Raw genomic sequence first — 114,923 nt, forward strand, 5'->3', positions numbered from 1 at the left:
TTTCAGAAAATCTTATTTACATTTCTTTGTTAGAATAGCAAATTTTTTCCGGATTTGCAACCGTTTTAATTTTGTTTTCATGAAAACTTAGCAATTTCCTACTTTCCCCGCCCCTATTCTCTTCCAAAGCATGATAAAATAGAAAAAGAATACTTGAAAGAAGGTTTTTTCAAATGAATGAGAAAAAAATCAATGAGTTAAATGGCTGGTTGAAAACCAATGGCGCCGATGTTGCTTATATTTCTAATCCAGCAACCATCGCTTATTTTTCCGGTTTTAAAAGTGAGCCTCATGAGCGGGTCCTTGCTCTGTTTGTCGCTCCTGGAAAAGATCCCTTTCTTTTTACACCAGCTCTGGAAGTAGAAGAAGCAAAAAATAGTGGTTGGCCCTTTGACATTATCGGCTATCTCGATAGTGAAGACCCTTGGGCGAAAATCTGTCAGGAATTGACCTCTCGTTACCAAGTCTCTTCCTTGGCGTTAGAAAAGAATGATCTTTCCGTCGAGCGTTATGAAGCATTGAAACGCTTTTTGCCACAGACCGATTTTTCTTTAGATGTGACCCCGATCATTCAAAAAATGCAGTTAACCAAAACGGCGGCTGAGATTGACACCTTGCTAGAAGCTGGCAACTGGGCAGATGTTGCTTTTGAGATTGGGTTTGCTGCCATCAAAGAAGGCGTCAGCGAAATGGCAATCGTGGCAGAAATTGAGTACGAGTTGAAAAAACGTGGGGTTTCCCATATGTCCTTCGATACGACCGTATTAGCTGGTGCCAATGCAGCAAGTCCTCATGGCGTACCTGGTGAGCGCAAAGTGACTGCCAATGAACTTGTCTTGTTTGACCTTGGGGTCGTTTGGAAAGGATATTGCAGTGATGCAACCAGAACGGTTGCCTATAAAGAACCGACTGCATTACAAAGAAAAATTTATGACATCGTTCTTGAAGCAGAACTAGCAGCGCAAGCAGCGGTCAAACCTGGGATCACCGCTGGAGAATTAGACAAGATTGCTCGTGATGTGATTACTGGCTATGGCTACGGCGACTACTTCAACCATCGTCTAGGACACGGCATCGGGACCACGGTTCATGAGTTCCCCTCTTTGATCACTGGCAATGATTTAGTGATCGAAGAAGGCATGTGCTTCTCTATCGAACCGGGCATTTATTTACCAGATCAGGTCGGTGTCCGCATTGAAGACTGTGTGTATGTCACTGCAAATGGCTGTGTACCTTTTACCAAAACAGCAAAAGAATTGCTGGTTTTATCTTGATTTTCTAATGTAACGGCGCAACATGTTGAAATTACATGAAAAGGAGTGTTCTTATGAGTAAAAAAGTGTTGGTTTTAGGCGGCACGCGTTTTTTCGGTAAATATTTGGTCCAATCTTTAGTAGATCAAGGCTGTGATGTCACGATTGCTACCAGAGGAAAGACGAACGATTCCTTTGGCGATCAAGTCAACAGAATCATCTTCGACCGTACGGAGGAAGAAAGTATCAAAACGGCATTAACAAAAGAAACCTATGATGTCATTTACGACAATATTGCTTATACTTCCAACGACATTGAGATCCTACTGCGTCATGTCACACCGAAACGCTACATCGTTACTAGCTCAATGTCTGCCTACCATGAATTACACTTCGATTTGATTGAAGCGGATTTTGATCCTGCTAAAGAACCCTTCAGACTGGTCAGCTCTGAGGAGGTCAATTATGCACAAGGCAAGCGAACCGTGGAAGAAATTCTGACCCAAAAATACAGTCAGATCCCGTCCGTTTTTGTCCGCTTTCCTTATGTGATTGGTGCAGATGATTACACAAAACGTTTTACCTTTTACATTGACCATCTGATAAAGCAAAAGCCAATGGCTGTCGATAATCTAACGCATCAAATGGGCTTTGTGGATGCCCAAGAAGCTGGTAAATTTTTAGCGTTTCTAGGTACTAGCTCATTCACCGGACCCATCAATGGTGCGTCAAAAGGTACGATCTCTTTAGAAGAAGTACTGCAATACGTATCGACAAAAACCGGTCTTTCCCCGCTCTTTTCAGAAACAGGCGATCAAGGCCCTTACAATGGTACACCTGCTTATTCGATCAATGTGGCGCTCGCTGAGGAAATTGGTTTTTCATTCAGTCAACTGCAGGATTGGCTCTATCAACTTTGCGATTGGGAAATCGCCCAAGCATCAAACGAATAACTACTGAAATCACAAAAAAACGTTCGCCGATTTAACTGGCGAACGTTTTTATCTTTTAAAGCAATCAAGTTTTATCCTTACTTATGCTTCTGGGTTGTTTTTTTCTAATGTGTCTTTTAATTCTTCTTTCGCATCTTCCAAGTCAGCTTTGGCTGCTTTTGTTTCTGCTTTCGCTGTTTTTTTGGCATCATCTGCTGCTTTTCCAGCTTCTTTTTTCAAATCAGCTGCGGCTGCTTGACCATCTTTTTTTGCTTCTTCGACAACAGGTTTCGCTTCTTCTGCCCCTTCTTTGACAGTTTTTTTCATATCTGCTGCTGAAGATTTTGCATCAATGATGATATCTTGGACTGTATCATCTGCATCTTCTTTGGCATCTTTGGATGTTTCTTTTACATCGCTCGCTGATTTTTTGAAGCGTTCTGATAGATCCCCTGCTTGTTTCTTTAACTCTTCAATAGTTTCTTCTGAAGAACCAGCTGCTGTTTCTTTTAAGTCATCAACTTTCGCTGTTAAAGAACCGGTAAAATCAGATGCTTGCTCGCTTAATTTTGCTGCTTTATCTTTAGCGATATCAACAAGATCCGTACTTCTTTCTTTGGCTAAATCACCATAATCAGATGCTTTATCTAATAAATCGTCTGCTTGTTTTGCTAATTTATTTCTTAATGTTTTACCAGATTCTGGCGCCAACAAAAGTGCTGCTGCTGCTGCCGCTGTTCCTCCGATGATTGCTCCTAATAAAAATCCGCCTTTTTTACTCATTGAAAGTCCTCCTTTTATTTTTGGTTATTTTTGTCTTTGAAAAATTTCATGGTTGTTTGACCGACTTTTCCAGCTACCGTTGCTTTGGCAGTCGTCCGGCCAAGACTACCCACACGCGTAATTAAATTTTTTCCAGAAACATTTAATTCTGAAACACTGGTACTTAGATCTGCGACTGCTGTGAACAAAGGATCGATGGTTGCGACTTTTCCGTTCACATCTTGTAAAAGCTCATTCGTTTTTACCAATAGACCTTCAACCTCTTTTGAAAGAATATCAACATCTTTGGTAATGACACGGATGGTTGTGTTTGCCTCTTCAACCGTTTTGTCGACTTTGGTCATTGTCTTGCTGACTTGCATCAACAAACGAACGACGAAAATAACCAGTACGACAAATGCGATCGCAGCAATTAATGCAGCTAGTTCTCCTCCTGACATAGAATGGCTCCTTTCCCCATTTACTTATATTAAGAATAGCATTTCACTGCACTTTCTACAAATAAAAGACTGCATTTTTAAGAAAATTATCCGCTTTCAACAGGAAATAATAAAAAAACAAAGCAATTTCATCAGAAATTGCCTTGTTTAGGAGTTTGTGTTATTTTTTTGACGCTTTCGGTGCTTCTTTGACTTCTTTTTGAGCTGGAGCTAGTTCTTTTCCTAACTCAATCAAATACTCTTTCAAGTTGTCTTTGACTTCAGGGTGCACTAAACCATATTCAATACTTGTTTTTAAGAAACCGAATTTGTCTCCTACATCGTAACGTTTGCCGGTAAATTGATGGGCAAAGACGCGTTGGGTTTTGTTTAATGTGTCGATGGCATCCGTCAATTGGATCTCGCCGCCAGCACCTGGTTCTTGATTGGCTAAAATATCAAAAATTTCAGGGGTCAGCAAGTAGCGGCCAATAATCGCTAAATCACTTGGCGCATTTTCTGGCGCTGGTTTTTCAACAAAGTTTTTGACATTGAACAAGCCTTTTTCAACTTCCATACCAGGATCAATGATTCCGTATTTTGATGTATCTTCATGAGGAACATCCATAACAGCGATCGTTGAGGCATGCGTTTTTTCATAATTATCGATCAGCTGTTTGGTCAATGGTACTTGATCTTCCATCAAGTCATCACCTAGCATGACCACAAATGGTTCGTTGCCAACAAACGCACGGGCTTGTAAAACCGCATGACCTAGTCCTTTCGGATGGGACTGACGAATGAAATGAAGATTTACGTCCGTTGTTTCTTCCACTAATTTTAAAAGCTCTGTCTTGCCTTTTTCTTTTAGATTCATCTCTAATTCTAAATTGGCATCGAAATGGTCTTCGATCGGACGCTTTGCTTTCCCTGTTACGATCAAAATATCTTCGATTCCTGATTGTAAAGCTTCTTCCACGATAAACTGGATCGTTGGTTTGTCAACGATCGGCAACATTTCCTTTGCCATTGCCTTTGTAGCTGGTAAAAATCGGGTACCTAGACCGGCTGCTGGGATAACTGCTTTTTTGACATTCATGTGACTCGCTCCTTTAATCATAATGATTGATCTACCGTAAATTCGTTTTCTTCTTTGCCGTCTCGCAGCATAATATCTTTCGCTGCTTGCTTGATGTCTTTGCCTTCATACAAGACCGAATAAATCGTTTCTGTGATTGGCATTTCCACCGACAAAGCTTCTGCTAATTCGCGAGCAGCTTTAGTGGTTGAAACTCCTTCAACGATCATCCCCATATTGTCTAACACTTCATCTAAGCTATGGCCTTTTCCTAATAGATTTCCGGCACGCCAATTCCGCGAGTGGACACTGGTACACGTAACAATCAAATCGCCAACCCCACTCAATCCGATAAAGGTTAAAGGATTGGCACCCATTGCCACACCAAGACGACTGATTTCTGCTAACCCCCGGGTCATGATCGCAGCCTTCGCATCATCCCCAAAGCCCAGTCCAGCAATCGCACCGGCACCAATAGCGATGATGTTTTTCAAAGCGGCACCAGTTTCGACACCGATCACATCGTTATTGGTATAGATTCTAAAGTAATCATTCATAAACAGCTCTTGTACATATTTAGCAGCCGTTTCATTTTCTGAAGCTGCCGTGATCGTGGTGATATCATGGACAGCGACTTCTTCAGCATGTGATGGTCCTGACAGGACAACGATTTCTTGGCGTTTATCAGCTGGGATCTCTTCAGCAAGTACTTCTGAGATTCGTTTATGGCTGCCTTGTTCTAATCCTTTTGAGGCATGGATGATAACTGGTTTGCCGGTTGTCTTTTCAGCGAACTCTTGTGCCACGGCACGAATCGCTTTGGTTGGTACCACAAACAAGACAGCATCTGCTCCTTGGATCGCCTCTTCTAGATTTTTGCAGCCTAAGATATTTTCAGGTAATTTCAAATCAGGCAAATAATGCCGATTGGTATGATACGTATTGATTTCATCGATTTGGGCGGGATTGTTCCCCCAAATAGTCACTTCATGTCCATTTTCGGACAAGACTTGTGCCAAAGCAGTCCCCCATGATCCGGGACCTAATACGGCGATTTTCTGTTTCACTATGGAAACCTCCTCTATCCTTTTCGCAAATTCATGCACTTTATCATTTTACCATAATTTCAATAAAATAACTGTTTAGATAATCGTTTGGTTTTTGCCAAAGCTACGGTTGTAGTCTTTTAAGGTTTGGTTTTTCCGGCGCCAGATCAATAGTCCGATCGCTCCGAAGAACAATAATGCGGAAAGTGCTTGTGACACACGGATATCCCCAAATAAGTATAAACTATCGGTGCGCATTCCTTCAATAAAGAAGCGTCCGAATCCATACCAAATCAAGTAGCTTAAGAAGACTTCGCCTTCTTTTAATAACCCAGTTTTCTTACGCAAGAAGATCAAAACGATAAATCCAATCACGTTCCAAACCGATTCATAAAGAAAGGTCGGCTGCCGATACGCTTCATCGATATACATATTATCGATAATAAATTTCGGTATATACAAACTTTCTAAGAAGGAGCGGCTGACTTCAGCTCCAAATGCTTCATGGTTCATAAAGTTGCCCCAACGCCCGATTCCTTGTGCCAATAAAACACTTGGTGCGGCGATGTCTAAGAAGGTCCAGGGAGAAATAAAATTTCGTTGGCAGAAAAAGTACAGCCAGATCCCCCCGGCGATCAGAGCGCCGTAGATGGCGATCCCACCAGAGCGAATATTGAAAATTTGACTTGGGTCATCAATGTAGTATTGCAAGTCAAATAGAATATAATAAAGCCGCGCACCAATGATCGATACTGGCAATCCAATCAACATAAAATCAGTCACATCATCTGGCTTGAGCCCGACACGAACCGCTTCTCTCGTACTTAACCACATAGCAATGATCACGCCTGATACGATAATGATCGCATACCAATAAATCGGCAAACCAAATAGTTCAAATGCGACTCGATTTACTAAACCTAACATCTATCTTATCCTCTCTAGTTTCCAGAATTTTCTTCGATCAATTGCGTCAATCGATTTTCAAAGGTCTTCGTTGCATCGTAGCCCATCGTTTTCGCTCGGAAATTCATGGCAGCAACTTCGATAATAATCGCAACATTTCGACCCGTTTTTACCGGGATTTTGATTTGTGGTACATCGACGCCACCAATTTCAACCGTCGTATCATCGGTTCCTAGTCGATCATACTTTTTGTCTTTCGCCCAAGCTTCTAAATACACCGCTACTTGAACCTGCATATATCCTCGTACGGCACTGGCACCAAAAAGATTCATGACATCGATGATCCCGATTCCGCGGATCTCGATCAAGTGTTGCAAGATTTTCGGCGGTTCCCCCACCAAAGTCAATTCATCTTGCTTATACACATCCACCCGATCATCAGCAATCAACCGATGCCCACGTTTGATCAACTCTAATGCTGTTTCGCTTTTCCCAATTCCGCTATCGCCTTGGATCAAAACGCCTAAGCCATAGACATCCACTAATACCCCATGAACACTGGTTCTTGTTGCTAAACGCCCATCGAGAAAACTAGAAAGCTCTCCTTGCAGACGTGACGTTGAGATGGGCGAACGTAGAATCGTGATCTCATGTTCTTTGCAAGCTTGAATCATTTCCGCTGGTACTTCCAAGCCGCGAGAAACGATAAATCCAGGTGTATCATCGGCACACATTTTGCGCATCACCATCAAGCGTTCTTCTGGCATCATTCGTTCCGCAAAGGTGATCTCTTTGCTGCCGAATAATTGCAGACGATCATGGGAATAGTAATTAAAATAACCCGTCAATTCCAAACCAGGTCGGGAAATATCGCCGGTAATGATTTCTCTTTCTAAACTGTTTTCAGTTCCTTCCACTATCTCTAAATTTAAAGCCTCCGCCAGCTCGCTGACTTTGACGGTTTCTGCCATAGGTTTTCCCTCTTTTCTCAATGATTCTTGCCGCTGCTTCTTGTAAACGACACTCTGGTTCTATTTTATCATTCTATCAGTAAAGTTACTACCTTCGCCAATAGAAGTCCTCATTCTTTTTCGTTTGTGTTATTATTTTACTAAGGAGGGATTTTTAATGAAATTTTCAGCATACACGTATCAACGCCCTGATTTTCCAGTCTATCAAGAAACATTCAAAAAAGCCTTAGCAAACCTTCATTCAGCCGATACCTTCTCGGAGGCGAAGCAAGCACTTGATGCTTTGAACGAACTAAGAGGAACGATCGATACTGCAATGAACTTGGCTTCGATCCGCTATTCGATCGATACCAACGATGCCTTTTATGAAGCAGAAGATACTTTTTGGAATGAATACCAGCCTCATTTTGAAGCTCTGGATTTTCAATTCTATCAAGCACTCCTGGCTTCACCGGTCTTAGATGAATTAAAAGCCGAATATCCAGAAACAATTTTCTTGTTTGCCGAAAGCCGCGTGAAGCTTTTTGATGAGGCCTTGATCGAATTGTTTCAAAAAGAAAACCAATTGGCTTCCGATTACAGCAAATTGGTCGCTTCTGCCCAAATCGACTTCCAAGGAGAAACCTATACCCTCGCACAACTGCGACCATTTACCGAAAACAAAGATCGCGGTGTTCGAAAAGAAGCGTTTGAAAAACAAACGGCTTTCTTCACGGAAAATGAAGACCGTTTTGATCAAATTTATGACGAGATGGTCAAGGTTCGTACCGAGATCGCCCACAAGCTCGGCTTTGAAAATTATGTTGCCTTTGCGGATACCCAAATGAATCGTTGGGACTATGATCGTTCAATGATCGAGACCTATCGTCGGGAAATTTTAGAAAAAGTCGTCCCAATTACCCAAAAACTGTACCAAAGACAGGCGCAGCGTAACCAATTGACTCAGGCAACCTTTACCGACCTGCCGCTTGTTTATCCTAGTGGTAACGCAGAGCCTAAAGGAACTCCTGAAGAACTAGTAGAAAAAGCCCGTGTGATGTATCAGGAACTATCCCCTGAAACTGGCGAATTTTTTGATTTTATGGTCGAGCATGACCTACTTGATCTACTAAGCAAAAAAGGCAAACAATCTGGCGGCTACTGTACGTTTATCCAAGACTATCAATCGCCATTTATCTTTGCCAACTTTAACGGTACTTCTGGTGATGTCGATGTTTTGACCCACGAAGCTGGCCATGCCTTTCAAGCCTTTCGCTCTCGTTGGATCAAAGAACCGGAAATTTTGTTTCCAAATTATGAGTCTTGCGAGATCCATTCAATGTCGATGGAATTTATCGCCTGGCCATGGATGGATGCCTTTTTCGAAGAAGAAACAGAAAAATACAAATTCGCGCATCTTGCTAGTAGCCTGCAATTTCTGCCTTATGGCGTTTTAGTGGATCACTTCCAACAGGACGTTTATGAGCATCCCGAATGGTCACCCGCGCAGCGCAAAGCCCGTTGGCGGGAATTAGAACGCCAATATTGTCCTGAGCGGGATTATTCAGAATATCCAGACCTTGATCGTGGCTTGTATTGGTTTAGACAAGGGCATATTTTTGAATCACCTTTCTATTATATCGATTATACATTGGCGCAAGTGTGTGCATTCCAATTTTGGTATCGATTCATCGTGGCAAAAGACGAAACCGCTTGGCAAGATTATTTGGCCATCTGCGAAGTCGGCGGCACGAAAACATTTCTTGAGATCCTGGCTCTTGCTCATTTGCGATCACCTTTTGAAAAAGGTGCACTTGATGAAACGTTACAGGCAGTAGATACGTACCTGGCAGCCATCAAAGAAGAACAGTTAAACTAAAAAAAGACGTTTCCGTTTCTCCACTAGCTTCATAGTTAGTGGAGAAAACGTGAAACGTCTTTTTAACGTGAATATTTTTCGATATGGTGTTCGGTCACGATCATATTGATTACTGACATGATCAACGCCACTAAGAGCGCAGCTCCAAACGAGGAGAAGCCGAAGTTGGCTGACCCAACAAAATACGAAGTCAAATTCAGCATGAGTGCATTAATCACAAAGGTGAAAAAACCAAGCGTCAGTAAAGTCAATGGAAATGAAATGACGATCAGAATTGGTTTAATCAAAGCATTCAGGATCGACAGTACGAAACTGGCGATCACTGCAGTCATAATGCTTTGAACGTGGATCATATTTGGTAATAGAACTGCCAATGCGACAAACGTCAGTGTATTCATGATAAGCCGTTGAAAATAAGACACTAGAAGTCACTCCAGTCCTCATCCTCCACCTTTTCCGCTTCTTTACGGGGACGATTTGCTTCATTGTATTTGTTTTGTTTGTAGTAGTGATTGTCGTGGCCATATCCTGAGGTGCTCTTGCGTCCTGAAGGAATCAAGACCGCCATGATGATATATAAAGTGATTCCAGGGAACCCAGCAGTCACTAAAGATAGAAAGACATAGATCACGCGAACGATAGTTGGATCGATTCGCAAGTATTCTGCCAGACCCCCTAGAGTACCTGTAATGACAACGTTATTGGCTGATTTTGTTAATTTTTTGTTCATTTATCTACACCTTCCTTCTTTTCTTTAATGAGTGTAAACCCAGCGATTCTTATTTGTCTGTATCTTTGATAAAGACATTTCCTGTTGTTGTGGATAGATCGATTTGAGCGACTTTATCGGCAACTCGACGGAATTGCAATAGTTGGTTTAGGCGTTCTTTTTTCTCACGCACAACTTCCATCTCGCTTAAACGATTGTTGATGCTACCTAAACTTGTTTTGGCGATCCCTTCGAAACCGATCCCTGCAGGTAATGCTACTTTGACATTCCCATTTACAGAACTGGCGTTTAATTTTTGGACCGTTTCTTCTTTATAGGTCACGCGGATATTACCGTTAACTAAAGAAATGCCGGTATTTTGTGGCGTTGCTGTCAACGTAACGTCTCCGTTCACCGTTTCGATGATGGCATCTAAAATCTCACCATCTTGAACAGTGATCGTTCCATTCACGCCTTCAATCTCTAACATCGATGCATTTACTTTGCGGAAATCGATATTGCCGTTTGTTGACTTTGTATAAACATCTTTCGCATCTAATTCATTGAATGTAACATTGCCGTTCAATAGTTTTACTGCCACATGATCATAGGTACGTTTTGGCAAGTAGAAAACGAGATCGGCACGAATGCGTTTGTTGGGAATTTGGAAAGAGATGCGTTCATCATCAACATTGATTTGGCTTCTTGCTTCAAAAGCATCGAAAGGCTCCGCCGCATCCATTTTACCATATAGTTTGATTTTGGCATCTACTTTGACACCTGGTTCATCCCATAATTGGAAGGAAACATTGCCGTTTGCTAATTTCACATCGATCAATGTCGCTGCCGTTTCGTCATAGCTGAATGTATGCTCAAATTTTGTCGCTGCAACACCGGGAACTTTTAAGTTGATGTCTTTCCATTCCATGTTGTCATTGACTGACTCTGTCACTGCCCGAACCGTTTTCTTCAAGAAATGTCCGAAGTGTGTGCTGGCATCGACCATTTTTTCACTTACTTGATTGATAGTATCGGTCGCTTGTTCTTTCCAATCTTCTGGAATATCTAATTTTTGAGAGATTTTCTCTTTCGTTTGAGACCATTGGTCTTTACGAATATTTTTTAGTTTAGCTTCCAATTCTGCTTTTTCTTCGGTTAAACCATCTAAGGTTTCTTCTAAGCCAGTAATGGTCGCTTCTGTTTCATGACGTGTTGCCAATTCATCTTCTGACAATTGATCCAATTCTTCTTTGGTGTTCAATTGCATCAGTGTTTCTTGTGCTTCTTTTAATTCTTCTTTGACACCAAGAATTTCAGCATTGATTTCGTCCAACTCAGCAGATGCTTGGTTGGCTTCTGTTGCTAAGCCATCGAGAATCTTTTCAAGATTTTCTTTGTCTTGCGCTTCGTTTTGACGAAGCTTTTCTTCGCCGTCAAACGTGAACATCTCATCGTTATTTTCAGTATCATCAAATGGGCTTGTCGCATTCTTATCCGCGGTTACCTCAGCAGCAGCTTTGTTAATTTGTTTTTCGTCTTTGGCTTTTGCCATACCTTCTAGTAAATCTAAGGCTTCTTCTGTAGAAAGCACACCTTTTTTTACTAGATCCAATATACGTTCTCTTTCGTTCATGGAAATTGCCTCCTTCAGCAAATGTGTGATTGCAAGTTTAGCTTACGAACCTATTATGCCTTGTTTTTGCGAAAGTGTCATAGGTCTTAAGTACCAAGTTTTTCTCAATCTGCAGATTGGCAAGCAGAACCGGCACTTCTTCTTGATTACTTTAGGCAGAAAACGATCTTCCTTATCTTAACAGTACCACGAAAAACCATTGGAAACAAAAGTTTCAGCTAGTAACAACTCTGAGGAATAAAACTGCTACTGTGAAGGATTTTCGAGGTCATTCACAACAGTTTTTTCCGCTGTTGGCCGCTACTCAATCAATAATCGACTTTTCAATGCATGGAAGGTCAAAAGCATGCTTACTTCTGTAACTCTTAGTAAAAAACTAACGATCCTTTTCAATGAATCATAATCATCCGTAGCACTTGCTTCACATCAAAAAGACCGCCGAGAGAAGTTGTTTCCCGAAGGTCAACTTCTTTCGACGGTCCGTCCCATCTCTAATAAAAGAGATAAGTGATCAAGAATCTAAGCTGGTTTCTTAGATCATTTCCGTACGGTTGGTATTCAATTCACTGATTTTCCCAGTAGCAAGATACACGATCCATTCACAAATATTCGTTACGTAGTCACCGATACGTTCTAGGTACTGAGCAACAGATAAATAGTCGGTTCCACTAACAACGGTTTCCGGATTTTCTTTCATACTCTCGATCGTTTTGTAATAGATATCTTTGTAATACTCATTGACCCGATCATCCATTTGGGCGATCATACGGGCATCTTCTTGGTCGGTTTTTACATAGGCAACTAAAACATTATCGACCATTTTCTTGACATAATCCGACATATCAGAAATTTCTTTTTCGATTTCGGCGATCCGTGTTTCACCTTTGACCCGAATCGTTGACTTCGCGATCGATACTGCATGGTCTCCCATTCGTTCCAAGTCAGAGCTGGCTTTCATTACAGTAATGATCATTCGTAGATCGGTGGTTACTGGTTGTTGCAAAGCAATCATTTCAAAGCTCTTTTTCTCCAAACGAACTTCCATATTGTTGATCGCCAAATCATTTTCGATCACTTCTTGAGCAATTGCTTTATCATGTCTAACATATGCTCGTACGGATTTGTGGATCGCACTGCTGACTAGCATACCCATCTCATAAAATTGATTGTGTAGATTTAATAATTCTTCTTCAAACTGTGTACGCAACATCCCTTTTCCTCCTAACCAAATCTTCCTGAGATATAATCTTCTGTTTCTTTTTTGCTTGGACTTAGGAACACTTTTTTCGTGTCATTGAACTCGATCAAGTTGCCGTCCAAAAAGAACGCGGTTTTATCTGAGATTCTTGAAGCTTGTGACATGTTGTGAGTCACGATGATCATGGTATAGCGTTCTTTCAGTGCCAAAAGGGTATTCTCGATTTTCCCAGATGAAATTGGGTCTAACGCACTGGTTGGTTCATCCAGCAAAATGATTTCTGGATCGACAGCCAATACCCGAGCGATACATACCCGCTGCTGTTGTCCACCGGATAAAGATAGCGCACTTTGGTGAAGCTTATCTTTGACATCTTCCCAGACAGACGCTGCTTTCAGGCTTTCTTCCACTGTTTTATCAAGAATCGCTTTGTCGGTGACTCCTTTTAATTTTAACCCATAAATCACATTTTCGTAAATTGAAAAGGGAAATGGATTCGGTTGTTGAAAAACCATCCCGATTTCTTTACGCAAATCAACGATGTCTTGCTTCGGACTATAAATGTCTTTCCCTTTATAGACAACACTTCCTGTAATTGTCACACCAGGGATCAAATCATTCATTCGATTAAGAGAACGCAAGTAGGTCGATTTCCCACAACCTGAAGGACCGATCATCGCAGTGATCTCGCCTTGTTTAATGGAAAGGTCGATTCCTTTTAATGCTTCTTTTTTTCCGTAGTATAAATGCAGATCTTTCGATGTAATAATTTCTTCTGCCATTGTTTTGCCTCCGTTTACTGATCGAATCGGCTCAGCCAAAGTGACCGGATACGTAATCTTCTGTTGCTTTAATTTTTGGACGAGTAAATATCTTACGGGTCTCATCGTACTCGATCGCATTTCCTAAGTAGAAAAAGGCAGTATAATCGCTGATCCGAGCAGCTTGCTGCATGTTGTGGGTCACGATGATGATTGAATAGTCGTTTTTCAAGTTGATGAGGGTTTCTTCCACTGTCCCGGTCGAGATGGGGTCAAGGGCGCTGGCTGGTTCATCTAGAAGTAAGATATCTGGTTTCATCGCAATTGCTCGAGCGATACACAGACGTTGCTGCTGCCCACCAGATAATGCCAAAGCACTTTTGTCTAAACTGTCTTTTACTTGGTCCCAAAGAGCCGCTTGTTTCAAGCTGGTTTCGACTGCTTCATCCAATTTCTTTTTGTTTCTTTCTCCATGACGACGTAAAGCAAAGGCAATATTGTCATAGATCGATTTACTGAAAGGATTTGGTCGTTGGAAAACCATGCCGATCCGCTTGCGCATTTCGAAGACATCGACTTCTTTTGTGTTGACGTCGACTCCTTTATACATGATGTTTCCTGTGACTCTCGTGTTTGCGATCCCATCATTCATTCGATTCAAAGAACGCAGATACGTTGATTTTCCGCAACCGGAAGGTCCGATCAATGCGGTGATTTTATTTTTTTCAAATTGTAGATCAATGCCTTTGATGGCTTCATTTGATCCATACCATACATGCAAGTCAGTGGTATAAAGCGCCACGTCTTCTGGTTTATCGAAGGTAATGATATTTCGATCGTCCCAATTGTAATCGTTCATACTGTCATTCTCCTTATGCTGACGTCATTTTCTTGTACAACCGTTTGCCAGCTGCACGGGCGCCAAAGTTAAATAGCAAGACGGCAATGATCAATACCGCCGAAGCCCCGGCTGAAACTTGCGCGCCATCAGGCATCGTACCTTCTGTATTGATTTTCCAAATATGGACTGCTAGCGTCTCCGCTTGTCGGAAAAGACCGATCGGGCTGGAAACACTCAATGGATTCCAGTTTGTAAAATCAAGGGCCGGTGCACTTTGTCCTGCAGTGTAGATCAGCGCTGCCGCTTCACCAAAAATCCGACCAGAACTTAGAATGACCCCAGTCAAAATCCCTGGTGTTGCTTCTGGAACAATAATGCGTGTGACAGTTTCCCAACGTGATAAGCCTAAAGACAAGCCCGCTTCACGCTGCGTGTAATGAATCGCTTGTAGAGATTCTTCCACATTTCTCGTCAATAGTGGCAAATTAAAGAAAGTCAATGCCAAAGCACCTGAAATGATTGAAAAGCCATAACCAAACTGGATAACAAAGACTAAGAAACCAAAGAGACCGACAACCACAGAAGGCAGTGAACTCAAGATTTCGATTGATGTCCGAATGATATCCGTCAACCAGTTTTTCTTTGCATATTCGGATAAGTAGATCCCTGCTCCTAAAGAAATCGGGAAGCTAATGATCATTGTTACTAAAAGCAAGTAAAGGGAATTGAACAATTGGATGCCGATCCCGCCACCTTCTTGGTACGCTTTTGAAGAAGAAGTCAGAAACTCCCAATTGATATGGGGAACCCCCCGAACCAAAATGTACAGTAATAAGGAAGCCAAAATCAATACAATGATGCCAGCAACGGCATACAAGACGCCGGTAGCAATTTTATCTGAACGTTTCGCATTCATTATTTCAAGGCTCCTTTCTTCCCAATAAAGCGAATCACAATGTTAAACAGTAAGGACATCAATAACAAGATCAAGGCTAATGACCACAAGACATTATTTTGGACTGTCCCCATGATCGTATTTCCGATACCCATCGTTAGGATAGAAGTCAATGTTGAAGCTGGTGTCACTAAGCTAGTTGGCATCAATGCCGCATTACCGATAACCATTTGGATCGCCAATGCTTCCCCAAATGCGCGAGCCATTCCGAAAACAACCGCTGTTAAAATACCAGGAACAGCTGCTCGTAGAACCACTTTGTAAATCGTCTGCCAGCGCGTTGCACCTAAAGCTAACGAAGCTTCACGGTAATGCCGAGGGACTGCCCGCAGCGCATCGACCGTCATCGTAGTCACTGTCGGTAAGATCATGATAAACAGGACAAAGGTCCCCGCCAAGATCCCAAAACCAGTACCGCCAAAAACGGAGCGGACTGCTGGTACAACGACAGACAAACCGATGAAACCATAAACAACTGAAGGGATACCGACTAAAAGTTCGATGACCGGCTGCAAGATCTTCTCTCCATTACGAGGTGAGATTTCTACCATAAAGACGGCTGCACCAATGGCAAAAGGTGTTGCAACGATTGCTGATAGGAACGTTACGAAGAACGAGCCAAGAATCATCGGTAAAGCACCAACTAAAGGTTGGCCATCAGGACCAACAGCACTTGGATTCCATTGGGTACCAAACAAAAAGTCAAACACATTGACTTTGTCTACAAAGAATGTCGCTAATCCTCGGCTAGCAACGAAGTAAAAAATGGAGATCACAACCAATACAATCAACGCGATACATAGAAAGCTGACCAGCTTTCCTCTTTGCTCCATTCTTGCGCGCTTAGATTTTTTTGTTAACACTTCTTTTACATTTTCCACGAGGGTTCCTCCTCAAAAATCAAACTAAACTCATAACCATTAGTTTATCGATTCAACATCAATTTCTGTTAAAGCTTGTGTAAATTTTGTGTAAAGATTATTCGACAATGTTGCCTTCCCAGTCTCTTTCCACCTGCATGATCGAGATTGGAATATAGCCTAGATCGCCAACGATATGCTCTTGAACTTCGTCAGAAAGCATATATTCTAAAAACTCAGCAGTTAATCCGGTTGGTTCTCCTTTTGTATACATATGCTCATACGCCCAAACTTTCCAATCATTCGTCGTCACATTTTCAATCGTAGGTTCAACACCATCAATTGAAAGGACATTGACTTCATCGGTCACATAAGAAAATGCAACGTAGCTAATAGCCCCTGGTGTATCAGAAACGATCGAGCGAACCATCCCACTAGAATCTTGCTCTTGGGAAGGAATTGCTGTTTCACCATCCATGATCCATTTTTCAAACGTGCTTCTCGTACCACTACCGGTCGCCCGGTTCAATAAAACAATGGGTAGATCATTGCCACCGACTTCGCTCCAATTGGTGATCTTTCCTAGGAAGATATTTTTTAAATCTTCTGTAGAAATATCTGTGATCCCGACCCCTTTGTTAACGATCGGTGTGATACCCACCGTTGCGACCCGGTGGTCAACGAGGGCATCCGCATCGATTCCCGGCTTTTCTTCTGCAAACAAATCAGAATTCCCGATATCGACTGCGCCTGCTTGGACTTGACTTAATCCGGTTCCGCTTCCGCCCCCCTGGACATTAATGAACCGTCCCGGATTTGAATTTTGAAATTCTTCCGCAACTGTTTCTACGAGTGGCTGCAAGGCAGAAGACCCGACTGCTGTGATCGATTCTCCTCGATCTGCCCAGCTTGCACATCCTGAGAGTAAAATAACCAATCCGATGATAGGACTTAGAAGTTTTAATTTTTTCATCATAACGCTCCTTGTACTTTCGAAAGTCATTGATTGTAAAAATCAATTATTTTCATTTTACCATTAGTTGAAATCAATGAAAATTATTATTTGCTTTTTTTTCTGGGACTACGATTGTCAGTTTATTTAAAACGCTTTTTTTCTTTTACAAAATAACTGTTTTGTAAATAAAATGACAGGATTTCTTAATTAAATTACGTGCATCATGAACGTGTGCTATGCTATACTGTGAGAGGAAACGTATTTTAAAAGAACATAATTATTAATCTTGCTTCCCCAATCAAGTACAATATGTTGTTATGTTCAGCGTTTTCACGATTTCATCAACATTTCCCCAAAATGTCTGTTGAATCGAAACGGCAGAAAGAAGCATTTCTATGCATCTTCTGCCGTCTTTTTTACTCTAATTCACTTAACCATGATGCCATCTGCTCAATGATGGCTTTTTGCTGTGCTTCATTTGATAAATCAGCAGCTGCTTCTCCTTTCTGTAACCCATAAGTACCAAAGCCAGCATGATTGCCGCCTTCAATTGTTTCGAAGATGGTCGAATCTGGTAGGAAGCTGCGGGCGGCTTGCCAATTTTCTTGATTTACTACTTGATCTTGACTACCTGATAGTGACAACACAGAAATCGATTGATCAGCTAACGAACCTTTTTCATCGGGATAACTTGCAAAGAAAAAGACCCCTTTTAAATCCTTGTCATTTGCAGCCAACTGATTCGCTGCAAAACGGCTTGCCATGACGCCACCTAATGAATGACCACCTATCACATAGGAGTCATGGGGAATTTCTTTCAAAACGGCTTCTGCACGATTGCCTGCTAAAACAGCCATGTTAAAGGGCATTTTAACGATCGCGACAGGATAGCCTTTTTCCGCTAAACCTGCTGCCCATACACTATAGCTTTCCGCATCGACAAGAGCACCGGGATAGAAAATAACCAATGGCTTTTCTTTATCTCCAGCAAAATAAAGGACATTTCCCTCATCATCTGCCTCTTTCGCAGCTGTAACTGCAGCATCCACTGCTGGGTAATGCAGTTGTTGCCAACCGACCCAACCAGCAATAGTTAAAATAACAACGGTGATCAATACACCGATCAAAACTTTTGTTCTTTTTCTCATCATATCCTCCTGCAAAAAAGAAGATCAGGAAAGGATGACAGACGAAACTTACGGGTCCATCATCTCCTGACTCTTTTACGAATGTTTCCCAATTTTTATCGGTGTGCCAGTGCCAATAGTTCTCGTGCATGTTCGATCGTTAAATCGGTGATTTCTGCACCTGAGAGCATACGGGCAATCTCTGCCACTCGTTCTTCTTTAGATAGTTTACGGACATGGGTTTCCGTCCGTCCTTCTTGAATTGCTTTTTCAATAAAATATTGATTGTCCGCTACAGCAGCTACTTGCGGCAAGTGAGTGATACACAAAACTTGCGAATTGGCTGCAATCTTGGCGATTTTTTCGGCGATCGCCTGAGCTACTCGGCCACTGACCCCAGTATCCACTTCATCAAAGACAATGCTGGTGATTCCTTGTTTCCGAGAGAAAATTGATTTGAGAGCCAGTAAGATCCGTGAAAGTTCTCCCCCAGAAGCAACCCGCACTAACGGCTTCATGCCTTCACCGGGGTTGGTGGTCAGATAAAACTCCACAGTATCAAAGCCGCTGCTACTCAATTGTTTTGAGCCAGGTGCGAACCGTACTTCAAACTGCGCGTGTTCCATATACAGCTCTTTTAACTCTTGAACGATTTCTTTTTCTAAACGATGGGCCAATTCACGTCGTTTGACGTGCAAGGCTTCCGCCAACTGCCAAACAGCTTCAGCTTTTTGGGCAAGCTCTTCTTCTAATTGCTCCAACTGACCTTCCGTATAGGCTGATTCGCTGATTTCTTTACTGATCTCATCATAATAAGCTAGGATCACAGGAATCGACTCCCCATATTTGCGCTTCAATTGACGAATCGTTTCCAGCCGCGAAATGACTTCTTCCAGTCGGCCTTCATCTAATTCAAGGTTGTCGACTTGTCGCGAAATATCGGTGGCTGCATCTTGCAACAAGTAATAGGCGCTTTGGATCGCTTCACTGATTTTTTCATACGCAGGATCAAGATGGGCGATCGACTGGATCTCTGACAATGCCACACTAACCCCATCTAAACTATTGACTTCCTCAGCTGATAGAGCACCATAGCTTTGTCCCAAGGCATCCACGATTTTTTGATAGTTCGTGAGTTTTTCCCGTTCGTCGATCAGCAGTTCTTCTTCATTTTCCATCAATTCGGCTTGGGCAATCTCTTCTTGTTGAAAGCGCAGCATGTCCATTCGCTGCACATAGAGCTGTTCATTTTCTTGAATGGTTCGGACATGTTTTTCTAAGGAGCGATAGCTTTGATAGGCTTGACGGTAATCCGCAAGTTCCGCTTTAAAGCTATCATCCCCAAATCCATCCATCAATGCCAAATGTTTTTCCGGTTGCAGCAGCTCTTGATGCTCATTTTGTCCTTGGATATCGACTAAGAATAAACCGATATGACGCAAAACCGACAAGGTAACGGTTCGACCATTGACACGACAAATATTTTTCCCCGATTGAGAGATATCTCGTTGTACGATCAAAACTTCTTCTTCATCAATACCTAAATCTGCGGTCAACTCTTTGAACTCCTGCTGATTCGGCCATTCGAAGATCCCTTCTAAACGACATTTCTCTGCTCCTTGACGCAAATAGTCGCTGGAACCTCTACCGCCTGCTAGCAAACCCATCGCATCGATAATAATTGATTTCCCGGCACCTGTCTCACCTGTCAGTGCCGTCATTCCCTCATGGAAAGATAAGTGTAAGTTGGAAATAATCGCAAAATTTTGGATCGACAATTCTAAAAGCATCCCTTGCCTCCTCTTCTAAACGTAACGTTGGAAATCCCTGAATAGATTCTCGGTATCTGCTTCTGTTCTAGTGATCATCAAGACGTTGTCATCATCGTTTAACGTGCCAAATAATTCCTTGGCATAACGTTTATCGATTAAATTCGCCAAAGCCGAGGCATTGCCGGGCAGTGTGCGCAGGATCACAAATTTGTCCATTCGATCGACAGAAACAAAAGCCGTTTTTAGGATTTTATCTAGTTTACCACTCACGTCTTCCGTTGTCTCTTGTGGGATACTGTAGCGATAGCCGCCTTTTTGGGAAGGAACTTTCACTAACTTCAATTCCTTGATATCTCTTGATATAGTTGCTTGTGTAACTGAGACGCCGCGATCTTTTAACAACTCCACAAAATCTTCTTGTTTCTGAATATCTTGTTCACTTAACAATCGTGTAATCAAGCGATGCCGTTCTTTTTTTCTCATCTCTTGTTCCTCCTGAATGAATTCCTACTAATTTTATCCTATTTTGCGCAAGAAAGAAAGAGAGCCGACAAGTAAAATGTCCACTCTCTTCCATTCTTTATTTTGGTTGATGAAAGGTCTTATGTGCTGATGCAACAACTTTCGGGATATCGATCCCTGCTGCGGTACCTTCTTGCAGGCTTTTCTTTAAATGTACGATAAACTCGATATTCCCTTCGCCGCCAGTGATGGGTGAAAAACTTAGATTTAATACATCAAATTTTGTTTCTTGCGCAAAGGTGAGTACTTCCTCCAACACTCGTTCATGGGTTTTGGGATCACGTACGATCCCGTTTTTCCCCACCGCTTCTTTACCTGCTTCAAACTGGGGCTTGATCAGCGCCATCACTTCGCCGCCCGCTACCAAAATATCATACAGCGGGGGTAAAATCAGTTTAAGTGAAATAAAAGAAACATCGATCGTAGCGGCTTCAGGAAGACCGTCTAAGAAATCAGTGGGTTTTGCATAACGAAAGTTGACCCGTTCCATTACGATCACTCGCTCATCTTGCCGCAGCTTCCAGGCTAACTGATTGTAACCGACATCTAGTGCATAGCTTTTTTTGGCACCATTCTGTAACGCCGCATCGGTAAAGCCGCCGGTGGAAGCACCGATGTCTAACATGATTTTATCGGTTACGTCAAAATCAAAGACTTTGAGCGCTTTTTCTAACTTGAGACCACCACGAGAAACATACGGCAGCTTCTTGCCTTTGATCTGCAACAGTGTATCTGCAGCAATTTTTTCTCCCGGTTTATCAAGTCGTTCATTATTTTTTTCTTTGTAAACCAATCCAGCCATCACTCCTCGTTTGGCTTGCTCGCGAGTCTCAAACAGGCCTTGCTGGACAGCTAAAACATCTACTCGTTCTTTCTTCATGCGTTCCCTCGAATCTCAAATCGTTCCACAAATGCCAATAAAACATCCGGCGTAAATTGACCGTATTGACTTAATTGCGCCAGAATTTCTTTAGCCTTGGATAATTCCTCTGTCAACGCTTGCTGCGCCCCTGCTAAGCCAAGCAAAGCAGGATAGGTACTTTTCGCCAATTCGTCATCTCGACGGACAACTTTTCCTAGCTCTTCGGTCGTGCTAGTAGCATCCAACAGATCATCGCGAATTTGAAAGGCTAACCCAATATGCTGGGCAAAGCGATCCAATTCTTGCAGAATTTCTTCCGTCTGGTCGGCTAGGACACCTCCGGCAATCACCGCAAAGCGAATCAATTCGCCGGTTTTCCGTTCGTGAACAGACATCAGTTCCTCCAGACTAAGGGCTTGGTTTTCCCCTTGAATATCGGCTGCTTGACCGGCGACCATCCCTTGCGTACCCGCCGCTTTGCTTAACTGCTGTAGCAATAAGACTTTTTGATTGGCTTCGATCTCCGCCATAGCGACTAATTGAAACGCAGCTGTCAAAAGACCATCTCCAGCTAAAATCGCTAAAGCTTCACCAAAAACCTTATGGTTGGTGGGTTTGCCTCGGCGCAGATCATCGTTGTCCATAGCAGGCAGATCGTCATGGATCAGCGAATAGGTATGCACCATTTCTAAGGCTGCCGCACACTGGTACACCGCGGTATTGATAGGTTTGTGAAAAGCGGCGACTGTTGCAGCCAATAAAAGCGGACGAATGCGTTTGCCGCCGGCTTGGATCGAATACTGCATGCTTTCAAACAATCGTTGATCAGAGGTGTGTTCTTTGACAAAGCGTTCCATGACTTCTTCAATCAAAGAGGCGTGCGCTTTTGTGAATTCGGTTAAAGCACTCATTGGTTTTCCTCTTCAAAAGGCACTTCTTCGTTGGATTCAGTCATCATTTTTGTTAAGGACTTTTCTGCTTTACTCAAAGTGTCCTTGCATTGCTTGCTCAAAACCATGCCTTTTTGAAAAGCATCTAACGCTTCTTCCAATGGAACATCGCCTTGTTCCAAACGGGTTACGATTTGTTCTAATTCTTGTAATGATTCTTCAAATGTTGGATTTGCCATGATTAACTCCTTCTGTACTAATAACTTCGACAAGTGCTTGGCCATCTTGGTAATGGATCGTCAGCTGGTCTTCTGGCTCGATCGCATCAATCGACTTGATCACCTGCTCATTTTTCGTGGTATAGCTGTAGCCCCGACCCATGATTTTTAGTGGGCTTAGCAAATCAAGGGATTGGACTGCATTTGCAAATTGATTTTCTTTTGCTGCATAGATATCTTTCATGGCTTTGGTTAAGCGTTGGGAAAGATAACTGACCTCTTGGTTGCTGGCTTGTAATCGCGCTTTTGGTTGTTGTTGTGCCAACCGTGAAATCAATTGCTGTGCATGGCGATCCTTGTCATAAAGCAAGGTTTGTAAGCCTTGCTGCATCCGCTGCTGCAACTGATCGAGTTTGATCGACTGTGCCTCATACAAGCGCTCTGGTTGCCGAAAAACATACGATCCAATCACTCGCTGATAGCGTTCTTGTTTGTACTGGATCTGGTGCATAAATGCTTGCTCTAATCGGGCTTGTCTTTCTTCGATCCGCAAAATCTCCTCCGACAGCACCGGCACCGCTAATTCGGCTGCAGCGGTCGGAGTTGCCGCCCGCACATCCGCCACTAAATCGGCAATCGTCGTATCGGTTTCATGCCCCACTGAAGAAATAATGGGGGTTTTTGCATCAAAAATGGCTCTTGCCACTCGTTCTTCATTGAAAGGCCAGAGGTCTTCGATCGATCCACCCCCACGTCCGATGATCATGGTATCAAAGGTCCCATCGGCTTCGACTCGTTGGATATTTTTCACCACATCATCCGCAGCTTTGTTGCCTTGTACCACGGTTGGGTACAAAACGATCTGAGCAATGGGATAACGCCGCTGGGTCGTCGTGATGATATCTCTGATCACCGCCCCACTAGGACTGGTCAAGACTGCGATGCGTTTCGGGTATTTCGGCAATGACTGCTTCGGTGCAGAAAATAATCCTTCCGCTGCCAATTTCTGCTTTAATTGTTCATAGGCTTGATAAAGGGCACCGACACCGTCTGGTTCCATGTGATCGATCACCATCTGGTAATTTCCGCTCGACTCATACAAGGTGATACGTCCAACTGCCATGACTTTCATGCCCTCTTCTGGTTGAAAGCGCAACTTGTCAAAAGCGCCTTTGAACATGACGGTCGAAATCTTTGCACCATCATCTTTCAAACTAAAGTATTGGTGATTGGGGCGACGACGAAAATTAGAGATCTCCCCCGTCAAATAAACTCGCTCTAGATACGGATCGACGTCAAACTTACGCTTGATATATTTTGTTAATGCGGTCACCGTTAAATATTCTTGCGCCATTTAGTTTTTCATTGTCTCCTTTGCTGCCTCGATCGTTTGGGCCATCAACATCGTGATCGTCATTGGTCCTACACCTCTAGGTACCGGAGTGATATAGCTAGCGATCGGTTCAACTTCATCAAATTTGACATCGCCGATCAACTTGCCATTGGCATCCCGATTCATTCCTACATCGATCACCACGGCCCCTTCTTTTACGAAGTCTTTTGTGACAAAATGACCGCGGCCGATCGCCACGACTAAAATGTCCGCTTGCTTCGCTAACTCAGGCAGATTTTTGGTTTTTGAATGAGCGATGGTCACAGTGGCATTTGCCCCTAAGAGCAAGTGCGCCATTGGTTTTCCGACAATGTTGCTGCGACCGATCACTAAGGCATTTTTCCCTTCCAATTCGATCCCATACGCAGCAAACATTTTCATGATGCCATAAGGGGTACAAGGAATTCGGTCAGGTACACCGGCAAATAATTTTCCTAAATTGATTGGATGAAAGCCGTCGACATCTTTTTCTGGTTTGATGGCTAACAGTACTTTTTCTTCATTGATATGTTTTGGCAAAGGAAGTTGAACCAAAATGCCATGAAAGGCGTCATCGTTATTGAACTGTTCGATTTCTGCTAATAATTCTGCCTCGGTAATGGATTCAGGATAGCGGGCAACACGGGAATTGATGCCGATTTTCGCCGCAGCTAGTTCTTTATTTTTCACATAAGTCTGACTTGCTTTGTCTTCTCCAACAAGCAAAACAACTAATCCCGGTGTCACACCTTGCTCCTTTAGTGATGCTGTCTCTGAAAGAAACGCTGCTTGCATTTTTTCAGCCAATTCTTTTCCATTGATCAATGTACCCATTCTGACAACTCCTCCAACCTGATTATACTGACTTTGTTTGTAAAAAGAAACGCACCAATCGTTTGTCGATCTGCTTCTTCATGTGTTCTATCATAGCATTTTCTGAAAAGAAAAACACCGTCTAACGCTCCCTTTTTTCGGAAAATACGAGGGTAATCCGACAAAGTATGTGCGAAAAAACCGAACGATCAAGCAAGACCGTCAAAACAAGGCGGTTGCTCATAAATCGTTCGGTTTCTGACTCGATCGAAAAAAAGGCTGTGCTCTTTTGATCGATATGGTTAGGGCTGAAAATTACTCACTTACTTGGTTGTTTTTTGTTTCTAGCTCTTGATTGACTGTCGATAAAATACCGTTGACAAACTTTCTGGACTGATCGTCACTAAAGGTTTTCGCTAATTCGATCGCTTCATTCAAAGCCACACGATTCGGCACATTATCCACATAGATCATTTCATACAAAGCAATTCGTAAAATCGTCACGTCCATTTTTGATAAACGCTGGATTTTCCAACCGGCTTTTAAATGACTTTGAATGACTTCATCCAAAGCTTCTTTGTAATGACAAACACCTGCCACTAATTGATCTAAATAAACAGGCACAAAATGCTCTTGTTCTTCATCAATCAATTCATGGTGTTCCAACTCGATGGCATGCATGATGGCATCTTGTTTCGTTAAATCTTTGTTAAAGTCTAGTGGAAATAAAGCTTGTAACGCCATTTTCCGTATTTCATGCCGTGATAATTCTTTACTCATTTTCTTCCTCGTCGTTTCCAAATAATTCTTCGATGTCTGGTAAATCTACTTTTTCTGGCACGACTGCCACAACATGAACATTTACTTCAGCCAGTTGCACATCTGTCATAAATAAGACTTGCTGTTTGACCCGTTCTTGGATCTCCATTGCCACTTTAGGCACTGACATCCCATAAGTAATATAGCAGTAGATATCCACTTTGATCCCTGTTTCATCGATCGTTAAGTAGACCCCTTTGCCATGAGCTGCGCGACCTAATAATTCAGTGACACTGTTTGCCAGTGTTCCTCGCATCCCATAGACACCTTCCACTTTAGAAGCAGCGATTCCAATAATGATCTCGATCACTTCTGGCGCGATGACGATCTCGCCTAATTCAGGACTTGCATTTAATACAAGGTTTTTATCTTCATTCATACGTTTTTGCCTCCATTCTAAACAGCTGTACCGTATTGTTTGTAAAAAAATCGCTCGTTTTTTCCGTTTGAAGCAAACCAACGCTTGATTCAATCAATAACATCCATGGCACAGTGTTTCTTCTCGCTCTAAGTTTATCATTTTCTGCACTGAGAATCTATAATAACCCACTATTCTCAATGAATTTTCTGAAAAACAAGGTCGATGAATCAGAGAATGATCAATTCTTTCGGTGAATGTGTCAACACTTTATTGCCCGTTTCGGTGATCAAAAGATCATCTTCGATACGAACGCCGCCAATTCCTGGAAGATAGATTCCTGGTTCATCTGTAATAACGTTTCCGACAACAAATGCTTTATCAGCGCGGAAGGATACATTTGGTCCTTCGTGGATCTCTAAACCAATCCCATGACCTGTTGAATGGCCAAAGGCATCTCCGTAGCCAAAGGAAGCAATGTGATCCCGGGCGATCGCATCTAGTTCAATTCCGGTCATTCCAGGTTTTGCTGCTGCCAAAACTTTTTCTTGTGCTTCTAGTACGATTTGATAGATTTCTTTCAATTTATCGCCAGGATCGCCTACTGCAAAGGTTCTAGTCATATCAGACACATAGCCTTGATAATAACAGCCAAAGTCTAACGTGATCAGATCACCTTGTTCGATCACTTTTTCACTGGCAACTCCATGGGGCATTGCTGAACGCAGACCACTAGCCACGATCGTTTCAAAAGATACGCTTGTGGCACCTAATGAACGCATAAAGAAATCCAACTGATTCGCCACTTCGATTTCGGTCATTCCTGGGCGGATCATTTTCAAAATATGTTCAAATCCTTGATCGGCGATATGGCAGGCTTGTTGGATCAATGCGATCTCTTCCTCATCTTTGACTTCCCGCAATGCCTCGATCATCCCCGATACAGGGGCTAGTGATGATTCCTCGATCAAGTCTTCTAAGACGGAGTATTCAGCAAAGCTGACGAAACTTTCTTCAAATGCTAAGACATTGATTTCTTCATTCTGGCAGATGGTTGCAACTTCTTCAAAAATCGGCCCGCTATTTTTTACGATCTCAAATCCTTGGGCTTGAGCAGCTGCTTGTTCTGTATAACGAAAATCTGTTACAAAAAAGGCTTTGTCTAACGTAATGACTGCTAAACCAGTTGTACCAGTAAAGTTTGTCAAGTAACGCAAATTGTATGGGCTGGTGATCAAGAACCCATCAATCGAATCTTTTCTCATTGCTTCACGTAATTTTTCAACTCTTAACATGTATCGTTCCCTACTTTCTTTTTCTATACGATAGTATTATAACAAACTTCCAGAAAAAGCGGAAAGTAAGCGAAAAGTTTTCTAAAAAATCAAACAATACGAATGAAAAGAATGGTATTTTAAAAAGACTCTAGTTTACTCTCTCGTTATTCTCTTCTAGATAGCTTCAATGCACAAAAAAAGCAACCCAATCGATGGATTGCTTCTTTGATAATTATCTTTTCCGTCCCAAAAAGAACGATACGACAGCCACGAAAATGACTGCGCCAATGATTGCCGGCACGATTGCCATTCCTGCCACTTGTGGTCCCCAAGTGCCGAATAAGCCTTGTCCGATTGATGCGCCCACAAGTCCTGCGACGATATCAAAAATGCAACCGCGTTTTTCTCCTGCGATAGCACCGCCGATCGACCCGATGACCGCTCCCACGATCAATGTCCATAAAAAGTGCATAATAACCCCTCCTAAACTTTCTTATAAAAAGGGTAACACATTGAGAATCAATTGGAAAAACATATGCTCTCTTGTTATTTTCTACGGGTAATTGCCCGTTTCAAGATATCGAAAAAGCCAAGAGAATGGACCATATGATCTGGGTCAACGTATTCTCGAATTGCCCGCAGAACTTTTTTTTGGTTCTTTCGATGAGAAGGTATACGTCCCATTCTTTTTGGTCCGAATCGCATAACGTGGGATCCAACGTCCTTTGAACAAGACCGAAGCGATCACATAGTCGACGTCTTCCCAAGGAATTTGAATAAACTTGCGTTTGTCACGATCATTGTAAAACTCAAAGGCATTATCGCCGATCATGATTTTGCCGTATTCATTGATACCTAAAAAAGACGTAGCATCGATCGTCAAATCAACTTTTGTATTAAGGGATTGTACCATTTGCGCTTACTCCATTCTATATCGTCTTATTGTTACCTATTATACGTGTTTGCGGCATATTTGGCGAATAAATAAAAAGATGCTTGGGTTTCCCCAAGCACCTATCATTGAAAAGATTATAACAATCCGATCAAGTGTCCACCGATACCGACTAAGAATAGACCGATAATAATGACGATTGGAGAAACTTTTTTCTTCAATAACCACATACATAACAAAGTAAGCAATAGTGCAGCTAAACCAGGAATCAATTGATCCAAGTTGTTTTGCAATGTTGTTACTTTTGTATCAGTCAATGCACGGCCTTCAGCTACTTGTTGGAAGGCTTGTTGCAAACCAGCTGAACCGGAAGGCAAGTTTGCCCAGTCGACATAGGCACCTTCATCAAGCGGTACGCTTGAGACAACTGGTGCAAAGGAAATCGAAACCCAACGTTGAACAAGTGACCCTAATACGAACATCCCTAAAATAGAAGCACCTTTTGTTACATCTTGTAGCAAACCACCTGAAAGGTCATCTGTGATTTTAGAACCAGCACGGTAGCCGAATTCTTGTGTGTACCACATAAATGCCCAACGGATGATGTTCCAAGCAACGAAGAAGATGATTGGGCCTAAAATGTTTCCGCCTAAAGCAAGAGAAGCACCTAATGCACCTAACATCGGACGGACAGTAAACCAGAACACAGGGTCACCGACACCGGCTAAAGGACCCATCATCCCAACTTTTACCCCTTGGATCGCTACGTCATCGACAGGCGCGCCATTGGCACGTTCTTCTTCTAACGCTAGTGTTACCCCTAAGATTGGTGATGCGATATATGGGTGAGTATTAAAGAATTCTAAGTGACGCTTTAAAGCAGCGGCACGGTCTTCTTTTGTTTTGTATAATTTTTTGATTGCTGGAATCATTGAGAATGCCCAACCACCATTTTGCATACGTTCATAGTTCCATGAACCTTGAATGAAGGTAGAGCGCCATGCTACGGCTAAACGATCTTTTTTATTTAATTGAATTTTTTCTGCCATTTTTTTCTCCTCCTTCGATTCTAATAGTCATTCAAGATATCGCCTAGAGGGTCGCCAGTGTTGCTGCCGCCGCCTCCATTTGATGATCCGCCCATTTTAGTTAGGTTCAAGTAGATCAATGCGATTGCTACTGCCAAGGCACCGATAGCGATCAATGTCAATTCAGAGATAGCTGCGATAACGAAACCGATAATAAAGAATGGCCATACTTCGCGAGTTGCCATCATGTTGATAACCATTGCGTAACCAACGGCAACAACCATACCACCACCGATAGCCATACCATCCGTCAACCATGCAGGCATTGATTCTAAGAAGTTTTGAACAGTTGCAGCAGGGATTGCCAACAATGCAGCTGCAGGAATCGCAATACGAACCCCTTGCATACATACAGCGATCACGTGCCACATTTCAATTTTACGAATGTTGCCTTCTTCAGCAGCCGCATCCATAAAGTGAACGATTGGCACAGCCAATGTACGAACGATCATTGTCAAGAACAAACCAGCAACAGCTAGAGGGATTGCAACGGCAATCGCTGTATCAACACCAGCAGTTCCTTGTCCACCTAAAACTAAAATAATTGCAGATGCAACAGACGCCAATGCAGCATCAGGTGCAACAGCGGCACCGATGTTTGCCCATCCAAGTGCGATCATTTGTAATGATCCGCCCAAAATGATACATGCTTCCAAATTACCGGTCACTAAACCGATCAAAGTACACGCGATTAGCGGTTGATGGAATTGGAATTCATCCAAGATTCCTTCCATACCAGCTAAAAAGGCAACGAGTACTACTAATACCATAGATATAATAGTCATGATAGACCTCCTATTTAGTTGAATACGTTTCTATTTATTTGCCAATTCATTTTTGGCTTTGCGTAAGATTTCGTCCATGTTGTCTCGAGAGTCATTTGGTACTTTACGCACATCGAATTTGATGCCGCGTTCTTTTAGATCTTCAAATGTCTTCACATCGTCCGTACCCATCGACAATACTTTACTTACAACAACTTTCCCAACAGAGTGAGCCATTGAACCAACGTTCACTTCAGTGATATCAACGCCGCCTTCAACTGCACGCAACACATCTTGTGGGTTTTCAAATAAAAGTAAAGCTTTCGTATTCCCGAAACGAGGGTCTTTAGAAACTTCAATCATTTTATCCACTGGAATGACGTTCGCTTTTACTCCTGGAGGAGCTGCTTGTTCGATCAGTTTTTTACGCAAGTCATCTTTTGCCACCGCGTCAGAAACAACGATGATCCGAGATGGATTGACTGATTTTGTCCAAGCTGTTGCGACTTGACCATGCAACAAACGTGAATCGACACGTGCAAGTACGATTTTGATTTTGCCATCGCCTAGAACAGTTCCCGGAGGAAGTGATCCTTTAGGTTGATCGTCTTGCACTGCTTTTGGTGCTGCCGCTTCTTCTGGTTCAAGCTCTTCTGGTTTGACCTTGACCCCTTCTTTAGCTGTTTCAACGATATGCGCAGCGATTTCATGCGCTGTATTCATTGAAAAACGTGAAGCATAGGCTTCGATCACCATTGGTAAATTCATACCAGCAACGATTGCCCATTTGTCTTTGTGATCTTCAAACAAGCTGTTCGCTTGGTTGAAAGGAGTACCACCCCAAAGATCAACTAAGAATAATACTTCTTCTTGATCGTCAAATGTAGCAATTGCTTCTTGCATTTTTGCCTTGATGTCATCTGGACCTTCACTTGGCATCAATGTAACAGCTTTAACATTTTCTTGTTCGCCGAAGATCATTGAACCAGATTGCAAAATGCCGTTAGCAAATTCTCCATGACTTGCTAGGATAATTCCTACCATCTTTTTACCTCCTATATCAAAATTGAAAAATGTGACACGAATACGAAAGAAAAAACAACATCGAAAAAATTAAGGGTGACTACCTTCTTTTTCCAAAATATCCTTTAAAAAGATTTTACGATCAGCTGGAACTTTGCGTATCTCCACTTCAATGCCTTGGTTTTGCAAGTAAAGCAATGAAGCAAGATCTTGATCATTGACTGACACGAAATTAGTGATCATCCGTTTTCCCATTGAAAAGCTCATGCCGCCGATATTGACGGAACGAATGTCAATGCCTCCTTTGACCAGAGTCACGACATCTTGAGGGTTGGTAAATAATAACATGACTTTTTGCGTATTAAATAATGTGTTATGCGCCACCTCAAGCATTTTTGCTACTGTCACCACATTGGATTTGATTCCTGGTGGAGCAGCTTCTTTCAAGAGAAACTTCCGTAATTGGTCATTTGCGACCTCATCACTGACCACGATGATTCGATTGATACCAGTCATTTTCGACCAAGCTGTGGCGACCTGACCATGAATCAACCGATCGTCGATTCGGGCAAGACGTATATCCATTCCCATTGTGCAAGCCTCCTACATCCATCGATCCGCTTTTCATATTGAGGATCTGTTCTTTTTTCAATCACCTCCTGTATCCACTTATATAGAAGCAAGAAGCGTGCCAAGTTTTTGCGATACACTATTCTTGAAAAAACCTTAAGAATCAGCATTTGAATAATACACTAAAAAGATACACTAAAAAATACTTTATCTTTTTTAGTGTATCTGTATTATTTTTCATGATTATTGGTATTGCTCTTTTTCCCGATGGTTCTTTACGAGTTCCATCAAGTAATACTCTTCCGCATCAGGAATCTCAATATTCATCAAACGACTAAACGACTGGACATGGACATGAAGCAGTGCGTAAAGTGGGTCCGAACGCATCGCCTCTAGCTCTTTCTCCCCAACTGTTAGCGGCTGCCGCAAAATGATTCGTTCCAGCATACCTGCACTATGCATGACAAAGTTGATCAAAAAGCCTTGCTGCGCTTGCACTAATTCAAGATCACGAATGATCTCCAGGCTGAACTTCCATAAAGGATCGACCACTTTTTTCGGATTGATATACGTAAAGTTTTCTTCTAGATACTGGACGCAGATTGCTTTCGCCTGTTGGTCATCCAGCTGAACTTCATCTTCAAAACTCAAATCGTTCTCTAATAGGATATCATCTAACAAAAGATCGACATCTTGGTCAATAAAACGTTCCAGCGAAATAAATGGCGCATCTATATGGGGATCGATGATCCCCGTTGCAGCAATCAACCGATAACGCTGTTGAATCTGTTCCAAATCCGTTCTTAGATCCGCCACCGATAAGGTCACCACTTCAACATTTTGGTTTTGCCGTTTTGACAGTGAACTTTGGATCAATTCTTTGATACGCTGCGCCGTTCCTTTTCCTGAAGCACAGACCGCTAAGATCGCTTTAGGGTGATGGTTTTGTGTCACTGGTTCTTCCACAGTGACCGCTCCATATCCACGGAACTTCCGTAATGAATCATAGAGCTGATCGAGGTCCGTGCCGATCACTGACGCTTTACGGACCGTCTCCAACACGATGGAGGTGGTCACCATGTCGACTGTCCGCACAGCCACGCCTGTTTCCCGCTGGATCTCATTATTAAAGGTTGCTAAAGACCCCATATCGACTAACAGGATCACTCCGCTACCGTCATTGACAGCACGCACACTATCCACGATTTTTTTCAACGCCACAGCTGGTGGCATATCTAATGGCATGTCCACCGCTGTCACTTGATCGACTTCCAGCAACTGTTTGACCACTTGTACCATGCTACTGGCTGTGCTGTTGCCGTGGGCTGCAACGACGACGCCGATTTTCCCAGAGGAATGAGAGGTTCTAAGAGAAACCAGAAGAACCGCTAAATAATAAGATTCGCTCTCCGGAATCGCCACTTGGAAACTATCACCAATAAAATTGCGGACTTCTTTGGCGACTTCAAACTCTTGCGGATAGTCAGCTACCATCTGACGAATATTGTCATTGGTTTGTCGTTCTTCTCCTAGATGGATTTTTTTCAAAAATGAGCTGATGTGTAAGCTCATGGCATAGATGAAGTTTTGCTGAAAATCGTAATTTAAGCGTTGCCGAACCATCTCGTAGATTTGATTTGTTACACTGATCACTTTCTGGTCGACAAATTCACTTAGTTTATTGACCGAGTTAAAGGAAAACCCGTGATCTTTATAAAAAGACTTTAAGTGAACATTAATATCTGTTGAGATAAAATGATTGATCGCCTCTTGATCCAACCCATCTGCTTTTAGCAAAGCAGCCTTGTCGCCGATAATATCGTAAAGATTATAAGGCAATTCATAGGAATCTGATTGGATATTGTTTAAGTTTTGATTCGGCTGAACACTGATTTTCGGTTCAAGGATCTTTGAAAGCTCTGCCAGCTCATTGCGACGATTTCCCAAGACGATCAACCCTGAACGGATCCCTTCTGGAAGATCTAATAAATCGATTTCAATTTCATCCTGCTGCATATGGTTTAGAAATCCACGGGCACAAACAAGCTGCACGTTCGACTTCAATTGCCCGATATTCCCAAAACTAACACTGCCGATCAGTGCTTTAACCACATCTTCTGTCAAGGTGATCGTCCGTTGGATGCGGGTCGCCTCTTGCCCAACTAATACCCGAACAAGGTCGACTTTTTCTGACGCCGGTCGTTTTTCAAAAAAAGGCAGTTGAATATTGATGGGAATCCGCCGGGTAAAGGTATCTAAGAGTGTTGAGTTGGGGTCTTCCGTAGTCGCTCCAACGATTCGGACATTCGCTTGATGGTTTTTGCCCGTCTCTCCTAAACGACTGAAGGTTCCATGATCCATAAAGTAAAAGATCATTTCCTGACCTTCCGGTGGTAAGCGATGGATCTCATCGAGAAATAGCATACTTTCATCTGCTTGATCGATAATACCGATTTTCTCTTGATCGGCACCCGTAAATGCGCCTCGCACATAACCAAACAAATGACTCATCAAAAGTTCCGGATTATTCGCATAGTCCGCACAGTTAAAGACAATCAATTCTTTGTCTTCGGCAATCACCTGATTGCTTTTGGCAAACTGAAACATCGCATGGGCAAAGTAGGTTTTCCCAGAACCTGTAGGACCTGTAATCAAGCAGTTTAGCCCCTTTGGCGGATACAAAATCGCTGCTTTGGCTTGCTCAACGGCGTTTTTCATACTGCCATTGGCACCAATGATTGTCGCAAAAATATCCCGGTCAGAAGGTTTTCCTTGTACTCGCTGAGGGAAAGCTTTTTCCCTTTGGGGACGATTTTCTTTATAGCTTGGGACATACTTTTCCGAACTGCTTGCGTCAATACCTGCTGCCCAATAGCGCACAGGACGTGAATCACTTTTTTCAACGCGTCCTTCTTTGACAAGCTGATTTAAATCTTTACTGGCATTACTGCGCTGAATGGCTAAGTGATCGGCAACTTCCGAAGTAGACAACCCCTTTTTCTCCCCTAAGCCGCTCCGCGTGTTTTCAAGGATATATTGATAGATACGTTCGATTCGCTTGCCCAACAGCTTCGCCTCCTTGTTTTTCCACTTGAATACTTTACTCATTTTTCTATAAAAAAGCAACTTTTTTCCACATAGAAAAAACAAAATGCTTTGCATTTAGTAGCAATAGAAAAAATTTCCACCTGTTACTTTCAGCATAAAGCATTTTGCCAAAAAAAGATATTCAAAAGTCAGGATGCGTTAGGCTTTTTCATTAGGAATGAACGCTGGCACCTGGTCTGGAAATCGTTGCAGTTCTTTTTGCATCCATATCACATCGTGCCATTGATTGAACTTATAGCCGACATGCGCAAAATCAGCAACTTTCCGATACCCAAGTTTCTCATGAAAAGCCTCGCTTTGTTGATTGCCTCCTGTAATACACGCAGTCAGATTGACCACGTTTTGCGCTTTTAATTTTTCCTCAAGCGCTTGGTAAAGAGCGGTACCGAGTCCTTTTGCTTTGGCATCTGGGGCTAAATAAACGGTTACTTCAACGGTCCAATCATAGGCTGCTCGTTCTTTATAGGCTGATGCATAGGCATAACCGACGATTTCACCAGCCTCTTCTGCAACGAGATACGGGTAGCGTTTCAAGGTCTTGGCGATGCGTTCCGCGAATTCTTGAACCGTGGGCACCTCCGTTTCAAAGGTAATCGGTGTATTATCTACATAATAAGCATAGATTGCTGTCAAGGCTTGGGCATCTGCAATGGTGGCAGAACGTATCGTCATAGAATCCCTTCTTTCAGTAAATTTTTTCCAGTATACTCTTTCTAAAGAAAAAAAACAATCCGCTTTTGACGGATCGTTTCCTAGTAATTGATGATTTAGCGGGCTTTTTCAGCGCCGCAATACACGGTGAGATGTTGTGGCAGCACCTGTACTGTAATTGGCAACTCAGGTCCTGGATCGCCATCGACATTCGTTTCGATCGTTGTTCCATCTGTCAAACGAATCGCAGCTTTATCAAAGGTTTGATAACCAAGAACATCATTTGATTCCGTAACTCCTTTGAGAAGCTCAGGCACACTTTTGACAGTTTCCCAAAGATTCGTATCCTTCAAGTAGATCAGATGCAAATTTCCGTCATCGGTACTCGCTTTAGGTAAAAGAGATTCAAAACCGCCAATCGTATTCGATGACCCAACGATCATCGTACTACTTTCCACAGCGATCGTCGTTTTTTCACCATTATTTTCGGCGATCACTTCAAACTGATGACTTTCATTTTTCCGCACTTCCCGTAGACCAGAAACAAAATAGGCCATTTTTCCCAGCTTGGTTTTTTCTTCAGCTTCCACATTGTTGATCGCTGCTGGAATCATACCGATCGCCACCACATTGGTAAAATAAGCTTGATTGACCTGCCCAATATCGATTTTGCGGGTGTGATCCACTGCAAATGATTCGATGGCTTCCTTAGGATCTAGTGGAATCGCTAATGCTCTGGCTAAATCATTTACTGTTCCCAGCGGGAAGAAACCGAAATTTGGTCGTTTGTCATGAGGGGCTAAGCCATTGACCGCTTCATTGACGGTACCATCACCGCCCATTGCGAAGACACTGTCAAATTCTGCTGCCGCTTCAGAGGCAAAACGCGTGGCATCTCCTTCTTTTTCGGTATGTTTGACTACGACTTCCGCAAAGCTTTCCCGCAACTTGTCTACTGCCATTTCCTCAAATTTTTTCGCTTGTTCACCACCAGAACTTGGATTGACGATCAATAATGCTTTCATAAAACAGCCTCCTTGTTTAGGTTCATTTTCTATAAATCCAGTATAACAAGTTTCACAAAAACTGTCTTAAACAACCTCCACTCCTCCGCTGCAAAAAAACACAGCCTATTTAGACTGTGTTTTTTCGAGTACGCACTTCCTTTTATTAAACCAATCGTTTACGCAAGCGCCCAGAAATAAAATCAATGATCGTGACCGTCACAACGATCCCCAATAAAATGATCCCCACGCGGCTCCATGAACGTGCATTGATAGCAAAGATCATCGGTGTACCGATCCCGCCTGCTCCTACGATCCCTAAGATCGAAGCCGAACGGACAGCCAGTTCAAATCGATACAAGGTAAAAGATAGAAATTCTGGGATCAGTTGCGGCAATGTCGCAAAGCCTAATACATCCCAGCGGCTTCCTCCCGCACTAATGACGGATTCCGAGGGACCATGATCCATGTTTTCGATCGCTTCGCTATAGAGTTTTGCCAACATCCCAATGGAATGGACACTGACCGCCAGTACTCCGGCAAAGGAGCCGGGACCCACCGTTTTAATAAACATGATGGCTAAGACGATTTCCGGAAACGTTCGAATCGCCGTCAGCACGATTTTCCCAAAGCCTGATAACCAGCGAGGACTATTTTTGCTGCGCGCCGCCCAAAAGGCAAATGGAATACTTAAAATCGATGACAAAAAGGTCCCGACAAAGGCGATCGCAACGGTTTCGATCATCAAGCTGATCAAATCTTCGCCATCACCGGTATAAACATAGCCCCAATCAGGATGGATCAGCCCATAAAAGATTGAGCCGACAATTTGACCGACATTTTCTTTGACGCCGGCAAAAGGTACACCAGCGAAAGCCCAAATATAAAGGAGGATAACGACTACTGCGATCAGCCAATTCCGTATTTTTTTCTTTTTCGGTTCTGCTGGCAACATCATAATAATCGCTCCCTTAATCTATTACTAATTGTATCAATCACCAAAACAACTGCAAAAATCACTAAGACGATAATCGACGTCTGGTCATATCGAAATTGGCTTAAAGATCGTTGTAAGAAAACACCGATTCCGCCTGCGCCGATATACCCAAGAATCGTCGATGCCCGCACATTGATCTCAAAGGCATAAAGCAAGTAACTGAGAAAATGGCTCATGACTTGCGGTACGACTGCATAGCGGATGATATCAAACTTCGATCCTCCAGAAGCCGTGATCGCTTCGATTGGACCTTCATCAATCGTTTCAATCGACTCATAAAACAATTTGGTGATCATCCCAAAAGAAAACACAGAGATGGAGATCACCCCGGCTACGGGACCGATTCCGACAATGGCAACAAATAAAGCCGCCAGCATCAAATCAGGTACTGTCCGAATGATATTTAAAACGAAACGGAAACAACCGCTGATCCAATGATTCGTCATGATATTTCGTGCTGCTAAAAGTGAAAACGGAAAGGCCGCCAGTGCACCAAAGGTTGTACCGATGATCGCCATTTGGATGGTTTGCAAAATCGGCTCAACAATGATTTTGGCATATGCCCAATCAGGATGAGCCATCTTTTGTAAAATGACATTCATTTGACTGCTGTTGCTAAAGAACCGTGCCAAATCAACGCCAGAAATAGAGCCGCTAACGAACAATACCACTAAAAAAATGACGAGCCACAGAACATTTTTCCATAGTCCGCTGCGTTTCGGCAACGTATTTGTCGTCATTGTCCTGCCCCTTCCTGCTCTTCCATGATCTCGCTACCATAAATCTGTTTCAATCGCTGATCGGTCGCTTCACTGACAGGGCCATCAAAAACCAAGCCCCCATCTCGTAACCCGATGATCCGTGTGCCGTATTCTCTTGCCAATTGGACAGAATGTAAATTGACTACGATAGTGATACCCAGATCTTGATTGATCCGTTTTAAGTCATTCATGACTTTTTCAGTGGTTAACGGATCTAATGAAGCAACTGGTTCATCCGCTAAAATAATTTTTGGCTCTTGCGTCAAAGCCCGAGCAATCGAAACCCGTTGCTGCTGACCACCAGATAATTCATCGGCTCGAGTATAAACTTTTTCTGCAAGGTTGACCCGCTGCAGTGATTGATAAGCCAACTCCTTGTCCGCTTGCGGAAAGAGACCCAGCAGCATTTTGATCGTGGGATGATAAGCCACCCGCCCCGTTAAGACGTTTCGCAAGACACTCGAACGTTTCACCAAATTGAAGCTTTGGAAAATCATGCCAATGTCTCGACGAATCAAGCGTAGCTCTCTTCCTTTTGCTTTTGTGATCGACTTGTTATCGATTAAAATCTCGCCGCTTGTAATCTCGTGCAGTCGATTGATGGAGCGCAACATCGTTGATTTGCCTGCACCGGATAAACCCACGACGATAACAAACTCTCCTTTTTTGATATCGATGTTCAAATCCTTCAACCCCAACACCCCATTTGGGTATTGCTTGGTCACATTTTGAAATGAAATAATCGTTTCGTTCTCTAGAGCCATGATTCTCCTACTTTCTTTCCATTAGATAAAAATTGCTTTCCATTCGAAAAGGGTACCTCAAGTACCGGTACCCTCCCGATCTATTCATCTATTATTGTCCGACTTGTTCCGCATACTCTCTTACAATGTCGAAATTGCTGTCTTGTGAAACAACGTATCCTTCATGCGAGTAAATATCAGAGATGATTTGTTTCCCTTCTTCATCTTTTCCGATCGCGATAAAGGCATCTTGGATTTTTTTGTCCCACTCTTCACTCATATCGCTGCGAACACTGATCGTATCGTTCGGGATCGGTTCGGTAAAGTACATTGGCTCTACCTCATCCATAATTTCAGGGTAATCGTTTTTGACCGTGTTACGGGCATCTTCAAAAACGAAGGCCGCGTCAACGTCGCCATTCAAGACAGATAAGACCGCTTGGTCATGGCCTTTGACTTGAACAGTCGTCACATCCGTGTTGATATCGATGCCTGCTTTTTTCATTTCTGCTACTGGCCAAACATAACCGGCAGAAGAAGTAACATCTTGCGTGGCAATCGTTTTGCCTTTTAAATCTTCCAACTCTTTGATGTCACTGCCGCTTTTTACGACGATCATTGAACGATAGCTATCAACCAATTCATCTGTTGATTCGCCACCAGGCTGCTTGATGCCATAACGCTGCGCTTGCAACAGTACCTTAACATTGCTTTGTTCATTTGCTAAAACATAGGCATTCGGCGGTAAAAAGCCGACATCTACTTGTTTCGAAGCCATTGCTTCAACGATTGTATTGTAGTCAGTGGAAACACTCACTGTGACTGGAATCCCCAATTCATCACTTAACAATTGCTCAAGTGGTTTTGCTTTTGCTTCTAATGTTTCTGCTGCTTGTGATGGGACAAATTGAACGGTCAACTTTTCTGGTACATATCCTGCTTCCTCAGCCGCCGAGTCAGTACTTGCTCCACCTGAGCCACATGCCGCCAGCGTAACTGCTGCCACCAAACCTAAACCAAACATTGCCGTTTTCTTCCAAACTTTCATCACTTTTTCTCCTTTTCATTAAAAAAATCGAACTCACGGAATTCCGAACTTTCCTTTTTGATTATAAAAAACCAACGAATTAAAAACAATCTTTTTCGAATTACGAACGTTTTCTTTTTTGATAATGTTCGTGTTTTGACAGAAATCATTCGTGAGCAGATTCTCAATAATCAACGTTTTTCGAAAGTTTCTTTCCATTTGTTCTACTTCCTCAGAGTATCAAATGAATATAAGGTTTATGTTATCAACGTGTAAAGATTCCGTTAATCGCAAAAGGAACTTTGTGAAGAACAAAGCATGGATATACTTGCAATTCTTGCCCTAAGTGCACAAAATTTCTTAAAACGTCTAACCAGAAGATGCCCGCACACTTTTTTGAACGAAACAACACAAAAAAAAGCAGAGAATTCCCTTAAGAACCTCTGCTTTTGAATTCATTCTCTTACTGTAGAAAGAGTACGTTATCCTTGATCCGTTGACAGCTGCAACAAGAGTACATGCTCGTTATCAATCATTTCACCCGTCAAACCAAAGCCATTGCGTTCGTAAAGCTTCGTTGCGATCTCGTTGCCATTCACAGCGGAGATCCTTAATTCTTGCGCTTGGATATGGGTTTTGAACCAATCTAACCCAGCAAGAAACGCCTGAGTGCCTAACCCTTGATTTTGGAATTTTTCTGCGATCATAAACCGCTCGATCCACCATGAAGTTTTTGGATAATCCTCATCCGCCTCGTAAAAACTAAATAGCATAAAGCCGACCATTTCCTCCTCATTGTATAGGGCAAACGCCTGACGAGGTTCCTCATAGATTGCCTCTAACATTGAGTACCAATTGGGCGCAACAAAGTCTTCTTGCTCCTTCGTTGTCTTCAAATTCATACACGCACGATAGTTTTCCTTCGTGATTTCTTTTAATTGAATCATTGCTTCGCTCCTTTTAAAAGTCATTAATATTGACTACTTTGTTAAAACGGTTTCATTGATGTATAAAAAAACACCCAGGTTACTTTTACGTAATCTGGATGTCATTTTCTTATGCTTCTTGCGCTACTGGATAAACAGATACTTGTTTTTTGTCGCGGCCTTTACGTTCGAAACGAACAACGCCGTCAACTTTTGCAAACAATGTATCATCTCCACCGATACCTACGTTTACCCCTGGGTAAATTTTAGTACCGCGTTGGCGATAAAGGATTGATCCGCCTGAAACGGTTTGACCGTCAGCACGTTTCGCACCTAAACGTTTTGATTGAGAGTCACGTCCGTTAGAAGTAGAACCCCCACCTTTTTTGTGAGCGAAGAATTGCAAATTCATTTTCATCAACATGAGATGCACCTCCTAGTTTTCTTTAGTAGTTTTGATTTGGATATAATCGTTGTACTCTTCTTGAACTGATTGCAAGCCGATCAACAAATTCTCTAAAAGAATTTGTGCGATATTCGACTGCTCTTGGGTCAAACGAGAAGGCAGTGTGACTAATAAGTACCCACCATTTTCGTTATCTGCTTCAACTTTTGGCGCAACGCCAGCCAAAGCATCGATCCCATTGACTGCACTGATCGCTAAAGCCGATGCTGCAGCACAGACGATGTCTTTGCCGTATTCTCCTGCTTGTGCGTGTCCAGCCAGTTCAAAAGAAACAATCCGACCAGAGTCATTTCGTTTGAATGTCCCTTTGATCATATTCGTTACCCTGCTTTTCGTAAGAATTAAGCGTTGATCGCGTCAATAACAACTTTTGTGTAAGGTTGACGGTGACCTTGTTTACGGTGTGAATGTTTTTTAGGTTTGTATTTGAAAGTTACGACTTTCTTTTGTTTGCCGTGTTTTTCAACAGTCCCTTCAACAGTTGCTCCTGCAACGATTGGGGCACCTACTTTTGTTGATTCGCCACCTACTAAGATAACTTCATCAAAAGTAACCTTTTGTCCAGCTTCAACGTCTAATTTTTCAACGTAGATTGCTTGACCCACTTCAACTTTTACTTGTTTCCCACCAGTTTTGATAATTGCGTACATGCTCTACAGCACCTCCTTATAATATACTTAGACTCGCCATCCCAAGTGACTTTCGTACTTACTACTTGTTCTGTGCGGTTGTAGCTGTGGAGTCCACAATTACAACAGATTAACTTTATCAAAATGTTTTCCTAAAGTCAATCACTAATTAGGGAAAAGACAGAATTCTTTTGCTGCTAGTCATTTCCTTTTGTGCATTTTTTATTTTCTATTACTATAGAAGAAAGAGCACAAGTGAAACAGAATTGGAGGAGTTTTCATGCAATACCCCAAAGAATTAGCCATTGCCGTTCAACAGGCGTCCCACAATTATCCATTGGAAGGATTTGTTCCCGGTCAAGGACCGCTGCAGCCAAAACTGATGATCGTTGGTGAAGCCCCTGGTCGAACCGAAATCGAGAACTTTATTCCTTTTAGCGGACAAGCAGGAAAAGAATTGATGAAATCGTTGGCTTTAGCCGGTTTGACCCGTGAGGATGTCTACATCACTAGCGCTGTTCGCAGCCGCCCATATTCCGTCAAAGAACGGATCAACAAGCGCAGCGGTGCCCATGAGATCGTCCATCCCAATCGGACACCTACAAAAAAAGAAGTCTTGCTACACGCACCGCTGCTTGACTACGAGTTGTCCGTTGTAGATCCGCCCGTCATTGCAACTGTTGGCAATATCGGACTGCAGCGATTATTAGGCAACGTCTATTATATCAAAGACCATCATGGCGAATTGATCCGTTCCAAAATACAAGAAAGCAATCCGACTAAGGATGGCTATCAATGGTCGGAAAAAGAATATTTGATCGTGCCGATGTATCATCCCGCTGCGATCTTTTACAATCGAACATTGACTCCGCAAATCGAAGCTGATTGGCGAGGGTTAAGAAACATTCTCTCACAAATAACAGCCGACGAATAACGACCAGTCCCCTAGCCCTACTGCCAATACGCTGGAATCGTCTGCTCATAGGCGGTGATTTTCGCCTCTTCCTGCAAGGTGATACTGATCTCATCGAGACCGTGGATCAATTTGTGTTTCCAAGTAGCATCGATCGCAAAGAAATGCTCCTCCCCGGCAACAGTCACACATTGCCTCGGCAAGTCGATACTGATTTTTTCAGAAGCAGGCAGCGAAGCGATCCTTTGGCGAACAGTCAATGGCAGCTCGATCGGCAGCAGCCCATTTTTGGTGGCATTCATATAGAAAATATCACCGAAGCTACCAGCAATCACGGCTTTGAAGCCGTAATCCAACAGCGCCCAAGCCGCATGCTCTCGAGAAGAGCCAGAACCAAAATTATCACCAGTGATGAGGATTTGAGCGGTCTGATATGCTGGATCATTCAAGATAAATGCTGGATTAGGCTTGCGTTGCGGTAAATAGCGCCAATCGTCAAATAAAAATTCGCCAAACCCCGTTTTTTCGACGCGCTTCAAATAATTTTTCGGTAGGATTTGATCGGTATCAATATTGTCATTCATCAAAGGCAGCGTCGTACCTTCAAATTGCGTAAAAGCTTCCATTAACCAACACCTCCAACCACTTCTCGTACATCGACAAAACGACCATGAATCGCAGCAGCTGCTGCCATCGCTGGACTACAGAGGTGCGTCCGCGCGTTTTTCCCTTGCCGTCCAACAAAATTGCGATTTGACGTGGAGGCACAGTGGACCCCTTCTGGTACTTTATCAGGATTCATTCCTAGACACATGGAACAGCCAGGCTCCCTCCATTCAAAACCAGCGTCAATAAAGACTTTGTCTAAACCGATCGCTTCCGCTGCTTTACGAACAGGGCGTGAACCAGGAACGATAATACCAGTGACCCCTTCTTTGATGGTTTGACCTTTCAAAATCGCCGCTGCCTCTTGCAGATCAGACAACCGACCATTAGTACACGATCCAATAAAAATGTATTCAATGGGGATATCAGCAGCTGTCTGTCCAGGTTGCAGCGCCATATATTCATAGGCTTGCTGATCATTGTGATCCCGCACTTCAGGAAACGCTTCGCTGACCGGTACCCCCATTTCTGGATTGGTTCCCCAAGTGATGTAAGGTTCTAAGGTTGCTGCGTCTAAGGTGATCAGGGCATCATAATTGGCATCTTCATCGGTATAAAGGGTTTGCCAATCAGCCACCGCACTGGCAAACGCTTGTGGCGCAAAGCGTCGATCCTTCACATAAGCAAAGGTCGTTTCATCAGGTGCGATCAAGCCCATTTTCGCCCCACCTTCGATCGACATATTGCAAATGGTCATGCGTTCTTCCATCGTCAGGCTACGGATCGTTTCGCCAAAGAATTCTACGGCATAGCCACCACCAAAATCAGTGCCATGGGTCGCGATCAATGCCAAAATAATATCTTTGGCGTACACCCCCGGCTGCAGGTGACCGGTGATCTCAACGCCCATCCGTTTCGGTTTTGTCTGCCAAATCGTCTGTGTCGCAAAGACATGCTCCACTTCACTCGTACCGATCCCAAACGCGATCGCGCCGAAAGCGCCATGGGTGGCAGTATGGGAATCACCGCAAACGATCGTTTTTCCTGGTTGCGTCAAGCCTACTTCTGGGCCAACCATATGGACGATTCCTTGGTTGGCAGAGCCATTGTCACACAATTCGATCCCAAAATCATGACAGTTTTTACGTAACGTATCCATTTGCTTTTTTGCAACCAGATCGGTGATAGTAAAAATATCTTTGGTAGGCACATTATGATCCATCGTTGCGAAGGTTTTTTCAGGACAACGGACTGTCCGTCCCGCTTGCCGCAACCCTTCAAAGGCTTGCGGTGTCGTCACCTCATGGATCATATGCAGATCGACGTAAAGCAGCTGCGCCTGCCCTTCTTCTCCTGTGATGACATGCCGATCCCATAGTTTATCAAACAGCGTTTTCCCCATAATTGCTCACTCCTAACTGTGCAATAACCGCTTCTGTAAAGGCAGTTGTCGTTGCCGTACCACCTAAATCACGGGTCAAGATCCCCGCATTCATTACCTCGTAACAAGCACTTTCGATGGTATCCGCCAGCTCTTCCTCTTGAAAGGACTCTCTTAGCATCATGACGACAGACAAAATCATGGAAACCGGATTGGCGCAATTTTGCCCAGCGATATCAGGTGCAGAGCCATGAATTGGTTCATATAAAGAAACCCCTTCTGCGCCATGACTTGCGCTTGGCAGCACCCCTAATGACCCTGGCAAAACCGAGGCTTCATCACTTAAAATGTCGCCAAAGAGATTTTCTGTCACGATTACATCAAAGTCTTTAGGATTTTGGATGATTTTCATAGCGGCGGAATCAACATATTGATGAGTCAACTGACAATCTGGAAATTCTTGTGCTATTTCTTCCGCTAATCGGCGCCAAAGTCGGCTAGTCGCCAACACATTTGCTTTATCGACAGAGAGAACCCGCTTCTTCCGCGTGCGGGCGATCTCAAAGGCTTTACGCAAAATCCGTCGAATCTCTGCTTGATGATAATGATTGATGTCGTAGGCTTCTTCAGGTTTTTCTGCTTTTTCGCCAAAATAGATACCACCAGTCAACTCACGAACGATGACAAAATCTGTCCCCCGAAGGATCGCTTCTTTAATGGGAGACAAGGCAATCACCGCATCAACTACTTTGATGGGTCGAATATTGGCGTATAGCCCTAACGCTTGACGCAAATTCAAAAGTCCTTTCTCGGGTGTTATCGGTGCGTTTTCCCAAGCTGGATCACCAATGGCTCCTAAAAGGATCGCATCCGCCTGCTGGCAAGCTTGTAGTGTTTCTTGCGGCAATGGCTCTCCAGTAAGTGCCAGCGCCGCACCACCAAATGGTCGCTGGTCAAAATGAAAGCACTGGAGATGGTCAGGACAAGCCGCTTTCAATACCTCAAGGGCACTGTCCATAATTTCTGGTCCAATGCCATCTCCTGCTAAAACAACGATCTTTTTCAAACAAGGACACCTCGTTTCTTCAATGCAGCGCTGGCCTGCACATAAGCTTTGGCTGACGCCTGCAAGACATCAAAGTCTAAGCCGATCCCGCTGATTTTTTCATTGGTTTCCTGGCATTCAATAACCACGTGCACTTCCGCTTGCGCATCTTCCCCACTGGTCAAGGCAGTGATCTCATAGTTCAACAGCTTCGGCTGCTGCTGGAAAATCTGATCGATCGAGTTGTAGATAGCTTGGATACTGCCGGCACCGATAGCTGATGCCACTTGTTTTTCCTCATCTTTGATGATAGAAACCACCGCTCCTTGATGGCCATTGGACACATATTGTAGCTGAACGGCGTCCAACTCACAGCCGCCTTCTTGACTGCGGCCTTGATCAGCCACCAAAGCCAGCAAATCTTGTTCGGTCACTTGTTTCTTTTTATCTGCTAACTCTTTGAAACGTTTAAACAACTCGTTAGTTTCTTCTTGGTCAAACTGGTACCCCAGCTGCTGCATTTTATCGACAAAGGCATGGCGGCCAGAAAGTTTACCTAAAGGCAACGAGTTGGTTTCTACCCCCACCAACTGTGGGGTAATGATTTCGTAGGTCTCAGGATTTTTCAAGACGCCATCTTGATGAATCCCAGATTCATGGGCATAGGCATTGCCGCCGACGATCGCTTTGTTTTTCGGTACCGTGATTCCTGACAAACGCGCTACCAAATCGCTGGTGCGTTTCGTTTCATTTAATTTGATGTTGGAGGTAGCTTGATAGAAATCATTGCGAATATGCAACGCCAAGGCCACTTCTTCTAATGCGGTATTGCCCGCTCGCTCGCCGATCCCGTTGATCGTTCCTTCCACCCGATCAGCACCATTTTCGATAGCTGCCAGCGCATTGGCTGTCGCCATTCCCAAGTCATCATGACAATGGGAAGAAAAAATGATCGGCTGCTCGCTTTTGATATTGGCAATCAAATAGGCAAAAAGTGCACCATATTCTGTAGGATTGGTAAACCCTACTGTATCGGGCACATTGATGATCGTCGCTCCGGCATCAATCGCTGTTTGAACCGCCTCAAGTAAGAAAGCCTTATCGGTGCGGGTGGCATCTTCTGGCGAGAATTGAACTTTTTCAAAGCGTTCACGGGCATAAGCCACATGTTCTTTGATGGAAGCGAGTACTTCTGCTTTAGTCATATTCAGCTTGTATTGGCGATGCACCTCACTGGTTGCTAGAAAGACATGGATTTGCGGATCGCTGGCTTGATGAAGAGCTTCATAAGCACGATCAATGTCTTTTTTCTGACAACGGGCAAGTCCTGCAACGGTCATCCTCGTCACCGCCCCAGCAATCGCTTGGACTGCTTGGAAGTCTCCTTCTGATGCAATCGGAAAGCCTGCTTCGATCGTATCGATCCCCCATTTTTCCAATTGCAGCGCCAGTTGAACCTTTTCTTTTGTATTGAAGTTGACGCCCGGGGTCTGTTCACCGTCTCTCAATGTCGTATCAAAAAACTGGATTTTTCTCATCACTAGTTCCTCCTAAGCTTTTGTAGATGCACGATTGGCTCGATATCATTCAAACACCATTGAAAAAATGGTATAAAAAAAGCACTCCATAAAGGGTTTCCTTCATGCAATGCGAATAGGACTCTTCAAATGATGCCTTAAAAAGGCGGGTCATAGAAAAAGAGTCCTTACGATAATAATAAAAATGCTGCTGTTTGTTTCAATCGTTTATCCATCGTCGTCACCTATCACTTTTTTTATCTTGTTATGAAGATACCAAACAGCAGGTTCCTCTGTCAACACTTTTCCCTGAATTTTCTGAATATTTCGATAAAAAGTTCGTTTTCACCCAGATGATGGGTTGATTTTCTTCCTTGATGAAAATTTAAGCAGAACCTGACGAGATCTTCACAGGATTTTAACCAAACCTCCACATAACACCGTTATGATAGAAATATCCCAAAAATATTTTTTCACCCCTTTATCCTGCCAGTCATATGACTGTTTTTTTGTTGTTCCCAAAGACTCGAAAAGATTGAACTTAAGGTAAGTTATTCGTATAATAAGGGGCAACGATAAATTAGGAGGATGAAGATGCGCAACGAAATGATGCATCGTCCAGTAGTCAAACCAGAACTAGTGGCGTTTATGCGTGAAAAACAAAAACAATTACCCGGCGAACTTGGTGAAATCGAGCAAGCCGCTCATGAAAAAGAAGTGCCAATCATCCCACATGAAACTGTGGTCTTTTTGCAGTTTTTATTGGGACAGCTCCAGCCAAAAGAAATCCTTGAGATCGGCACAGCGATCGGTTTTTCTTCAAGCTTGATGGCGCAATGTGTGAAAGAGGGGCATGTCACAACGATCGATCGCTTTGACGTCATGATCCGCAAAGCCAAAGAAACCTATGCTCGCTTAGGAAATGAAGACAAAATCACGCTATTAGAAGGACAAGCGGCAGACGTCCTGCCTACATTGAGTGGCCCTTATGATTTTATCTTCATGGACAGCGCCAAATCGAAATACATTGAATTTTTACCAGAATGTCTGCGTCTATTGCGCAAAGGCGGTGTGCTGATGGTGGATGACGTGTTTCAAGCTGGAACGATTCTACAACCCATCGAAGAAATCCCGCGCAACCAGCGAGCGATCCATCGCAAATTGAATCTTTTCTTGGATACCGTGATGAACCATCCTCAGTTGACCTCCACACTCGTCCCTTTAGGAGATGGCGTGATTCTCATTACGAAAGAAGCCGATAGCGTAATACTTGAGGAACCTGAGAAAGGTTGAGGGCAACTGCGCTTCCTTTTTCCAAAGAAAAAATAAGAAAAGGGCGAAAAGCGATTGACATTGCTGCGCCCTTTTTCTATAATGTTATTTGTTGCTGATTGATTTCAACAGCTTAGGCGAAGTGAGCATTCGCTGAAAATTATTTGTTCCAGTAGCTCAGCCGGATAGAGCATTCGCCTTCTAAGCGAACGGTCGGGGGTTCGAATCCCTCCTGGAACGTTATATTATCGTGCATAGCGCTAGCAAATCGTTAGGAATCTTGATTCCTAGCGATTTTTTTTGACAAATTTTTTAAAAATCACTTTTTTCAAACGTCACTTTTACCACAAATCAGCAGCACGGTGCTTTTCTTTTGCAAACAACCTATTAACTAATTATCTAAAACATCATGAATTATCACATATAGTTTTAACTGCTAAATAAATATGATATTATCCTCTCAAAGAGCGGCTTAATTGCAAAGATCGTTTATGGTTTCCCATAATCCCGTAGCTTCACATTTTTAGATATTATACTTCTCGAACACAACGAACAAAATTTATTCCATAGGAGGAATTTTGATGGAAGAATGTCCTTTTTGTCGCATCGTATCTGGAAAAATAAAAGGCCATGTAATCTATGAAGATGACAGTGTTTGCGCCTTCCTTGATCATGCCAAAGACGTGGATTATCATATGTTGGTTATTCCTAAAAAACATTACACCAGTATTTTAGACTGCGACCCCGTTCTTCTTGCTCACCTCATTCAAACGGTTCAAAAAATAGCAGATCATTGTGTCACTCGCTTAAGATTTGATGGGATTAATTTGCTAAGCGCAGCAAATCAAGCAGCGGGTCAATCAGTCCCTCACTTTCATCTTCACTTGATTCCGAGAAAAAAATGTGACGGTATTAATGCGTGGCCCTCATTCAATGGAGCAGCGCTCTCTTTAGAGGAAGCAGCGGCATTTTTGACCTTTGAAACAGATAATGAAGGAGATTAAACAAGACTCAGTAGAATAAATCTTGCTTAAAAGCGCTTCTTAAAATACTTGATAATGCTTGACTTGTTCTGCTAGCTGATCAGCTGGTAGAGCACCATCCAGTACATAGTCGGCTGTTTCAGCAATGATCTGTTCGTGTAAAACAAATAGCTCCCTTGCATAGCAAAGATAAGTATCTGCCCAAGTCAAAATCGCTTCTTTTGATTCGTTCGTATAATCCCGTTTAATCTGACGAGCAAAAGCAATATCTAGTGGTGTTTTCAAATAAATCACCGTATCGATCAACTGACGCAAGTCTTGGTGTTCATATCCGAAGGGAAAGTCTACAAAAATGATTGGGTAAAGGAGCATCGCTCTCTTCAAATCTTTCAGTAGCAGACTGATGTCATATTGATTGATCGCTGCGCAGGGATCTTGTAAAAAATAATCAAAAGATGGTGCTGAGGGCAATGCATCGATACTATAATCATCAAAAGAGATCACTATTCCATCTGTCAATCTACTCATTTCACGAATCAATGTCGTTTTGCCGGACGCTGTAACGCCACTCACTACAATTACTTTTCCTCTCTTCATGAAGTCCCTCCTCTTTCGTACCTTCAGTATAACACGATCAACTAATCCGTTTTCATCTCCTCGTATGCAAAAAATATGCTATGCTTGACAAGAATAAAGAAAGCAGGTGTCCTATGGAGATAACTGTACATATCGCAAGCGGGTTTAGTAAAAACCAAACGGGTGGCAACAAGGCTGGAGTCGTTTTGCTGGAACAGCCCCTTACACCACACCAAAAGTTAGCCGTCGCAAAAGAGTTAGGCTTTTCAGAAACAGCTTTTTTATCGAAATCCCTGCAGGCCGATTTCCGATTTGACTATTTTACGCCAAAAGAAGAAGTTGACTTATGCGGACATGCAACAATTGCTTCCTTTGCCCTATTATCGTATCTAAACAAACTTTCCAAGCAACAGTATCGCATCGACACCAACGCCGGACGTTTGTCGATCACCATCAAAGACGGTGTTATTTTCATGGAACAGAACAAACCGCTGTTTTCAGATGTGCTTTCACTAGAACAATTAGCTGACTGTTTCGATACCAATGCTATCAATGATCAAATTCCTATTCAAATCGTTTCGACTGGATTAAAGGATATCCTTGTTCCAATCAAAACAACGGCACAGTTGCAGCAAGTTGTACCTGATTTTGAGGAAATAAAAAAAGTAAGTGCGCTTCAACAAGTGGTTGGCATGCACTTATATGCAATGGAAAAAGAACGAATCGTTTGCCGTAACTTTGCCCCATTGTTTGACATCAACGAAGAATCTGCCACAGGAACTTCCAATGCCGCTTTGGCTTGCTTCTTGTATCAAAAGTGTGCTCTCGAAAAAGAAGTGTATCGCTTTGAGCAAGGCAGCAATTTAGGTGAACCTTCTGAAATCTTTGTCAAACTAGCTACGTCCTCGCGAAAGGAAATCCAACGTGTTTACGTTGGGGGCAGAGGGCATTATTGCGAGACAGTCACCATCGACACGGATACACTGGCATAATCATGGTAATTTGGGCTGATCTTCCATCAGCCTTTTTTTCCTCTTCACAGATCGCGTTCTTTTTTCCATAGCAGCCCATCAATATCTCGAATACTAGTTTTCTCAAAAAAAAAGAACCCAAATCGGGTTCTTTGCTCACATTGATTTTCTATGGCTTACCAACAAGTTCTGCTAACAGCTCACTGACTTTAGGCAGTGGCTCGTTTTGAAGCGCTGCTACAATTTTTGAACCGATCACTACCCCATCGCACACTTGGGCAAAGCGCTGCACGTCTGCATGGGTCGAGACCCCGAAACCAGCTAGTACTGGAATCGGACTTTTTTCCGAAATGGCTTGCAAATGCTGATCCAGCTGTTCGTTGTATTGACGATCTTCTCCAGTGACACCGTTCACTGTCACAGCATAAACGAACCCTTCCGCTTCTTCGATCAGCGTCTGAATTCTGTCTGGAGGACTGGTCAAAGAGACCAGTGTGAGCAGCGCGAGATCCGCCGCATCAAACGTAGGCGTTACTAGCGATCGATGTTCAAAAGGTAAATCTGGAATAATCAACCCTTTCACATTTGTCGTTTTTAACTCATTTGCTAGCTGTTCAATGCCATAATGAAAGAATGAGTTGGCATACCCCATCAATACCAGTGGAACCTCAGAATGGATCGTTTGCAGCGCAGCAATGATCTTTTTTAAAGTGGTGCCATTGGCTAATGCCTGCATTCCAGCTGCTTGGATGACCGCTCCATCTGCGACTGGGTCTGAAAAGGGCACGCCGATTTCAATGGCGGCTGCGCCATGTGTCGTCAACAGTTCGATTTCTGCCGGCAGGCGTTCCAGTCCGTTGGCCCCCGCCATAATATAAGGTACAAACAAAGACTTGCCTTGTTTTTGGCGCTCCTTTAGTTTCATCGTCAATGTTTTGCTGGTCATTTCGCTGCTCCTTTCCGATCTTTGATTTGTTGAACATCTTTGTCCCCTCGCCCAGACAAACAAATCACTAAGCGTTCTTTTGCTGTCATTGTTGGCGCTAACTTTAAAGCATAGGCAACGGCATGAGCACTTTCCAAAGCGGGAATAATGCCTTCGATTTGAGACAAGAGATAAAAGGCGTCAACAGCTTCTTCATCAGTGACCGCGAAATAATCCGCGCGTGCAATTTCCTTCAAATAAGAATGCTCGGGACCGACCCCTGGGTAATCCAAACCAGCTGAAATCGAATAGGGTTCAATCACTTGCCCATCATCGTCTTGCAGCAAATGCATTTTGGTGCCATGTAAAATACCGATACTGCCTTTCGTTAAAGTCGCCGCATGCTCGGTAGTATCCACGCCTTTTCCAGCTGCTTCAACGCCAATCAAACGAACGGTCTGATCGTTGATGAAAGGGTAAAACATCCCCATTGCATTGCTGCCGCCGCCAACACACGCAACGACTGTCGTTGGCAGTTGCCCTTCTTTTTCTAATAGTTGCCGCCGTGTCTCACTGCCAATCACACTTTGAAAATCTCGAACGATCTCTGGAAAAGGATGCGGACCGAGTACGGAACCCATCACGTAATGGGTGTCCTCGACGGTTGCGACCCAGTAGCGCAGCGCTTCATTGACAGCATCTTTCAATGTCTGATTGCCTGAAGTGACTGAAACCACTTTTGCTCCCAATAATTCCATTCGAAAGACGTTTAGTGCTTGCCGCTGAACATCTACTGCGCCCATAAAAATCGTGCATTCCATACCGAACAACGCGGCCGCAGTCGCGGTGGCGACGCCATGCTGCCCAGCACCGGTCTCCGCTACCACTTTCTTTTTCCCCATCCGTTTTGCTAATAAGACTTGGCCAAGTGCATTATTGATTTTATGGGCGCCCGTATGATTCAAATCTTCTCGCTTCAGATAAATTTTGGCGCCGCCTAAGTGTTGTGACAAGCGCTGTGCATGATAAAGGGGGGTCTCTCTTCCTACATACTCTTGCAAATATTCCTGTAATTCTGTTTGAAAACTTGCGTCCGCTTGTGCTTCACGGTAGACAGTTTCTAATTGCTTGACTGCATACATCAATGTCTCTGGCACAAACTGTCCGCCAAAAGAACCATAAAATCCTGCTTTTGTGGGATACTGAGTCATCTTTTTTTCTCCTTTACTAAGTGAATAAATTGTTCGATTTTCCGACTGTCTTTCTTCCCCTGGGTTTCGACTCCTGAAGAAACATCGACAGCATAGGGGGCAAAAAGCTTGATCGCCTCTTCTACATTTTCCGCGTGCAAACCGCCAGCAATAAAAAATCGCTCAGACAACGGCAACGGTTTTCTCGCCACTTTTTGCCAATCAAAGGATTGACCGTTGCCGCCAGCATAAGGGTGATCTCTTACTGGAGCGTCCAATAACCCTAAATCTGCCTGGCAGCTTAGGAAATCTTGTTCTAAAGTATCTGCTTCTCCATCAAAGGCTTGGATCACTGCGATCTTTTGATGAGCAAAAACCCCCTTTTGGATGGCTGTTTGCAAAGATGGCAGAACCTTTCCATGGAGCTGAATCGCTGTCAGTTGAGCGGTTTGAATTGTCGCTTGCACTTCTTCAAAACTTGGAGAAACGAAAACTCCGACTTTTCCTACATTTTGGGGTACTTGCTCCGTTATCTTGCGGACTTGTGTCGGATCGATTCTCCGGCGGCTTTCGGCAAAAACAAAGCCAAGGTAATCTGCTCCAGCATTGATGGCAGCTTCGACATGGAGGCGTTCGGTGAGTCCGCAAATTTTCACTTTGGTCATGGTCGACTCACCTGCAAATCTGCCGCTGTTTCAGCAATTCGATTGCTTCTCATCAACGTTTCTCCAACGAGGACTCCATGATAAAACGGTGCAAGCTGCAGCACATCGGAGGCAGTTCGAATACCAGATTCACTGATGTAAATCGCCTCTGATGGCTGAGGCGCTAGAGCAACACTGACATCCAAGGAAACGTCAAAAGTTTTTAGGTCGCGATTGTTGACGCCGATGATTTTGGCACCTACTGCTTGGGCTTGTTGAAATTCTGCCGCATTATGAGTCTCAACGAGTACTTCCAACCCTAGTGCTTCGGCTTCTTGATACAGCGCGACGAAACGGGCCGGCTCCAACGCAGCCACGATCAATAAAACGATACTGGCACCCGCATTTTTGGCGCGAATCAATTGTTTTTTGTCGATAATGAAGTCTTTGCATAGTATAGGCACCGAAACGGCATTACTGACTGCTTCAAGATCTGCCAGCGAGCCTTTAAAAAACTGCTGGTCGGTCAAAACGGAAATCCCGCTGACACCTGCAGCTTCATACGCTTGCGCTTGAGCGACAGGATCGATCCCTTGGTTGATGTCTCCTTTGGAGGGTGAAGCACGCTTGATTTCAGCAATAAGGTGCATCTTCTGTGGTTGGTCCTTGACATGCTGATAAAATGATGGGCGTTTCGCTACGACCTTTTCGGTTTCTTGTGGCATCGCGGCAACTTCTTCAACTTTTTTCTGGATGATCGTTTCTAAAAAATCCATGTTTCTCCTCCTTACAACTTTCGTAGTTATTGACTATTTGACTGACGAATCAGCATCTGCAGTTTGTCGTAGGCGGCGCCCGAAGCGATACACGCTCGTGCCATCTCAAAGCCTTCCGCTAGGGTGGCGGCTTTGCCGTTTGCGTAAAAGCCTAACCCTGCATTTAAGACCACTGTCTCTAGATAAACGGAGGGTTGATTTTTCAACACCGCAGTTAAGATCGCCGCATTTTGAGCGGCATCCCCGCCGACGATCGCCTCGATCGGCGCTGGCGTAAAGCCGTACGCTTGTGGATCCAAAGAAAAATTGGCTACCTCTCCTCCTTGATAAAAGCTGATCGCCGTTTCACCTGCCAAATTGGCTTCATCCATTCCATTGCATCCATGGATCACCATTGCTCGTTGTCGACCAAGACTGCCTAACGCCTGAGCGGTGTCGGCCAAGCTCTCGCCTGCGTAGGTACCGATCAGTTGAGTGGTCAATGGCACAGGATTGATCAAGGGCCCGAGTAAGTTAAAAATCGTTGGTGTCGCTAATTCTTGCCGTATCTTCATCACTGCTTTCATCCCCGGATGCAACGACGGGGCGAAGAGAAAAGCGATGCCAACTGTCGCTAATAGCTCAGCGATTTTTTCTGGCGATGCTTGGATCGATACCCCCAAGCAGGCTAAGACATCGGCACTGCCTGAACGACTAGAAATACTGCGATTGCCGTGTTTTGCCATCGTGATTCCCCCGGCGGCTAAAACGAAGGCTGCCGTTGTAGAGACATTAAAACTATTGGAGTGGTCGCCGCCAGTACCGCAATTGTCCATGGCGTCTCCTCCTTCATAAGGAATGGTCACGGCATGCTCTAACATAATTTCTGCTAAAGCAGTCAATTCGGCAGCTGTGATGCCGTTGATCTTCATCGCAACTAATGCTGCCCCCAATTGACTTTCTGAAAACACCCCGCTTAAAATTCCTTGAGCAAAGTGGCGCATCTCCTGATAACTTAAATGACGGCCATTAAATAATTGCTGAGTGATTTGTTGCGGCGGCTGTTTTTTTATTGCTTGCATTTACGATTCCTCCTTTTTTCATCTTGTGTTTTTTGCTGTATTATCTGAGACGAGTCCAAGAAATTGTTCTATGAAAAATGCCCCCTCGTTTGTTCCCATTGATTCTGGATGGAATTGGAGTCCTACGATTGGTTTTTCGCGATGCTGAATCGCCATGATGATCCCTTCTGTTTCAGCCAATACCTCAAATTCCGCTGGGAGTGTCGCTGGCTCAATGACCAGCGAGTGATAGCGCATGACCGTCATATCTCCTAGATAGGTTTCGAACACGCCTTTTTTCTGATACGTAAGGCTCGATTGCTTGCCGTGCATAATAGTTGGTGCTTGGACCACTGTGGCACCAAACGCTTCACCAATGGCTTGATGCCCTAAGCAGATACCTAAAAGCGGCTTGCTATCTTGGTAAGTTTTGATCAAAGGAATCATGAATCCTGCCTCTTCGGGCCGTCCTGGCCCTGGAGAAAAAATGATGCCATCTGCTTCTTCAGCAACAATAAAAAGCTCTGGATCGTCATTTCGCAAGACGATCGTATCCGCTGGACATTGCTGGACTAAGTTATACGTAAAGGAATCATAATTATCGACGAGTAAGATCATTGGCTGACACCTCCAATAGTGCTTTGGCTTTGTGTAGTGTCTCTTGATATTCAGATGAGGGATCAGAATCATAAACGATCCCCGCCCCTGCTTGGACATAAGCGATCTCGTCTTTCAATACCAATGTCCGAATCCCAATGGCAAAATCCGCTTGATCATTTCGAGAAAAATACCCAACGGCTCCCGCATAGACCCCTCTTCGAACAGCTTCCCACTGATAGATGCGTGTCATGGCACGAATCTTTGGTGCCCCGCTGACCGTGCCTGCTGGCAGGGTTGCTTTCAAGGCATCCATTGCCGTCACACCTGCTCTGCGCTTGGCAGCCACTACCGAAACGATGTGCATGACATAGCGGTATTTCTCGATCACCATGTATAAAGGAACATGAACCGTCCCATGTTCAGCGATCCGCCCTAAATCATTGCGTCCAAGATCGATCAGCATCTGGTGCTCCGCACGCTCTTTTTCATCTGCCAACAGTTCATTTGCTAAAGCTTCGTCTTCCGCTTTGGTCGCCCCTCGTTTGCGGGTACCAGCGATGGGATTTGTGGTGATTTCGTCGCCTTGAACGCGAATCAGGCTTTCAGGTGAGCTACCGATTACTTTGAATCCTTGATCGAAATCAAGATAATAGAGGTAAGCGGAAGGATTTGTCACTCGCAGTTTGCGGTAATAGTCAAAGGGCTCTTGTTTAAATGACGCTTTCAGACGTTGCGAAGGAACAACTTGGAACATGTCTCCCGCCGTAATCCGGGCTTTCGCCTCTTGAACGATCGCTTCATAGGCTTGCTGTGTGACATTGCTGGTAAAATGTAGGTTTTCGTTTGACAATACACGGGTCTCAGCGGCGACTGGTGTCCTTAACTGCTGCTTCACTGCTTGCAGTACCTGCTCCATCTCGACGGTTCCTCTTTGGCTGTAGCAATTTTCAAGAATGATCGTTAAAGTTTCCGTCTGATGGTCCAAAACGAGAAAAGTTTCGAAAAGCCAAAAGGCCATATCAGGCACCTGCAATTCATCTGCGGGCAGTTGTCCAATGTCTTCATAGCAAGCGGCGATATCATAGCCCGCATACCCGATAGCCCCACTTTGCAACGGCAGATCCGGTAAAGCGGTGATTTCTTTTTTGACTACATATCGTTCCATTTCTTTTAAAGGGTCCTGGCAGGGATGCTTGTTGACCGTTTTTTTCAAAAGATCCTCCACTTGAAAAACACCATCCTTAAATGTCAGTTTCTGAACGGGATCAAAGGTAAGGATCGAATAGCGTCCGGTATCTTCTTCTCTGGGAATACTTTCCAATAAACATTTATGCGCCCCTTGAATCCGTAAAAACACTGAGACAGGTGTCAAACAATCGCTGTTGATTCGTTCCATTCGATACATAAGCTGCTCCTTTCTTTGTAAACAAAAAGCCCTCAAGCAAACGCCATAAAAACGTCTGCTTGAGGGCGAATGATCGCGGTACCACCTCAATTGAAGTTGCCCAAATAAACAACTTCATCTCTATCAACCGTCTAACAACGGTCTTCCTCTATAACGGGAGTTCCCGCATTTTCCTACTGCCAAAAAAGGGTTCAAAAAATGATCGGCTAAGGCCATTTCCTTGATTTCTTGGTACCGGACTCTCATCATCGCCGACTTTCTGTAGCCAAAAATATTCAAGTACTTCTCTTAGTTTGATTTTGTTGCTATTTTTCTCATTGATCGAGGGAAAAAACAAAAAAGCCCTCACGCAAACAAACTTGTCTGCCTGAGGGCGATTACTCACGGTGCCACCTCAATTGGTTCTTTCTAGATCGTCTATCAACGATCGCTCTCTGTAACGGGAGTTCCCGGAAAAAGCCTACTGATTTCAGCCTTTCGACACAAAAGTCCATTTCTGAAGCATCCATCTGCTGATTTACAGCACCATCAGCTCTCTGCAAGACGAACATCCTCATACTTCTCTTTTGTATGGTCTTAATGAGTTATTGGTAGTTATATTACGTGGCTTTTGCTGATCTGTCAACAGGAAAAGATCATTTTTTTTTGCTTTATTCCTTCTTTGTTAACTTGAGCACAACAGAACTTGACGCTTCTGATAAATGAATGAGTCGGCGTTTACTTACGATACATTCTCCCTTCTCATTAAAAAAAAACGTCGAAACATCCTTCTTTCAAATTTCTACTTTTTGTTTTTTTATTTACGTTATCACCTACAAAAAGACGGTTTTCTGTTTTACAAAAATTATTGCATTTTTATATTTTCATCACATGGTGAAAATATATTTGTTATTTAAAATGAAATCTCATATGATTGAACCAGATGTGAGAAAGGGTGATTAAATGTACATAGATAAATCCTATTTTTCTAACTTTATTTATAAAATGAGTTGTTTGGAATTTACTTACTCACTTATTCAATCCAATGAGAAAAAAATTTCTTTATCCAGGGAAGAACAAGTAGAAATTGAGTGGATCATTGACTCTGCTCTCCATCGAAAACTCTATGCTTCACGCAAAAAAAGTTTGTTTTCTTCTAAGATAAAATTATCGAAAGAAAGTTATTCTTTATATTTACGAATGAAGAAATACGAGCATATGATTGATCTTTAACAGTTGAGACACATGAAAAAATAGCGCTCACTCTTTGCAGACCGTTACTACACCTGATCCCCATTTTTTTGATAAATAACCTCTTCCGATGAATTGTAAATAGCAAAACTTGGCTTTTTCGTATAAAATCAATAAGAACACGAACGAGCTGTTTTACACCAAAGCAGTCAATGGGATGCTTTTGACCTTCAAGAATCGGAAAGGAAGTTTTTGTCATGGATGGGATGATGAAAAAAATCATTACGGAGAAAGATTTGTTGCGCCAAATCTTGCTCTTGGAACAGTTGGCCAATCACAAAATGATCACTGCCAAACATTTGGCAGAACTAATCAATACGACGGAACGAACGGTTTTTTCTGATATAACCTATATTCGTCAACAATTACCTGATGGTTGGCAGATCGAAGCTGCCAGTAGTGGCTTTGCTTTGACCCATGATGGCCCATTGCTGATGAGTCAGCTATGGGAAACATTTTTTCCTCAATCGATCGGAGTTTCTTTAATGAAAGCATTGCTTTTTTCTAGCGAACTCCGTACCCAAGAGATTCTTAGCCAAACAGGGACTTCCTATGAAACCCTGCGGCGGCATATCTCAAAATTAAACAAAAGTCTGACGGATTTTTCTTTGCGGATTCGCGTCACAAATCGAGTGATTCGTTTTGAAGGAAGTGAGATCAATATTCGCGTCTTCTTCCATCGTCTTTTACTGCCTTACACCCATAACAATTACTTTTTTGAGGAATATACGATTCATGAGTCCCACTATTATCATTTCTTGGATCGCTTGGCAAAAGCCAAGCTGCAAATTGATGTGGAACAAATCTTCGGCACCTGCTGGTTTTTTATCAATTCAATCCGTATCAAAGCCAATTGCCGCATTGATTCCTTCGAATTTAATGAAGATGATCCCCTTTATGGCCTTTTCCAACAGCCATTAAGTCAGCTCTATCAAAAAGAAGGTGTTTATTTAGAGCGCAGCGAACACTTCTTTAGCTTCTATTGCTTTTTAGAAAGTTGGAACTACAATAATGAATGGTCCGAAACAATTCAAACAACCCTTGAAACGTATCAAGCCATTTATAAAAAAACAACCTATTTTGTCGAAAAATTAGCCCGCTTGCTGCAGCTACCTCTCGCTAGTGGGACGCAACTGATTGAGAATCTGTTGCTGCTCTTGATCAAAACGCAAGAGTCTGCCAAACTCTCAGAATGGTTTGGGTTAGAATTTCACGAGATCCAGCGCCTGAATCAGCCCTATTCGTTACCGATCGAAGCAACGATCCATGACTTTTTAGAGGAGCAGACAAGCAGCCAAAGGGAGACGAGTTTCCCTTTGTGGTCTACCACCACCTTGTTGATTCAACAAGCAATTTTACAAATCAACCCTATCCGAGCAAAGGGATACTTTGTCTTTCAAGGGGAGCCGGCATGGAAAGCTTACCTTTTACAAGAATTGAATGACTTTCTCGGAGCTCGTATCCTTTTATCAGCCATCGAACCAGGTCAACTAGAAGGGCTATCGGCAATCGACGTTGATTTTGTCTTATCAAATTTTCCATTAGATGATGCTCCTGTCCCAGTCTTTTATTTATCGATGGTACCAACCAAAAATGAGCTCAATCAAGTGACTGAGCTCATTCAAACCTATTATTTAAGTTATCACTAGAATCATCAAGCTGCCTTTATTGTTTCACTGGGGCAGCTTTTTGACGTCCTTGCAACTTATTTGTAATAAATTTCTCACCTTCGACGACTGTGAAAAGAAGTGCCCCGTTGGCTGCAATACTCAACTGCTGCATCAGCGTCAAAGAACCGATCCCTAAAAGCTGGTGTCCGATAGGTGTTAGGAAAATCGCTGCCTGCAATACGATCAGTAGTGCCAGGGAGACTAAGAGTGCTTTATTGGCAAAGAGTTGGCGATTCAACGCCGGCTTTACCAGCTCACGACAGTTCAACAAGTAGACCGCTTGGGCGAAGACGATACTTTGCAGTAGCATGCTTTGCTGAAGGACCGTTCCTTCAAACTGAATCGCTAAGACGTAGGAAGGAATCATGATTAACAACGAGACATAGAAGATGCGGAACAGACTGTACCAAGATAAGATACCTTCTTTGATTGGCCGTGGTGGTCGATTCATAACATCCGCACTTGCCTTTTCAAAACCGAGTGCGTATGAAAGCGTGATGGTTGTCACCATATTTACCCATAAAATTTGTACAGGTGTCAGTGGCAGTGGTCGGTTCAACAAGAGTGCCGCAATAACGATCAATCCTTGTGCAACAGCCGTTGGTAAGAAGAAGTTGATGGTTTTCTTCAAATTATCATAGATCCGACGACCCACGCGGACGGCATTGGCGATCGTATGAAAATTATCGTCTGCCAAAACCATATCGGCTGCTTGCTTGGTTACTTCACTGCCTTTGATTCCCATAGCGATCCCAATGTCGGCTTTTTTCAGCGCTGGTGCATCGTTTACACCATCGCCGGTCATTCCGACAATCTCTTCATTCGCCTGCAAAGCACTAACGATCCGTAATTTATGCTCTGGGGTCGTTCGAGCAAAGATATCTGTCTTTTGGACTGCTTGCTGCAACTCCTCCTCAGACAGCAGATCGATTTCCAGCCCTTCCAACACGTGATTCGTGTGCTTCAATCCAATTTGCTTGCCGATGGCTTGAGCGGTCTTGCCATGGTCTCCTGTGATCATTTTAACTTGGATGCCCGCTTGCAAGCACTCTTTTACTGCTTTGATGGCACTGTCTTTCGGAGGATCAATGATGCCAGCGATCCCAACAAAGGATAAATTGATGAGTGCTTCGTGGGACAAGGACTCCTGTGCCGACAGCGTCAGATGCGCAAAGCCAATCAGCCGCTGCCCTTTCGCTGCTAATTTTGCACTTTCATCTAACCACCATTGCTTTTGATCTGAAGTCAGTTGGCTTTTCTCAAGCAATACTTCGGGCGCACCTTTGACAAAAACTACCGAGGCATTCGACTCTTCTTGATTTTGATGACGGGTTGCCATGTACTTGTAAGAGGAACTAAAAGGAATCTTATCGGCTGTTTTACGCAATGGTTGCTGCGCTGATTCTGCGTATTGCAACAAGGCTTTTTCGGTTGGATTTCCAACGAGATCCACAGCCTTTTGTCCTTCGTCCTGCTTCAAATCTTGACAATTTGCCATAATATCAAGCACCATTTCTTTATCCACGTTCGACTCAACCAAGACATCGACAACCGTCATTTCATTTTTGGTCAAGGTTCCTGTTTTGTCTGAACAAATCACCGTCATGGCACCTAGTGTCTCCACTGAGGGCATCGTTTTGATGATTGCTTGCTCCTCAGACATTTCCTTGACACCCATCGATAAAATCATGGTCAGCACGGCTGGCAAGCCCTCAGGAATCATCGCTACCACTAAGGCGATACCTGATGAGAACAAGAGATCAAGATCAAAGCCGTAGCGGAAGGTAGTAAAGAAGATCAAGAAAATCACTAATCCGATAATTCCTTTAAAGATTTGGTGATTCAATTGCTTCATTTTTTTGATCAACGGGGTTTCTTGCGCTTTCACAGACTGAATTGCTTGATTGATCTGGCCGATTTGTGTATCGTCGCCTGTTTCAACGACGATCCCGCTGGCAGTTCCGCTTTCTACATGGGTACCAGAAAACGCCATATTCCGCTGGTCGCCAATCGTACTTTCTTGAGTAATAGGCTGGGTCATTTTTTGAACAGGCTCAGATTCGCCAGTTAAAATCGACTCTTCAATCACAAGATCATGGGTTTCGATCAAGCGCATATCTGCTGGTACGACATCTCCTGGTCCTAAAACGACTAAATCTCCATTTACTAAGGAAGAAACAGCAATTTTCTTCTTGCGGCCGTGAACATAAATCGTTGCTTCTTGCCCCATGAACTGCTTCAATCCATCCAGTGATTCTTGGGCTTTGCGCTCTTGCCAGTAGCCGACTAATCCATTGATGACGACGACCGCCATAATAATGCCGCTTTCGATATAATCACCAGAAACCCCTTTTAAGACGGCTGCGACGATCAAGACCAACATCAGTAAGTCGGTAAAATGCTTGCCGACTTTCTTCCATGTAGGGATCTGCGCTGCCTCAGTAATTTTATTTTCACCTTGCTTTGCTAAACGCTGGTTGCGTTCTTCGGAGGAAAGGCCCTGCCGTGTTGTTTGCAACGTGTGTAATAGTTCTTCTGTTGTGTTTTTGTACCAATTCATATTTTTTTCCTCCTTGTTTATTTATTTGATCTGAACATAGTATAAAACATTAAAACCATAAAATTCTGGCGATAATTTCAGCGGAGCCTGAAAAAAATGAGTGCTTTTATTAAAGGGGAAGAGCGGCTTGGTCGCGTGGCTTCACACAACCAACTGAAAACCTCCGTTGATTGTTTTTGCAGGTGAAATCAAGTAAACTAGGACCCACCCAATCAATTTCTATCTGTCCCATCATCCAAAGGCAAGATAGACGAAAGGAGCCAAATAAATGGCAATCTATACCGATACAAAAATCGCGCAAGGACCTTTTCTTTTCATTTCTGGTCAAACGCCGTCACAAGACGGAGTCACACCTGAGGACCCGCAAGAGCAAACAGCCATCGTTTTGAAGAAAATCGAAGAGCATTTATCAGCCAATCAGCTGTCTTGGTCATCAGTGGTCAAAATGACCGTCTTTTTAACGGATGCTGCCTACTTATCTGCTGTGCGTACGGCGTTTACAGCTATTTTGGCAGAAAACAAACCAGCTATGAGTCTCGTCATCGTCGCCGGATTGGTTGCGCCTGAATTTAAAGTAGAGATTGAAGCACAAGCTACCATGGCTTAAGCATAGAGAAAAACACCAAAAAACTTCGTACCGGCTGCTGCCTTTTGTACGAAGTTTTTTGGTGCTATCTTCTTATTCAGTCCCTTCTTAAACGTCTGATTCGATCTTTTTTTGCCACTGCTCCACAAAACCAGCGATCGCTTGAGCAGTCTGTTGAGTATTCACTAAGGTTCGCTTTTTCTCCATCGCTTCTGTCAATGAAACCGGACCTTGCTGGATACAAAAAACGGCAGATAAGAGTTGCGGCAGTTTTCCTGGATCGTCGCTTCGAGAGCCGCAGATGGCAACGACTGGGACCTGATGTTTGTGGGCGAGCAACGCGACGCCATAGGGCACTTTTCCCCCAGCGGTTTGCCCATCGATGCGTCCTTCACCGGTGATCAACAAATCTGCGCCTTTGATTTTTTCCTCAAATCCAATCAATGAAGCGATCGTCGCAAATCCTGGAACCAATTGACCACCTGCCAAACGAACAGCACCACCAAGCCCCCCTGCCGCACCAGCACCAGCACCAGGGACTTCCAGATCGGTCCCCGTGGTTTGCTTGATGTGTTCAGCCAAACGCTTTGCTTGCTGATCCAACTGCTGGACCGTTTCTTTGGATGCCCCTTTTTGCGGACCAAAAACCGGCGCAAATCCTTGTTCACCTGAATAAGGATTTGTTACATCAGCTAAGGCAAACAATTCAATTTGCTTAAGTAGAGGATTCAACTCGCTGAGTTGTAATGCATCTGTTTGCAACAATGGATTTTTTTCCATTTGCCCATTTGTTGTGATTTTTGCTCCTAACGCAAGTAAAAAGCCTACGCCCCCATCAGAAGTGCCGCTACCGCCAAGGGTCAGGTAAATTTTTTTCACTCCTTGCTTGCAAGCTGCTAAGACCATTTGGCCTAACCCAAAAGAAGAGCTATTGCGGGTGGTCTCATCACTAGGTTCCACGAGTTGCAACCCAATCACTCCTGCAGATTCAATCAGGGCTATTTTTTCTTCCTTGATTTTTGTGATCAACATACGAGCTTGCAACTTACCGCCTAATGGCGCGGTCACTGAAACCGTTTCGTAATTTCCTCCCAGCGCAGCAATGACTGCTGCCATTGATCCTTCTCCCCCGTCAGCGATGGGAATACTGCGTTTTTCCCACTGGTCTGAGAACCCGCTTAAGACCGCTTGATTTAATTCTGCGGAAGTGGCACTTCCTTTGAAGGAATCGATTGCTGCTACAACTTTCATTTTTCTACCTCTCATTTACGATCATCTCTTTCCCAAAGATTGGGATAATTTGTCTTATAATCAACTTTTAGTTAATTAAATCAACCAAAAATTAACTAGCAATCCATTGTAAGTCATCCCTTCTCCTCTTATGATAGAAGTATACCAAACAAACCTATCGGAGGTGCACTATGGACTTACCAATTGGCGAGGAAATCGCTCGGAGAAGAAAACAACGAGGTATTACCCAACAAGAATTAGCAGTGTTTATGAATGTGTCCAAAGCATCCGTTTCGAAATGGGAAACGGGACAGTCTTATCCAGATATCACCTCGCTGCCCTTATTAGCAGCGTATTTTGATTGCAGCGTCGATGAATTATTGATTTTGGACTCGCAGCTATCCCCTAAAGAGATTCAACGGATTTACCAACTATTAAAAGGCGCCTTCCAAACAAAAACATCGACGGAAGTTCTCGCTCTTGCTCAAAGTTTTACCAAACGGTATTACTCTTGTTATCCGTTCTTATTACAAATGGGGTCCTTTTACTTAAATCATTGGGATCTACTGCCAGATGTCCCTGTAGAAAGCATCCCAGAAGGACAAACTTACGAAAACGCTCTAATGGAAGCGAAGAAAAACACCTATTTGAAGGAAGCAGAAACCCTGTACCAACGGATCATGGACCAAGGAGACAGTGAGCTCGCCCAACAAGCGAAACAGATCGATGCTTATTGTCTGCTGATGAGAAACAAGCCAGAAGAAGTCTTGGCGATCCTTGGCACGAAAACTCTCTCTTTTTTACCTAGCGAACCGTTGATTGCCGCCGCATTCCAGCAAAACAATCAGTTGCAACAAGCTGAGATCGTTACTCAAAGTGCGATTTATCAATACTTGATTATTTTTATGAGCTTACTGACGAATTATTTAGCAATGCTCACACAAGACGAGGAGCAACTGGAAAAAACCTATGCACGTGGACTGGCACTCAGCGAGAGCTTCCATCTGGCCGAACTGCATCCTATTTCTGTGCTGAACTTTTTAGCCGCTGGAATGGTTTCTTTTGCCGCTTTAGGAAAAGAGGACTTACTAGCAGATGCATTAGAAAAGTACGTCAAAACGATAGCAACAACACCTGAAGAAATCGTTTTGAAAGGAGATGATTATTTCAACAGCATCGATGAGTGGATTAGTGAATTAGAATTAGGCAGTCAGATCCCGCGTAACTCAGGTAGTGTCAAAAAACAATTTATTGAATTAGCACAGCTGACACCCTTGTTTGAACCGTATCAAGAAAAACCCCCATTTAAAGAACTATTTCAGCGCTTGAGCAAACTAGCTGAGCAAGCATCTAATTCCCAAAGGAGTGATTCCCATGGATAGTGTTCAACTAAACATTCCAAACGATATGGCTGATTATTTGCCCATACTGATTCCCCTAATTATCTTACAACTGGTCTTAATCGTCCTGTCAGTTCGGGATATTTTAAAGCAGGAACAGTTTAAATTTGGCTCTCGCACGTTATGGCTTTTAATATCATGTTGTATTAGCCTGATTGGTCCTATCCTTTATTTTGCTTTCGGAAAAGAGGACCAACAATGAAGATGATCGAGATCAATCATTTATCCAAGCGTTTTGGGCACAAACAAGTGCTACAAGACCTAACCTTTTCGGTTCCAAAGGGCAGCGTTGTGGGTTTTGTCGGAGAAAATGGTGCCGGCAAAACAACGACCATGAAGGCGATTTTAGGATTACTCCCCATTGATGAAGGAGAAATCACCGTTTGTGGCGAACCGGTGCAATTTGGCTCAGCAAAGACCAATCGCTGGATCGGCTATCTGCCAGACGTGCCGCAATTTTACTCTTTTATGACAGCTGCAGAATATTTGACTTTCTGCGGAAAAATCCAGCCCAATCAAGAACCTTTTCAACCTCAGCGGGTAACAGAAGTCTTAGAATTGGTAGGTCTAGAAGCTTCGAAACAAAAAATCGCTGGCTTTTCTCGTGGTATGAAACAACGTCTCGGGTTAGCCCAAGCTCTGATCAATCGCCCCGCCATCTTGATCTGCGATGAACCAACATCCGCACTAGACCCTTTAGGTCGCAAAGCGTTTCTTGATGTATTGGCAAAAATCAAAGAAGAAACAACGGTTCTTTTTTCATCCCATATTCTTGCAGATGTCGAGCAGCTGTCAGATTACATTGCGATTTTGCACAAAGGCCAGATCCGGGCATTTGAAACGATGGATTCCTTAAAAAACCGTTATCGAAAAACCGCCTTTGGGATTGTCTTTGCCGACGAAGGTGAGCATGTGAAATTTGCCAATGTGTTAGCATTCCACGGCATTGCGGCAGAAAGAAAGAACAATCAATTACTGATCGACGAAACTGCTGACACGAATGTTGGAAAGCAGTTGCTGCGATTGCTCAATGAACAACAGATAGTACCTGAATCCTTTCAACGAATCGAACCAACGTTAGAGGCGATTTATTTGGAGGTGATCAAATGAAGACGTTTCTTGTTTTCTTAAAGAAAGAATTTCTCGGCGGCCTTCGCAGTAAGAAATTGTTGATCTGCTTGATCCTGTTTGCCCTGATTGGCATGCTTTCTCCCTTTACAGCGAAAATCATGCCCGATCTGATGGCCAGTATGGTGCCAGAATCAATTCAGATCACGATTGCTGATCCGACTTCGATCGATGCATGGCTTCAGTTTTACAGCAACATCGGCACGATCGGGTTACTAGTGTTTGTGATTCTTTTTACCGATACGATCTCCGCCGAAATCAGTCATGGCACCTTTATTCAACTGATCACGAAAGGCTTACCGAAAACCACGATCGTCTTAGCCAAAGCTTGCTATTTATCGATCCTTTGGTCTTTGAGTTTCCTCCTAAGTGCCAGTGTCAGTGCTTTTTATACGATGATTTATTTCCATGATGACAGCGCTGTTCAAGTCCCTAGCGCTTTGGTCAGCTATTGGCTCTTCGGTTTATTAGCAATCAGCATCCTGCTGCTAGGTTCTAGCTTTGCTAAAAGTATCTATCAAGGACTGTTGTTTCTTGGTGTCTGTTATCTGATGGGTATGTTAGGCAATCTGTGGAGTCAATTAACAAATTGGAACCCTTACTCTCTTTCCAGCCAATTTCCTAACTACTTAACCGACCAAATCAAGTTAGGGGAACTGCTGCCAGCACTGTTGTTAACTTGCTTTTTGATCATCGCTTGTTTGACTGGTGCCATAGCTGTTCTAAGAAAAAGAAAATATTAAAAAACATCGGTGCAGATTTTTGCACCGATGTTTTGTTACTGCTATTTTACTCTACTTTTGCTGTCTCTTGGACTTCAACAGATTTTTTAGCCTGCATTCTTTGCTCGAGCCGCATGAAGAGTCGCATGAAGAAGGCAATCAAGTAAATTGAAAAGGCAGAAATAAGCGCTTCTTGCCAAGAAAAGATCAAAAGGTTCAGCAAGATGATGATCAAATTAGTTAAGAAAACCCCACTAGATCTGCGAATGCCATAGTATTTTTCCAAAATCAGCGGTGGGATCGTTACGCCACCGTTAGAAGCACCAATTTTATAGAGCGAAAAGATGCCGAAGCTAAAGAAGAAACTACCTAAAATCAATGAGATGGAATAAAAGCGCAGTACCATGATTTCGGGTAAAAGCGCCAGTAGAACGGGAAATGCCAAGCTACCAATAACCGTGTTGACAAAGACCTCTCGTTTCAAAAGTAAAAACGCAAGGGCCAACATCAATAAATTGATGCCCCAGACAATGATGTGCCGATTAATGGACCATCCAGTTTCAATAAGATAACCAATCGAACCAACGCCGGCAGAAGCAATGCTATGAGGTAACAGAAAAAATTTAAAGCAATGCAAATCCACAGCACCCCAAGCAATAACGCAAGATTTTTTTTGATTAATGAGTCCATCAACGTTCTCCTTTCAATCTGGCACCTATTTTTATGTAGAAAAGCTTCTGTTTATTCTATCAAAAAAACACTAAAAGAAAGAACCAATTTTTTCATGAAAACATGAAAAAAATTGATTCTGACCTTCAAGAAAGTATTCTTGGTTTTTTTCACCAGAGAAGGTGGCCTTATGCAGCACAACCATGAAATATCGCCAGAATCTCATCTGCGATCGCTTTTTGCCAGGCATTTCGCTGCGCCATGCGTTCCTTCTCTGACGGCAAATGGACAAAGGAAACAATCAATTCTGATCCCGCAATCAAATGATAGGACATCAACCGATTTTTTTGCTGCAAAAGCAGCTGATGCGTTTTAGGGGAAAGGGAAAGATCAGATGAGGTTGCCAATTGCTTTAATTCCTCTGGCTGACACAGGTTTCTTTCTGGTGCAATACTGATCAACTTTTTGACGCCTGCTAATTTCATTGCTTCGATCACCCGTAGCGTTGCCCGCGGATCGTGAATATCCGTCAGACAAACATACTGACATCCTTGAAGGGCACGAACCAGTCGACCCAAGTCCAGAAAGTCACCATCTATGATGGTCTCACGTTCTGGATTTGCTGATTGCAAACGCTCCTTTGCACGACGAGCATAAAGTACCAGGGATAAATTGGTTCTTTCTAAAATTTTTTTACGTGTCAGCTGCCCAATCGTCCCAGCAGCACCTAAAATCGCAAGTTGTTTCATAAGCTTCCTTTCTTTTCGATTGTGTTATGCAGAATGCTTCTGGTTTCCATTGCAACAAATTCAGTCATTAAGACTTAGTGACTAAACTGGCTTTTCGTTGACGCAATCGTTCTTCTGTCGGTAAAACATGCTCATCATAATGTTCAAGTTTGTATTCTAAGCGCTCGACAGCTTCCGTCATATCAGAGATTTTCTCCCTCAGTACCGCTATTTGGTCTGCTAGGAGCTGCTTTCGTTCAGGAACCGTCTCTCGTCCTTCTTCAAATAAAGCCAGGTAATGACTTAGACCCTCAATCGATAATCCAGCATTGCGCATTTGCCTTGCAAACGTGATCCACTTTAAGTCGTCATCATCAAATTCACGAACACCGTTTTTATTGCGTTTGATCGGCGGAATCAGCCCAATTTTTTCATAGTAACGGATGGTATCAGCCGAGACACCGCTCAGTTCACTGACTTTTTTGATATTCATGGCTTCACTTCCTTGTTTTGCATTTTTTCCTAGATCGTTTTGTATGCTACGAGCCAGAAGCCCTTTTGTTACTCGTTATACCGCCCCTACCACTGCATGAGGCAAGTAAGGTTCTTCCAAATACGCAATCTCTTCGGCTGTCAGCTTCAAGTCAAGGGCTGGTAATGCATCCAATAAGTGGCTTTCTTTTGTTGCGCCAATAATTGGTGCGACCACTTGTTCTTTTTGTAATAACCAAGCCAAGGCGATTTGCGCCCGCTTGCTTTGGTGTTTGTCAGCAATTTGTGCGACCCGCGCCACGATCTCCCGGTCTTGTTCCATCGTTTTGTCGTACTTTTGATTGGCGGTTTTATCCGTTAAGTACCGCTTGGTCTCTGCACCCCAGTCTCTTGTTAAACGTCCGGCTGCCAATGGGCTATACGGCGTCACGGCAATTTTTTGATCGGCACACAAGGGCATCATTTCTCGCTCTTCTTCTCGATAAAGCAAGTTCAAGTGATTTTGCATCGAAACAAATTTGGTCCAGCCATTTTTCTCAGCGACTGCTTGTGCTTTGGCAAATTGCCAAGCGTACATCGCAGATGCACCAATATAGCGTACTTTTCCAGAAACCACCAAATCATGTAGTGCCTTCATGGTTTCTTCAATTGGTGTGTGGTAATCCCAACGATGGATGATATACAAATCAATGTAGTCCATTTGCAGGCGTTTTAAGCTTTGCTCGACTTGATAAAAGATCGCTTTTCGGGATAAGCCTCCACTGTTAGGCCGTTGCTTCATTTTTGAATACAGTTTTGTGGCAACCACGATCTCATCCCGGGGCGCAAAATCATTCAATGCTCGACCGACGATTTCTTCGCTCGCTCCATAAGAATAAACATTTGCCGTATCAAAAAAGTTGATGCCTAGATCCAAGGCTTTTTTGATGACTTCACGACTATCGTCTTCTTCTAAGACCCACTCATGAAACCCGCTGTTGGGATCGCCAAATCCCATTGTCCCTAAACACAAAGGTGACACATCAAGTCCTGTATTGCCAAATTTTACATAGTCCATTTGTACGTCCTCCTGTTTTTTAAGTTACACTAAGCATACAGGTTGAAGTGCACTCTAAGTCAAGCGAATCTATAAACTTTTTTTATTTTACTCGCAAATGATCCAAAATGCCATTTCATTAGCATTGTGTATTCTTTTAAATCAGCTTTTGGTAAACTAAAACCAAGTATCGATACGCTATCTAGCTGATAAAAAAGGAGCGGAAGATTTTGACTTGTATTTTTTGTACTGCCTCAAAACATGCGATCATTGAAAACGAACGCTTTTATGCGATCTTTGATAAGTTTCCCGTCACCCCTGGACACCTGCTATTGATCCCCAAAGCGCATCGCAGGGATTATTTTGCCCTCACCCAAGAGGAATTACAAGACTTGCAGGCTTTGTTGCAGGAAGGCAAAGCCTATTTGTTGGAAACCTATCGACCAGACGGCTTCAACATCGGCTTCAATTGCGGGGAGGCTGCCGGACAGACGGTCTTTCATTGCCATTGTCATTTGATCCCACGCTACCAAGGCGACGTGGAGGATCCAAAAGGCGGCGTTCGAGGCGTGATTCCTGACAAGCAAGCCTACTAAATACAAACAAGCCGTTTCTTCCAGCAAAGGGAAACGGCTTGTTTGTGTTTGTTAAAAATGAGGACGCTTAGGAATTGATCGCTGAATGGTTCATCAACCGATTGATATGAACGCCTAGATAGACGATTTCATTGACAGGGATCTTCGTTTGATATTCTTTGTCGATATAGGCCTTGACTTTTGTCGCGATCTCCATAGCATTTGGATAAAGAGCCCACATTTGACGGTATAGTCCTTCATCTTCTTCTTGCAGCAGACCATCCAAAAAGAACCGGTCAACGAAGAAACGCACGTGGGTAATAAAGCGATTATAATGGATCGAATTGGTGTTGACGTCTTGCTGGATCGAGTAGCGCACCATATTGACGATCAACCCGATCAATTTGGCTTTTTTCAGCCCATCTTGATTTTCCTCGGTGTTCGACTGGGCATTGATCAAATGAAACGCGATATTGGAGGCTTCTTCTTCCGGCAGATCAATTTGATACTGCTCTTTCAACAAGCGTAGTGCCTGTTCGGCGGCTCGAAATTCCTCCGTATAGTAATTCTTGATTTCCCAATAGAGCCGATTCGTCACACTCAAGCCTTTTTGCTGACGTTCCACAGCAAAGTGCAAGTGATCCGATAAGGTGAGGTAAATCGTTGAATTTAGCGGATAAGGCAGCATTTTTTGCGCTAGCTGAACGATTTCTTTGGTCATTTCAAAATAGTACAACGGAATCTCATCCACCAAATCGGCAAACTGACCCGATTTTTTTTCATCGATTGGCAGAAAAACTTGATCGATCTGGGTATCGGCTATGCTGTCGCCGACTTTTTTTCCATAGCCGATCCCTTTCCCAAGTGCAATCATTTCTTGGCCTTCCTTATCAACAAGTACGACACTTGAATTTAAGACTTTCTTGATGTAAATCATGCACTCTCGCTCCTCACTGTTTATTCTGCCAAACTTGCGCCATTGGTGGCGATCACTTCTTTGTACCAGTCGAAGGAATCTTTTTTCAAACGGTCATAACTGCCATTACCTTCATCATCGGCATCCACATAAATGAAGCCATAACGTTTCGTCACTTGTGACGTCCCCGCACTGACCAGATCGATCGGTGCCCATGAAGTATAACCAATCAAATCGACCCCTTCATCGATGGCTTCCTTCATTTGTTTGAAATGTGCCTTGAAATAATCGACCCGATACGGATCATGCACGTGCCCATCTTCGAGGATATCAATGGCCCCCATGCCATTTTCAACGATCATCAATGGCACTTGATACCGATCATACAATGAAAGCAAGGAGATTTTCAAGCCTTTAGGATCGATCTGCCAGCCCCATTCAGTGGATGGCAGCTTGGGATTTTTTACTCCTAAAACTGTATTACCTGGCGTCCGTTCGGCATTTGGATCACCTGATTCAGCCATAGACATATAATAGCTAAAGGAGAGAAAATCAACGGTGTGATCTTTTAAGATTTGGCGGTCTTCTGGTGCCATTTCAATCTTGATGCCGCGTTTTTCCAGATCTTTTTCAATCATTCGCGGATAAGCACCTTTGACTTGAACGTCTGCATAGAAATCATTTTCTAAGTTTTTCTTTAAGGTCAATTCAACATCCAGTGGGTCACAAGTCAATGGATAGGTCATCAACTTCGTGATCATACAGCCGACTTTGTTGTCAGGATTTATCTCATGGGCGATTTTGGTCACTAATGAACTGGCCACAAATTGATGATGAAGGGCTTGATACACATCTTGCTCTTCCTTGCCAGCTTCTGATTGCTCAGGAATGAGGCCTGCTGTCGTAAAGGGATGACGATGGATACTGTCGATTTCGTTAAAGGTCAACCAGTACTCCACGTATTCCCCGAATTCTTCAAAACAGACGGTTGCAAAGCGGACAAAGTCATCGATCACTTTGCGTTCCACCCAGCCATTATACTTTAAGCTCAGCGCTAGCGGCATCTCATAGTGAGACAACGTTACGATCGGTTTGATCCCCAAGCGCTGCATTTCTTGGAAGACATTGCGGTAAAAAGCGATCCCTTCTGGATTAGGTGTCGTTTCTTCCCCGGTTGGGAACAAGCGGGTCCACGCAATCGACAGGCGTAGTACTTTAAAGCCCATTTCCGCAAACAAAGCCAAATCTTCTGGATAGCGATGATAGAAATCGATCCCTCGGCGCTTTGGATAAATGGCATCCGTTTGATCCGCCATTGCTTCTTTGACGGCATCAACAGTCACGCTCATGTGTGCTGCATAGTTTTTCACATCGACATGCGGTTTGTAAGTCGCTACATCTGCCACCGACAAACCTTTGCCGCCAAGATTCCAACCTCCTTCTACTTGATTTGCGGCGATAGCGCCGCCCCATAAGAAGTCCTTTGGAAAAGTTGTTTTAGTCATTTGTTCAATCTCCTTTTTACATTGTTTTTGTTGCATTGCTCATTTGTTTAGACGAGCGGTGCGATCGATAGGACACCATGGTCGCTTTGATCATCGGTTGATTCGATCGTTTTGACCGTAAAGTTTTCTTGATTGGTGACCACACAGATCACGATTGGATCAAAACCAGCTGCTTTGATGGCATCTAGATCAAATTGGATCAGGGGTTGCCCTTGTTTCACTTGACCCCCCGCTTTTACATAAGGGGTAAAGTGTTTGCCTTCTAATTGAACGGTATCCAAGCCGATATGAAAGAGCAATTCTGCGCCATTACGGGTTTTTAACCCGATCGCATGGTTGGTTTCAAACAACATCGTGATCTCGCCATCTTCTGGTGCGATCAATTCGCCAGACGTCGGGATGATCCCGAACCCTTCTCCGATCATACCACTTGAAAAGACTTCATCGTTGACTTCAGAGAGGGCTACCACTTGGCCTTCTACTGGTTTACTCAATACTTCGGCTTTCGGATCGGCAACAGTCGTCTTATTTTCTACTACTTTGTCTTTGAATAAGAAAAGGACAAGGACGAAGGAAACAGCAAAGGATACCCCTAACGTGACCAAAGCCCACACAAGATTCATCGGGTTGGCTTCATCCACGAACATAGTGATACTTGCTAGACCAGGGCCAACTAATGCGAAGGCCTTGATGGCAAACAAACCAGCCACCGCTCCACCAACTAGGCTGGAAGCCATCACGCCGTAAAGCACTCGTTTATGCAGGATCGTCACCCCATACAAAGCAGGTTCGGTGATGCCAAAAAGGGCGGAGATGCCTGCAGAAACAGCGGTTGAACGAAGTTTTTGGTCTTTGGTCCGAACACTCACCGCAAAACAAGCACCAGCTTCTGCAATGTTATGTGCCAATGAGGCAGGCAAGTATAACAGCTCTGCCCCCATCTCACTCATGGACGAAACAGCATAGGGAATCATGGCTTTGTGCATACCGGTAACCACCATTAATGGTAAAACAGCGGCTAAGATCCCTGTTGCCACCCAACCTAAATGGGCATACAGCCAAATGATCGCTGCTGAGAAAATCGTTCCGACTTCAAAGCCTAATGGGCCTAAAATCAATAAAGCAACTGGAACCGTAATAACCAAGCTCATCATCGGAACAAAGAAGATACGGATCGGTTTTGGTGAGATTCGGGTAAACAGCTTTTCAATTTGAGCGTAAAATAAAACCGTTAAAATTGCTGGAAATACTTGTGACGCATAGGCGATATTTTGTAAACCGAAGCCCATGAACGCTGCGCCATCTGTCAATAGTGTCGTTAGTTCAGGCAAAATCAAGGCACCGACAGCGGAAACCGCCACCAATTGGTTGACCTTTAATTTATTTGCCGTGGTGATCGCCACTAAAATCGGTAAGAAATACAATGGTGCGCCACCGATCAGATTCAAAATTTGATACGTCTGGCTCGTATTGTCCATCAATCCAGTGACAGAAGCAAGTAATAGTAAGGATTTCAAGACGCCCCCACCAGCGACCGCTGGAATCAACGGTTGAAAAATCGAGATAATAAAATCAAGCAGGACCGCCCCCCACGATTGTTTTTGTTTCGCTTCACTTCCTCCATCCGCTGTTAGCTCATGACCTAACACGTTCATAACCTCATCATACACTTCGACGACATCATTGCCGATGATGACTTGGCATTGGACATTTTGGCGCACACCGATCACACCAGCGACTTTTTCCAAGGCATCTTTTTGTACGAGGCTATTGTCTTTTAAAGTAAAGCGCAAGCGGGTGGAGCAATGTTCCAAATGTGCGATATTTTCTTTTCCGCCAATCAACTCAACGATGGCAGTTGCCGTTTCTTTTACATTCATAATTTTCTTCTCCTTTAATTAGTTTTCCTTTGTTGGCCAAACAAAGAAAAAAGCAGGCAGCACCTACAAAAACATTGAACGGAATCCAACGATCCCTTCCATGTTTTTTATAGGTCCTGCCTGCATTACCAGTCACATGCCTGTTTTATTACTTGCATAATACCATGCTTTTTTTGAAAACGCAACCACCGTTTTAAAAAATTTCGCTAAGCCTTTTGCTGAAACGAGAAGTTTGCTACACTTAATGGATAATCAGTTGTTTCGTCTTCCTTGGCTTGCACCAGAAGCAAGAAGAACATCGCTGGCTAAACGTATCACAAGAAAGGATGAATCGAATGACGCCATTGAATCACTCACTGCATGTTGCCGTCCCCACAGCATTTGATCATGAAGAAAGACTTGACACGAAAAGGACGATTGCCCATATATTGCAGCTGCAAAAACTAGGGATCAAATCGGTTTTGGTGTGCGGCTCCACCGGTGAACAGCACTCATTGACCTTGACAGAAAAAAGACAGCTTCTACATGCCTTAGCGCAAGAAACCAGCTGGGCAGCCGATTTCGAATTCCTCTTCGGTTTAGCTGGCATCGTATTTCATGAAACGCTCGCGTTGGCAGAAGCAATCAGCAAAAATCCCCGAATCGATGGTGTGGTTTTAGGCTTTCCCCCTTATCTCTGCCTGAGCCAAAAGGAAGCCGTGCTCTATGCTCAGGGATTGATCAATACTTGCGAAAAACCAGTTATTTTATACAACAATCCCCGCCGCACGGGCTTTGATTTATCTGCAGAAAGTCTCTTGACCTTAATCGCTGACCCTCGGGTGATCGGCTTAAAGGAAGCTGGCAGTAAAGAGCGAGTACCTCAACTAAAAACAAAGACGGCTGTCGATTTTCGCTTTTATGCTGGTGGTGAAGCGGACTTGGCGGAAAAGGTCGCACTAGGGTTTAACGGTCTGTCATCAATGGTAGGCAACCTTTGTCCCAAGGAGATCGAGGTGATTTGGCAGGGCTTATTGAAAGGCGATGCAACGATTTCGACGTCGAATGAATGGCAGAAAATGGAACAAGCAGCTGCCGGCGATCCAACAGATACCATCAGCTATCTTCCGTGGCTTAAGCAACAAATCACCATTGATGGACAGCCCTTTGGCTTTTGTCGTCAGCCGCTAGGTCTAGAAACGAGTGATCGGTTTGGCACTGGCTCAATTCCCCCTGATCTAGCATAAGAAAGGCAGGAGAACCAGACAAATGAAGATTGATCCACACCTAAAGCACTATATTGAAAGCTCCATCATCCCGCAATACAACCAATTGGATAGCAGTCACTCCCCAGCGCACGTCCACCAAGTGATCCAAAATAGTTTTGAGATTGCTGAAACATTGCCTGTTGACCTGAATATCGTCTATACGGTAGCTGCCTACCATGATATCGGCTTGCTCTATGGCCGCAAAAACCACGAAAGCAATTCTCGCAAGATCGTTGAACAAGATGCTGTGTTGCCACGCTTTTTCTCTCCTTCAGTCATTTCAATGATCGGTGAAGCTGTAGAAGATCATCGCGCCTCGCTGCCCTATGAGCCTCGCTCGCTTTATGGCAAAATTATTTCCGAAGCCGATCGCGACTTAGATTTTGAGCGAATCCTCAAGCGAACCTTGCTTTTTGCTTATGAGAAAAAGCAGCTCACAGATTTAGAACAATTGCATCATGAAGCGTATCAGTACATTTCAAAGAAATACGGTCCTCAAAGTGAGCTGAAGGTTTGGTTGGATTATAGCAAAAACCAAGACGGTTTGGCGATCATTTATCAAAAATTAGCACAACCTGAAAGCTTCCGTCACTCCTTTGAAAAAATCGTGCCGTTAGTTATCGCTACAAGTGGAGAAACTGACAAGTAACAATTCATTCCAACAACTTTCTTTAAAATAGAAACCCTCTGATTTAGCGTCGCTTCTGTGTGTGCGCTGAATCAGAGGGCTTTTACTGTTATCCTAGTTCTTTTTTCACTATAGTCCCCCCTCTCCTTCACTGCTCCCTCGCGCCTATTGAAATCAGGGAGCAGCAACTGGTTTTCTTCAATCAACAGACGCCCCTTCTACATAACCTCCTTTTTTTAACCGAATTTACTCTTTGTAAGCAAGATAGTTTGCTGAAAATAAAAAAAATGGTATTTTTATTTTATCAAGTGATAAAATAGTAGGAGGAATCGTTATGTTTTTGGCAATCAATGAAATACGCCATTCCAAATTGCGTTACGCCCTAGTCACAGGGGTCATGTTTTTAATCGCCTATTTGGTCTTTTTTTTAACTGGGTTAGCTTACGGGTTGGCTCAAGATAATCGGATGGCGGTCGACAAATGGGAGGCAGATCAAATTTTGTTGACCGAAGAAGCAAATGATAATTTAAACATGTCGATGCTTCCTCGCAGTCTTTATGATGAAGTCGATGCACCAGAAAAAGCAGTTTTGGCGCAAACCGCTGGGGTTGTGACCAAAGAAGACAACGGTGAAAAAGTCGATGTCACCTTTTTCGGCATTGATCCAGATCAATTTTTAGCACCAAATATTACCGATGGCGAGATGTTTGCGTCAGATGATGAAGCGGTCGCCGACAGCAGTATTGAGGAAGAATACGGGATTTCCATTGGTGACACCATCAAATTAGCCGGCAGTGACAAAAAATTAAAAATCGTCGGTTTTACAGATAACGCCCGCTTCAGTGTCGCTCCGGTCCTCTACACGTCGATCGGTGCCTATCAAGAAATTCGTTTTGAAAAAGAAGATGATTCTGAAAATGCCCGTATCAACGCGATCGTAACTCGTGGCAAAATCAAAGAAGTGCCAGATGATCTGGTCGCTACGGATATCAGCAAATTTATTAATGAATTGCCTGGTTACAACGCACAAGTGCTGACCTTTGGCTTTATGATCGGGTTCTTGATCGTGATCGCTGCCATCGTTATCGGAATTTTCATCTATGTGCTAACGATGCAAAAATCAGAAATTTTCGGTGTCATGAAAGCCCAAGGGATCTCTAGCCGCTACATTGCTTTTTCGGTGATCGCCCAAACGTTCTTATTGGCAACCTCGGGTGTTTTGATCGGTGGGTTGGCAACGATCGGTACCGCCCTCGTGTTACCTGCGGCAGTGCCTTTCCAAATCAATCTATTATTCTTTGCTAGTATCAGTGTCATGATGATTCTGATCGCGATGCTAGGTGCTTTCTTCTCGGTGCGAACGATTGTAAAAATCGACCCATTGAAAGCAATCGGATAGGAGGAAAAAACATGAGTGCCATTGAATTCAAACAAGTCAAAAAATCATTTAAAGATGGTGACGCGACGATTGAAGCCTTGAAAGAAACCAACTTCTCGGTAGAAAAAGGCGAATTTGTCGCCATCATCGGTCCTTCCGGCTCTGGGAAAAGTACCTTTCTAACGATCGCCGGTGGTCTGCAAGCCCCCTCTGAAGGCGAAGTGTTTATCAATGACGAACCCTTCAGTAAACAAAAAGAAAAGCAACGGGCAAAAACTCGTTTCAAAAAGATCGGCTTTATTTTACAAGCTTCCAACCTTGTCCCTTTTTTGACGGTCAAAAAGCAACTCCAATTGGTGGATAAGGTCAGCAAAGAACCCCAAGAGCAATCAGCTACTGAATTGTTTGAACAACTAGGGATTGAAAAGCTGCAGAACAAATACCCCGATGAACTATCTGGTGGTGAAAGGCAGCGGGTGGCTATTGCCCGAGCGCTCTATCATGATCCCACCATCATTTTGGCAGATGAGCCAACGGCGAGTCTTGATTCAAAAAAAGCCGTCGAAGTCGTCAAAATCTTAGCGAAAGAAACCAAAGAAAAACAAAAAGCCACCATTATGGTGACCCATGATACCCGTTTAACAGATTATTGTGATCGGGTCCTCGTCATGAAAGATGGCGTTTTAGAAGAAAAAGAACACACGAAAAAAGAAGCCGAATCAAATGATTCGCAGAAGGAGCAAGCATGAAAAAAATTATTGTTGTCGGTGCGGGCGTGTCAGGATTAGCTGCTGCTGTCCGTTTGCAAAAACTTGGCTATGACGTCACCCTCTACGAAAAAGAAGGGCAACCTGGGGGTAAAATGAATCAGATCAAGGAAAATGGCTTTACCTTTGATGTGGGCCCCACCATCGTGATGATGCCGGAAATTTATCGTGAAGTGTTTGAATTTGCTGGCGTTGATCCGAATGACTATATTCCTATGGAGAAAGTCGATCCGATGCTGCAGCTGTATTTTGCCCAAGACGAACCGCTGACCTTCTCAAATGACTTAGTAGAATTGACCAAAACGTTAGAAGCGATCTCGGAAGAAGATGCTCAAGGCTATTTTGCCTTTTTAGCAGATATTTACAAACGCTATGTGATCGCCAAAGAGTCCTTCATCACCAAGTCGTTTCGGACATGGCGAGACTTTTACAATCCCAAATCCTTATGGGCAGGGTTAAAGCTGCGGACGTTTAGTGACGCCTACTCTTCTATTTCTAAATTTGTCAAAGATGATCGCCTGCGAAAATCATTGGCGTTTCAAACCTTGTATATCGGTGTCTCCCCTTACCAAGGGCCGTCCCTTTATACGATCATTCCCATGATCGAGTTGATGTATGGGGTCTATTTCATCAAAGGCGGCATGTATACGCTAGCCACTGGTATGGCACGTTTGTTCCAAGAATTAGGCGGTACGATCCATTACAATACCCCAATCGATGAATTATTGATCGAAAACAAGCAAACCAAAGGCGTTCGTGTCAATGGAGAAACGATCACCGCAGATGTCGTGATTTGTGCGGCTGATTTTCCTTATGCCATGGAAAGCTTGATTCCTGATGAATCAAAACGCGGCAAATACACCAATCAAAAAATCGCTTCGATGGATTACTCTTGCTCTTGTTTCTTACTTTATTTAGGACTGGACAAAAAATATGAGGATAGCACACTCCACAGCATTTATTTTGCCAATGATTTTAAACGCAATGTAGATGATCTCTTCGAGGCTGGCAAACTGCCAGAAGATCCTTCCTTCTACTTGTATCGTCCAACCCTGAAAGATGCTTCCTTAGCACCTGATGGTCAAGAAGGTCTTTATGTTTTAGTCCCAGTGCCTGAATTATCTAAATTTGATCAATGGACGGATGAAACGATCCAAAACTACCGCCAGCAGATTATTGGATTATTAAAAGAAAAAACGATCTTTACGGATATCGATGAACACATCGTGTATGAAAAAATGTATACGCCAGATACGTTCAATGACCGGTTCAATGCCTACAATGGTGCGACATTTGGGTTGAAACCAACCTTGGCGCAAAGCAATTACTATCGTCCCCATAATAAATTTGATTATGCAGAAGGTTTATACTTCTGCGGCAGCAGTACGCATCCGGGAGCGGGTGTGCCAATCGTGATGCAAAGTGCCAAGTTAGCTGTGGAGGAGTTGTTAAAAGATGACCGTTAAATCATTAAGCGTCTTTGATGAATACGACAACGATTTTTTATACTGTGAGGCCATCATAAAAAAGCATTCAAAAAACTTTCATACCGCCTTTTCTCAATTGCCAAAAGACAAAGCACGCGCCGTCTATGCCGTCTACGCCTTTTGCCGACGTGCCGATGATGCCGTCGATGAAAAGCAAGACCCTTTGTTGATCGAAGCCATGAAAAAACGCTTGGAAGAAATGCAAAAACAAGTATCAAACGATGCGATCGACTTGCCGCAAGCCGTCAAAGAAGAAGATCCTGATGAAGCCATTTGGCGGGCATTGACCCTTTCTTTCCAACAGTTTGATCTGCAGTTTCAACCCTTTTTCGATCTATTGGTTGGGCAAAAACAAGACCTTGACTTCCATCAGCCCACCTCTGAAAAAGAGCTTTCTGACTATAGTTACTACGTAGCTGGCAGTGTGGGTCTGATGCTCTTGCCGATTCTCTCGCAAGCAGCCGCTGCGATTCAAGAACCCGCCATCAAATTGGGTGAAGCGATGCAGCGCACCAATATTTTACGTGATATTGGCGAGGATCTGCGGATGGGCCGCATCTATTTGCCGCAAACGGTCTTGGCGCAATTCAACCTTTCGCGAGAAGCATTAGCCTCTGGCAATCAAAACCAGCAGTTTATCGAGATGTGGGAACACGAGGCGCAACTGGCAGAGACGCTTTATCAAGAATCTTTTGTCATGATGCCGCAAATCGATGAAGATTGCCGTGAAGCTCTATTAGCAGCTGCTTTGATCTATCGGGAAATCTTGACTGTGATTCGCAAAAACAACTATCAAGTATTTGCTGAAAAAACAGCGGTACCGAAACAACGGAAAATCCAACTTTTGTTTACCGCGAAAAAAATGCTTCGTCAGGAACGTTGGGAGGGCTGACTTTGAACTTGCGAGAAAAAATATTACGAGTGGCAGAGAACCTGTTTATGCAGCAGGGGTATCAAGCAACTTCTACTAGACAGATCGCAGAAGCCGTCGGCATCACCCAACCCAATCTTTATTATCACTTCAAAGGCAAAGAAGCCATCTATTATGAAGTGATGGTCTCTTTGGCACAAGAGGTTTCTGGAAAGCTAAATCAGACCGTTGAAGATACTTCCTTGACGATCTCTGAAAAAATCTTGAACATGTTTCTTTTTTTAAGAAGTCGGCATCGCATCAATTTTTATATGATGATGCACGACATTCAGCATACCGTTTCTGAGGACACTTCTAAAAAACTGTACTTGCTTTGGCGGAAAAATTATAAAGAACCGTTTCTTGACTTGTTTCGTCGCAGTGATTCCAATCTCCGTTCGGATGTCGACCCAGAATTTGTCACCAGTCAATTGTTAGTACTGATGGCGGCTCATTTGGACTCACCAGAAAAAGAAGACAAGATGCCAGAAGCGATCGATTTGTTTTTATTCGGTGCACTAGGCAATGGGCCAATTGCGAAATAGCTGGAACGTTGGCTTTTGTCCCGAGAATAATCATTCGACGAATTTCTGACAATCGCGTACACTGATCCAGTAAACAGAAACTTAAAAGGATGGATGTACATGTCAAAAAATCGAATCGAAGCCTTTACCGATGCGGTCATTGCGATCGTAATGACCTTATTAGTATTGGAATTGCACCAGCCCGAAGGCGATACCTTTGCTTCTTTTTTAGGAGTGGAACAGCAATTTATTATTTATTTGATCAGCTTTGTGATATTAGCGATCTACTGGAACAATCACCATCATCTGTTTCAAGTAGTATCTAAAATCGACGGTTGGACCTTGTGGGCGAATCATTTGTTGATTCTGGCACTGACCCTCTTTCCTTTTGTAACGTCATGGGTCAGTCGTTATCCAGTCGCTCTTGCCCCTCAGCTGCTATATGGGGCTGTCATTTTATTGACGGATTTCAGCTATTTCCTAGTTGGAAAATCCTTGGTTCGTGCCAATCCTGACAATCAAGCCATCGTGGAACTGTTTCGCGGATACAAGAAACTCTACTTTACGTTGTTTATCAACGTGCTGGCATTGCTCCTCGGCTGGCTGATCCATCCCCTATTTATCATCACACTGGATAGTCTTGTACTATTGTTGTGGGTGATCCCTGAGAAAAAAGTAGAAACCTTTTTAAAACAATAAAAACACTTGCGTCCTTCTCCTAAAAGCGATGGATGATTGCGCAAAAGCAGCCGATTGGTCTACTTTTGCGCAGCCATCCATCAAGAGAAGGACGCAAGTGTTTTTTCTAGCGAATCAAGTCTTTCCCAGGTGCCTGTAAGACTTGTTCCACTTGTTCTTTGGTGGTTAAGGGAACATCTCCCAGCATCGTATGAGCCAAAACTGCATTCGTGATTGCAAAATCAGCGGTGCGTTGGAGTGACCATTTTTCGGCATAGCCTAATAATACGCCAGCGGCATAGGCATCCCCTGCCCCGATCCGATCCAAGACTTGCAGCAGCTGCGGTGCCGTTTCATAGGCATCCTGTACCGTAATGATCCTTCCGCTGATAAATTGCTTGTCTTCCACGGCTAGACGCCGTGTCCCACAGAACCATTCTAGTTGATACTGGTCAATAAAGGATTGGATCAACGCAAGCTCGGCGCCTTCGGTTTCCTCTAAGGGATAAGCCAATAGCTCCTCCAAGTCACGGACAGAGCCGAAAACTAGGTCACAATAGGGTAGAATCGTTTCATACCGTTGTTTCAGTACCTCCCGATTTAAATCTTCATTCAAGCTTGGACGGAAGTTGAAATCAAAGCAGACGCGAATCTGCTTGGCATGGGCCTGTTTCGCCAAAGCCAATGCAGTTTGCCAGGTTTTCTCAGTCAAACTAAGTGAGATCCCGCAAATATGAATGAGATCGACCGTTTCTAAAAACCCATCGATGGCATATTCTTCTGGACCTGAAACGCCAAAGGAACTATGATGGCGATTTTGATACGTCACATAGGTCGGACGAGCGCCGTAGCCGATCTCGGCGAAATAACTGCCGATATGACTATATTTTTTGCCAACAAATGCCGTTTGAATCCCATAGGAACGCAAGCTGGCTTTTGCCGTATCTCCTAATCGGTTGGCTGGCACCTGTGTCAGCATCGACGTCGTCAAGCCGAAATGCGCCAAATTACCTAACAGATTGACCCCTGTTCCCGTAAAATCCATCCGCAAAGAGTGGGTCTGTTCCAATGTTCGATATTCTGGTGGCGTCAACCGCATCATTACCTCACCGTAAGCACCGATCCGCATCATTGATCCCCCCTATTTGGCTGCTGCCAACACCTTTTTCGTCATTTCTGCTAATGTCTGTACATCTTCAGGGCGTGTGTCCCCTGTTTCTCCATCGATGATCGAGCTGTAAATATGGGGAATGATTTTTTTCACGCCTGCATCAACAGCGATCTGCAAGATTTCTTCAAAGTTTTCTAAATCGATACCGCCGGTCGGTTCCAGATAAAAATCATTCGCAGCACAAGCCTCGGCTACCGCTTGATATTCTGCTTTATGAGCCAACCCTTTCATTGGAAAATACTTGATAGAACTAGCGCCCATGTCTTTTAATAAAGCGATCGCTGTTTCGACTGGGACTTCTGCAGCTGGAGTTTGTGAACTCAATGGTCCAGTAGCAATATTGACATAGCCGACTTTTCCCGTTGGTGAAACAAGGGCATTGACGATCGTTTCAGATTGTCCTAGCAAAGCTCGTGAGGTCCCCGCTCCCGTGAACACTTGGTTAACATGCTGTGGCTGTAGAACAGCGGAAATTCGGGAGACCATTTCACTTTGGTTGGGGTCGCCAGCACCAAGCCCTACAGAAAGGGCATTATTTGTTGCCGCTTGATAATTTTTCATGTCAGCGATGGCTGCTTCATCGCTAGCATAGTTTTTTGATAAAACACCTAGGACGATGTTGCCCTCTGCTGCTTCGTAACAAGCTTTCGCATTGTCGATGGAGTTTGCTAACACATTTAGACAGACACGGTCAGCGAAATAATTGGGTGAAGTTTTCATTTTTGGGTTGCTCCTAACATAATTTCTTGTAAGCGATCGGTGATCACTGCCATTTCTTGTTCATTGACTGCTCGGATATCAAATTCAATAATGCCGTTATTGGCTTGGTACTCACGAGTATAAATCGCTGGTTCTCCTGCTTTTAGCGCGTCGATCACTGCTTTGGCACTTGGTTCTTTCACTTTGACACTCGCTCGGTAAATATCTCTGCCAGCGCTGTCTTGAACGATTTTTGCTTCTAAACCAGTGATTTCATTGATTGCCGCAATAAATGGTTGCAGGCGCTCTTGCATCGAAGCGCCAGATTCTGTTCCCTCCGCTAGATAATCCATCACGGCTTGGGTAAATCCGAGAATATTGTCTTTACCGATTTTCATTGCTCGACCAATCCCTTTGGATTGCAGGCGCACCCAAGAGACATAGGGCTGCTTGCCGATCACTAAGCCAGCACTTGGTCCTGACAGTGCTTTCGCACCTGAATAGATCACTAAATCAGCACCGGCTTGGGTATAGGCAATCAAATCTTCCTCAGCAGCCGCATCAACGATCAATGGAAGATCGTGTGCCTTGGCAACTTGGGCCGTTTCTGCTACTGTCAACATACTTTTTTGAACGGTGTGATGACTCTTTATGTAGAGGATCGCCGCCGTTTCGGGCGTGATCATCTGTTCAATGTGCTCGGGTGTACACATATTGGCATAACCTGCTTCCACGACTTTCCCGCCGCCTTGCGCCACCATCAATTCCACTGGTGTGCCATAATCTACGTTGTGGCCTTTGGGCAAAATGATCTCCCGTTTACTGATTTTCTCACTGTAAGGGTGGTACAAATGATAGCTGTCGCCTTGACCGATGAGTGCCGCCACTGATTGGGCGATCCCCGCTGAAGCAGAAGAAACGATCTGTGCATCTTCCGTTTTCAACAATTTTGCCAAATAGGCACCGGTTTTTTCTGCTAGATCTGCCATTTCAAAGAAATGTTCCCCGCCATAGCGCTGGGCTACAAGTACGCTTTCGCTGACTTTCGAGACACCTAGAATCGTCATTTTGCCAGAAGCATTGATGACTTCTTTCAAGCCTAATTCTTCAATATTCAGTGTCAAAAAGTTCCCCTCCTATCACCGCTTTTTGCGGCACGATCTGTTGTGTCGTGATTCGGCGATTGCCGTTAGAATCCGTCAATTCCTTTTCGCCCTCTTCAAAGCGGAAAATCGTAAAATCAGCATCATACCCCAATGCGATCTCGCCTTTGTTCTGTAAATGAAATTGCTTCGCAGGGGCACTGGTCACCTTCTCGATGATCTCACGCCAATCATACCCTACGACCGCTAATTTTTCCATAGTCGTCGCTAAATCAAAGACTGGTCCATTGGTACGATTGCGGATGTAAATATCCGTACTAATGGAAGAAGCCTTCAGCTGATTGGCAAAAGCCGTCTCCGCCACATCAAAATTGAAACTGTCTGTCCCATGACCAATATCAAAGACCAAGCCTTTTTCATAGGCAGCAAAGACGAAAGGCTTTATGGTTTGGTGCGTCTGATCCAAAATCCCATTGGCTTTGCCGTTAAAGCAATGGGTCACCACATCGCCTGCTTCCAATTCAGCGAGAATCTCTGCTAAATTCGGTGGTGCTGACCCAATATGGACCATCAGAGGCAGCGGTTGATTTTCAGCCTGGATCGCTTTGGCTAATTTCAACGGTGTGATGCCATTTTCGCCGATCACCGTTTTGCTCATTCGGGCTTTGATTCCGACGATAAAGTCAGGAAACTTCTGCAGCGCTTCTTTGACCAATTCTTTTTTGACTTTTGACAGATCCGCAAGTTCATCCTGCTCTACGATCCCCCATTTGGAAATATTGACTAAAGCAAAGACATTGGTTTTGGCTTCTTTGGCTAAATCATAAAACCGATGGATATTTTCGGCGCCAGTCGTCCCCGCATCGATAACGGTCGTGACACCTTGTTTGACACCGATCTCGTCTGGATAATCATAATAGAGCGTCATTTCCTCGAAACAATGGACATGGTCATCGATCCAACCGGCTGACAAAAACTCCCCTTCTGCTAAGGTCAGCTCTTGTTTCGCCTGCTCCTGCAACGTAGGTGCCAAAGCAGTGATTTTGCCGTCTTGAATCCCAATATCAAATACTTCTTCATCGATTGTGCGAGCTTGACGAATAATCAAATCAAACATCTCATTACACCTTCCTCTCTGTGAAAGTGAATTTCGACCAAGGATGGATAAACGGCAGCAGAACTAACTCTTGTTCGACGATCGAACCGATTTTATTTTTTCGTGGATCTGAGTGGGGCTCCAGCACTACTTGTAGCTCGTTTTTGTACTTGCCAAAACGATCATTGCCGATCACAACATCCCCTCGTTGAAAGACGCCTTCGTGGTCATGGACAGGATTGTCATGGTTCTTATACTTTTTACGAACTTCTGTGGAACGGATCATCCGGTCCGTGATGTCGCCTCGACGGTAATGCTGCTCGTCCAGAGCGATTTGGCGTTCAACTTCATTGATTTCAGGTACAAATTCAATCGCAAATGCGGTCTGGTAGCGATCAATCGCTCCTAGTGCCGCCAGTTCTGCTTCAGAAGCATAAGCATTGCCGATAATGACATCGTCAATCAAACCTGTGGCAAACAAATGCTTTGCGGCAGTTTCTACAGGCATTCTTCGGTGCATTTCTAAGGTCGGTAAGCCATCATTGATATCCCAAGGTCCGATCGTTCCCGTTTGAGAAGAGATAAATGCGGCGGTTCGAATGCCTTTTTCCTTGAAACGACGACTGCACTTCTCAAAGAAATCATAAGGCAAGGCAGTCCCTTCTTGTGGATAGAAATTGTGGCAGCCGTATAAGTAAGGAATGTTGGCTTGATAAGTCAAAATATTGTCTAAATACGCTACATCATTGCTCATATTCAATTCAACAGCTAAGCCAAAGGGATTGTAGGTCAACATCGCTTCTTTATTGCCGTCAAAACCTAAATCTAAACGAATCCCATCGGCTCCTAGTTCATGGAAAAAGGTCAAGTCATCATAGGAGATGCTTAGTTCAGAAAAGATGGCTGGTGCCACGTCTAAAATCGTTTCATAGCCTAATCCTTTGGCAAAATCAATCAACGCTTTAAATTTTTTCTGCACGTTTTCTTTGCCGTCACTCACTTCCAACATACTCATAAAAATGCGGCTAAAGCCATAATCATGGGCTAATTGCAGATAGGCTTTGTCTGTTTCAAAATCACTGTGATCGGGATACACCGATACTCCTAGTTGTCTTTTCAACTTATCTCATCCTCATTTCTTCATAAAAAACAGTAAAACGTGTCAGTAAAAGCGAACTGCAAACAATCGTCGCCGTCATCGTCAAAAATGGTCCCCACGGAAACTGACGGCTCAGTAGGATCGCTGCAGCAACGCCAAGAATCCCGAACAAAAGCATCCGCCAAAACGGCACTTCTTGAATTTTTTTCCCTTGTGCTGATTTTGTTAACCAAATTTGACAACCAAAAAATAAACAAATGGCATAAATCCCCATGTTTGCACCTCACTTTTTTTGTCTTGCTTAAGCGGCAGTTTCTTCTTCTTGTTCGCGGGCAATCTGCTGTTTCTCAAAGACTTTAAAGAATGGGTAATAGATTGCGAGTGTGATAAAGAAGTTGACGATCACTAAAATCGCTGCTGCGATACTCCAGTCCGTACTCATCCAGGCGGCGATTGGTGCTGGAATGGCAAACCCAAGTCTGGCAGCCATCATCGGTACGACGCCCGTAATGGTCGCGAAGTAAGAAATCGTTGTCGTAATCAACGGTGCCACCAAGAAAGGAATGCCTAAGATTGGGTTCATTACGATCGGTGCACCGAAAATCACTGGTTCATTAATATTGAATAGGCCTGGCAAGATGGACAAACGGCCCAATTGTTTCAAGTATTTTGATTTGGAGAAGAAGAACAAAACGACCAACGCTAAGGTCGTACCGGCTCCACCGATCCACACGAACCATTGTAAAAATTGTTCTGTAAAAATATTAGGCAATTCATGCGCATTGCCAGATGCTTGGAAGGCTTCCATATTTTCAGCGATGGAAATATCCCAAAATGGACGAATAACAGGACCCATGATCGCTGGTCCATGAATCCCCAGTACCCAGAAGAAACAGATCAAGAAGACAGTCAATAAACCACCAAACAAGCTGTTACCCGCTAGCACGTCTTTTAACGGCATCAACAAGTTACTTAAAAAGCCATTGATATCAAAACCGAGCATATGACGGATCACCCAGAACAAAATCAAGATCGCTCCACCGGGAATCAATGCCATAAATGAATTTGTCACTTCTGGCGGCACACCATCTGGCATTTTGATAGTAATGTTTTTTACGATAAAGAAACGATAGATTTCAACGGACAAGATCGCCGTAACGATCGCACCAAACAAAGAGCCGGAGCCTAGGTTGGCCACATTGATATAACGCCCGGCATCAATGATGCCTTCCACAGAATCAAAGACTCGCAACGGTGGTGCAGCGGTTACAAGAAAGGACATCGTTGCTAAGATACCCGCAGTCAATGAATCCAGCTTGTAGCTTTTGGCTAGCGATGAAGCAATCCCATACGTTGCATATAATGCCAATAATCCGACTGTATAACGAAAGGGAATATCCAAAACTTCCCGATACGGTTCAATCACTGCAGCGACTGATTCGATGGGAAAATTCAGTAAGATCGTGAAGAACGACCCAACGATCGTTAAAGGTAAAGTAGCGATGATCCCCTTGCGAATCGCTACCATGTGCCGTTGCATCCCCACTTTATTTGCAATCGGCATCAATTTCTGTTCAATAAATTCTACAAACCCTTTCATAATTGCCTCCTTAGTTTATAACATTATAATGTTTATACAAGGATAATAGCACAGAGGATCTGGGTTCGTAAATAGTTTTTTAAACAGTAGATAGAATAATCTTTTCGCAATAACATTTCTTACAGTAACCATCAAGCGTCCTATCGTTGTCCTTTCGGTAGATACTGATACATAAATCGATTTTGGATGACGGTACAATTGATAATAAGTAACACAATGAAAACTGGTGCCAAAGGAGTGCGGATCAACAAGAAAAACAAACTGAGTAAGAAAAGCAAGGAAACAAGTAAAAGTTTCCAAAAAGCCAGCGTGATTCTGGCATTATTTTTTTCTAAAAGAAGATGGGTCAGAAAAATCAAGAGCAAACAACTCACTACTAGAACCATTCTACTCACCTTCTTTAGCTGTTTCTAGCTCTTGCGCCACTTGAAGTTTCTCAAATGCTTTAAAGAATGGATAGTAAATCGCTAACGAAACGAAGAAACAGACGAAGACCATCAAACAAGCAACCCAATTCCAATTTGAGGTAATCAATGCGCCAAGAGGTGCGGGAATCGAAAATGGTGGTTTGACCATCATCTTAGGCATCCAATCTAAAGCGGTAACGATATAGACTAAGATAGTATTAGCGATTGGCACAAGAATAAACGGAATTGCCAACAGTGGATTCATCACAATTGGCGTCCCAAAGATCATCGGTTCATTAATATTAAAAATCCCTGGTAAAATGGAAAGACGACCCAATTGTTTTAAATAGTTTGAACGAGAGAACATAAACAAAACAACCAATGCAAGCGTTGATCCAGTACCACCCATTTGCGCATACCATTGATAAAATTGTTCCGTAAAAAGATTTGGTAGATCAAAGGCAGACATACCGTTTTGGAATAATTCCGCATTTTCTAAAATTGCTTGATCCCAAAATGGACGAATGATGGGTCCTAAAACGGCATGGCCATGAATACCCAATACCCAGAAAACGCAGATAACAAATTGTGTGATGATTCCGCCAACCAAATTATTGCCTGTTAAGAAACCTTTTAAAGGAGAGATGGCGATCGTCAGTAATCCATTTAAATCGAAGCCGAAAAAGTGGCGCGGAATCCAAAAGACTAAGATAACCAGCAAGGTTGGTAGGAGTGCCGCAAAGGATTCCCCTACAACAGGCGGTACGCCTTCTGGCATCTTGATTTCCAAGTTTTTTGCTTTTGTAAAATGATAAATCTCTACTGAAACTAGCGCCGCAATGATCGCACCGAATAATCCTTGTGATCCAAGTGAAGCGATGGGTAAATACCTTCCTGCAAGTACGGCATCTCCTGTCGTGCTGATGCCTTCCGCCAAATTGATCGGAACGACCATTAAAATCGTCGCTAACATGGATAAAAACCCACTTGTTATTCGATCGAGTTTGTAACTAGCACCTAAGTTGGAGCCAATCGTAAATGAGGCATAAAGAGACATTAACCCCACCGTAAATCGAAAAGGAATGTCAAGTGCCGGTAAATAAGGAGCGACCCATTCGGTATAACCAGGAATCGGCAAATTTAAAATAATGGTGAAAAAAGAGCCAACGATCGTGAGCGGCAAAATAGAAATCAACCCATTTCGAATTGCCTGCAAGTGCCGCTGCTGTCCAATAGCATTGGCAATCGGTAATAACTTCATTGCAACCGAGTCTAAAACTTTCATTATAAAACCCTCCTAAAATTCGTTTGAAAAACCATTTTTTTGAATCACTTCTTTAAACCATAGCCCAGACTTTTTCATCGTTTTTTCTCCCGTTTCTAAATCCAGACGATAAAAGCCATAGCGATTTTTGAACGCATTCTGCCAACTCCAACAGTCCACAAATGTCCACATGTGATACCCCAGACAGTTACTCCCCTCCATCATTGCTTGATGAAGCTCAATTAAATGCTCTTTTAAAAAAGCAATCCGGTAGTTGTCCTGCACTTGCCCCCCTTCGATAAATGTTTCTTCTCCCTGAATCCCAATCCCATTTTCTGAAACAAACCAATCAATATTCCCAAATTCTAACTGGATTTTTTTAGCGATATCATACAAGCCATGAGGATAAATCTCAATCCCCCTAGAAGAATTCATCCTTCTGCCGGGCATCTCGTAATCATCGTAAAACCATTCTGGCGAGAAAACTCCCTCGGGATTAGGCAAAGATTCTTTGGCTTTCACTCGCCGTGGACGATAATAATTGATCCCTAGCAGATCAATCGTTGTTTCAGCAATCAATGCAAGATCCTGTTCTTCCACTCGTGGCATTTGGTCATAGCGCGTTAAAATAGCCTTTAACTCCTGAGGATAACGACCTTTTAATATCGCTTCATTAAGGGAGCGAGTATAGAAGAGGTCTGCCATTTCCGCTGCCTTTAAGTCGGCAGGATGCTGGCTTCTTGGGTAAACTGGGATCACATCCATGATGATACCGATTTTTCCTTGATAAGGTCCTTGTCGAAAGACCTTAACTGCCTCACAGTGAGCAAGGATGATATGGTGAAGTACTTGTGCCGCCCGTTTAAAATCAACTACATAAGGATAGTGCCGGTCATGCAAATAGCCGGCTTCTGCTGGAATCATCGGCTCATTAAAGGTAAACCAGTACGCAACTTTCTCATGAAATAGATCAAAACAAATTTTTGCATACGCCCGATACGCTTCGATGACCTCACGATTTTCAAATCCGCCGATTTCTTGCAATTTCATTGGCATGTCAAAGTGATAAAGATTGATAAACGGTTTGATGCCTCTTTGATTTAACCCATCAAGCATTCTGGTATAAAAGTCAACAGCTTCTGGATTAACTTCCCCTGTACCTTCGGGAATAAGACGTGACCAAGAGATCGAAGTCCGAAAAGAATTAAAAGAAAGTGCCGCCATTCGATCCAAATCCGCTTCCATTTCCTGATAAAACCTTGATGTATGTTCTGTTGTAACTCCTTCAAAAAACCGATGGTTATAGTTTTTTGATGCATAATCCCAAATGTTTTCTCCTTTATTGTCTCCAGCTATCGTTCCTTCTGATTGTGTCGCACTCGTTGCTGCACCCCAGAAAAAGTCCTTCGAAAAATTATACTCCATGTCGCCCTCCTACAATTCCTTTTTTACTAAGCGAAGCATCCGCTTACATTGTTGAACAACGAAAGTATAGCATGAAGTAAAATCAATATAATGTTATAATCCTAAATAGAGAACGTTTTCATAGCTTGTCATTTGTTCCACAAAAAAAAACACTTTGTTACGGAGGTGCATCATGCTTTTTCTTGACTACAATCCTGAACTTACTGCACTAGAATACGAGGTTTACCGATTTGTATCAAAAAACTTGGCTTCAGTATCTAAAATGAAGATGAAAGAACTTGCCAAAGAGACCCATACCAGTACTGCTAGTATTAGCCGTTTTTGCAAGAAATTTGAATGTGATACGTTTACCGAATTTAAGATCAATTTGCGCTTTTACTTAGATTCTCTCGTAAAATCTAAAATATCCGATAGTGAAGAGTCCCAAACAATTGATTTTTTGAAGCGAGTAAACCAGCCCTTTTTATCTGAAAGAATCGATCGAGCAACAGAGATTCTTAAGAACAAAAGCTTCGTGCTATTTATTGGATCAGGCTTATCTGAAACGATTGCGGAATATGGCGCACTCTATTTTACTGACTTGGGAAAAACGGCATTAAAAGTTGACGATCCCTCAAATTATCCTATCGACTGGTTTCCAGAAGACATATTGTGCAAAACCGGTATCATTGTTTTGTCGATTTCTGGGGAAACACAAGAAATGATTCGATACTTACAAAAGTTAAATCAAAAAGATTGTCAGATTATTGCCATCACGAATACCGAAGATTCAACCATCAGTCAGTTATCCGACTTAACGGTGCCATATTACATCGAAAGAGAGACTATTTTTAAAGCCAGTCAGAAAAAAGAGAAAACCATTGAACTGACTTCTCAACTACCAGCAATCTATTTAATTGAAAAAATTGCCAAAAGAATACGCCTATCAGAAGAACTTCTCTGATAGGCGTAGGTAGTTTCATTTTATTCAGCGATCTTCACAATCTGTAACTAAATCAAATAGAAGTTCCACCAAATAAATGGCTGGAATTTGTGAGGACAATGAATCAGCTTCTTGATTATCGGAATAATAATAAGCAAAATTTTGCTCAGAAAGTTTGGCAATTGATGTTGTTGAGCGATTTGTTAGTGAAATGGTTGAAATTCCAGCGGTGGTACATTCAGTAATCAAGGATTCAAGAAATGGATCGGCACCTTTATTAGAAAAAACCAGCAACGTGGCTTCGCTACTTAAGGTTTGCCAAACAGATTTAATCAATGTTGCTTCTTCCTCTACGCTCACGATTTTATCTAAGCGTGCAAACTTTTGTTGGGCATAGGTCAATGCAAGTGTCGATTCCCTGTCACTGGCTAAAATCAAAAGTTTTGCTTTGCTTATTCGTTTGGCGATCGTAAATAATGTTTCTCGATAGAAGGATTCATCCATACGTTCAAAAAAATAGTGCAGGGCTTTTTTATCTTTTTTGAATAATCGATCAGTCTTTCCTTGTTTCTGTAATGTCTTTTTCAATTTGATTTTAAATTCTGAAAAACCTTCGCAATCAAATTTTCGACAAAACCGCAGAACAGTCGTTGAGCTAGTTTCTGTTGCATCCGCCAACTCACGAATAGACATCGAACAGACCTCTGCTTGCTGATTTAATACGTATTGAAATAGTTGCCATTCTTTGTTACTAAACGACTTATTCTTGGCAGTAAGTTCCATCAGTATTCTCCTTGTTGCGCACCTTCGCCTTCAGCAATCTCCTTCTCATAAATAAAATCATCCATCACAAATCCCGAACCAATTGCAACGCTACGTTCAGAAACGCGTTGAAAGCCGCGATGCTCATAAACAGCGATTGCTTGCTGGTTTTGTTTGTTGACGTTTAAATGCAGCGTTTTGCCCGAGGCGATCTCCTCATACCAATCAAAGACTTGGCTGGCATAGCCTTTGCCTCTAGTGGATTGGTGGAGATACAATTTACTTAAATAAAGCTGCTGCGGCGTTTCTTCATACGCTGTATACCCCACTGCTTGGTCACCTTCCATTAGTAAAAGATAAACTGCTCCTTGCTGGACTTCCTTTTGAATCGCTGCTGGTGATTGGTAATGAGCTAGCATATACGCGACTTGATCGGAACCAATGATTGGTGTAAACACTTCTGGCCAGATTTCTTTGATCAAACGATCCAACGTTTGGAAGTCTTCTGGTGATTGAATGATTTTTTGTGTGATTGCCATAAGAACCCCTTCTTTCTCCTGCACGAAACAAAAACTCGTTTATAAATATCTCTATTATAAGGGAAGAAGCAAAAAAAGAAAGGGCACGTTGAATAAAGACCCCTAAAAGTCTCAAAAGATGGTAAACTAGAAGTGAAAAAATGGCTACGAAAAGGAGGTAGCAACACGATGCAACTCTTACAACTACTTTTACTGGCAATCATTTTTGTTTCTTTCTTCATGGCGCTGATTGGCTGGGTTTTATCGATGACCAATGGCTTAATCTTCTCTCGTTCTCCTCAGCAATTTAAAGCGCACGCTCATGATCCTAACTATGAAAAAGAGCGACAAGCAGGCAAGCGTTTGAAAGAGATTATATTCCGACGTCTTGTTCCTTTAGGAATAGCTTCTTTGATCGTCTATGGGTTATTCGCATTATTAAACGTCCTTTAAAAGTTTTTTAAAAGACTCAAACAAATTTAAAAATAACCGGCATCTTTTCCTGTTGATCAACACTCCTTTCGCTTTTGCTGAGAGGAACATCAATGCGTAAGATGCCGGTTTGTTTTTTTATTTGCTTACTGCTGCTTTAGAGGCTTGAACTTTTTTCAGTAAAGCAAAGAGGACTTGGCTATCATCGATAGCCGCAATATATTGTTGGCAAAGTGCCATCATTGCTGTTTCATCCATTTTATCTAAAGAAATAACTAAATCATTTTCTACTACCTGTTTATTATTCATAAGGCTCCCTACTTTCTTCCTTTGTTACCTCTAGTTTGCCATGAATCAGCAGGTTCCGTAAGAACTTTTCAGTTTACAAATAGGAAACGGGTGGTTTACATCCTTGTCCTATCAAGGTTTTGCCATAAAATTTATTCGGTAGCAGGCTCAATGTGGATGTCAGTATCAAACACCTGAAAACGATCAGCTAAGAGATCTTCAATAGCGTCTGCCACATTATGACTCTTTTCAACCGTCAAAGATTTGTCCATCGTCACGACGACATCGAGAAAAACATTGGCGCCATACATTCTTCCTCGAATCGATTTGACAGATTTCACTTCAGAAAAACCAGCGATTGCCGCTTCATACTCCACGACTAACGATTCATCAAACCCATCAGAAAGTGAAAAGGCACTCTCACGAAAAATATCGACGGCGGTTTTGATAATCAAAAGAGCTACCACGATCGCAGTCAAACTGTCTAACCAACCGATACCAAATGAGGCGGCAAAAATAGCGATCGCCGTTCCAATACTCGTCCAGGCATCACTCCGATTGTCTTTAGCAGCTGCTAGCAAAGCGGAGCTTTTTACACGAGCAGATAATCGCTTATTGTAGTAATACATGCCATACATCAAAATAGCTGAAATGATACCGACGACTGCCGCGATCATATCGGGACTTTGCGTTTCACCGAGTAGAATTGTTTGAATGGAGGACCATAAAACCTGCAGACCAACCGCCAGCATAATCAAGGATGTTACGAGACTCGCCACATTTTCTGCTTTCCAGTGTCCATATTTATGGTCTTCGTCTGCTGGTTTTTGTGCCAAACGTAAACCGATCAAGACAGCAATAGATGCCACGATATCCGTCGCATTGTTTAATCCATCTGCCCATAATCCTTCAGAATTTGCCAAACGACCGATGGCAAGTTTGGCGATGGAAACAAAAATATAGGCAACGATACTTAAGATAGCGCCTCTTTCTGCTTGCTTTAATTCTGCATATCTTGTTTGATTCATGTCATCCCCTCCAATTAGTCAACTTGAAAATAATAGCTGAAATTTTCATCCATTGCATCATTTATTTGAGAGATTTTATTTTTTAGGAGCGGCAAACATTCACTTCTAGTGAAACGAATTTCTGTTCTGAGGACACCAAAAAAGCAGGACTCATACGGGACTCCTGCTTTTTCTACTTTTTCATTCACAAAGAAGCATGGCTACTCATTCACCAACAACTGACGATTTCTTTCACTGAATTTCTCATTGTGGGAAGAAACCATCGCCTGTGGGACACTGGTCGGCTCTAAATAATGTTTGATCTGATTGACTGCTTGCGCAGCATCTTGAAAGGCTCCCGCCAAAAGATTCACTTTGCCTTTGAAATAATGGATGTCACCAGCTGCAAACACACCGGGATGACTGGTTTTTGTTGGAATCTCACAGTTCAAATAAAAGTCTTCATGACGTGCAAGATCAAAGGAAACTTTATCTAACAAGCCACTGTCACGGTCATAACCGTGTTGGATCAGTAGATGATCGCATAAAAAATCGATCGTCTCATGGTTGGCACTGTTTTTTAGTCGTAGAACCATATTGAATGTTTCTGCTTGATTCACCCCATCGATGGTGTGATTCATCAGCACTTGAATCCCTTCTGCTTTCATCTTCTTTACTTGTGCTTCATGGGCTTTCAGTTTTTCCCCTCGATAGCACAACGTGACTTTGGCACCATAAGACACTGCTTCGATCGCATAATCCACCGCCGCATCGCCGCCGCCAGAGATCACTAGATGTTTGCCTTGGATCGCTTGCTGGTCAGGAAACTGATAGTGGATATAGTTGTCGACATTATTATGGATGAAACATGGCAATTTTTGCGGAGAGACGACACCGCCGCCAATACAAACTAAAATGGTGCGTCCAACATGAGTCCTCCCTTGGTCATCCACTGCATAAAAAAGGTTGTCTTCCTTGGTCAATTCGATGATTTTCGTTTTCAGATAGATCGTTGGATCAAACAACTTAGCCTGTTCAATCAAGTGTTCTTTGACTTTCTTCCCCTTGGTTGGCGGCAATGCACCCACATCCCAGACCATTTTTTCAGGATAAAAATTGATCTTCCCGCCTAATTCGGCTTGTGCTTCAAACAATACGACCGATAGATCACGTAATCCGGCATAAAAACTTGCATAGAGCCCCGTAGGCCCTCCTCCGATAATCAAAACATCTGCTATAGTGGTCATTGGCTAGCCTCTCTTTCGTAAATGAAAATCATTCTCAATTAGTTAGTTCGATTATAGACAACGTATCCGGGTTTGTAAAGAATTTTCTGAAAACAAATTAATTAACTTAGCCGATTATTTTTCTTTACATTGTAAAGAAAAAAGCCTTTTCCTGAACTTCTGGTAAAAAAAAGATGAGCAGATTGTTATTTTTTCTCATTTTATCTAGTGATATGTTTGTGATAGCCCCTGACTTCAAGGTATACTCTTAGAAAGTAGGTGAAAAAATGGAAGTTGAAAAATGTTACGCGCCCTTACCGGACGGGTCTGTCCTCTATTACGAGAAAACCGGTTCAGGACGCCCACTTTTTTTACTGCACGGAAATGGCGGCAGCAGTGCCTATTTCTCAAAGCAGGTCGACGCTTTGCGTCAAAAACATCAACTGTATTTAATCGATAGTCGAGGACATGGCAAATCCACCAATACGCAGAAGAAAATCGATTTTTTTAAAATGGCAACAGATCTCTTAGCAATCATTCAGCAAGAAAAGCTAACGAAAATCGCCTTACTAGGATTTAGCGATGGTGCCAATCTGGCGATGGTCTTTTGCCATCTCTACCCAGAGCATGTCAGCTGCATGATTTTAAACTCTGGCAACACGGAACCGCGAGGTGTACGGCTCTTTTCTCGAATCGGCAGTGTTTTGCAATATCTGATCGTTTGGCTTTGTTCTCCATTCTCCAAAGGCATGCGGGGCTTTCTGCCTATTTTGGGATTGTTGTTTCGTCCAATCGGTCTCTCCACCGCCGATTTGAATCACCTCAGTGTGCCGACATTGATCTTGGTTGGCAAACGTGATTCGATCAAGCTCTCCCATTCATTTTATATTGCAAACAGTATTCCTCAGTCCAATTTTATCGTCGTCAAAGGACAAGGACATAGTTTTGCACGAAAGAATCCAGAAGTATTTAATACGAAAGTATTATCTTTTTTAGAAAAGGTCGGTGAATAACTATGAGAATCTTTACTTGGCTCCGCGACCACCGCTCACTGTTTAAAACACTCTTCTTAATTGCAGTCGCCGTGATCGTGTTCGGCGAACTGCTTTCCTTAAGCAAGACGATCTCGATTGATCAACTAAAACAATTGTTTGCGCAACTATCCCTTTGGCGAGTGGCTTTAATGGCTGTCATTGGCTTACTGTGTGTCTTTCCCATGGTCTTATATGATATCGTCTTGAATCGTTTGCTAGGGGACAAACCTGATCGCCGTTATTTACTAGAAACCAGCTGGATCATCAATACCATGAACAATTTGATCGGCTTTGGCGGTTTCATCAGTATCGGGTTACGGTCGGAATTTTATGGCAAAGGAAAAAAAGGCAAAAACGTTGCCCAGGCAATTTCGAAGATTTTTATCTACTTAATGTCTGGTCTTTCGATTTTGTCGCTTGCTGCGCTGGCATTTGTCCTCTTCGGTCCCACGACCGATTATCTACAACAGTATTGGATCTGGCTTTTAGGCGGCAGTCTTTATTTTCCAGTTGTCTATGCCCTTAGTTTTTCCAAAAAAAATGCCTACTTAGGTGGGCTGCAACGACGTGATCGTCTGCAGCTGATCGCCGCTTCCTTATTGGAATGGCTGGGTGTTTTTGCCGCCTTCTTCACGACGGGTCTCTTGATGGGTATCTCGGTCGATGTGTTTCAACTGTTGCCGCTTTTCATCGCTGCTTCCGTGATTGGAATCGTATCAATGATTCCTGGGGAACTCGGAACGTTTGATGTAATGATGATCATGGGAATGGGTTCACTGCAAATTCCTCGTGAAAGTGTTATTGCTTGGCTCTTGCTGTTCCGCCTGTTTTATTACATTATTCCCTTTTTGATCGGTTTGATCTTTTTCTCAAAAAATGTTGGCGTCTCCCTCAACCAGCGCTTTTCTGGGATTCCCAGAAGCTTGTTGTTGGAAGTATTCCATAAGATCGAAGTGTTGCTGCTTTATCTGACGGGAACGATGTTGGTACTCTCCGCCACGATCCCAGAAGCCTTTGACCAAATCAAATGGTTAGCCCATCTCAATCCGATTCGCTTGAATTTCGTGATGCAGTACCCGAGTATCTTTCTCGGCTATCTCTTTTTGATTGCCGGTCGCGGCATCTCTGCCCGTGTCAGTCGCGCGTATGTGCCGACACTTTTGTTGATTGCAGCAACGATCGGTTATGCTATTTTTGCGGGTTTCCGCTTTTCGACCATGCTGTTTCTTCTATTATTATTAGCGATCATGATTTTTTCAAAAAGCGAGTTATTCCGTAAACAGCTAGTCTTCTCGTGGGAATGGTTGACAATCGATGGTTTGTTGATTGGTTCGCTGACGATCCTCTATGTCATTATTGGGGTCTACAATATGCCTCATCTCAATCGACATCCGACGCACCACCATTCGATGGACTTTTTGCTTTTCCCCTCTGAAAAATTATGGCTCCAAGGCTTCGTTGCGATTTTATTTGTCGCCGTTGCGATGCTGCTGTTTGCCCGGTACTTGATGGGACCAAAGCACCAACTAGGCGTCAGTGCCGCCACTGATAAAGTAAAACACGTTTTGAACACCTATGGCGGCAATAGCGACAGCCATCTTGTTTATTTAAAAGACAAGCAAGTGTACGTTTATCCAGAAATCGGCGAGCCGACGGTCTTTTTTCAGTTTACGACCTTTAATAATAAATGCTTGGTCATGGGGGATCCTTCTGGGAAGCAAGCAGACTTTCCGCAGGCACTGGAAACCTTCTTAACAGAGATGGATCAGTGGAATTACTTGCCGGTCTTTTATGAAAGTAGTGAAGAAATGGTGATGCTGCTGCATGAATTCGGGTATGACTTTATCAAATTCGGTGAGAAAGCTTATGTGGATCTACCTAGCTTCACCCTTTCAGGAAAAAAAATGAAGGGACAGCGAGCATTAAACAACAAGATCACCAAAGAAGGCTTTACTTTTGATGTGCTCACTCCACCCTTTTCAGCCGAAACCTTTGCAACCCTTAAAGAAATTTCTGACAACTGGCTAGATGGACGGAAAGAAAAAGGGTTCTCCCTTGGATTTTTTTCAGAATCTTATCTAAGTACCGCACCAATTGCAGTCGTCCGCAATCAGCAGCAAGAGATCGTCGCGTTTGCCTCCTTTATGCCCACGTATCAAACAGGTCTGGCCTCCATCGATTTGATGCGCCACGATCCTGAAAAAGCGCCAAATGGAACGATGGATTTCTTGTTTATTCAGCTATTCGACTACTTTAAAGAAAATGGGTATCAACAATTCGATTTAGGCATGGCACCGTTAGCCAATGTTGGTACTTTCCGCAGTAGTTTCTTGCAAGAGCGGATCGCCTATCTCGTTTACACCTTTGGTTCTCGCTTCTATTCTTTTGAAGGGCTACGAGAATACAAACAGAAATATACCGCTTCTTGGTCCCCTCGCTACATCTTATATTCTCGGGACAGTTGGATCGGTTATGTCATGATTGCCCTGTTGATTGTCGATAATCAATCGGCAGACAAAACGAAATAAAAAAAGCTCAAATGCGCCGATTTGTACTCGGAGCATTTGAGCTTTTTTAATTGTTGCGCTTAGAAGTTATTCTGCTGATTTAGATGGTGCATTTTCCCAAAGTTGTTTGACGACTGGAATATTTCCCAGTTCCGTCATGTTTGATGGCAGAATGACCGTATTGGTATTGCTATTGACCACATCTTTAAAAGCTTCAATTCCTAGATATGATAGTGAGCGCTCGTCTAGTTGACTTTCTTTGATAGCTTCATTGATGGCTAAAATCCGTTTGCGTTCAGCTTCAGTGATTTTCGCGATTCGTTCCGCTTCTGCCTCGGCATCGATCCGGACACGTTTTGCCCGTGCCTCCGCGTCGATTTGGGTTTGTTCCGCCCGAGCTTGCGCATCGATTGTCATCTGAGAAGCTTTGGCTTCCGCACTCAAAACAGAAGAAGATTTCTCCCCTTGGGCTCTTGTGATCATGGATTCTTTGTCTCTGGAGGCTGTGATCAGTTTGTTCATTGATTCAATGATTTCTTGAGAAACTTTGATTTCCCCAATGTTGATTCGGTCGATCGCTAGCCCATAGCCGGCCGTGATGTCTTTGATTGAAGTAAACAGTGCTACGTTGATTTCTTCTGTCCCATTTAAAACCTCATTCAAATCCATTTTCCCAATGATCCCCCGTAAGTTTGATTGGGCATCTTGAATCATTGAGATAACGGAGTTTTCATTTTCGTAAACAAAAGCACGAACATCTGTGACGTGGTATTTGATTGCTTCATCGATCTGCACGATCACGTTGTCTTTTGTAATTGCGCTTTGCGGTTCGATCTCCAAAGGAATCTGTTTCAAGGACACTCTTTCTCTTACTGTATATAAAATCGGAACAAGAAAATGAAGACCTGGTTCCAACGTTCGAACATATTTCCCAAAACTTTCCACGACTTTGACTTCCCCTTGACGAACGATCACAGCAGTGCTTGCGATCAGCCAAATCAGAATCACTAATACGAAGATAACTAAAATAATTTGGATAATAATCATTGTAAAAACCCTCTTCCATTTTCAAATAATGTATTGTTTACACGGGTCAATAAGACACCGTTTTCAACCCCGATAATCTCTAACATCACATTTTAGCAGGAATCCCTGCAATCACCCGATATTCTGTGTAGGTGCCATAAAGACGGATATAACCTGAATAATGATCCGTCAGCGATCGAAAATAGCGTCCAACCGCTCGTTGTTCCATGTAGTCTACGATGATTTTCCACCCTCTTTGCCTGCATGCAGTAAATTCTTCGTTTCAAACTAATTGTTCATTCTGTTACAAGTGTTACTAACTATAATAGCACGTTTCACCCAAGAGAACAGTAAACTTTTTATAATTCCCTCCTTTTTAGAAAAAAAGACAAACTGAAAATCAATTCCTTGCATTCTTCAATTAAATTGCATACAATTAAATTGTACAAAATACAAAAAACACAGGAGTGAAGAAATGATGAAAAAAATGTATTCAACAAAGATGATCAACACTGGTGGCCGTTCAGGAGAAGTACACAGCCCTGATCATTCATTTGAACTAAATATCACTGCACCTGGCAAACGAGTAGAAAATGCAACGAATCCGGAACAACTTTTTGCAGCTGGCTTTAGCGCTTGTTTCAATAGTGCCCTTGAATTGGTGAAAAGCAGCAAAGGGATCGAAGGTGCTTCTACCGTGAGCGCACAAGTGACCTTATACGCAGAAAGTGAATCAAGTTTTGTCTTGGGTGTGGAGATTGAAGGCCAAATCGAAGGTTTGTCAACAGAAGAAACACAAGAATTGCTTGAGATCGCTCATACCGTATGTCCTTACTCAAAAGCTACAGCTGGCAACATTGAAGTGACAGTCAAAGCCGTTAGCGAGTAGACTTTCGTTGAAAAAACAGCTATGATAAGAGGCGGATGTTAGAAAAAGGGGTGAAAACATGAATGTCTTAGCGTTAGAAAACCAATTGTGTTTTCCTCTATACGCCGCTTCAAAAGAAATTATCAAACAGTACAAAGACTTACTAGATCCGTTGAATTTGACCTATACCCAATATTTAGTGATGTTGGTGTTATGGGAAGAAGAAGCGATCAGTGTCAAAGCATTGGGGAAGCAATTATGTCTCGATTCTGGCACACTGACACCGGTTTTAAAAAAGCTTGAGGCAAAAGGCTACCTCGCAAGAAATCGAAATCAAGACGATGAACGTTCCTTGCGGGTTACACTGACGGAATCCGGCAAAGCACTTCATAAGCAAGCGCTAGAGATTCCCTACAAAGTGACTGAATTCTTGCCCCTTGAACCGGAAGAACTGTCAGTCCTCCATGAATTGACGACAAAGATGGTACAAAAATTTCAAGAACAAGAAAAATGATCGCTGTTTTCACAGCGGATCGTTTTTTTATCATCCAAACGAATTTTATTTAAGAAGCTTTAGTTTTCAATTCACCGATCACATTTAGTAACTGAGTTAATTGTTCTGGGTCCTCAATTTTTTTGATGGCGATTTTCACTAATTCAAAAATTTGATCATCGGTTAGACCGGTCTGCAATATCTCTAATTCACTTACAGCTGATTGAAAACGACGAGCTAAAACTGATCCACTCATTTTAATGCTCGCAATTTCTAGAACTCCTTGGTTAACTAATTTGCGAATCACGGACAATGATGTGTTACGATTCAAGTTGAAACGTTCACTAAATTCTGTACAGCATAATGGTTCATCTACAGCCCAAAAACAAACTAAGACTTCCCACTCTTTTTTTGAGAAACTTAAGTAATCCATAATTGCTCCTTTCCACGCCGATTAGGCTAGTTTCTATTTTCTAATTAAAACAATCGCAGCTTTTTCAATCAGCTGGCTATCCTCTTCCTCTTACCGATTGTTTTTTCTTTCACTAAAAGGATTATATATCAATAATAATCTATTTTATTCATAATTTCAAAATATTTTTTATTTTAATGATAAATAACGTGTTTAATTATTCTTTTTCTTGATAAAAAAAACGACTAGCTTACCTAGTCGTTTTCTTACTCTACTTGATACTCCTACGAAAAATAGTTATTGAACACTAAAGATCAAACTCTCATGCTCTTGTTCTTTCAAGGAATAGCCACAAAATTCTTTATTCAAATTCGGATAATCCCGTTCGATCATTTGAAGGATTTCTAGCTCCGTCAACAATTTGTCTTCTGACAATTGCAGAGAGTTCAACAAAACAAAACGAGAATCGTAGCCTAAAATTTCCGGCATCAACTGCCAAAAGTTCGTGCTGTCAATTCGTTGGATCGTTTCCTCCATAGAAGCGATCAGTTTTTGGACATGATCATAGACTTTGGGATAATCAGTTTTTAATAGATCCAACAGCGCTTGATCCAGCACTTTATCAAAATAAGCCTTTGTGTCAGTATAAATTATTGAAGAAATCACTTGTTTCATCAATCCTTTCATTCAAATGCCATATTCGACATCGTCAAGGATGGCTCCTTGTTCCTATATATAGCATACTATCGGTGATTTTCGTTCTCAAATTAAGGACAGAATTTAGAAAAAAAAGAGAAGCTACTATTCTAACCCCTAATCTTACTCAACAATAGCAAAATTTTGCCAAACTGATAAGCAAAGCGAATCAGCACTTGTCGAAAATGAGAAAATTGTCAGATTCCCTTCTTTTTTTATCTAGCGCGATCCCTCTCCAACAGGAACTGCAACTGCATTCGCTCAGTAATTATACACTCTTACGCTTACCTAATGAATGTAGGTTTTGTCTCATTTTCACAAATGACTGACACAGCATAATTTCAGACAGAACCTTATACAACATGTATAATTAAATTATAGAAAGACATCAAAATAAAACGAAACGAGGAGTGGATCACAGATGAAGAGTCATTGTAAATGCGGAAAAAAATTGAGTGCCCATGAAAAAGCTGTCCAGACTGCAAACACAAAAAACAGCAAACTTTAGAATCCTTGGAAAAATTCGTTAAATACGGCAGCTTCGCATTAGCCGGTCTGTCATTAGTTTTGAAAATTGCGAAAAGCCGCCAAAGCTAACTTTATCGCTTCAGTCAACAAAAAAACGCCATCTAGGCGTTTTTTTTTGTTGCTATTCATCGATGATCGTACTTTCCAACCGCCAATTGATAGCGCCTGTATAAGTTCCGGGTGAAATTAGCTCCATTTTGGGAACAAAGCGAAAGTAACAATCGTATTCTTTAAGATCAACCGTTAAATTTGCTTCACCTGTTGGTTGCTGTTGAAAAATCACTTGTTCCTCAGAGGTTATGGAAGCCATCAGCTGATTGGTCTCCGGATCATAGAGAACCAATTGGACTTCATCCGCCAGCAGTTGTTGCTCTTGCAAAAAATCCGTCATCTGACCATTTAATTGCCAAGTTCCCTCACTAGTATTCGTGATTGATAAAAGAGGTGGTTCTTCGTCATAAGAAAGTGCTAGATAAGCATAGCCATCGTCTCTGATGGAACGTGCCAGCTCATTTACCGTAACTACAGTTCCATTGAGTGAGGTAGGCACCTGGTGAAATTCCACGATCCCACGAAAGTCGATGCCATAAAAACGGGTCTCCGATCGATTCCCTTCTGTGTCGATCACATAAACCGCCAGATAATACGTCGTACCCGGTGCCAACGCATTGGTATCCAACATCAATGTATCCGTCAAAGGCTCGGTTATTGCACTTCGTTCAATGAGTGCCACCTCTGAAAAATCATCTTCAGTGATAGCCGTTTCTTCGGTAAAAAAATCCGTAGCGTACACTTTGGCTTGAGTCGAATTTTGGTCCTCGATCGTAATTGGTAGATAACAATTACGCTTTTGTCGCACGATCTGTCGGTTTGCTTTTGCTTCTGTTAACGACACCAAACCTGTGGTCAAGCTCGGCGGAAAGTCTCCGGTCATTTGATAATAGTGGGTTTCTGGATCCCCCGAGGTCAAACTAGAGACAAAGGCATTCCCATTAAAAATCGTTTGGACAGGAATGATGGCATCCAGATTCTCATCGATCGGAGTTTCTGTATAATTGACGGAAAAATGAACAATGTAGTCGTTTCCTTTGACCATATCAGTCAGTGTCGTAATTAACTGCCCATTTTCAATGACAAAGGGTAAGGCGGTTCCCCCTTCCGGCAGACCATTGACCATAATTTCGCTGGCCTTACCGAAATAGACAGCTTCCGGTACGAGAGACAACCCCTCCGGAAAAAGGCTGGAAAGCGTGATGCCTGATTCTAAATCAGCTAAATCGCTGGTGTCCTTGTAGGAAAGATAGGTCGCATAGGTGATCGTCTTGCTGTTATCGACAGTGGCTGGCTGGGCAAGTGTCGTACCAGTATCCAACAATAGTTTGACTGGGTCTTTTTCAAAAACACCGGTTCGCATATCAAGTTCTACTAGTCCTTCAACATCGACGAATGCCACCGCTTTTTCTTGAACATAGCCACCGTTTGCACCTGTAAAACCAAAATAGACCGGTGCACTATTGGTCAGGTTCAAATTCGATTTGAAGGTGTCATCAACAGGTACTGTTACATCAACACCGAAATCTGGTACGGTGTAACGCAACGTTTGCGTTGGCTGATCAAAAACTACTGTAAAACTATGCCACAACCCATCGGAAATATCACTCACTGATACCGTATCACGATGATTTAAGACTTTGTCGATAATCAGCCAGCCATCGGTGGTATATGCGTCATTTGAGCCGGGAAAATTCCATGCGATATGATGGCTGTTGGGCACATCTCGGTCCAGCATGCTCCCGCCTAAGACAGTGGTAGTATTGTTATAATACGTGTCAAATTCAATCGCAAAACTTTGCGGGATCGCCCCAGAACTTAGCGGATCTGTTCCTCCGACATCTGCCCAAACGCCAATGGTGGGACCGGCTTGGTTAGCCAATGCGTTTAACCCACTACTTTGCATAACAAATGTCAATCCATCACTGTCTGTATCCGTATTGTCGATAAAAAAAGCCATCTCCAAGCGAAAGGATCTTGTAAAGGAAACGGGTTTATTGAACCAGACACCGCCACTTGAGTTTGTGGTTGTGCCATCATTAATTTGAACGTAATTGAATCCCGGCTCCCCTTGAGGCGACCCCGCTTGTCCAACGTGGGTAATCAGCGAATCATCAATTGGCAAAGTTGGAAAATTGGGTGCCACGATTGAAGCATAGATTGTTACTGGTCCAAAGCTAAACACGAATACACTAAACAAGAATACACATAACCATCCCTTAATGCCGAACTTTTTCATAGCTAACCTCCACTTTCTCTCCCTTTACAAACCTCACTCTATCGGGTCATCGCTTGAGCCTTTGTCCTTTTTTTGTCGTATGTACCACAAGAACAACAGAACAAGTAGCAGAATAACTAGGAACAAAAGCAGTCCGACGATCCAAAGCCAAACGTTGTTTTTCAGGGACGCTGCACCTAGCATGTTTTTTTGATTGACTTGGTTTGCCACTGTGCGATCAATCACGATCGTGTCATCAAAGACCCAACTTCCTTTTGGGGCAGTAAGTTCGATCCGCAAAGTATAAGTACCTGGTTCAAGAATCTCTTGATCAAATTCACTGAAAAGAGAGAGAATGGAATTCGGTGCCATCTGAAAATTTTCGGCAGAAAAACCGCCAACTCGAGTATTGCTTTCTTTTTCACGGATCGTCGTTGTTACAGCAATCTTACCAAAAGCCGTCGGTTGGTTATTGCGGATACAACTCATAAGTGTAGCTACACCGTTTCGCTCTTTTGCTTTCGTCTCAATCAAGTCCAATTCAGGTAGAGGCAATGAATCGATACGTTGACGCAAGCGTACGCCTTGCTGAATTTTATAATTTGCTTGGAGATTCATTTCTTGCCGATCGACTGTTTCTGGCAGTTCTTCTTCGAAGGAAAAGACCCCTAATATCTCACCATTGAATTTTCTTTTGTCCATTGATAGTAAAAAAGTGATCTGTCTCGTTTCACCAGGCTTCACCTCTACTGTCTGAGAAGGATTGCTGATCAATGTCGTAAACGAGATTCCTTCATTTTCTTCGGCGGTTTCCTCTTCTTGATAAGCAATGATGCCGCTGGAAGCAGTGAAGCTATTCAGAGCCGCTGCCCGTATCGTTAGTGTCTCTGAGCTTGTATTATGAAGGGCAACAGTCAAATCCTGTTTGGTCTCATCCGTTACCAGTAAGTCAAAGTAACTGACATCGCTAAGTTGATTTTGGGGAAGTTCTGGGGTTACTGTGAACCGCGTCGTTTGTGCATAACCGGTAACTTTTATAAAGCAAAACAGACTAATAAAAAAGCTGATGAGTACCAACCACTTGATTTGTTTTTTCATTGTCGCCCTTCCTTTGTTATTCTGCTTGATAAGTATTTGATAATGTCCAAGTAATCGTGCCACTATAAGCACCACTGTTGATGTTTTGTTTTGGAATCGTCAAGGTTGCACTTGTAAAATCAAAATCATTTGTTGCCAGACCCGTCGTTCCATTAGCACTAGCAATCAGCGTAGGATCTGTTGCCCCTACCATCAATTCTGTTCCTGAGACGAGGAAGGCATCGCCGGAATCAATTGACCCATTGAGGGTGACTTTTGCATTTACAAGTTCATTGTTTGCAGCATTTGTCATTTTTGATAATTGAGCAGTCAACTGCCAGCCTGCTTCATTGGGTCCACGATAATCGGTAATTGACGTTGCCTCATTCGTTGCAGTGGTAAGCACTTGATCGCCTGTCGCAATATCTTTGATGCTCGTAGTACCAAAATCAAAATTCGTCACTTGATCTAACGATAAGATTCCTTGTTCGATGGTTATTGTCGCCTGACTGGTCATTGAAGCAGTCGGATTCGCTTCCGCCGCAAATGCCCTAACAGGTGATAGTGCCAAACTGATACCGATTAAACCTAATACTCCCGCCTTTTTCTTCATTTTTATCTCTTCCTTCCTTTTTTGATGAGTAGTCGATGGATGAAAAAAGCACCGATAAAAAATAATAATTTAGTTTGTATTTTTTCATCTTATTCTCATCTATTATAAGTATAATCCATCATGGTTATCATACGGTTCACAGATTTAGCGTAAAAAAAACGCCAAAAAGGAGAATGCCTTATGTATCGAGAATTTATTTCTCCCGCAGAAGAAAAGAAATTAGCTATTTTCAAGTATGTGTGTAATTCGAATGGAGTAACACTCGTTAAACTCTCAGAAGCCCTAAAGATCCCATTAAAAAGCTTACAAAAGTACATCTATTTTTTAAACGAAGATTTGCAGCAACTTTCACCAACGTTACTTTTGAATAAAAACAATTACAATCAATATTTTGTGGATTGTGGTGAGGAAGAAGAGCAACCTTTTTATTCCAAGCTGATGTATCATTATTTGCTCAACTCCACACAATATCACTTTATCCATTCGTTGATTGGCCGTAACCAAACACCCCTCACACAGCTATGCCTTGATTTACACATTAGTCAGTCTCATGTATACCGCTTGATCAAGAAAGTCAATCAATTACTAGAAAAGTTTCAGATTGTTATCCGAACAGATCACCAAAATCGGATTGAATTAGCGGGCAAGGAACTTGATATCCGTATTTTTATTTATAGCTTTTTAACTCAAAGTGCGCCTGCTGAATTGTGGCTTTTGCCAAGTATCTCTCCAAAAGAGACCGCCAAGTTTACCGCCTATTTTGAAACTTCGGCTTTTGATCAACTAACAAAAAACAAATTAGCTGCATTTTGGCAAACCGTTGTCGGCCGCAGTATCAAAAGAAAATATCTGCCAATAATCCCTGATAAGTATTTGGAGATGATGGAATTCTACTGCTTTTTACCAGCAGATATTCTTGACTCACTCTTCTTAAGTACTGAGTATGTTTCAGACAAAACGCGACGATCAGAGTATCTGTACTTGAATTTCTTCCTCCATGTCTTTTTACCGGGGGTTGTTCCCCAAGAGAAAACACAAGCCATTATTCAAGCAATTAAGTACTCTAAAACGGATCTTGTCTGTTTTTTCACTACTATGATCGAAGATTGGCATACTACCTTTGCTCCTAATCAGGGAAAAGCCGAATTCGAAAAGCTTTTGAGCAGTTGCCTGCTAGTCTTCAACCTATCGATCATTATTGGGATCGATCTCTTGGAGGTTTGGCAGCTAGAACACGAAATGCTGACGGAAAACGCTCCAACAAATGACGAGACCTATGCGGCCATCAGCCAACTTTTACTGACCCACGTTGAAAACTACCCATTTGCCGACCTGGATAAAGACTATTTTAAACAGACACAATTGCCTTATCTGGCTCATCTCTTATATTTGGAAACACTGATGAACACGCCCCCTACCGTATCGATCTATATTCAAACGACGATCCAATACCGCACAAAGCAAATGATTGAGACGAGGATTCGTTCGATTTATGCTAAAGCTTCTGTGACTTTCGTCAAGCAAATGGAAGCCGCCGATTTATTGATCACGGATAATTATGAAGAAGTGATGTTCTCCGAAAAATTAGTCTTGCTGTCAAACCTGCAAGATGAACAAGAGTGGGCAGCGATTTTGCAAAAATCAATCAACAAATGATGACAAAGATGTTTGCGAAACAAGAGAAGTAAGCTGCCGATTCCATTTACATCCGCAAAAAAAAGCCCGAGCATCTTTGCTCGAGCTTTTTTACTACTATTTTTAGTCCTGACAATTTTAAGCGAAGAAGCTACCACCAGTTACACTGTACACTTGGCCAGTTACATAACTTGCTTCATCAGAAGCTAAGAAAACGTAAACGGGTGCTAGTTCCACCGGTTGACCGGCACGTTTCATCAATTCTTTTTGACCAAATTCTGGGATCGCAGATTGTGGTTGACCACCAGAAATTTGAAGTGGCGTCCAGATTGGACCAGGCGCAACGGTATTGACCCGAATACCTTTTTCACTTAATTGCGCAGCTAACCCCTTACTAAAGGAAGTAATGGCACCTTTCGTGGCTGCATAGTCTAACAGATGGGCACTTGGTTCCGCACTTTGGATCGAAGTGGTGGTGATGATGCTTCCACCGGCTGGTAAGTAATCCAACGCTTCTTGAACAGTCCAATACATGGAGATGATATTCGTTGTAAAAGTATCTTGAATTTGTTGCGTAGTCAACTCTTTGATGTCCTTCACCGCTTGTTGCATCCCAGCATTTAGAACTAACGTATCTAAACCGCCTAATTCTTTGGCTGCTTCATGAACCAATTGACGAGCGAAGGTCTCATCTTTTAAGTCTCCTGGGATCAAGACTGCTTTGCGTCCAGCTTTCTCGATGACTGCTTTGACTTCTTGCGCGTCTTCTTCTTCAAAAGGAAGATAGTTGATTGCCACATCGGCGCCTTCTTTGGCAAAAGCGATGGCTGCAGCTCGACCAATACCAGAATCACCACCGGTCACTAATGCTTTGCGTCCAGTTAATTTGCCTGAACCAGCGTAGCTTTCTTCCCCGCAATCAGGCACTGGCTGCATCTTCCCCTGAATCGCCGGTGCTTCTTGCACCTGTTTTTCAAATTTGCCATCATAATACTTCGTTAACGGATTGTTGATTTTTTCTGACATGCTCGTTTCCTCCTTGATTATTTCTACTTCAATTTGCCATATTTTCTTATGACCTTACTTAAAAGTGTAAAGGAAGATGGAGGGAATGAGAAACGAAACGCTCAGTAGAACAAATGAAGCCCAGAGGAAAAGGAGCTTTGTCCAAGTTGGAAATCGCCCTAGATCACAATCGAAAACGTCACCATCGATGATCCATTCTTTTAGGAAATGACTCATCAATGGTGACGTTTAAAAATGTCTATTTTACCAAAAGTGTGCGAAGTGCCTGACGAAACGCCTCCATCTCCTCGGCGGTCTGTAGAAAAACATCGGGATGACTGTGGTGGCTGTCGATCATCCAATTTTTAGTATCTGTAACGTTAAGAAAATCTGCTACTAAGGCATCCGTTTGCTGCGGTTGAGTAGCTTGGGCGGTTTTCAAGAGATAGAAATCTTCAATTCCCCGCTGTAGTTGTTTATACCGTAAGGACAACAACAAATGTCCATGATTGCCGGGATAAATGAAACATAGATCGCCGATGGGTAGTGAGCTCGTATTGTAACGGATATCGGTTCGGGCATTTTGCGGCCAGCAATTGTAAGCCCACCGCAAGAAGCCGTCTGTTTTAAACTGATAGGCCAAGATTCCTTGCATTCGCGTCTCTAATAAAGGACTGTGCAAAAAAGTGTTGGGTTTGTCTGGGTAATTGCAAACATAGTACTGAGTCCGACCCGGATGACTTTGCGTCAGTGTTTCGTAATGGTTGCAGGTACAGTAATAGGAAGTCACGGGATGATCGATCACTGGCAGCAACTCAAACAAAACGTCTTCTTTATCAAACGCTGCTTTGATCTGGATCGTCTCATCAATGTCTTTTAGGACAGCCAAAGAAGCTCGGAAACTGTCGATTTGATGTTTCTTCGGTTCGTCAGAAACGATCCGAACCTTCTCCCACAGATTGTTCCCTTTAAAATAAACAAATACTTGACGTAGATATTCCTGCAACTCGGCCTTTTGATGAATAAAGCCGAAGGTGCCTTTTCCCTCATCGTAAAAGCGAATCACCAATTTTTCTGGATGGTCCAAGTCGACCAGTGGGAAAAACGGCGGTTCCCAGACACCGAGTAAGCCAAATACATCGATTTCTTCAGAGATACCCGCTTCAAAAAAACATTCGAGGTAGCGAGTAAGGATAGAAAAATCACAATGCAGCTGTCCGCCTTGAGTCTTTTTAACTTTGACCATCGAGTATTCATATAAATTGGCCGGATAGTCTTTGACGATATAGTTGAACCACCCCTTCCAAGGAATTTCTCCAGCAATCACCGTGATTGCTTTTTGTCCGATCGCCGATAAGCTTTTCGCCATTTCTTTGATCAAGTCGAAGTGGGCATCACTCCATAAAGGAACGTCAAAGGTGCGAGCCAAATTGCTGGGCTGCTGCCACATATTCAAGTGGAATGTCTCTAAATATTCTTTTGGAAAAGTAAAAGCGTCCACTTCAATCGTTAGGCTCTTTTCTAACAAGCACTCCTCTTGGCTAGTCAAGTGTGTACGATAGACCTTGATTTTCACGGGATAAGCTTGCGGTTTGATCGTTTCATCGATCTGCCACTCCAAATAAAGCGGTGCATAGCGATCACCAGGATAGGTTTTGGCTGTTTGCTCAAGCAATTTATCGGCGTACGCCAGTTCATGCTGTCCGACATAATAATCGATGAATTGCGCTTTGACCGGCAATTCGCTGATGATTTCAATGCGGATCATTGGAATCTCAATTTCATCGGGAATCGAAAATTCTTCCCCTATGATGTAATGATTCCGTTTGCCATCGTGTAGCAACAGCTGACAAGCAGCGTGGCTGTTGCGAACAGCTGATAGCGTGGTAATGGGTTGCGGCTCCCGGGTTAGCAACGCCGTTGATGCCTTATAACTTTCATGTACAAGGATTGCCTTCATGCTTCTTCTTCCTTTCTAGGATCAGTCAGCCGTGCAACAAGGGCTTGATAGGAAACTTGCTCAAATGCTTCCGGCATGATCGCTAATAACTGCTGCAGGCTGATATTCTTTACGATTTTTAAACGACTTTTGTCTGCCCATGATGGAAAAGCCT

At 43.1% G+C, this 114,923-nt stretch carries 114 protein-coding genes, 1 tRNA gene, 4 pseudogenes and 3 other annotated features (1 of these 122 running past the window's edge); of the genes and pseudogenes, 30 read left to right on the plus strand and 89 right to left on the minus strand.

Annotated features, from left to right (window positions below; translation table 11 throughout):
• Positions 1-173: 173 nt before the first annotated feature.
• Positions 174-1,274 (plus strand): M24 family metallopeptidase, encoded by a 1,101-nt coding sequence (locus tag FJU10_RS01045; RefSeq protein ID WP_140964919.1) that lies wholly within the window; start codon positions 174-176, stop codon positions 1,272-1,274.
• Positions 1,275-1,327: 53 nt separating this feature from the next.
• Positions 1,328-2,206 (plus strand): NAD-dependent epimerase/dehydratase family protein, encoded by an 879-nt coding sequence (locus FJU10_RS01050; RefSeq protein ID WP_140964920.1) that lies wholly within the window; start codon positions 1,328-1,330, stop codon positions 2,204-2,206.
• An 81-nt stretch (positions 2,207-2,287) separates the two neighbouring features.
• Here FJU10_RS01050 and FJU10_RS01055 read toward each other — a convergent pair whose 3' ends face one another.
• The 6 genes from FJU10_RS01055 to hprK form a co-directional block, all read right to left on the minus strand.
• Positions 2,288-2,968, minus strand: a complete 681-nt coding sequence (locus tag FJU10_RS01055) for a YtxH domain-containing protein (protein WP_140964921.1) — start codon at positions 2,966-2,968, stop codon at positions 2,288-2,290.
• Positions 2,969-2,982: 14 nt separating this feature from the next.
• Positions 2,983-3,408: a DUF948 domain-containing protein gene (locus FJU10_RS01060; protein WP_140964922.1), complete on the minus strand. Its 426-nt coding sequence runs from the start codon at positions 3,406-3,408 to the stop codon at positions 2,983-2,985.
• A 160-nt stretch (positions 3,409-3,568) separates the two neighbouring features.
• Positions 3,569-4,486 carry a UTP--glucose-1-phosphate uridylyltransferase GalU gene (gene galU, locus FJU10_RS01065; RefSeq protein ID WP_074931604.1) on the minus strand — a complete coding sequence of 306 codons (918 nt, stop codon included), beginning with the start codon at positions 4,484-4,486 and terminating at the stop codon, positions 3,569-3,571.
• Positions 4,487-4,503: 17 nt separating this feature from the next.
• The gene (locus FJU10_RS01070) at positions 4,504-5,532 is read right to left on the minus strand and encodes an NAD(P)H-dependent glycerol-3-phosphate dehydrogenase (protein WP_081118074.1); all 1,029 of its coding nucleotides are present in this window, start codon (positions 5,530-5,532) and stop codon (positions 4,504-4,506) included.
• A 75-nt stretch (positions 5,533-5,607) separates the two neighbouring features.
• The gene (gene lgt, locus FJU10_RS01075) at positions 5,608-6,438 is read right to left on the minus strand and encodes a prolipoprotein diacylglyceryl transferase (protein WP_005235390.1); all 831 of its coding nucleotides are present in this window, start codon (positions 6,436-6,438) and stop codon (positions 5,608-5,610) included.
• Positions 6,439-6,452: 14 nt separating this feature from the next.
• Positions 6,453-7,388: an HPr(Ser) kinase/phosphatase gene (gene hprK / locus FJU10_RS01080; protein WP_005235388.1), complete on the minus strand. Its 936-nt coding sequence runs from the start codon at positions 7,386-7,388 to the stop codon at positions 6,453-6,455.
• Between the two features lie 157 nt (positions 7,389-7,545).
• Between hprK and FJU10_RS01085 the strand changes: the two genes are divergently transcribed.
• Positions 7,546-9,246, plus strand: coding sequence for a M3 family oligoendopeptidase (locus FJU10_RS01085; RefSeq protein ID WP_140964923.1), 1,701 nt, complete (start codon positions 7,546-7,548; stop codon positions 9,244-9,246).
• A gap of 62 nt (positions 9,247-9,308) precedes the next feature.
• On the opposite strand, the gene FJU10_RS01090 is transcribed toward FJU10_RS01085, so the two are convergent.
• The 37 genes and pseudogenes from FJU10_RS01090 to rplU all read right to left on the minus strand — a co-directional run bounded on the left by FJU10_RS01090 (position 9,309) and on the right by rplU (position 41,858).
• Entirely contained in the window at positions 9,309-9,668 is a 360-nt protein-coding gene (locus tag FJU10_RS01090) for a phage holin family protein (protein ID WP_140964924.1), read from the minus strand.
• Positions 9,668-9,976, minus strand: a complete 309-nt coding sequence (locus tag FJU10_RS01095; RefSeq protein ID WP_005225787.1) for a PspC domain-containing protein — start codon at positions 9,974-9,976, stop codon at positions 9,668-9,670. The genes FJU10_RS01090 and FJU10_RS01095 overlap by 1 nt, the downstream gene beginning before the upstream one ends.
• 49 nt (positions 9,977-10,025) lie before the next feature.
• A complete protein-coding gene (gene liaX / locus FJU10_RS01100) occupies positions 10,026-11,588 on the minus strand; it encodes a daptomycin-sensing surface protein LiaX (protein ID WP_140964925.1) in 1,563 nt (520 codons plus the stop codon).
• Between the two features lie 532 nt (positions 11,589-12,120).
• Positions 12,121-12,798 (minus strand): phosphate signaling complex protein PhoU, encoded by a 678-nt coding sequence (gene phoU, locus FJU10_RS01105; protein WP_008378477.1) that lies wholly within the window; start codon positions 12,796-12,798, stop codon positions 12,121-12,123.
• An 11-nt stretch (positions 12,799-12,809) separates the two neighbouring features.
• The gene (gene pstB / locus FJU10_RS01110; RefSeq protein ID WP_077454322.1) at positions 12,810-13,568 is read right to left on the minus strand and encodes a phosphate ABC transporter ATP-binding protein PstB; all 759 of its coding nucleotides are present in this window, start codon (positions 13,566-13,568) and stop codon (positions 12,810-12,812) included.
• Between the two features lie 31 nt (positions 13,569-13,599).
• Complete coding sequence (gene pstB, locus FJU10_RS01115) at positions 13,600-14,406, minus strand: phosphate ABC transporter ATP-binding protein PstB (protein ID WP_005225783.1); 807 nt, start codon at positions 14,404-14,406, stop codon at positions 13,600-13,602.
• A gap of 13 nt (positions 14,407-14,419) precedes the next feature.
• Positions 14,420-15,304: a phosphate ABC transporter permease PstA gene (pstA, locus tag FJU10_RS01120; RefSeq protein WP_077454323.1), complete on the minus strand. Its 885-nt coding sequence runs from the start codon at positions 15,302-15,304 to the stop codon at positions 14,420-14,422.
• On the minus strand, positions 15,304-16,224 hold the full coding sequence (gene pstC / locus FJU10_RS01125; protein WP_077454324.1) for a phosphate ABC transporter permease subunit PstC: 921 nt from the start codon (positions 16,222-16,224) through the stop codon (positions 15,304-15,306). Before pstC ends, pstA begins: the two co-directional genes overlap by 1 nt.
• Before the next feature lie 97 nt (positions 16,225-16,321).
• Positions 16,322-17,176 (minus strand): phosphate ABC transporter substrate-binding protein PstS, encoded by an 855-nt coding sequence (locus FJU10_RS01130; protein ID WP_086292174.1) that lies wholly within the window; start codon positions 17,174-17,176, stop codon positions 16,322-16,324.
• Positions 17,177-17,574: 398 nt separating this feature from the next.
• Positions 17,575-18,306, minus strand: a complete 732-nt coding sequence (locus FJU10_RS01135; protein WP_170920104.1) for an alpha/beta hydrolase — start codon at positions 18,304-18,306, stop codon at positions 17,575-17,577.
• A 95-nt stretch (positions 18,307-18,401) separates the two neighbouring features.
• On the minus strand, positions 18,402-20,075 hold the full coding sequence (gene recN, locus FJU10_RS01140) for a DNA repair protein RecN (protein ID WP_140964926.1): 1,674 nt from the start codon (positions 20,073-20,075) through the stop codon (positions 18,402-18,404).
• Positions 20,076-20,090: 15 nt separating this feature from the next.
• Complete coding sequence (gene argR, locus FJU10_RS01145) at positions 20,091-20,540, minus strand: arginine repressor (protein WP_005235362.1); 450 nt, start codon at positions 20,538-20,540, stop codon at positions 20,091-20,093.
• Between the two features lie 97 nt (positions 20,541-20,637).
• Complete coding sequence (locus FJU10_RS01150) at positions 20,638-21,459, minus strand: TlyA family RNA methyltransferase (protein WP_140964927.1); 822 nt, start codon at positions 21,457-21,459, stop codon at positions 20,638-20,640.
• Positions 21,456-22,352 carry a polyprenyl synthetase family protein gene (locus tag FJU10_RS01155; protein WP_140964928.1) on the minus strand — a complete coding sequence of 299 codons (897 nt, stop codon included), beginning with the start codon at positions 22,350-22,352 and terminating at the stop codon, positions 21,456-21,458. Before FJU10_RS01155 ends, FJU10_RS01150 begins: the two co-directional genes overlap by 4 nt.
• On the minus strand, positions 22,349-22,570 hold the full coding sequence (locus FJU10_RS01160) for an exodeoxyribonuclease VII small subunit (RefSeq protein ID WP_005235356.1): 222 nt from the start codon (positions 22,568-22,570) through the stop codon (positions 22,349-22,351). Before FJU10_RS01160 ends, FJU10_RS01155 begins: the two co-directional genes overlap by 4 nt.
• Positions 22,551-23,903, minus strand: coding sequence for an exodeoxyribonuclease VII large subunit (gene xseA, locus FJU10_RS01165; RefSeq protein ID WP_140964929.1), 1,353 nt, complete (start codon positions 23,901-23,903; stop codon positions 22,551-22,553). Before xseA ends, FJU10_RS01160 begins: the two co-directional genes overlap by 20 nt.
• Positions 23,904-24,755, minus strand: coding sequence for a bifunctional methylenetetrahydrofolate dehydrogenase/methenyltetrahydrofolate cyclohydrolase (locus tag FJU10_RS01170; protein ID WP_077454331.1), 852 nt, complete (start codon positions 24,753-24,755; stop codon positions 23,904-23,906).
• Positions 24,756-25,049: 294 nt separating this feature from the next.
• The gene (gene nusB, locus FJU10_RS01175; RefSeq protein ID WP_005235350.1) at positions 25,050-25,514 is read right to left on the minus strand and encodes a transcription antitermination factor NusB; all 465 of its coding nucleotides are present in this window, start codon (positions 25,512-25,514) and stop codon (positions 25,050-25,052) included.
• A complete protein-coding gene (locus FJU10_RS01180; RefSeq protein WP_005225770.1) occupies positions 25,507-25,932 on the minus strand; it encodes an Asp23/Gls24 family envelope stress response protein in 426 nt (141 codons plus the stop codon). Before FJU10_RS01180 ends, nusB begins: the two co-directional genes overlap by 8 nt.
• Positions 25,933-26,141: 209 nt before the next feature.
• On the minus strand, positions 26,142-27,206 hold the full coding sequence (locus tag FJU10_RS01185) for a M24 family metallopeptidase (protein WP_086292167.1): 1,065 nt from the start codon (positions 27,204-27,206) through the stop codon (positions 26,142-26,144).
• A 214-nt stretch (positions 27,207-27,420) separates the two neighbouring features.
• Entirely contained in the window at positions 27,421-27,660 is a 240-nt protein-coding gene (locus tag FJU10_RS01195) for a GlsB/YeaQ/YmgE family stress response membrane protein (protein ID WP_005225767.1), read from the minus strand.
• 74 nt (positions 27,661-27,734) lie between these two features.
• Positions 27,735-28,101, minus strand: a pseudogene (locus FJU10_RS01200) (DUF956 family protein).
• A gap of 116 nt (positions 28,102-28,217) precedes the next feature.
• The gene (locus tag FJU10_RS01205; RefSeq protein ID WP_005235347.1) at positions 28,218-29,129 is read right to left on the minus strand and encodes a PTS system mannose/fructose/sorbose family transporter subunit IID; all 912 of its coding nucleotides are present in this window, start codon (positions 29,127-29,129) and stop codon (positions 28,218-28,220) included.
• A 20-nt stretch (positions 29,130-29,149) separates the two neighbouring features.
• Complete coding sequence (locus FJU10_RS01210) at positions 29,150-29,953, minus strand: PTS mannose/fructose/sorbose transporter subunit IIC (protein ID WP_081118064.1); 804 nt, start codon at positions 29,951-29,953, stop codon at positions 29,150-29,152.
• 30 nt (positions 29,954-29,983) lie between these two features.
• The gene (locus FJU10_RS01215) at positions 29,984-30,976 is read right to left on the minus strand and encodes a mannose/fructose/sorbose PTS transporter subunit IIA (protein WP_096741307.1); all 993 of its coding nucleotides are present in this window, start codon (positions 30,974-30,976) and stop codon (positions 29,984-29,986) included.
• A gap of 69 nt (positions 30,977-31,045) precedes the next feature.
• Positions 31,046-31,540 carry a PTS system mannose/fructose/N-acetylgalactosamine-transporter subunit IIB gene (locus FJU10_RS01220; protein ID WP_026008065.1) on the minus strand — a complete coding sequence of 165 codons (495 nt, stop codon included), beginning with the start codon at positions 31,538-31,540 and terminating at the stop codon, positions 31,046-31,048.
• Between the two features lie 228 nt (positions 31,541-31,768).
• Positions 31,769-34,591: a sigma-54-dependent transcriptional regulator gene (locus tag FJU10_RS01230; RefSeq protein ID WP_140964930.1), complete on the minus strand. Its 2,823-nt coding sequence runs from the start codon at positions 34,589-34,591 to the stop codon at positions 31,769-31,771.
• Positions 34,592-34,771: 180 nt separating this feature from the next.
• Entirely contained in the window at positions 34,772-35,305 is a 534-nt protein-coding gene (locus FJU10_RS01235; RefSeq protein WP_081118061.1) for a GNAT family N-acetyltransferase, read from the minus strand.
• A 95-nt stretch (positions 35,306-35,400) separates the two neighbouring features.
• Positions 35,401-36,309, minus strand: a complete 909-nt coding sequence (locus FJU10_RS01240) for a diacylglycerol/lipid kinase family protein (protein WP_140964931.1) — start codon at positions 36,307-36,309, stop codon at positions 35,401-35,403.
• Positions 36,310-36,454: 145 nt separating this feature from the next.
• A complete protein-coding gene (gene phnE, locus FJU10_RS01245) occupies positions 36,455-37,246 on the minus strand; it encodes a phosphonate ABC transporter, permease protein PhnE (RefSeq protein ID WP_010747988.1) in 792 nt (263 codons plus the stop codon).
• Positions 37,243-38,025 carry a phosphonate ABC transporter, permease protein PhnE gene (phnE, locus tag FJU10_RS01250; protein ID WP_005235330.1) on the minus strand — a complete coding sequence of 261 codons (783 nt, stop codon included), beginning with the start codon at positions 38,023-38,025 and terminating at the stop codon, positions 37,243-37,245. Before phnE (FJU10_RS01250) ends, phnE (FJU10_RS01245) begins: the two co-directional genes overlap by 4 nt.
• Positions 38,022-38,810 (minus strand): phosphonate ABC transporter ATP-binding protein, encoded by a 789-nt coding sequence (gene phnC, locus FJU10_RS01255; protein ID WP_016610305.1) that lies wholly within the window; start codon positions 38,808-38,810, stop codon positions 38,022-38,024. Before phnC ends, phnE (FJU10_RS01250) begins: the two co-directional genes overlap by 4 nt.
• A 91-nt stretch (positions 38,811-38,901) precedes the next feature.
• A complete protein-coding gene (gene phnD / locus FJU10_RS01260) occupies positions 38,902-39,837 on the minus strand; it encodes a phosphate/phosphite/phosphonate ABC transporter substrate-binding protein (protein ID WP_005235326.1) in 936 nt (311 codons plus the stop codon).
• 461 nt (positions 39,838-40,298) lie between these two features.
• Positions 40,299-40,763, minus strand: a complete 465-nt coding sequence (locus FJU10_RS01265) for a GNAT family N-acetyltransferase (RefSeq protein WP_140964932.1) — start codon at positions 40,761-40,763, stop codon at positions 40,299-40,301.
• A 109-nt stretch (positions 40,764-40,872) separates the two neighbouring features.
• Positions 40,873-41,166, minus strand: a complete 294-nt coding sequence (gene rpmA, locus FJU10_RS01270) for a 50S ribosomal protein L27 (RefSeq protein ID WP_003126181.1) — start codon at positions 41,164-41,166, stop codon at positions 40,873-40,875.
• Positions 41,167-41,178: 12 nt separating this feature from the next.
• Complete coding sequence (locus FJU10_RS01275) at positions 41,179-41,523, minus strand: ribosomal-processing cysteine protease Prp (protein WP_005225752.1); 345 nt, start codon at positions 41,521-41,523, stop codon at positions 41,179-41,181.
• 26 nt (positions 41,524-41,549) lie between these two features.
• A complete protein-coding gene (gene rplU / locus FJU10_RS01280) occupies positions 41,550-41,858 on the minus strand; it encodes a 50S ribosomal protein L21 (protein ID WP_005225751.1) in 309 nt (102 codons plus the stop codon).
• 19 nt (positions 41,859-41,877) lie between these two features.
• Positions 41,878-41,948 (minus strand) — a sequence feature (ribosomal protein L21 leader region).
• A gap of 169 nt (positions 41,949-42,117) precedes the next feature.
• Here rplU and FJU10_RS01285 point away from each other — a divergent pair.
• A complete protein-coding gene (locus FJU10_RS01285) occupies positions 42,118-42,771 on the plus strand; it encodes a uracil-DNA glycosylase (RefSeq protein WP_140964933.1) in 654 nt (217 codons plus the stop codon).
• Between the two features lie 17 nt (positions 42,772-42,788).
• Here FJU10_RS01285 and leuD read toward each other — a convergent pair whose 3' ends face one another.
• The 4 genes from leuD to FJU10_RS01305 are packed head-to-tail and all read right to left on the minus strand — an operon-like array spanning position 42,789 to position 47,320.
• Entirely contained in the window at positions 42,789-43,376 is a 588-nt protein-coding gene (leuD, locus tag FJU10_RS01290; RefSeq protein WP_140964934.1) for a 3-isopropylmalate dehydratase small subunit, read from the minus strand.
• Entirely contained in the window at positions 43,376-44,758 is a 1,383-nt protein-coding gene (leuC, locus tag FJU10_RS01295) for a 3-isopropylmalate dehydratase large subunit (RefSeq protein ID WP_140964935.1), read from the minus strand. Before leuC ends, leuD begins: the two co-directional genes overlap by 1 nt.
• Positions 44,739-45,803, minus strand: coding sequence for a 3-isopropylmalate dehydrogenase (gene leuB, locus FJU10_RS01300; protein WP_140964936.1), 1,065 nt, complete (start codon positions 45,801-45,803; stop codon positions 44,739-44,741). The genes leuC and leuB overlap by 20 nt, the downstream gene beginning before the upstream one ends.
• On the minus strand, positions 45,800-47,320 hold the full coding sequence (locus FJU10_RS01305) for a 2-isopropylmalate synthase (protein WP_140964937.1): 1,521 nt from the start codon (positions 47,318-47,320) through the stop codon (positions 45,800-45,802). Before FJU10_RS01305 ends, leuB begins: the two co-directional genes overlap by 4 nt.
• Positions 47,321-47,893: 573 nt before the next feature.
• On the opposite strand from FJU10_RS01305, the gene FJU10_RS01310 reads away from it, so the two are divergent.
• The 3 genes from FJU10_RS01310 (at position 47,894) to FJU10_RS01320 (ending at position 49,575) form a co-directional block, all read left to right on the plus strand.
• Positions 47,894-48,592: an O-methyltransferase gene (locus FJU10_RS01310; RefSeq protein WP_010747978.1), complete on the plus strand. Its 699-nt coding sequence runs from the start codon at positions 47,894-47,896 to the stop codon at positions 48,590-48,592.
• A 145-nt stretch (positions 48,593-48,737) separates the two neighbouring features.
• A tRNA-Arg gene (locus FJU10_RS01315) sits at positions 48,738-48,811 on the plus strand.
• Between the two features lie 341 nt (positions 48,812-49,152).
• Positions 49,153-49,575, plus strand: a complete 423-nt coding sequence (locus tag FJU10_RS01320; protein WP_140964938.1) for an HIT family protein — start codon at positions 49,153-49,155, stop codon at positions 49,573-49,575.
• Between the two features lie 39 nt (positions 49,576-49,614).
• On the opposite strand, the gene FJU10_RS01325 is transcribed toward FJU10_RS01320, so the two are convergent.
• A complete protein-coding gene (locus tag FJU10_RS01325; RefSeq protein ID WP_081118050.1) occupies positions 49,615-50,151 on the minus strand; it encodes an AAA family ATPase in 537 nt (178 codons plus the stop codon).
• 113 nt (positions 50,152-50,264) lie between these two features.
• Between FJU10_RS01325 and FJU10_RS01330 the strand changes: the two genes are divergently transcribed.
• Complete coding sequence (locus FJU10_RS01330; RefSeq protein WP_140964939.1) at positions 50,265-51,122, plus strand: PhzF family phenazine biosynthesis protein; 858 nt, start codon at positions 50,265-50,267, stop codon at positions 51,120-51,122.
• A 148-nt stretch (positions 51,123-51,270) separates the two neighbouring features.
• Here the strand turns inward: FJU10_RS01330 and trpA are convergent, their stop codons facing one another.
• From trpA to trpE, 7 genes are read right to left on the minus strand one after another with little or no spacing between them, the layout of a single operon-like run.
• Positions 51,271-52,047 (minus strand): tryptophan synthase subunit alpha, encoded by a 777-nt coding sequence (trpA, locus tag FJU10_RS01335; protein WP_140964940.1) that lies wholly within the window; start codon positions 52,045-52,047, stop codon positions 51,271-51,273.
• On the minus strand, positions 52,044-53,237 hold the full coding sequence (trpB, locus tag FJU10_RS01340) for a tryptophan synthase subunit beta (protein ID WP_140964941.1): 1,194 nt from the start codon (positions 53,235-53,237) through the stop codon (positions 52,044-52,046). The genes trpA and trpB overlap by 4 nt, the downstream gene beginning before the upstream one ends.
• Positions 53,234-53,881, minus strand: a complete 648-nt coding sequence (locus tag FJU10_RS01345) for a phosphoribosylanthranilate isomerase (RefSeq protein WP_140964942.1) — start codon at positions 53,879-53,881, stop codon at positions 53,234-53,236. Before FJU10_RS01345 ends, trpB begins: the two co-directional genes overlap by 4 nt.
• The gene (trpC, locus tag FJU10_RS01350; RefSeq protein WP_140964943.1) at positions 53,878-54,636 is read right to left on the minus strand and encodes an indole-3-glycerol phosphate synthase TrpC; all 759 of its coding nucleotides are present in this window, start codon (positions 54,634-54,636) and stop codon (positions 53,878-53,880) included. The genes FJU10_RS01345 and trpC overlap by 4 nt, the downstream gene beginning before the upstream one ends.
• A 26-nt stretch (positions 54,637-54,662) precedes the next feature.
• Positions 54,663-55,697, minus strand: coding sequence for an anthranilate phosphoribosyltransferase (gene trpD / locus FJU10_RS01355; protein WP_140964944.1), 1,035 nt, complete (start codon positions 55,695-55,697; stop codon positions 54,663-54,665).
• Positions 55,698-55,715: 18 nt separating this feature from the next.
• Entirely contained in the window at positions 55,716-56,294 is a 579-nt protein-coding gene (locus FJU10_RS01360; protein WP_077454355.1) for an aminodeoxychorismate/anthranilate synthase component II, read from the minus strand.
• Positions 56,275-57,681: an anthranilate synthase component I gene (gene trpE, locus FJU10_RS01365; protein WP_140964945.1), complete on the minus strand. Its 1,407-nt coding sequence runs from the start codon at positions 57,679-57,681 to the stop codon at positions 56,275-56,277. The genes FJU10_RS01360 and trpE overlap by 20 nt, the downstream gene beginning before the upstream one ends.
• Positions 57,682-57,739: 58 nt before the next feature.
• Positions 57,740-57,984: a binding site (T-box leader), on the minus strand.
• A 63-nt stretch (positions 57,985-58,047) separates the two neighbouring features.
• Positions 58,048-58,262: a binding site (T-box leader), on the minus strand.
• Between the two features lie 846 nt (positions 58,263-59,108).
• Here trpE and FJU10_RS01380 point away from each other — a divergent pair.
• Positions 59,109-60,560 carry a helix-turn-helix domain-containing protein gene (locus tag FJU10_RS01380; RefSeq protein WP_140964947.1) on the plus strand — a complete coding sequence of 484 codons (1,452 nt, stop codon included), beginning with the start codon at positions 59,109-59,111 and terminating at the stop codon, positions 60,558-60,560.
• A 16-nt stretch (positions 60,561-60,576) separates the two neighbouring features.
• Here FJU10_RS01380 and FJU10_RS01385 read toward each other — a convergent pair whose 3' ends face one another.
• Complete coding sequence (locus FJU10_RS01385; protein WP_140964948.1) at positions 60,577-63,141, minus strand: HAD-IC family P-type ATPase; 2,565 nt, start codon at positions 63,139-63,141, stop codon at positions 60,577-60,579.
• A 268-nt stretch (positions 63,142-63,409) separates the two neighbouring features.
• On the opposite strand from FJU10_RS01385, the gene FJU10_RS01390 reads away from it, so the two are divergent.
• A complete protein-coding gene (locus FJU10_RS01390) occupies positions 63,410-63,748 on the plus strand; it encodes a RidA family protein (RefSeq protein WP_140964949.1) in 339 nt (112 codons plus the stop codon).
• Positions 63,749-63,835: 87 nt separating this feature from the next.
• Here FJU10_RS01390 and FJU10_RS01395 read toward each other — a convergent pair whose 3' ends face one another.
• The gene (locus tag FJU10_RS01395) at positions 63,836-64,978 is read right to left on the minus strand and encodes a glycerate kinase (RefSeq protein ID WP_140964950.1); all 1,143 of its coding nucleotides are present in this window, start codon (positions 64,976-64,978) and stop codon (positions 63,836-63,838) included.
• A 170-nt stretch (positions 64,979-65,148) separates the two neighbouring features.
• On the opposite strand from FJU10_RS01395, the gene FJU10_RS01400 reads away from it, so the two are divergent.
• Genes FJU10_RS01400 through FJU10_RS01415 form a run of 4 tightly spaced genes read left to right on the plus strand, consistent with a single transcriptional unit; the run spans position 65,149 to position 68,228 of the window.
• The gene (locus tag FJU10_RS01400; RefSeq protein ID WP_140964951.1) at positions 65,149-66,339 is read left to right on the plus strand and encodes a helix-turn-helix domain-containing protein; all 1,191 of its coding nucleotides are present in this window, start codon (positions 65,149-65,151) and stop codon (positions 66,337-66,339) included.
• Positions 66,332-66,559, plus strand: coding sequence for a PLD nuclease N-terminal domain-containing protein (locus tag FJU10_RS01405; RefSeq protein WP_077454454.1), 228 nt, complete (start codon positions 66,332-66,334; stop codon positions 66,557-66,559). The genes FJU10_RS01400 and FJU10_RS01405 overlap by 8 nt, the downstream gene beginning before the upstream one ends.
• On the plus strand, positions 66,556-67,467 hold the full coding sequence (locus FJU10_RS01410) for an ATP-binding cassette domain-containing protein (RefSeq protein WP_096741329.1): 912 nt from the start codon (positions 66,556-66,558) through the stop codon (positions 67,465-67,467). Before FJU10_RS01405 ends, FJU10_RS01410 begins: the two co-directional genes overlap by 4 nt.
• Positions 67,464-68,228, plus strand: coding sequence for an ABC transporter permease (locus tag FJU10_RS01415; RefSeq protein WP_140964952.1), 765 nt, complete (start codon positions 67,464-67,466; stop codon positions 68,226-68,228). Before FJU10_RS01410 ends, FJU10_RS01415 begins: the two co-directional genes overlap by 4 nt.
• A gap of 46 nt (positions 68,229-68,274) precedes the next feature.
• Here the strand turns inward: FJU10_RS01415 and FJU10_RS01420 are convergent.
• The 4 genes and pseudogenes from FJU10_RS01420 to FJU10_RS01435 all read right to left on the minus strand — a co-directional run bounded on the left by FJU10_RS01420 (position 68,275) and on the right by FJU10_RS01435 (position 71,153).
• Positions 68,275-68,897 (minus strand): annotated as a pseudogene (locus FJU10_RS01420) (YitT family protein).
• Between the two features lie 167 nt (positions 68,898-69,064).
• Positions 69,065-69,625 (minus strand): NAD(P)H-binding protein, encoded by a 561-nt coding sequence (locus FJU10_RS01425; protein WP_077454457.1) that lies wholly within the window; start codon positions 69,623-69,625, stop codon positions 69,065-69,067.
• Positions 69,626-69,692: 67 nt separating this feature from the next.
• Positions 69,693-70,097, minus strand: a complete 405-nt coding sequence (locus FJU10_RS01430) for a MerR family transcriptional regulator (RefSeq protein ID WP_077454458.1) — start codon at positions 70,095-70,097, stop codon at positions 69,693-69,695.
• 75 nt (positions 70,098-70,172) lie between these two features.
• Positions 70,173-71,153, minus strand: coding sequence for an aldo/keto reductase (locus FJU10_RS01435; RefSeq protein WP_074931714.1), 981 nt, complete (start codon positions 71,151-71,153; stop codon positions 70,173-70,175).
• 209 nt (positions 71,154-71,362) lie between these two features.
• On the opposite strand from FJU10_RS01435, the gene FJU10_RS01440 reads away from it, so the two are divergent.
• Positions 71,363-71,728, plus strand: a complete 366-nt coding sequence (locus tag FJU10_RS01440; RefSeq protein ID WP_140964953.1) for an HIT family protein — start codon at positions 71,363-71,365, stop codon at positions 71,726-71,728.
• A 67-nt stretch (positions 71,729-71,795) separates the two neighbouring features.
• On the opposite strand, the gene FJU10_RS01445 is transcribed toward FJU10_RS01440, so the two are convergent.
• The 3 genes from FJU10_RS01445 to FJU10_RS01455 are packed head-to-tail and all read right to left on the minus strand — an operon-like array spanning position 71,796 to position 76,008.
• Positions 71,796-72,644, minus strand: a complete 849-nt coding sequence (locus FJU10_RS01445; protein WP_077454460.1) for a PRD domain-containing protein — start codon at positions 72,642-72,644, stop codon at positions 71,796-71,798.
• Between the two features lie 20 nt (positions 72,645-72,664).
• Complete coding sequence (locus tag FJU10_RS01450; protein ID WP_081118027.1) at positions 72,665-74,128, minus strand: glycoside hydrolase family 1 protein; 1,464 nt, start codon at positions 74,126-74,128, stop codon at positions 72,665-72,667.
• A gap of 47 nt (positions 74,129-74,175) precedes the next feature.
• Positions 74,176-76,008, minus strand: a complete 1,833-nt coding sequence (locus FJU10_RS01455) for a beta-glucoside-specific PTS transporter subunit IIABC (protein WP_140964954.1) — start codon at positions 76,006-76,008, stop codon at positions 74,176-74,178.
• 335 nt (positions 76,009-76,343) lie between these two features.
• Here FJU10_RS01455 and FJU10_RS01460 point away from each other — a divergent pair, with 335 nt between their 5' ends.
• The 8 genes from FJU10_RS01460 (at position 76,344) to FJU10_RS01500 (ending at position 83,648) form a co-directional block, all read left to right on the plus strand.
• Entirely contained in the window at positions 76,344-77,234 is an 891-nt protein-coding gene (locus FJU10_RS01460; protein ID WP_140964955.1) for a dihydrodipicolinate synthase family protein, read from the plus strand.
• A 22-nt stretch (positions 77,235-77,256) separates the two neighbouring features.
• Complete coding sequence (locus FJU10_RS01465) at positions 77,257-77,904, plus strand: HD domain-containing protein (RefSeq protein ID WP_077454464.1); 648 nt, start codon at positions 77,257-77,259, stop codon at positions 77,902-77,904.
• Positions 77,905-78,217: 313 nt separating this feature from the next.
• Positions 78,218-79,282 carry an ABC transporter permease gene (locus FJU10_RS01475; protein WP_005235249.1) on the plus strand — a complete coding sequence of 355 codons (1,065 nt, stop codon included), beginning with the start codon at positions 78,218-78,220 and terminating at the stop codon, positions 79,280-79,282.
• An 11-nt stretch (positions 79,283-79,293) separates the two neighbouring features.
• On the plus strand, positions 79,294-80,010 hold the full coding sequence (locus FJU10_RS01480; RefSeq protein ID WP_140964957.1) for an ABC transporter ATP-binding protein: 717 nt from the start codon (positions 79,294-79,296) through the stop codon (positions 80,008-80,010).
• On the plus strand, positions 80,007-81,494 hold the full coding sequence (locus FJU10_RS01485) for a phytoene desaturase family protein (RefSeq protein WP_140964958.1): 1,488 nt from the start codon (positions 80,007-80,009) through the stop codon (positions 81,492-81,494). Before FJU10_RS01480 ends, FJU10_RS01485 begins: the two co-directional genes overlap by 4 nt.
• Positions 81,484-82,407 carry a phytoene/squalene synthase family protein gene (locus FJU10_RS01490; RefSeq protein ID WP_140964959.1) on the plus strand — a complete coding sequence of 308 codons (924 nt, stop codon included), beginning with the start codon at positions 81,484-81,486 and terminating at the stop codon, positions 82,405-82,407. The genes FJU10_RS01485 and FJU10_RS01490 overlap by 11 nt, the downstream gene beginning before the upstream one ends.
• Before the next feature lie 2 nt (positions 82,408-82,409).
• Positions 82,410-82,970 (plus strand): TetR/AcrR family transcriptional regulator, encoded by a 561-nt coding sequence (locus FJU10_RS01495; protein ID WP_010747950.1) that lies wholly within the window; start codon positions 82,410-82,412, stop codon positions 82,968-82,970.
• A gap of 99 nt (positions 82,971-83,069) precedes the next feature.
• Positions 83,070-83,648, plus strand: a complete 579-nt coding sequence (locus tag FJU10_RS01500) for a TMEM175 family protein (protein ID WP_189372198.1) — start codon at positions 83,070-83,072, stop codon at positions 83,646-83,648.
• Positions 83,649-83,754: 106 nt separating this feature from the next.
• Here FJU10_RS01500 and FJU10_RS01505 read toward each other — a convergent pair whose 3' ends face one another.
• The 10 genes from FJU10_RS01505 to FJU10_RS01550 all read right to left on the minus strand — a co-directional run bounded on the left by FJU10_RS01505 (position 83,755) and on the right by FJU10_RS01550 (position 93,491).
• Positions 83,755-84,759, minus strand: coding sequence for a sugar kinase (locus FJU10_RS01505; protein WP_140964961.1), 1,005 nt, complete (start codon positions 84,757-84,759; stop codon positions 83,755-83,757).
• A 9-nt stretch (positions 84,760-84,768) separates the two neighbouring features.
• Positions 84,769-85,518, minus strand: a complete 750-nt coding sequence (dagF, locus tag FJU10_RS01510; RefSeq protein WP_077454471.1) for a 2-dehydro-3-deoxy-phosphogluconate aldolase — start codon at positions 85,516-85,518, stop codon at positions 84,769-84,771.
• Positions 85,515-86,621 carry a DgaE family pyridoxal phosphate-dependent ammonia lyase gene (locus tag FJU10_RS01515; RefSeq protein WP_140964962.1) on the minus strand — a complete coding sequence of 369 codons (1,107 nt, stop codon included), beginning with the start codon at positions 86,619-86,621 and terminating at the stop codon, positions 85,515-85,517. Before FJU10_RS01515 ends, dagF begins: the two co-directional genes overlap by 4 nt.
• Positions 86,605-87,717, minus strand: a complete 1,113-nt coding sequence (locus tag FJU10_RS01520; protein WP_140964963.1) for an amidohydrolase/deacetylase family metallohydrolase — start codon at positions 87,715-87,717, stop codon at positions 86,605-86,607. The genes FJU10_RS01515 and FJU10_RS01520 overlap by 17 nt, the downstream gene beginning before the upstream one ends.
• A gap of 4 nt (positions 87,718-87,721) precedes the next feature.
• A complete protein-coding gene (locus FJU10_RS01525; protein WP_140964964.1) occupies positions 87,722-88,816 on the minus strand; it encodes a DUF871 domain-containing protein in 1,095 nt (364 codons plus the stop codon).
• 1 nt (position 88,817) lies between these two features.
• The gene (locus FJU10_RS01530) at positions 88,818-89,069 is read right to left on the minus strand and encodes a hypothetical protein (RefSeq protein WP_140964965.1); all 252 of its coding nucleotides are present in this window, start codon (positions 89,067-89,069) and stop codon (positions 88,818-88,820) included.
• A 27-nt stretch (positions 89,070-89,096) separates the two neighbouring features.
• Positions 89,097-90,395, minus strand: coding sequence for a PTS sugar transporter subunit IIC (locus FJU10_RS01535; RefSeq protein ID WP_005225702.1), 1,299 nt, complete (start codon positions 90,393-90,395; stop codon positions 89,097-89,099).
• Positions 90,396-90,535: 140 nt separating this feature from the next.
• Positions 90,536-90,781: a hypothetical protein gene (locus FJU10_RS01540; protein WP_140964966.1), complete on the minus strand. Its 246-nt coding sequence runs from the start codon at positions 90,779-90,781 to the stop codon at positions 90,536-90,538.
• 1 nt (position 90,782) lies between these two features.
• Positions 90,783-92,087 (minus strand): PTS sugar transporter subunit IIC, encoded by a 1,305-nt coding sequence (locus FJU10_RS01545; protein ID WP_015509459.1) that lies wholly within the window; start codon positions 92,085-92,087, stop codon positions 90,783-90,785.
• 12 nt (positions 92,088-92,099) lie between these two features.
• Positions 92,100-93,491: a glycoside hydrolase family 1 protein gene (locus FJU10_RS01550; protein ID WP_140964967.1), complete on the minus strand. Its 1,392-nt coding sequence runs from the start codon at positions 93,489-93,491 to the stop codon at positions 92,100-92,102.
• A gap of 172 nt (positions 93,492-93,663) precedes the next feature.
• Here FJU10_RS01550 and FJU10_RS01555 point away from each other — a divergent pair, with 172 nt between their 5' ends.
• Positions 93,664-94,434, plus strand: a complete 771-nt coding sequence (locus FJU10_RS01555; protein ID WP_140964968.1) for a MurR/RpiR family transcriptional regulator — start codon at positions 93,664-93,666, stop codon at positions 94,432-94,434.
• 24 nt (positions 94,435-94,458) lie between these two features.
• On the opposite strand, the gene FJU10_RS01560 is transcribed toward FJU10_RS01555, so the two are convergent.
• Positions 94,459-95,196 (minus strand): MurR/RpiR family transcriptional regulator, encoded by a 738-nt coding sequence (locus FJU10_RS01560; RefSeq protein WP_140964969.1) that lies wholly within the window; start codon positions 95,194-95,196, stop codon positions 94,459-94,461.
• Positions 95,196-95,714, minus strand: a complete 519-nt coding sequence (locus FJU10_RS01565; protein ID WP_140964970.1) for a GNAT family N-acetyltransferase — start codon at positions 95,712-95,714, stop codon at positions 95,196-95,198. Before FJU10_RS01565 ends, FJU10_RS01560 begins: the two co-directional genes overlap by 1 nt.
• A gap of 168 nt (positions 95,715-95,882) precedes the next feature.
• Between FJU10_RS01565 and FJU10_RS01575 the strand changes: the two genes are divergently transcribed.
• Positions 95,883-96,146 carry a hypothetical protein gene (locus FJU10_RS01575; RefSeq protein WP_140964971.1) on the plus strand — a complete coding sequence of 88 codons (264 nt, stop codon included), beginning with the start codon at positions 95,883-95,885 and terminating at the stop codon, positions 96,144-96,146.
• Positions 96,147-96,263: 117 nt separating this feature from the next.
• Here the strand turns inward: FJU10_RS01575 and FJU10_RS18960 are convergent, their stop codons facing one another.
• The 3 genes from FJU10_RS18960 to FJU10_RS01585 form a co-directional block, all read right to left on the minus strand.
• The gene (locus tag FJU10_RS18960; protein WP_189372199.1) at positions 96,264-96,434 is read right to left on the minus strand and encodes a hypothetical protein; all 171 of its coding nucleotides are present in this window, start codon (positions 96,432-96,434) and stop codon (positions 96,264-96,266) included.
• Positions 96,435-96,565: 131 nt separating this feature from the next.
• Positions 96,566-97,441: a cation diffusion facilitator family transporter gene (locus FJU10_RS01580; protein WP_077454478.1), complete on the minus strand. Its 876-nt coding sequence runs from the start codon at positions 97,439-97,441 to the stop codon at positions 96,566-96,568.
• Between the two features lie 200 nt (positions 97,442-97,641).
• Complete coding sequence (locus FJU10_RS01585) at positions 97,642-98,667, minus strand: NAD(P)/FAD-dependent oxidoreductase (RefSeq protein WP_077454479.1); 1,026 nt, start codon at positions 98,665-98,667, stop codon at positions 97,642-97,644.
• A gap of 266 nt (positions 98,668-98,933) precedes the next feature.
• Here FJU10_RS01585 and FJU10_RS01590 point away from each other — a divergent pair, with 266 nt between their 5' ends.
• Together FJU10_RS01590 and mprF are read left to right on the plus strand one after the other, a co-directional pair.
• Positions 98,934-99,659, plus strand: coding sequence for an alpha/beta fold hydrolase (locus tag FJU10_RS01590; protein ID WP_005225694.1), 726 nt, complete (start codon positions 98,934-98,936; stop codon positions 99,657-99,659).
• 2 nt (positions 99,660-99,661) lie between these two features.
• A complete protein-coding gene (gene mprF, locus FJU10_RS01595; protein WP_140964972.1) occupies positions 99,662-102,208 on the plus strand; it encodes a bifunctional lysylphosphatidylglycerol flippase/synthetase MprF in 2,547 nt (848 codons plus the stop codon).
• 66 nt (positions 102,209-102,274) lie between these two features.
• Here the strand turns inward: mprF and FJU10_RS01600 are convergent, their stop codons facing one another.
• Positions 102,275-103,234, minus strand: coding sequence for an SPFH domain-containing protein (locus FJU10_RS01600; RefSeq protein WP_010747934.1), 960 nt, complete (start codon positions 103,232-103,234; stop codon positions 102,275-102,277).
• Positions 103,231-103,479, minus strand: a pseudogene (locus FJU10_RS19740) (hypothetical protein). Before FJU10_RS19740 ends, FJU10_RS01600 begins: the two are co-directional and overlap by 4 nt.
• A 212-nt stretch (positions 103,480-103,691) precedes the next feature.
• Here FJU10_RS19740 and FJU10_RS01610 point away from each other — a divergent pair.
• Positions 103,692-104,102 carry an organic hydroperoxide resistance protein gene (locus tag FJU10_RS01610; RefSeq protein ID WP_081118133.1) on the plus strand — a complete coding sequence of 137 codons (411 nt, stop codon included), beginning with the start codon at positions 103,692-103,694 and terminating at the stop codon, positions 104,100-104,102.
• A gap of 58 nt (positions 104,103-104,160) precedes the next feature.
• Complete coding sequence (locus tag FJU10_RS01615) at positions 104,161-104,595, plus strand: MarR family winged helix-turn-helix transcriptional regulator (protein WP_081118006.1); 435 nt, start codon at positions 104,161-104,163, stop codon at positions 104,593-104,595.
• Between the two features lie 49 nt (positions 104,596-104,644).
• Here the strand turns inward: FJU10_RS01615 and FJU10_RS01620 are convergent, their stop codons facing one another.
• The 5 genes from FJU10_RS01620 to FJU10_RS01645 all read right to left on the minus strand — a co-directional run bounded on the left by FJU10_RS01620 (position 104,645) and on the right by FJU10_RS01645 (position 110,169).
• Positions 104,645-105,007 (minus strand): hypothetical protein, encoded by a 363-nt coding sequence (locus FJU10_RS01620; protein WP_140964973.1) that lies wholly within the window; start codon positions 105,005-105,007, stop codon positions 104,645-104,647.
• A gap of 276 nt (positions 105,008-105,283) precedes the next feature.
• Positions 105,284-105,652 (minus strand): DUF7006 family protein, encoded by a 369-nt coding sequence (locus FJU10_RS01625; RefSeq protein ID WP_077454484.1) that lies wholly within the window; start codon positions 105,650-105,652, stop codon positions 105,284-105,286.
• A 679-nt stretch (positions 105,653-106,331) separates the two neighbouring features.
• Entirely contained in the window at positions 106,332-108,500 is a 2,169-nt protein-coding gene (locus FJU10_RS01635) for an L-type lectin-domain containing protein (protein ID WP_140964974.1), read from the minus strand.
• A gap of 33 nt (positions 108,501-108,533) precedes the next feature.
• On the minus strand, positions 108,534-109,577 hold the full coding sequence (locus tag FJU10_RS01640) for a DUF916 and DUF3324 domain-containing protein (protein ID WP_140964975.1): 1,044 nt from the start codon (positions 109,575-109,577) through the stop codon (positions 108,534-108,536).
• 16 nt (positions 109,578-109,593) lie between these two features.
• Positions 109,594-110,169: a WxL domain-containing protein gene (locus FJU10_RS01645; RefSeq protein WP_140964976.1), complete on the minus strand. Its 576-nt coding sequence runs from the start codon at positions 110,167-110,169 to the stop codon at positions 109,594-109,596.
• A gap of 180 nt (positions 110,170-110,349) precedes the next feature.
• Here FJU10_RS01645 and FJU10_RS01650 point away from each other — a divergent pair, with 180 nt between their 5' ends.
• Positions 110,350-111,825, plus strand: coding sequence for a helix-turn-helix domain-containing protein (locus FJU10_RS01650; RefSeq protein WP_223272943.1), 1,476 nt, complete (start codon positions 110,350-110,352; stop codon positions 111,823-111,825).
• Positions 111,826-111,942: 117 nt separating this feature from the next.
• Here FJU10_RS01650 and FJU10_RS01655 read toward each other — a convergent pair whose 3' ends face one another.
• From FJU10_RS01655 to FJU10_RS01665, 3 genes and pseudogenes are all read right to left on the minus strand, one after another.
• The gene (locus tag FJU10_RS01655) at positions 111,943-112,830 is read right to left on the minus strand and encodes an SDR family oxidoreductase (protein ID WP_077454560.1); all 888 of its coding nucleotides are present in this window, start codon (positions 112,828-112,830) and stop codon (positions 111,943-111,945) included.
• 238 nt (positions 112,831-113,068) lie between these two features.
• Positions 113,069-114,769 (minus strand): DUF4091 domain-containing protein, encoded by a 1,701-nt coding sequence (locus FJU10_RS01660; protein ID WP_140964977.1) that lies wholly within the window; start codon positions 114,767-114,769, stop codon positions 113,069-113,071.
• Positions 114,766-114,923 (minus strand): annotated as a pseudogene (locus FJU10_RS01665) (alpha/beta hydrolase) (it continues 819 nt past the right edge of the window). Before FJU10_RS01665 ends, FJU10_RS01660 begins: the two are co-directional and overlap by 4 nt.

Origin of the sequence: Enterococcus sp. OL5 (genome assembly GCF_006491895.1) — a bacterium.
Classification (GTDB): domain Bacteria; phylum Bacillota; class Bacilli; order Lactobacillales; family Enterococcaceae; genus Enterococcus_D; species Enterococcus_D innesii.

Bases quoted from the DNA above. Each gene is read 5' to 3' on its own strand.
- FJU10_RS01435 (WP_074931714.1), bottom strand. From the start codon at position 71,153: ATGGACTATGTAAAATTTGGCAATACAGGACTTGATGTGTCACCTTTG.
- phnD (WP_005235326.1), bottom strand. From the start codon at position 39,837: ATGAAAGTTTGGAAGAAAACGGCAATGTTTGGTTTAGGTTTGGTGGCA.
- FJU10_RS01045 (WP_140964919.1), top strand. From the start codon at position 174: ATGAATGAGAAAAAAATCAATGAGTTAAATGGCTGGTTGAAAACCAAT.
- FJU10_RS01380 (WP_140964947.1), top strand. From the start codon at position 59,109: ATGGATGGGATGATGAAAAAAATCATTACGGAGAAAGATTTGTTGCGC.
- FJU10_RS01465 (WP_077454464.1), top strand. From the start codon at position 77,257: ATGAAGATTGATCCACACCTAAAGCACTATATTGAAAGCTCCATCATC.
- recN (WP_140964926.1), bottom strand. From the start codon at position 20,075: ATGCTTTTAGAATTGTCGATCCAAAATTTTGCGATTATTTCCAACTTA.
- phoU (WP_008378477.1), bottom strand. From the start codon at position 12,798: ATGTTGCGTACACAGTTTGAAGAAGAATTATTAAATCTACACAATCAA.
- FJU10_RS01150 (WP_140964927.1), bottom strand. From the start codon at position 21,459: ATGAAGAAAGAACGAGTAGATGTTTTAGCTGTCCAGCAAGGCCTGTTT.
- FJU10_RS01185 (WP_086292167.1), bottom strand. From the start codon at position 27,206: ATGTTAAGAGTTGAAAAATTACGTGAAGCAATGAGAAAAGATTCGATT.
- FJU10_RS01460 (WP_140964955.1), top strand. From the start codon at position 76,344: ATGACGCCATTGAATCACTCACTGCATGTTGCCGTCCCCACAGCATTT.
- FJU10_RS01415 (WP_140964952.1), top strand. From the start codon at position 67,464: ATGAAGACGTTTCTTGTTTTCTTAAAGAAAGAATTTCTCGGCGGCCTT.
- phnE (WP_010747988.1), bottom strand. From the start codon at position 37,246: ATGATGTTGCCAGCAGAACCGAAAAAGAAAAAAATACGGAATTGGCTG.
- trpA (WP_140964940.1), bottom strand. From the start codon at position 52,047: ATGACCAGCAAAACATTGACGATGAAACTAAAGGAGCGCCAAAAACAA.
- FJU10_RS01275 (WP_005225752.1), bottom strand. From the start codon at position 41,523: ATGATCAAAGGGACATTCAAACGAAATGACTCTGGTCGGATTGTTTCT.
- FJU10_RS01660 (WP_140964977.1), bottom strand. From the start codon at position 114,769: ATGAAGGCAATCCTTGTACATGAAAGTTATAAGGCATCAACGGCGTTG.
- FJU10_RS01325 (WP_081118050.1), bottom strand. From the start codon at position 50,151: ATGAAGAGAGGAAAAGTAATTGTAGTGAGTGGCGTTACAGCGTCCGGC.
- FJU10_RS01610 (WP_081118133.1), top strand. From the start codon at position 103,692: ATGAAAAAAATGTATTCAACAAAGATGATCAACACTGGTGGCCGTTCA.
- FJU10_RS01505 (WP_140964961.1), bottom strand. From the start codon at position 84,759: ATGATGCGGATCGGTGCTTACGGTGAGGTAATGATGCGGTTGACGCCA.
- FJU10_RS01235 (WP_081118061.1), bottom strand. From the start codon at position 35,305: ATGACGATACGTTCTGCCACCATTGCAGATGCCCAAGCCTTGACAGCA.
- FJU10_RS01310 (WP_010747978.1), top strand. From the start codon at position 47,894: ATGCGCAACGAAATGATGCATCGTCCAGTAGTCAAACCAGAACTAGTG.
- phnC (WP_016610305.1), bottom strand. From the start codon at position 38,810: ATGGCTCTAGAGAACGAAACGATTATTTCATTTCAAAATGTGACCAAG.
- FJU10_RS01180 (WP_005225770.1), bottom strand. From the start codon at position 25,932: ATGAATGAAGATAAAAACCTTGTATTAAATGCAAGTCCTGAATTAGGC.
- liaX (WP_140964925.1), bottom strand. From the start codon at position 11,588: ATGAACGAAAGAGAACGTATATTGGATCTAGTAAAAAAAGGTGTGCTT.
- FJU10_RS01155 (WP_140964928.1), bottom strand. From the start codon at position 22,352: ATGAGTGCTTTAACCGAATTCACAAAAGCGCACGCCTCTTTGATTGAA.
- trpD (WP_140964944.1), bottom strand. From the start codon at position 55,697: ATGCAAGCAATAAAAAAACAGCCGCCGCAACAAATCACTCAGCAATTA.
- FJU10_RS01480 (WP_140964957.1), top strand. From the start codon at position 79,294: ATGAGTGCCATTGAATTCAAACAAGTCAAAAAATCATTTAAAGATGGT.
- trpB (WP_140964941.1), bottom strand. From the start codon at position 53,237: ATGACTCAGTATCCCACAAAAGCAGGATTTTATGGTTCTTTTGGCGGA.
- FJU10_RS01430 (WP_077454458.1), bottom strand. From the start codon at position 70,097: ATGAATATCAAAAAAGTCAGTGAACTGAGCGGTGTCTCGGCTGATACC.
- mprF (WP_140964972.1), top strand. From the start codon at position 99,662: ATGAGAATCTTTACTTGGCTCCGCGACCACCGCTCACTGTTTAAAACA.
- FJU10_RS01655 (WP_077454560.1), bottom strand. From the start codon at position 112,830: ATGTCAGAAAAAATCAACAATCCGTTAACGAAGTATTATGATGGCAAA.
- FJU10_RS01210 (WP_081118064.1), bottom strand. From the start codon at position 29,953: ATGACTATTATATCTATGGTATTAGTAGTACTCGTTGCCTTTTTAGCT.
- FJU10_RS01410 (WP_096741329.1), top strand. From the start codon at position 66,556: ATGAAGATGATCGAGATCAATCATTTATCCAAGCGTTTTGGGCACAAA.
- FJU10_RS01575 (WP_140964971.1), top strand. From the start codon at position 95,883: ATGCAACTCTTACAACTACTTTTACTGGCAATCATTTTTGTTTCTTTC.
- FJU10_RS01540 (WP_140964966.1), bottom strand. From the start codon at position 90,781: ATGGTTCTAGTAGTGAGTTGTTTGCTCTTGATTTTTCTGACCCATCTT.
- trpC (WP_140964943.1), bottom strand. From the start codon at position 54,636: ATGGATTTTTTAGAAACGATCATCCAGAAAAAAGTTGAAGAAGTTGCC.
- FJU10_RS01215 (WP_096741307.1), bottom strand. From the start codon at position 30,976: ATGGTAGGAATTATCCTAGCAAGTCATGGAGAATTTGCTAACGGCATT.
- FJU10_RS01345 (WP_140964942.1), bottom strand. From the start codon at position 53,881: ATGACCAAAGTGAAAATTTGCGGACTCACCGAACGCCTCCATGTCGAA.
- FJU10_RS01385 (WP_140964948.1), bottom strand. From the start codon at position 63,141: ATGAATTGGTACAAAAACACAACAGAAGAACTATTACACACGTTGCAA.
- FJU10_RS01560 (WP_140964969.1), bottom strand. From the start codon at position 95,196: ATGGAACTTACTGCCAAGAATAAGTCGTTTAGTAACAAAGAATGGCAA.
- FJU10_RS01160 (WP_005235356.1), bottom strand. From the start codon at position 22,570: ATGGCAAATCCAACATTTGAAGAATCATTACAAGAATTAGAACAAATC.
- FJU10_RS01445 (WP_077454460.1), bottom strand. From the start codon at position 72,644: ATGATTTACATCAAGAAAGTCTTAAATTCAAGTGTCGTACTTGTTGAT.
- FJU10_RS01565 (WP_140964970.1), bottom strand. From the start codon at position 95,714: ATGGCAATCACACAAAAAATCATTCAATCACCAGAAGACTTCCAAACG.
- FJU10_RS01085 (WP_140964923.1), top strand. From the start codon at position 7,546: ATGAAATTTTCAGCATACACGTATCAACGCCCTGATTTTCCAGTCTAT.
- FJU10_RS01360 (WP_077454355.1), bottom strand. From the start codon at position 56,294: ATGATCTTACTCGTCGATAATTATGATTCCTTTACGTATAACTTAGTC.
- rpmA (WP_003126181.1), bottom strand. From the start codon at position 41,166: ATGTTGATGAAAATGAATTTGCAATTCTTCGCTCACAAAAAAGGTGGG.
- FJU10_RS01450 (WP_081118027.1), bottom strand. From the start codon at position 74,128: ATGACTAAAACAACTTTTCCAAAGGACTTCTTATGGGGCGGCGCTATC.
- FJU10_RS01425 (WP_077454457.1), bottom strand. From the start codon at position 69,625: ATGAAACAACTTGCGATTTTAGGTGCTGCTGGGACGATTGGGCAGCTG.
- FJU10_RS01455 (WP_140964954.1), bottom strand. From the start codon at position 76,008: ATGAATGTAAAAGAAACGGCAACTGCCATCGTTGAGTTGATTGGCGGA.
- FJU10_RS01060 (WP_140964922.1), bottom strand. From the start codon at position 3,408: ATGTCAGGAGGAGAACTAGCTGCATTAATTGCTGCGATCGCATTTGTC.
- FJU10_RS01640 (WP_140964975.1), bottom strand. From the start codon at position 109,577: ATGAAAAAACAAATCAAGTGGTTGGTACTCATCAGCTTTTTTATTAGT.
- FJU10_RS01400 (WP_140964951.1), top strand. From the start codon at position 65,149: ATGGACTTACCAATTGGCGAGGAAATCGCTCGGAGAAGAAAACAACGA.
- FJU10_RS01390 (WP_140964949.1), top strand. From the start codon at position 63,410: ATGGCAATCTATACCGATACAAAAATCGCGCAAGGACCTTTTCTTTTC.
- leuC (WP_140964935.1), bottom strand. From the start codon at position 44,758: ATGGGGAAAACGCTGTTTGATAAACTATGGGATCGGCATGTCATCACA.
- FJU10_RS01520 (WP_140964963.1), bottom strand. From the start codon at position 87,717: ATGTTTGATTTGATTATTCGTCAAGCTCGCACAATCGATGAAGAAGTA.
- FJU10_RS01475 (WP_005235249.1), top strand. From the start codon at position 78,218: ATGTTTTTGGCAATCAATGAAATACGCCATTCCAAATTGCGTTACGCC.
- hprK (WP_005235388.1), bottom strand. From the start codon at position 7,388: ATGGCAGAAACCGTCAAAGTCAGCGAGCTGGCGGAGGCTTTAAATTTA.
- FJU10_RS01170 (WP_077454331.1), bottom strand. From the start codon at position 24,755: ATGGGTACATTGATCAATGGAAAAGAATTGGCTGAAAAAATGCAAGCA.
- FJU10_RS01535 (WP_005225702.1), bottom strand. From the start codon at position 90,395: ATGAAAGGGTTTGTAGAATTTATTGAACAGAAATTGATGCCGATTGCA.
- FJU10_RS01645 (WP_140964976.1), bottom strand. From the start codon at position 110,169: ATGAAGAAAAAGGCGGGAGTATTAGGTTTAATCGGTATCAGTTTGGCA.
- phnE (WP_005235330.1), bottom strand. From the start codon at position 38,025: ATGACGACAAATACGTTGCCGAAACGCAGCGGACTATGGAAAAATGTT.
- FJU10_RS01530 (WP_140964965.1), bottom strand. From the start codon at position 89,069: ATGGGGATTTATGCCATTTGTTTATTTTTTGGTTGTCAAATTTGGTTA.
- FJU10_RS01555 (WP_140964968.1), top strand. From the start codon at position 93,664: ATGCTTTTTCTTGACTACAATCCTGAACTTACTGCACTAGAATACGAG.
- FJU10_RS01130 (WP_086292174.1), bottom strand. From the start codon at position 17,176: ATGAAAAAATTAAAACTTCTAAGTCCTATCATCGGATTGGTTATTTTA.
- FJU10_RS01195 (WP_005225767.1), bottom strand. From the start codon at position 27,660: ATGCACTTTTTATGGACATTGATCGTGGGAGCGGTCATCGGGTCGATC.
- trpE (WP_140964945.1), bottom strand. From the start codon at position 57,681: ATGTATCGAATGGAACGAATCAACAGCGATTGTTTGACACCTGTCTCA.
- FJU10_RS01135 (WP_170920104.1), bottom strand. From the start codon at position 18,306: ATGAGAAAAAGAACAAAAGTTTTGATCGGTGTATTGATCACCGTTGTT.
- FJU10_RS01395 (WP_140964950.1), bottom strand. From the start codon at position 64,978: ATGAAAGTTGTAGCAGCAATCGATTCCTTCAAAGGAAGTGCCACTTCC.
- FJU10_RS01485 (WP_140964958.1), top strand. From the start codon at position 80,007: ATGAAAAAAATTATTGTTGTCGGTGCGGGCGTGTCAGGATTAGCTGCT.
- FJU10_RS01545 (WP_015509459.1), bottom strand. From the start codon at position 92,087: ATGAAAGTTTTAGACTCGGTTGCAATGAAGTTATTACCGATTGCCAAT.
- FJU10_RS01620 (WP_140964973.1), bottom strand. From the start codon at position 105,007: ATGGATTACTTAAGTTTCTCAAAAAAAGAGTGGGAAGTCTTAGTTTGT.
- FJU10_RS01205 (WP_005235347.1), bottom strand. From the start codon at position 29,129: ATGGCAGAAAAAATTCAATTAAATAAAAAAGATCGTTTAGCCGTAGCA.
- FJU10_RS18960 (WP_189372199.1), bottom strand. From the start codon at position 96,434: ATGAATAATAAACAGGTAGTAGAAAATGATTTAGTTATTTCTTTAGAT.
- FJU10_RS01580 (WP_077454478.1), bottom strand. From the start codon at position 97,441: ATGAATCAAACAAGATATGCAGAATTAAAGCAAGCAGAAAGAGGCGCT.
- FJU10_RS01330 (WP_140964939.1), top strand. From the start codon at position 50,265: ATGGAGATAACTGTACATATCGCAAGCGGGTTTAGTAAAAACCAAACG.
- FJU10_RS01500 (WP_189372198.1), top strand. From the start codon at position 83,070: ATGTCAAAAAATCGAATCGAAGCCTTTACCGATGCGGTCATTGCGATC.
- FJU10_RS01320 (WP_140964938.1), top strand. From the start codon at position 49,153: ATGGAAGAATGTCCTTTTTGTCGCATCGTATCTGGAAAAATAAAAGGC.
- FJU10_RS01650 (WP_223272943.1), top strand. From the start codon at position 110,350: ATGTATCGAGAATTTATTTCTCCCGCAGAAGAAAAGAAATTAGCTATT.
- dagF (WP_077454471.1), bottom strand. From the start codon at position 85,518: ATGAAAACTTCACCCAATTATTTCGCTGACCGTGTCTGTCTAAATGTG.
- FJU10_RS01585 (WP_077454479.1), bottom strand. From the start codon at position 98,667: ATGACCACTATAGCAGATGTTTTGATTATCGGAGGAGGGCCTACGGGG.
- leuD (WP_140964934.1), bottom strand. From the start codon at position 43,376: ATGGAAGCTTTTACGCAATTTGAAGGTACGACGCTGCCTTTGATGAAT.
- FJU10_RS01285 (WP_140964933.1), top strand. From the start codon at position 42,118: ATGCAATACCCCAAAGAATTAGCCATTGCCGTTCAACAGGCGTCCCAC.
- argR (WP_005235362.1), bottom strand. From the start codon at position 20,540: ATGAGAAAAAAAGAACGGCATCGCTTGATTACACGATTGTTAAGTGAA.
- lgt (WP_005235390.1), bottom strand. From the start codon at position 6,438: ATGTTAGGTTTAGTAAATCGAGTCGCATTTGAACTATTTGGTTTGCCG.
- FJU10_RS01600 (WP_010747934.1), bottom strand. From the start codon at position 103,234: ATGATTATTATCCAAATTATTTTAGTTATCTTCGTATTAGTGATTCTG.
- FJU10_RS01220 (WP_026008065.1), bottom strand. From the start codon at position 31,540: ATGGATATACGTCTTGCCCGAATCGACGATCGGTTGATTCATGGTCAG.
- FJU10_RS01615 (WP_081118006.1), top strand. From the start codon at position 104,161: ATGAATGTCTTAGCGTTAGAAAACCAATTGTGTTTTCCTCTATACGCC.
- pstB (WP_005225783.1), bottom strand. From the start codon at position 14,406: ATGAACGATTACAATTGGGACGATCGAAATATCATTACCTTCGATAAA.
- xseA (WP_140964929.1), bottom strand. From the start codon at position 23,903: ATGGCGCAAGAATATTTAACGGTGACCGCATTAACAAAATATATCAAG.
- nusB (WP_005235350.1), bottom strand. From the start codon at position 25,514: ATGAGTAAAGAATTATCACGGCATGAAATACGGAAAATGGCGTTACAA.
- FJU10_RS01240 (WP_140964931.1), bottom strand. From the start codon at position 36,309: ATGAAAGCATTATTGATCGTCAATCCAAGTTCTGGTGGTGAACAAGCG.
- FJU10_RS01490 (WP_140964959.1), top strand. From the start codon at position 81,484: ATGACCGTTAAATCATTAAGCGTCTTTGATGAATACGACAACGATTTT.
- galU (WP_074931604.1), bottom strand. From the start codon at position 4,486: ATGAATGTCAAAAAAGCAGTTATCCCAGCAGCCGGTCTAGGTACCCGA.
- FJU10_RS01055 (WP_140964921.1), bottom strand. From the start codon at position 2,968: ATGAGTAAAAAAGGCGGATTTTTATTAGGAGCAATCATCGGAGGAACA.
- pstA (WP_077454323.1), bottom strand. From the start codon at position 15,304: ATGAATGCGAAACGTTCAGATAAAATTGCTACCGGCGTCTTGTATGCC.
- FJU10_RS01095 (WP_005225787.1), bottom strand. From the start codon at position 9,976: ATGAACAAAAAATTAACAAAATCAGCCAATAACGTTGTCATTACAGGT.
- FJU10_RS01405 (WP_077454454.1), top strand. From the start codon at position 66,332: ATGGATAGTGTTCAACTAAACATTCCAAACGATATGGCTGATTATTTG.
- FJU10_RS01265 (WP_140964932.1), bottom strand. From the start codon at position 40,763: ATGATTCAATTAAAAGAAATCACGAAGGAAAACTATCGTGCGTGTATG.
- FJU10_RS01590 (WP_005225694.1), top strand. From the start codon at position 98,934: ATGGAAGTTGAAAAATGTTACGCGCCCTTACCGGACGGGTCTGTCCTC.
- FJU10_RS01305 (WP_140964937.1), bottom strand. From the start codon at position 47,320: ATGAGAAAAATCCAGTTTTTTGATACGACATTGAGAGACGGTGAACAG.
- rplU (WP_005225751.1), bottom strand. From the start codon at position 41,858: ATGTACGCAATTATCAAAACTGGTGGGAAACAAGTAAAAGTTGAAGTG.
- FJU10_RS01050 (WP_140964920.1), top strand. From the start codon at position 1,328: ATGAGTAAAAAAGTGTTGGTTTTAGGCGGCACGCGTTTTTTCGGTAAA.
- pstB (WP_077454322.1), bottom strand. From the start codon at position 13,568: ATGGCAGAAGAAATTATTACATCGAAAGATCTGCATTTATACTACGGA.
- FJU10_RS01635 (WP_140964974.1), bottom strand. From the start codon at position 108,500: ATGAAAAAGTTCGGCATTAAGGGATGGTTATGTGTATTCTTGTTTAGT.
- FJU10_RS01550 (WP_140964967.1), bottom strand. From the start codon at position 93,491: ATGGAGTATAATTTTTCGAAGGACTTTTTCTGGGGTGCAGCAACGAGT.